Origin of the sequence: Lysobacter sp. yr284, assembly GCF_900107375.1 — a bacterium.
Classification (GTDB): domain Bacteria; phylum Pseudomonadota; class Gammaproteobacteria; order Xanthomonadales; family Xanthomonadaceae; genus Lysobacter.
This window is the reverse complement of sequence record NZ_FNPT01000008.1, coordinates 65,032-178,554: the sequence shown is the minus strand read 5'-3', so window position 1 is coordinate 178,554 and position 113,523 is coordinate 65,032. Positions and strand designations below refer to the sequence as shown.

93 protein-coding genes (2 of these 93 cut by a window edge) are annotated in these 113,523 nt (G+C 71.5%); 46 read left to right on the top strand and 47 right to left on the bottom strand.

Annotated features, from left to right (window positions below; genetic code table 11):
• Nucleotides 1–11,741 carry the 5' portion of an SDR family NAD(P)-dependent oxidoreductase gene (locus BLV01_RS27125; protein WP_217633514.1) on the bottom strand. The gene continues 4,039 nt to the left of window position 1, outside the view, so 11,741 of the gene's 15,780 nt are visible here — the first part of the coding sequence; the start codon lies at nt 11,739–11,741; its stop codon lies beyond the left edge, outside the window.
• Between the two features lie 540 nt (nt 11,742–12,281).
• Between BLV01_RS27125 and BLV01_RS14605 the strand changes: the two genes are divergently transcribed.
• Nucleotides 12,282–13,115 (top strand): 4'-phosphopantetheinyl transferase family protein, encoded by an 834-nt coding sequence (locus tag BLV01_RS14605; protein ID WP_091800963.1) that lies wholly within the window; start codon nt 12,282–12,284, stop codon nt 13,113–13,115.
• A 69-nt stretch (nt 13,116–13,184) separates the two neighbouring features.
• Complete coding sequence (locus BLV01_RS14600; protein ID WP_091800960.1) at nt 13,185–13,856, top strand: hypothetical protein; 672 nt, start codon at nt 13,185–13,187, stop codon at nt 13,854–13,856.
• A 9-nt stretch (nt 13,857–13,865) separates the two neighbouring features.
• Here BLV01_RS14600 and BLV01_RS14595 read toward each other — a convergent pair whose 3' ends face one another.
• Nucleotides 13,866–15,194 carry a PQQ-dependent sugar dehydrogenase gene (locus BLV01_RS14595; protein WP_091800957.1) on the bottom strand — a complete coding sequence of 443 codons (1,329 nt, stop codon included), beginning with the start codon at nt 15,192–15,194 and terminating at the stop codon, nt 13,866–13,868.
• Between the two features lie 197 nt (nt 15,195–15,391).
• On the opposite strand from BLV01_RS14595, the gene BLV01_RS14590 reads away from it, so the two are divergent.
• Both BLV01_RS14590 and BLV01_RS14585 read left to right on the top strand, forming a co-directional pair.
• Entirely contained in the window at nt 15,392–16,069 is a 678-nt protein-coding gene (locus tag BLV01_RS14590) for a hypothetical protein (RefSeq protein ID WP_091800953.1), read from the top strand.
• Nucleotides 16,070–16,117: 48 nt separating this feature from the next.
• Nucleotides 16,118–17,029 carry a LysR substrate-binding domain-containing protein gene (locus tag BLV01_RS14585; protein WP_091800950.1) on the top strand — a complete coding sequence of 304 codons (912 nt, stop codon included), beginning with the start codon at nt 16,118–16,120 and terminating at the stop codon, nt 17,027–17,029.
• A 328-nt stretch (nt 17,030–17,357) separates the two neighbouring features.
• Here the strand turns inward: BLV01_RS14585 and BLV01_RS14580 are convergent, their stop codons facing one another.
• Nucleotides 17,358–19,004 (bottom strand): serine hydrolase, encoded by a 1,647-nt coding sequence (locus tag BLV01_RS14580; RefSeq protein WP_091800948.1) that lies wholly within the window; start codon nt 19,002–19,004, stop codon nt 17,358–17,360.
• Between the two features lie 172 nt (nt 19,005–19,176).
• Here BLV01_RS14580 and BLV01_RS14575 point away from each other — a divergent pair, with 172 nt between their 5' ends.
• Nucleotides 19,177–20,448 (top strand): TIGR03862 family flavoprotein, encoded by a 1,272-nt coding sequence (locus BLV01_RS14575; protein ID WP_256375606.1) that lies wholly within the window; start codon nt 19,177–19,179, stop codon nt 20,446–20,448.
• A gap of 286 nt (nt 20,449–20,734) precedes the next feature.
• On the opposite strand, the gene BLV01_RS14570 is transcribed toward BLV01_RS14575, so the two are convergent.
• Nucleotides 20,735–21,367 (bottom strand): hypothetical protein, encoded by a 633-nt coding sequence (locus tag BLV01_RS14570; protein WP_091800945.1) that lies wholly within the window; start codon nt 21,365–21,367, stop codon nt 20,735–20,737.
• A 162-nt stretch (nt 21,368–21,529) separates the two neighbouring features.
• Nucleotides 21,530–22,270, bottom strand: a complete 741-nt coding sequence (locus BLV01_RS14565; protein ID WP_091800943.1) for a sulfurtransferase — start codon at nt 22,268–22,270, stop codon at nt 21,530–21,532.
• Between the two features lie 210 nt (nt 22,271–22,480).
• Here BLV01_RS14565 and BLV01_RS14560 point away from each other — a divergent pair, with 210 nt between their 5' ends.
• Nucleotides 22,481–22,792, top strand: a complete 312-nt coding sequence (locus BLV01_RS14560; RefSeq protein WP_091800940.1) for an HPF/RaiA family ribosome-associated protein — start codon at nt 22,481–22,483, stop codon at nt 22,790–22,792.
• A gap of 627 nt (nt 22,793–23,419) precedes the next feature.
• Here the strand turns inward: BLV01_RS14560 and BLV01_RS14555 are convergent.
• Nucleotides 23,420–24,028, bottom strand: coding sequence for an HD domain-containing protein (locus BLV01_RS14555; RefSeq protein ID WP_091800994.1), 609 nt, complete (start codon nt 24,026–24,028; stop codon nt 23,420–23,422).
• A gap of 411 nt (nt 24,029–24,439) precedes the next feature.
• Nucleotides 24,440–31,138: a putative Ig domain-containing protein gene (locus BLV01_RS14550; protein WP_091800937.1), complete on the bottom strand. Its 6,699-nt coding sequence runs from the start codon at nt 31,136–31,138 to the stop codon at nt 24,440–24,442.
• Between the two features lie 315 nt (nt 31,139–31,453).
• Here BLV01_RS14550 and BLV01_RS14545 point away from each other — a divergent pair, with 315 nt between their 5' ends.
• The 4 genes from BLV01_RS14545 (at nt 31,454) to BLV01_RS14530 (ending at nt 33,783) form a co-directional block, all read left to right on the top strand.
• Nucleotides 31,454–31,984, top strand: coding sequence for a phage tail protein (locus tag BLV01_RS14545; RefSeq protein WP_091800933.1), 531 nt, complete (start codon nt 31,454–31,456; stop codon nt 31,982–31,984).
• Nucleotides 31,985–32,054: 70 nt separating this feature from the next.
• Nucleotides 32,055–32,585, top strand: a complete 531-nt coding sequence (locus BLV01_RS14540; RefSeq protein WP_091800929.1) for a phage tail protein — start codon at nt 32,055–32,057, stop codon at nt 32,583–32,585.
• A 65-nt stretch (nt 32,586–32,650) separates the two neighbouring features.
• Complete coding sequence (locus tag BLV01_RS14535; RefSeq protein ID WP_091800926.1) at nt 32,651–33,181, top strand: phage tail protein; 531 nt, start codon at nt 32,651–32,653, stop codon at nt 33,179–33,181.
• Nucleotides 33,181–33,783 (top strand): GNAT family N-acetyltransferase, encoded by a 603-nt coding sequence (locus BLV01_RS14530; protein WP_091800924.1) that lies wholly within the window; start codon nt 33,181–33,183, stop codon nt 33,781–33,783. Before BLV01_RS14535 ends, BLV01_RS14530 begins: the two co-directional genes overlap by 1 nt.
• A gap of 157 nt (nt 33,784–33,940) precedes the next feature.
• On the opposite strand, the gene BLV01_RS14525 is transcribed toward BLV01_RS14530, so the two are convergent.
• The 4 genes from BLV01_RS14525 to soxR all read right to left on the bottom strand — a co-directional run bounded on the left by BLV01_RS14525 (nt 33,941) and on the right by soxR (nt 37,297).
• Nucleotides 33,941–34,234, bottom strand: a complete 294-nt coding sequence (locus tag BLV01_RS14525) for a DUF6916 family protein (RefSeq protein WP_091800921.1) — start codon at nt 34,232–34,234, stop codon at nt 33,941–33,943.
• A gap of 842 nt (nt 34,235–35,076) precedes the next feature.
• Entirely contained in the window at nt 35,077–35,655 is a 579-nt protein-coding gene (locus tag BLV01_RS14520; RefSeq protein ID WP_139178701.1) for an Ig-like domain-containing protein, read from the bottom strand.
• A gap of 500 nt (nt 35,656–36,155) precedes the next feature.
• Nucleotides 36,156–36,665: a DUF1993 domain-containing protein gene (locus tag BLV01_RS14515; protein ID WP_091800915.1), complete on the bottom strand. Its 510-nt coding sequence runs from the start codon at nt 36,663–36,665 to the stop codon at nt 36,156–36,158.
• Between the two features lie 149 nt (nt 36,666–36,814).
• Nucleotides 36,815–37,297 carry a redox-sensitive transcriptional activator SoxR gene (gene soxR, locus BLV01_RS14510; protein WP_091800992.1) on the bottom strand — a complete coding sequence of 161 codons (483 nt, stop codon included), beginning with the start codon at nt 37,295–37,297 and terminating at the stop codon, nt 36,815–36,817.
• 128 nt (nt 37,298–37,425) lie between these two features.
• Between soxR and BLV01_RS14505 the strand changes: the two genes are divergently transcribed.
• Together BLV01_RS14505 and BLV01_RS14500 are read left to right on the top strand one after the other, a co-directional pair.
• Nucleotides 37,426–38,418, top strand: a complete 993-nt coding sequence (locus BLV01_RS14505) for an NADP-dependent oxidoreductase (protein WP_091800913.1) — start codon at nt 37,426–37,428, stop codon at nt 38,416–38,418.
• Between the two features lie 473 nt (nt 38,419–38,891).
• Nucleotides 38,892–40,361, top strand: a complete 1,470-nt coding sequence (locus tag BLV01_RS14500; protein ID WP_091800910.1) for an MFS transporter — start codon at nt 38,892–38,894, stop codon at nt 40,359–40,361.
• A 116-nt stretch (nt 40,362–40,477) separates the two neighbouring features.
• Here the strand turns inward: BLV01_RS14500 and BLV01_RS14495 are convergent, their stop codons facing one another.
• Nucleotides 40,478–41,695 (bottom strand): glycosyltransferase, encoded by a 1,218-nt coding sequence (locus BLV01_RS14495; protein ID WP_091800907.1) that lies wholly within the window; start codon nt 41,693–41,695, stop codon nt 40,478–40,480.
• Nucleotides 41,696–42,003: 308 nt separating this feature from the next.
• Between BLV01_RS14495 and BLV01_RS14490 the strand changes: the two genes are divergently transcribed.
• From BLV01_RS14490 to BLV01_RS14480, 3 genes are all read left to right on the top strand, one after another.
• Nucleotides 42,004–43,512, top strand: coding sequence for a phospholipase D family protein (locus tag BLV01_RS14490; protein ID WP_091800905.1), 1,509 nt, complete (start codon nt 42,004–42,006; stop codon nt 43,510–43,512).
• 189 nt (nt 43,513–43,701) lie between these two features.
• A complete protein-coding gene (locus BLV01_RS14485; protein ID WP_091800901.1) occupies nt 43,702–44,211 on the top strand; it encodes a YgjP-like metallopeptidase domain-containing protein in 510 nt (169 codons plus the stop codon).
• Nucleotides 44,212–44,561: 350 nt separating this feature from the next.
• Nucleotides 44,562–45,377 carry a 2OG-Fe(II) oxygenase gene (locus tag BLV01_RS14480; protein ID WP_091800897.1) on the top strand — a complete coding sequence of 272 codons (816 nt, stop codon included), beginning with the start codon at nt 44,562–44,564 and terminating at the stop codon, nt 45,375–45,377.
• 63 nt (nt 45,378–45,440) lie between these two features.
• Here the strand turns inward: BLV01_RS14480 and BLV01_RS14475 are convergent, their stop codons facing one another.
• A complete protein-coding gene (locus tag BLV01_RS14475) occupies nt 45,441–46,721 on the bottom strand; it encodes an MFS transporter (protein ID WP_091800894.1) in 1,281 nt (426 codons plus the stop codon).
• A 196-nt stretch (nt 46,722–46,917) separates the two neighbouring features.
• Here BLV01_RS14475 and BLV01_RS14470 point away from each other — a divergent pair, with 196 nt between their 5' ends.
• The 6 genes from BLV01_RS14470 (at nt 46,918) to BLV01_RS14445 (ending at nt 53,760) form a co-directional block, all read left to right on the top strand.
• Nucleotides 46,918–48,033, top strand: a complete 1,116-nt coding sequence (locus BLV01_RS14470) for an oxidoreductase (RefSeq protein WP_091800891.1) — start codon at nt 46,918–46,920, stop codon at nt 48,031–48,033.
• Nucleotides 48,034–48,654: 621 nt separating this feature from the next.
• Nucleotides 48,655–49,461, top strand: a complete 807-nt coding sequence (locus tag BLV01_RS14465) for a hypothetical protein (RefSeq protein ID WP_091800888.1) — start codon at nt 48,655–48,657, stop codon at nt 49,459–49,461.
• 241 nt (nt 49,462–49,702) lie between these two features.
• Nucleotides 49,703–50,566 (top strand): AraC family transcriptional regulator, encoded by an 864-nt coding sequence (locus BLV01_RS14460; RefSeq protein ID WP_217633513.1) that lies wholly within the window; start codon nt 49,703–49,705, stop codon nt 50,564–50,566.
• 275 nt (nt 50,567–50,841) lie between these two features.
• A complete protein-coding gene (locus tag BLV01_RS14455) occupies nt 50,842–52,011 on the top strand; it encodes a carboxylate-amine ligase (protein WP_091800885.1) in 1,170 nt (389 codons plus the stop codon).
• Nucleotides 52,008–52,814, top strand: coding sequence for a gamma-glutamyl-gamma-aminobutyrate hydrolase family protein (locus BLV01_RS14450; protein ID WP_091800882.1), 807 nt, complete (start codon nt 52,008–52,010; stop codon nt 52,812–52,814). Before BLV01_RS14455 ends, BLV01_RS14450 begins: the two co-directional genes overlap by 4 nt.
• 127 nt (nt 52,815–52,941) lie before the next feature.
• Nucleotides 52,942–53,760 carry a hypothetical protein gene (locus tag BLV01_RS14445; RefSeq protein WP_091800879.1) on the top strand — a complete coding sequence of 273 codons (819 nt, stop codon included), beginning with the start codon at nt 52,942–52,944 and terminating at the stop codon, nt 53,758–53,760.
• 263 nt (nt 53,761–54,023) lie between these two features.
• Here BLV01_RS14445 and BLV01_RS14440 read toward each other — a convergent pair whose 3' ends face one another.
• Nucleotides 54,024–56,099 (bottom strand): S8 family serine peptidase, encoded by a 2,076-nt coding sequence (locus BLV01_RS14440; RefSeq protein ID WP_091800876.1) that lies wholly within the window; start codon nt 56,097–56,099, stop codon nt 54,024–54,026.
• Between the two features lie 575 nt (nt 56,100–56,674).
• Between BLV01_RS14440 and BLV01_RS14435 the strand changes: the two genes are divergently transcribed.
• From BLV01_RS14435 to BLV01_RS14400, 6 genes are all read left to right on the top strand, one after another.
• The gene (locus BLV01_RS14435; RefSeq protein WP_254782650.1) at nt 56,675–57,445 is read left to right on the top strand and encodes a DUF4141 domain-containing protein; all 771 of its coding nucleotides are present in this window, start codon (nt 56,675–56,677) and stop codon (nt 57,443–57,445) included.
• Nucleotides 57,446–57,474: 29 nt separating this feature from the next.
• Complete coding sequence (locus BLV01_RS14430; protein WP_091800873.1) at nt 57,475–58,566, top strand: TrbL/VirB6 family protein; 1,092 nt, start codon at nt 57,475–57,477, stop codon at nt 58,564–58,566.
• Between the two features lie 65 nt (nt 58,567–58,631).
• Complete coding sequence (locus BLV01_RS14425; RefSeq protein ID WP_091800870.1) at nt 58,632–59,093, top strand: DUF4189 domain-containing protein; 462 nt, start codon at nt 58,632–58,634, stop codon at nt 59,091–59,093.
• Nucleotides 59,094–59,756: 663 nt separating this feature from the next.
• Entirely contained in the window at nt 59,757–60,224 is a 468-nt protein-coding gene (locus tag BLV01_RS14415; RefSeq protein ID WP_091800867.1) for a DUF4189 domain-containing protein, read from the top strand.
• Nucleotides 60,225–60,247: 23 nt separating this feature from the next.
• The gene (locus BLV01_RS14410) at nt 60,248–60,730 is read left to right on the top strand and encodes a DUF4189 domain-containing protein (protein WP_091800864.1); all 483 of its coding nucleotides are present in this window, start codon (nt 60,248–60,250) and stop codon (nt 60,728–60,730) included.
• A 701-nt stretch (nt 60,731–61,431) separates the two neighbouring features.
• Nucleotides 61,432–61,887 (top strand): DUF4189 domain-containing protein, encoded by a 456-nt coding sequence (locus BLV01_RS14400; RefSeq protein WP_091800857.1) that lies wholly within the window; start codon nt 61,432–61,434, stop codon nt 61,885–61,887.
• Here BLV01_RS14400 and BLV01_RS25505 read toward each other — a convergent pair.
• The 3 genes from BLV01_RS25505 to BLV01_RS14390 form a co-directional block, all read right to left on the bottom strand.
• Entirely contained in the window at nt 61,884–62,153 is a 270-nt protein-coding gene (locus BLV01_RS25505) for a hypothetical protein (RefSeq protein ID WP_139178700.1), read from the bottom strand. The two genes, BLV01_RS14400 and BLV01_RS25505, sit on opposite strands and share 4 nt — an antisense overlap.
• A 32-nt stretch (nt 62,154–62,185) precedes the next feature.
• Nucleotides 62,186–62,539: a RidA family protein gene (locus BLV01_RS14395; RefSeq protein WP_091800854.1), complete on the bottom strand. Its 354-nt coding sequence runs from the start codon at nt 62,537–62,539 to the stop codon at nt 62,186–62,188.
• Between the two features lie 184 nt (nt 62,540–62,723).
• Nucleotides 62,724–63,419, bottom strand: coding sequence for a hypothetical protein (locus BLV01_RS14390; RefSeq protein WP_091800851.1), 696 nt, complete (start codon nt 63,417–63,419; stop codon nt 62,724–62,726).
• A gap of 442 nt (nt 63,420–63,861) precedes the next feature.
• Here BLV01_RS14390 and BLV01_RS14385 point away from each other — a divergent pair, with 442 nt between their 5' ends.
• Nucleotides 63,862–64,815, top strand: a complete 954-nt coding sequence (locus BLV01_RS14385; RefSeq protein ID WP_091800848.1) for a glycoside hydrolase family 19 protein — start codon at nt 63,862–63,864, stop codon at nt 64,813–64,815.
• 221 nt (nt 64,816–65,036) lie between these two features.
• On the opposite strand, the gene BLV01_RS14380 is transcribed toward BLV01_RS14385, so the two are convergent.
• Complete coding sequence (locus tag BLV01_RS14380; RefSeq protein WP_091800845.1) at nt 65,037–65,645, bottom strand: hypothetical protein; 609 nt, start codon at nt 65,643–65,645, stop codon at nt 65,037–65,039.
• 31 nt (nt 65,646–65,676) lie between these two features.
• Nucleotides 65,677–67,176: a PhoPQ-activated pathogenicity-related family protein gene (locus BLV01_RS14375; RefSeq protein WP_175485958.1), complete on the bottom strand. Its 1,500-nt coding sequence runs from the start codon at nt 67,174–67,176 to the stop codon at nt 65,677–65,679.
• 577 nt (nt 67,177–67,753) lie between these two features.
• Between BLV01_RS14375 and BLV01_RS14370 the strand changes: the two genes are divergently transcribed.
• The 3 genes from BLV01_RS14370 to BLV01_RS14360 all read left to right on the top strand — a co-directional run bounded on the left by BLV01_RS14370 (nt 67,754) and on the right by BLV01_RS14360 (nt 71,226).
• On the top strand, nt 67,754–68,884 hold the full coding sequence (locus BLV01_RS14370) for a linear amide C-N hydrolase (RefSeq protein ID WP_175485956.1): 1,131 nt from the start codon (nt 67,754–67,756) through the stop codon (nt 68,882–68,884).
• A 93-nt stretch (nt 68,885–68,977) separates the two neighbouring features.
• Complete coding sequence (locus BLV01_RS14365) at nt 68,978–70,321, top strand: S41 family peptidase (protein WP_091800835.1); 1,344 nt, start codon at nt 68,978–68,980, stop codon at nt 70,319–70,321.
• 440 nt (nt 70,322–70,761) lie between these two features.
• Nucleotides 70,762–71,226 (top strand): hypothetical protein, encoded by a 465-nt coding sequence (locus tag BLV01_RS14360; protein WP_091800832.1) that lies wholly within the window; start codon nt 70,762–70,764, stop codon nt 71,224–71,226.
• Nucleotides 71,227–71,247: 21 nt separating this feature from the next.
• Here BLV01_RS14360 and BLV01_RS14355 read toward each other — a convergent pair whose 3' ends face one another.
• The 4 genes from BLV01_RS14355 to BLV01_RS25500 all read right to left on the bottom strand — a co-directional run bounded on the left by BLV01_RS14355 (nt 71,248) and on the right by BLV01_RS25500 (nt 74,368).
• Nucleotides 71,248–72,642: a cytochrome B6 gene (locus BLV01_RS14355; protein WP_091800829.1), complete on the bottom strand. Its 1,395-nt coding sequence runs from the start codon at nt 72,640–72,642 to the stop codon at nt 71,248–71,250.
• 387 nt (nt 72,643–73,029) lie between these two features.
• Nucleotides 73,030–73,623: an HAD-IB family hydrolase gene (locus BLV01_RS14350; protein WP_091800825.1), complete on the bottom strand. Its 594-nt coding sequence runs from the start codon at nt 73,621–73,623 to the stop codon at nt 73,030–73,032.
• A gap of 69 nt (nt 73,624–73,692) precedes the next feature.
• Nucleotides 73,693–73,992 (bottom strand): PAAR domain-containing protein, encoded by a 300-nt coding sequence (locus BLV01_RS14345; RefSeq protein WP_091800822.1) that lies wholly within the window; start codon nt 73,990–73,992, stop codon nt 73,693–73,695.
• Between the two features lie 28 nt (nt 73,993–74,020).
• Nucleotides 74,021–74,368, bottom strand: coding sequence for a hypothetical protein (locus tag BLV01_RS25500; RefSeq protein WP_139178699.1), 348 nt, complete (start codon nt 74,366–74,368; stop codon nt 74,021–74,023).
• A 340-nt stretch (nt 74,369–74,708) separates the two neighbouring features.
• On the opposite strand from BLV01_RS25500, the gene BLV01_RS14340 reads away from it, so the two are divergent.
• On the top strand, nt 74,709–75,029 hold the full coding sequence (locus BLV01_RS14340) for a cyclic-phosphate processing receiver domain-containing protein (RefSeq protein WP_091800818.1): 321 nt from the start codon (nt 74,709–74,711) through the stop codon (nt 75,027–75,029).
• Between the two features lie 198 nt (nt 75,030–75,227).
• On the opposite strand, the gene BLV01_RS14335 is transcribed toward BLV01_RS14340, so the two are convergent.
• Nucleotides 75,228–76,877, bottom strand: coding sequence for a DUF4034 domain-containing protein (locus tag BLV01_RS14335; protein ID WP_091800816.1), 1,650 nt, complete (start codon nt 76,875–76,877; stop codon nt 75,228–75,230).
• Between the two features lie 429 nt (nt 76,878–77,306).
• Between BLV01_RS14335 and BLV01_RS14330 the strand changes: the two genes are divergently transcribed.
• The 3 genes from BLV01_RS14330 to BLV01_RS14320 are packed head-to-tail and all read left to right on the top strand — an operon-like array spanning nt 77,307 to nt 79,209.
• Nucleotides 77,307–78,200, top strand: coding sequence for a DMT family transporter (locus tag BLV01_RS14330; RefSeq protein WP_091800813.1), 894 nt, complete (start codon nt 77,307–77,309; stop codon nt 78,198–78,200).
• Nucleotides 78,201–78,242: 42 nt separating this feature from the next.
• On the top strand, nt 78,243–78,668 hold the full coding sequence (locus BLV01_RS14325) for a GNAT family N-acetyltransferase (protein ID WP_091800810.1): 426 nt from the start codon (nt 78,243–78,245) through the stop codon (nt 78,666–78,668).
• Between the two features lie 58 nt (nt 78,669–78,726).
• On the top strand, nt 78,727–79,209 hold the full coding sequence (locus tag BLV01_RS14320; protein WP_091800807.1) for a hypothetical protein: 483 nt from the start codon (nt 78,727–78,729) through the stop codon (nt 79,207–79,209).
• Between the two features lie 31 nt (nt 79,210–79,240).
• Here BLV01_RS14320 and BLV01_RS14315 read toward each other — a convergent pair whose 3' ends face one another.
• Nucleotides 79,241–79,666, bottom strand: coding sequence for a VOC family protein (locus BLV01_RS14315; protein ID WP_091800804.1), 426 nt, complete (start codon nt 79,664–79,666; stop codon nt 79,241–79,243).
• A 93-nt stretch (nt 79,667–79,759) separates the two neighbouring features.
• On the opposite strand from BLV01_RS14315, the gene BLV01_RS14310 reads away from it, so the two are divergent.
• Entirely contained in the window at nt 79,760–80,362 is a 603-nt protein-coding gene (locus tag BLV01_RS14310; RefSeq protein ID WP_091800801.1) for a TetR/AcrR family transcriptional regulator, read from the top strand.
• A gap of 34 nt (nt 80,363–80,396) precedes the next feature.
• On the opposite strand, the gene BLV01_RS14305 is transcribed toward BLV01_RS14310, so the two are convergent.
• Nucleotides 80,397–81,269 carry a LysR family transcriptional regulator gene (locus BLV01_RS14305; protein WP_091800798.1) on the bottom strand — a complete coding sequence of 291 codons (873 nt, stop codon included), beginning with the start codon at nt 81,267–81,269 and terminating at the stop codon, nt 80,397–80,399.
• Between the two features lie 336 nt (nt 81,270–81,605).
• Nucleotides 81,606–82,541: a hypothetical protein gene (locus BLV01_RS14300; protein WP_139178698.1), complete on the bottom strand. Its 936-nt coding sequence runs from the start codon at nt 82,539–82,541 to the stop codon at nt 81,606–81,608.
• A gap of 142 nt (nt 82,542–82,683) precedes the next feature.
• Here BLV01_RS14300 and BLV01_RS14295 point away from each other — a divergent pair, with 142 nt between their 5' ends.
• Both BLV01_RS14295 and BLV01_RS14290 read left to right on the top strand, forming a co-directional pair.
• Nucleotides 82,684–83,292 carry a hypothetical protein gene (locus BLV01_RS14295; protein WP_091800792.1) on the top strand — a complete coding sequence of 203 codons (609 nt, stop codon included), beginning with the start codon at nt 82,684–82,686 and terminating at the stop codon, nt 83,290–83,292.
• A gap of 41 nt (nt 83,293–83,333) precedes the next feature.
• Nucleotides 83,334–83,930, top strand: a complete 597-nt coding sequence (locus BLV01_RS14290) for a hypothetical protein (protein ID WP_091800790.1) — start codon at nt 83,334–83,336, stop codon at nt 83,928–83,930.
• Nucleotides 83,931–84,026: 96 nt separating this feature from the next.
• Here the strand turns inward: BLV01_RS14290 and BLV01_RS14285 are convergent, their stop codons facing one another.
• A complete protein-coding gene (locus BLV01_RS14285) occupies nt 84,027–84,800 on the bottom strand; it encodes a hypothetical protein (protein ID WP_139178697.1) in 774 nt (257 codons plus the stop codon).
• Between the two features lie 36 nt (nt 84,801–84,836).
• Nucleotides 84,837–85,631: a hypothetical protein gene (locus tag BLV01_RS14280; protein WP_091800784.1), complete on the bottom strand. Its 795-nt coding sequence runs from the start codon at nt 85,629–85,631 to the stop codon at nt 84,837–84,839.
• Nucleotides 85,632–85,769: 138 nt separating this feature from the next.
• On the opposite strand from BLV01_RS14280, the gene BLV01_RS14275 reads away from it, so the two are divergent.
• Entirely contained in the window at nt 85,770–86,645 is an 876-nt protein-coding gene (locus BLV01_RS14275; RefSeq protein ID WP_091800781.1) for a ParB N-terminal domain-containing protein, read from the top strand.
• A 153-nt stretch (nt 86,646–86,798) separates the two neighbouring features.
• On the opposite strand, the gene BLV01_RS14270 is transcribed toward BLV01_RS14275, so the two are convergent.
• From BLV01_RS14270 to BLV01_RS14260, 3 genes are all read right to left on the bottom strand, one after another.
• Nucleotides 86,799–87,092, bottom strand: coding sequence for a putative hemolysin (locus BLV01_RS14270; RefSeq protein WP_091800778.1), 294 nt, complete (start codon nt 87,090–87,092; stop codon nt 86,799–86,801).
• Nucleotides 87,093–87,314: 222 nt separating this feature from the next.
• Nucleotides 87,315–88,304 (bottom strand): lipase family protein, encoded by a 990-nt coding sequence (locus tag BLV01_RS14265; protein WP_091800775.1) that lies wholly within the window; start codon nt 88,302–88,304, stop codon nt 87,315–87,317.
• 246 nt (nt 88,305–88,550) lie between these two features.
• Nucleotides 88,551–90,698: a right-handed parallel beta-helix repeat-containing protein gene (locus BLV01_RS14260; RefSeq protein WP_254782651.1), complete on the bottom strand. Its 2,148-nt coding sequence runs from the start codon at nt 90,696–90,698 to the stop codon at nt 88,551–88,553.
• Between the two features lie 373 nt (nt 90,699–91,071).
• Between BLV01_RS14260 and BLV01_RS14255 the strand changes: the two genes are divergently transcribed.
• Nucleotides 91,072–91,599: a hypothetical protein gene (locus tag BLV01_RS14255; RefSeq protein ID WP_139178695.1), complete on the top strand. Its 528-nt coding sequence runs from the start codon at nt 91,072–91,074 to the stop codon at nt 91,597–91,599.
• Nucleotides 91,600–91,666: 67 nt separating this feature from the next.
• Here BLV01_RS14255 and BLV01_RS14250 read toward each other — a convergent pair whose 3' ends face one another.
• Nucleotides 91,667–92,008, bottom strand: a complete 342-nt coding sequence (locus BLV01_RS14250) for a hypothetical protein (protein WP_091800766.1) — start codon at nt 92,006–92,008, stop codon at nt 91,667–91,669.
• A gap of 537 nt (nt 92,009–92,545) precedes the next feature.
• Here BLV01_RS14250 and BLV01_RS14245 point away from each other — a divergent pair.
• Complete coding sequence (locus BLV01_RS14245) at nt 92,546–93,694, top strand: alpha/beta hydrolase (protein ID WP_091800763.1); 1,149 nt, start codon at nt 92,546–92,548, stop codon at nt 93,692–93,694.
• 119 nt (nt 93,695–93,813) lie between these two features.
• Here BLV01_RS14245 and BLV01_RS14240 read toward each other — a convergent pair whose 3' ends face one another.
• The gene (locus tag BLV01_RS14240; protein ID WP_139178694.1) at nt 93,814–94,089 is read right to left on the bottom strand and encodes a hypothetical protein; all 276 of its coding nucleotides are present in this window, start codon (nt 94,087–94,089) and stop codon (nt 93,814–93,816) included.
• A gap of 735 nt (nt 94,090–94,824) precedes the next feature.
• Nucleotides 94,825–95,373, bottom strand: coding sequence for a YciI family protein (locus BLV01_RS26860; protein WP_091800758.1), 549 nt, complete (start codon nt 95,371–95,373; stop codon nt 94,825–94,827).
• On the opposite strand from BLV01_RS26860, the gene BLV01_RS14230 reads away from it, so the two are divergent.
• The 3 genes from BLV01_RS14230 (at nt 95,366) to BLV01_RS14220 (ending at nt 98,834) form a co-directional block, all read left to right on the top strand.
• On the top strand, nt 95,366–96,505 hold the full coding sequence (locus BLV01_RS14230) for a TPM domain-containing protein (RefSeq protein ID WP_139178693.1): 1,140 nt from the start codon (nt 95,366–95,368) through the stop codon (nt 96,503–96,505). The genes BLV01_RS26860 and BLV01_RS14230 overlap by 8 nt on opposite strands.
• Nucleotides 96,506–96,761: 256 nt before the next feature.
• Nucleotides 96,762–97,895 (top strand): extracellular native short-chain-length polyhydroxyalkanoate depolymerase PhaZ7, encoded by a 1,134-nt coding sequence (locus BLV01_RS14225; RefSeq protein WP_175485954.1) that lies wholly within the window; start codon nt 96,762–96,764, stop codon nt 97,893–97,895.
• Nucleotides 97,896–98,459: 564 nt separating this feature from the next.
• The gene (locus BLV01_RS14220; protein WP_091800749.1) at nt 98,460–98,834 is read left to right on the top strand and encodes a CVNH domain-containing protein; all 375 of its coding nucleotides are present in this window, start codon (nt 98,460–98,462) and stop codon (nt 98,832–98,834) included.
• Between the two features lie 132 nt (nt 98,835–98,966).
• Here the strand turns inward: BLV01_RS14220 and BLV01_RS14215 are convergent, their stop codons facing one another.
• The 5 genes from BLV01_RS14215 to BLV01_RS14195 all read right to left on the bottom strand — a co-directional run bounded on the left by BLV01_RS14215 (nt 98,967) and on the right by BLV01_RS14195 (nt 105,404).
• A complete protein-coding gene (locus BLV01_RS14215; RefSeq protein ID WP_091800746.1) occupies nt 98,967–99,473 on the bottom strand; it encodes a hypothetical protein in 507 nt (168 codons plus the stop codon).
• Between the two features lie 218 nt (nt 99,474–99,691).
• Nucleotides 99,692–100,051 (bottom strand): YciI family protein, encoded by a 360-nt coding sequence (locus tag BLV01_RS14210; RefSeq protein WP_091800744.1) that lies wholly within the window; start codon nt 100,049–100,051, stop codon nt 99,692–99,694.
• Nucleotides 100,052–100,150: 99 nt separating this feature from the next.
• On the bottom strand, nt 100,151–101,779 hold the full coding sequence (locus BLV01_RS14205; RefSeq protein ID WP_139178692.1) for an FG-GAP repeat domain-containing protein: 1,629 nt from the start codon (nt 101,777–101,779) through the stop codon (nt 100,151–100,153).
• Between the two features lie 228 nt (nt 101,780–102,007).
• Nucleotides 102,008–103,726 carry an FG-GAP repeat domain-containing protein gene (locus BLV01_RS14200; protein WP_091800738.1) on the bottom strand — a complete coding sequence of 573 codons (1,719 nt, stop codon included), beginning with the start codon at nt 103,724–103,726 and terminating at the stop codon, nt 102,008–102,010.
• Nucleotides 103,727–103,760: 34 nt separating this feature from the next.
• Nucleotides 103,761–105,404 (bottom strand): FG-GAP repeat domain-containing protein, encoded by a 1,644-nt coding sequence (locus BLV01_RS14195; protein ID WP_091800734.1) that lies wholly within the window; start codon nt 105,402–105,404, stop codon nt 103,761–103,763.
• A gap of 238 nt (nt 105,405–105,642) precedes the next feature.
• Here BLV01_RS14195 and BLV01_RS14190 point away from each other — a divergent pair, with 238 nt between their 5' ends.
• Nucleotides 105,643–106,152, top strand: coding sequence for a hypothetical protein (locus BLV01_RS14190; protein WP_091800730.1), 510 nt, complete (start codon nt 105,643–105,645; stop codon nt 106,150–106,152).
• Nucleotides 106,153–106,165: 13 nt separating this feature from the next.
• On the opposite strand, the gene BLV01_RS14185 is transcribed toward BLV01_RS14190, so the two are convergent.
• The 6 genes from BLV01_RS14185 to BLV01_RS14160 form a co-directional block, all read right to left on the bottom strand.
• Nucleotides 106,166–106,672 (bottom strand): SecDF P1 head subdomain-containing protein, encoded by a 507-nt coding sequence (locus BLV01_RS14185; protein WP_091800727.1) that lies wholly within the window; start codon nt 106,670–106,672, stop codon nt 106,166–106,168.
• 6 nt (nt 106,673–106,678) lie between these two features.
• The gene (locus tag BLV01_RS14180; RefSeq protein WP_091800724.1) at nt 106,679–107,605 is read right to left on the bottom strand and encodes a M14 family metallopeptidase; all 927 of its coding nucleotides are present in this window, start codon (nt 107,603–107,605) and stop codon (nt 106,679–106,681) included.
• A 70-nt stretch (nt 107,606–107,675) separates the two neighbouring features.
• Nucleotides 107,676–108,098 carry a YqaA family protein gene (locus tag BLV01_RS14175; protein WP_091800721.1) on the bottom strand — a complete coding sequence of 141 codons (423 nt, stop codon included), beginning with the start codon at nt 108,096–108,098 and terminating at the stop codon, nt 107,676–107,678.
• A 119-nt stretch (nt 108,099–108,217) separates the two neighbouring features.
• The gene (locus BLV01_RS14170; RefSeq protein ID WP_091800718.1) at nt 108,218–108,535 is read right to left on the bottom strand and encodes a hypothetical protein; all 318 of its coding nucleotides are present in this window, start codon (nt 108,533–108,535) and stop codon (nt 108,218–108,220) included.
• A gap of 342 nt (nt 108,536–108,877) precedes the next feature.
• A complete protein-coding gene (locus BLV01_RS14165) occupies nt 108,878–110,956 on the bottom strand; it encodes a M13 family metallopeptidase (protein ID WP_091800715.1) in 2,079 nt (692 codons plus the stop codon).
• Nucleotides 110,957–111,421: 465 nt separating this feature from the next.
• Complete coding sequence (locus tag BLV01_RS14160; protein WP_091800712.1) at nt 111,422–111,985, bottom strand: CGNR zinc finger domain-containing protein; 564 nt, start codon at nt 111,983–111,985, stop codon at nt 111,422–111,424.
• Between the two features lie 129 nt (nt 111,986–112,114).
• Between BLV01_RS14160 and BLV01_RS14155 the strand changes: the two genes are divergently transcribed.
• Nucleotides 112,115–112,990, top strand: a complete 876-nt coding sequence (locus tag BLV01_RS14155; RefSeq protein WP_091800709.1) for an alpha/beta fold hydrolase — start codon at nt 112,115–112,117, stop codon at nt 112,988–112,990.
• A 119-nt stretch (nt 112,991–113,109) separates the two neighbouring features.
• On the opposite strand, the gene BLV01_RS14150 is transcribed toward BLV01_RS14155, so the two are convergent.
• Nucleotides 113,110–113,523, bottom strand: the 3' portion of a protein-coding gene (locus tag BLV01_RS14150) for a trypsin-like peptidase domain-containing protein (RefSeq protein ID WP_091800706.1). It continues 981 nt past the right edge of the window; only the last 414 of its 1,395 coding nucleotides appear in the window; its start codon lies off the right edge, out of view; the stop codon is at nt 113,110–113,112.

The following is a 113,523-nucleotide window of genomic DNA, read 5'->3' as shown; positions in this document are numbered from 1 at the left end:
GGCTTGAACGGCAGCGCCGCGTCGGCGCCGTCGGCGCCGGCGGGCTGGTGCGGCCGCAGCGCGCGCAGCAGGCGACGGCCGTTCCAGTGGGCGATCTCGTGCCCGGTCTGGGAGCCGCCGGCCTGCAGTTCGGCGGCGATCGCGGCGGCCAGCGCCGCGGCCTCGTCGAGGTCGCTGCGCAGGGTGAACAGTTCGAAGCGGTGATTGATCGTCAGCAGCGACTTGGCGTAGCCGCCGACCGCATCGTGCTGCGGCTGCACCGCGTCCTCGCCGCAGCGGTGCACGCAGGCGCAGCGCAGCGCGCGGCCCGGCAGGCTGCGTTCCAGCGCCACGAACAAATGCCGCAGCGATTGCGCGCTGCGCTGCACCGCGGCGTAGTCGCCGCTGTCGGCGGCGGCGGCGAAGTCGGCCGCGTCGTCCAGCGCGTGCACGATCGCCGCCGGCGCCAGGTCGTGCGCGGCCAGGTGGGCGATCAAGGCGTCGGCGCCGGCGGCGCTATGCGGGTCGTAGCGGAACGCTTCGTCGGCGAGCGCTGCGAAGCCCTCGCCCGGCTGCGCCAGCAGCACCCGCGCGGTCGGCAGCGACTGCGCCAGCGCCTGCGCCAGTTCGGCGCGCGCCGCCAGCACCAGCACGTTGCGGCCGTCCAGCGCCGCGCCGGCCGCCGCGGCCGGCGTGTCCAGCCACTCGTAACGGTAGTACTGCAGGCTGCGCGCCGGCGCCGGTTCGGCCTTGACCAGCGGCCGCGCCGAGAAGTCGTGCAGCTTGATCAGCACGCGGCCGTCGGCGTCGGTCACCACGATCCGGTACTTGCGCAGGCCGGTGGCCTCGGCGCCGTCGCCGGTCTCCACCGCGTAGGCGTAGCACTCTTCGGTAAGCGGGTGGCGCAGTTCCAGTTCGCCGAGCGCGAACGGCACGATCGGCACGGTCGCCTCGCGGCTGTCGGCGCCGATCGCCAGGCAGGCGCGCAGCGCGCCGTCGAACAGCGAGGGATGCAGCACGAACTCGCCCGCGTCCTCGCGCAGCGCCTGCGGCAGCGACAGCCGGCACAGCGCGCCGTCGGCCAGGCGGTAACGGGCCAGGGTGACGCGGAAGGCCGGGCCGTAATGGAAGCCCATGCGGTGGAAGCCGGCGTAGATCGGTTCCAGCGATTCGGTCGACAGCGCGGCCGCGCGCAGCGCGTCCAGGTCCAGCCATTCGTCGGCCGGCGCCTCGTCGCGGCGGCGGTAGACCAGCTCGCCCTCGACGTTGGCGTCCTGCGAAGCGGCGCGCACGATCTCGAACTCGACCGCCTCGCCGTTCTGGCGCAGTTCCACGTGCACGTCTTCGGGCGCGTCCTTGACCTCGACCGGCTGCACCCAGATCAGGTTGCGGATCGCATCGACCGTCCACTCCCCGCCCATCGCCAGTTCGCCGGCGACGCGGGCCATTTCCAGATAGGCCACGCCGGGCAGGATCAGCCGCGGCTCGCCGGTGGCGACCACGTGGTCGCGCAGGTAGAACTCCTTGCCGGTGAGGCGCTTGGCGTAGCGCTGCTCGGTCAGCGTGGACAGGTTGCGGTCCAGCAGCGGATGCAGGCGTTCGACCGCCTCGCCCTCGCCCGCCGCGGCGCGTTGCTGCACCCAGTGGCGGCGGGTCAGGAACGGCAGACCCGGGAACGACAGGCGCCGCACCGACGGCGAACGGCGCGCGCCGCCGGCGTCGGCGTACAGCAGGTCGGCGTAGCGCTCCCAATCGACATCGAGCATCGACACCCAGGCCTTGGCCAACTGCGGCAGGCGCCCGGCCTGGACCAGGCTGCGCAGCAGCGCGTCGCGCTGGGCCTCGTCGAGGATGCCCTCGAGCTTCTCGTTGTGCTTGCGCAGGCTGCCGCGGTGCAGGCCGGCGGGCAGTTCGCCCTTGCGGTACTGCGCCAGCGCCTGGATCAGTTCGGCGACGCTCGATACGACCACGGCCAGGCGCTCGTTCATCGCCTCGCGGCCGATCTGCGAGGAATAGGCCAGGCTGCGCAGGTCCGGCGTGCGGCCCTGGGCGCGGGCGCGCTCCAGGAACGCCACGACGCGGTCGACGTACAGGCCCAGGCGCTCGTCGCTGTCGGCGCACAGCACGAACAGGGCCGGCTGCGCCGCGGCCGCCGCGCGCACCGGCGCGACGTGCTCTTCGATCAGCAGGTGGGCGTTGGCGCCGCCGGCGCCGAACGAGCTCAGCCCGGCGCGGCGCGCGGCCGGCAGGCCGCCGATGCCGGGACGGCCCGGCGCGTCCCACGGTTCCAGCGAACGCACCACCCGGAACGGGGTCTTGGCGAAGTCGATGTTGCTGTTGAGCGGGGTGCAATGCAGCGACGGCGCGATGCTGCGGTGGCGCATCTGCAGCAGGATCTTGGTCAGCCCGGCGATGCCGGCGGCCGATTCCAGATGGCCGATGTTGGTCTTGACCGAACCGATCCGGCACGACTGCGGCACCACCGCGCCTTCGCCGTCGCGGCCGCGCGCTTGCTTGAGCGCGTCCTGGGCGGCGCTGGCGAAGGCCTTGGACAGCCCGGCGATCTCGATCGGATCGCCGAGCGAGGTGCCGGTGCCGTGGGCCTCGATGTAATCGACGCTGCCCGGATGCCAACCGGCGCGGCGTAGCGCCTTGCCGATCACCTGGCTCTGCGCGACCTGGTTGGGCACGGTGTAGCCGTTGGTCTTGCCGCCGTGGTTGACCGCCGAGGCCTTGATCACGCCGTGGATCTGGTCGCCGTCCTCGATCGCCTGCTTGAGCGGCTTGAGCAGCACCGCACCCATGCCCTCGCCCGGCACGTAGCCGTCGCCGCCGTCGCCGAAGGCGCGGCAGCGGCCGTCGGTGGACAGGAACTGGCCCTGGGCGAGCTGGTGGTACTTGACCGGATGCACGATCAGGTTGACGCCGCCGGCGATCGCCATCTGGCAATCGCCGTTGCGGATCGCCTGGCAGGCCAAGTGGATCGCGGTCAGCGACGACGAGCACATGGTGTCCAGCGCCAGGCTCGGGCCGCTGAGGTTGAGGAAGTACGACACCCGGTTGGCGATGGAGGAATGCAGCGCCATCGGCCGGCCGTAGCGGCGCTGTTCGTCGCTGACGTCCAGGTACTGGTAGTGGTCCCACATCACCCCGACGAACACGCCGACCTCGCGCTCGCGCAGCGACTGGCGGGTGTAGCAGCCGTCCTCGATGCATTCCCACGCGGTCTGCAGGAACAGCCGCTCCTGCGGATCGAGGATCTCCGCCTCGCGCGGCGAGATGTGGAAGAACTCGGCGTCGAACTGGTCGACTTCGTCGATGAAGCCGCCCCACTTGCTGTAGACCATGCCGCGCGCGTTGCGGTCGGGATGGAAGTGCGGCGCGTGGTCCCAGCGCGACATCGGGATTTCGCTGATGCCGTCGCGGCCGGCGCTGAGGTTGCTCCAGAAGTCCTCGACCGTGCGCGCGCCCGGATAGCGGCCGCTGAGGCCGACGATGGCGATGTCCTGGCGCTCGAGCGCGGCGCTGCGCGCCATCAGGCGCGAGCCGCCGGGCACGCGCGGGCGCGGCGCGGCGGCTTCGGCCGGATGCGGTTGCGCGTCTTCGGCGCCGGCGGTCTCCAGGCTGGCGCCGGCGATCGCGGCCAGCGCGCGGCTGGCGCGGGCGCTGCCGGCGGGCTTCTCGCGCAGCCGCGCGGCCCATTCGGCGAGGCTGTCGTGGCGATAGACCGCGCTGTCCTCGACGCCGTCGTACAGCTGGCGCAGGCCATGCAGGGCTTCGATCAGGTTGACCGGGTCCAGCGGCCACTGCGCCAGCGGGGTGTCGGCCGCGCACTCGCGCGCGGCCTCGCCGAGCAGGTGCTGCAGCAGCAGGTGCAGGCGCGCGACGTCGGCGCCGGACGCGGGTTCGACCGGCGCCGGCTCGGCGGCGGCCGCTTGCGCGGGCACCGCCAGCGCGGCCGGATGCGCCGGCGCGGCCGCCGGCACGTTCGCCGCCGCCAACGCGCGCACCGTATCGGCATGGCTGTCGAGGAAGTACTCCGACAGGCTGTGCAGGTCCTGGTATTCGAAGAACAGGGTCTTCGGCACTTCGCCGAAGGTCACCTGCAGGCGCTCGGTCAGGGTGAGGATCATCACCGAGTCGATGCCGTAGTTCTCCAGCGCGCTCTTGGGCTCGATCTGGTCGGCCGGCACCTTGGTGACCTTGGACAGCAGGTCGACCAGGTGGGCGATGATCGCCGCATACATGGCTTCGTCGCTGGCCGCGCCCGCGGGCGCGGCGACGACCGCCGCCGGCGCCGCGGCCCGCGCCGCGACCGGCGCGACGCTGATCGCGACCGCTTCGCTCTTCGGCGCGGCGCTGCGGCCCAGGCCCAGCTGCGGCGCGGCCTGGATGCTCAGCCGCTCCAGCCGCACCAGCACCCGGCCGGAGCCGTCGAGCACGTCGATGTCGTAGTGGCTCTGTTCGGCCGGCGCGCCCGGCGCCTGCACCTTGCGCGCATAGGCGTAGCACTGCCCGCCCAGCGGATGCAGCGCCTGGATCCGGCGCAGCCGCACCGGCACCTTGATGGTCGAGGCGGTCGCGACCAGGCCGTGGTCGATGCCCAGCGCGGTGCGCACCGCGCCGTCGAGCAGCGACGGCGGCAGGGTGTAGCCGGCCAGCGCCTGGGTCTCGCCCTGGGCCGGCACGCCGAGCCGGGCCAGCGCTTCCTCACCGTTGAAATGCAGCAGTTCGAACACCCGGAAGCCGGGGCCGAAGTTGAAGCCCATGCGCGCGAACGCGGCATCGATGGCCTCGCGCTCCAGGCGCTGGCAGCGCGCGGCGATGGCGTCGAGGTCGAACGCCGCCGGCAACGCGGCCTCGCCGGCTTCGCCGTCCTCGTATTCGAGCACGCCCTGGGCATAGACCGTGCGCGACTCGCCGCGCATCTGGTACAGCTCGAACTGCACGCCGTCCTCGTCCGGCAGCAGGCCGATGTCGTAGCTTTCCGGCTGGGCGTTGACCAGGATCGGCTTGAGCCAGCGCACTTCGCGCAGCGCGCGCACCGCCGCGCCGCCGCCGGCCAGGCGGCCCGCGGCCAGGGCCATTTCCAGGTAGGCCACGCCCGGCAGGATGCGGTTGCTGCCGAGCTGGTGGTCGCGCAGGAACGCTTCGTCGGGGCGGAAGGTCTTGCGGAAGGTCTGCTCGTCCAGGGTGGAGACGTTGGCGTCGAGCAGCGGATGCAGCGCCGCCGCGCCGGTGCCCGCGCCCGAAGCCGGCTGCGCGTTGGCGCCGAAATGCGCGACCCAATAGCGCTGGCGTTGATAGACGTAGGTCGGTAGCGGCAGGCGCCGGCGCGCGCCGGGTGCGTGCAGGCGTTCCCATTCGACCGCGTGGCCGTCGACCCAGGCGCCGGCCAGCGCGTCCAGATCGCGCCGCGCCAGCCACTCGGCCAGCGCCGGCGCCTGCGTGGCGCGCTTGGCGTTGTCGCGATGGCCCAGGCGCAGCGCCGCGTGCGCGCGCTGCTGCGCATGCGCGCGCAGCGCCTCGACGATGTCCTCGACCCGGCTCGCGCGCACCGCCAGGCGGTGCTCCATCGCCACGCGGCCGATCTGCAGGGTGTAGGCGGCGTCGTGCAGCGACAGCTGCGGGTTGCGCTCCAGGTGATCGGCCAGGTTGCCGGCCATCGCCTGCAACGCGGTGTCCTTGCGCGCCGACAGCACGATCAGCGCCGGCTGGCCGCGCTCGGCCGGATCGTCCGCACGCAGCGGCTCGATGTATTCCTCGACGATCACGTGCGCGTTGCTGCCGCCGGCGCCGAACGAGCTGATCCCGGCCAGGCGCGGCAGCTCGACCTTGCGCGCGACGCCGTCGGCGCCGGTCACCTCCAGCTTCGGCCGCTTCCACGGCTCCAGCGCGCGCTGTACGTAGAACGGGCTGCGCTGGAACTCGATGTAGGGATTGAGCGTGTCGGAATGGATCGACGGCACCAGGGTCTGGTGCTTCATCTGCAGCAGCACTTTGCTCAGGCCGGCGACGCCGGCGGCGGCTTCCAGGTGGCCGATGTTCGACTTGACCGAGCCGATCGCGCAGTACTGCAGCTCCTGCGCGGCGCCGGCCGGCGCGGCGAAGGCGCGGTTGAGGCCGGCGATCTCGATCGGGTCGCCCAGGCTGGTGCCGGTGCCGTGCGCTTCCAGGTAGCTGATGTGGCGCGGATCGACGCCGGCGTGGTCCAGCGCCTCCTGCACCAGCGCCGCCTGGCGCTTGGAATTGGGCACGGTGAAGCCGGAGGTCTTGCCGCCGTGGTTGACCGAGGTGCCGCGGATCACGCCGTAGATGTGGTCGCCGTCGGCCTGCGCCTGCGCCAGCGGCTTGAGCAGCACCGCGCCTACGCCCTCGCCCGGCACGTAGCCGTCGCCGCCTTCGCCGAAGCTGCGGCAGCGCCCGTCGCTGGACAGGAACCGCATGTCCGCCAGCAAGTGGTACTTGTTGAAGTGCAGCGACAGGTTGACCGCGCCGGCCAGCGCGACGGCGACCTCGCCGTTGCGGATCGCCGCGCAGGCCAGGTGGATCGCGGTCAGCGACGACGAGCACGCCGTGTCGATGGTGATGCTGGGGCCGGAGAAGTTGAAGCAGTGCGAGACGCGGTTGGCGATGGCCCAGTACAGGCTGTGCGGCGTGGTCCAGGCCTCGGGCGCGCCCTCGATGCCGTAGAGCTGGTAGTCGCCCCACATCACCCCGGCGTAGACGCCGACCGGGTTCTCGCGCACGCCCTGCGGCGCGGCCAGCTTGTCCGGCGTGTAGCCGGCGTCCTCGATCGCCAGCGCCGCGGTCTCCAGGAACAGGCGTTCGCTGGGGTCCATGATCTCGGCCTCTTTGGGCGAGATGTTGAAGAACAGCGGATCGAACTGGTCGACGCGATCGAGGAAACCGCCCCACTTGCTGTAGCTCTTGCCGATGGTGACCGGGCCGGGCTGCCAGGTGCTTTCGATGTCCCAGCGGTCGGACGGGATCTCGACCACGCAGTCCAGGCCGCGGGTCAGGTTGTCCCAGAACTGCTCCAGGTCTTCGGCCTTGGGATAGCGGCCGGAAATGCCGACGATGGCGATGTCGTCGCGGCCTTCGGGCGCGGCGCGGCGCACCGGCGCGGCGGCGCGCGCGGGCAGCGCGGCGACCGGCGCGGCGACGGCGGCAGCCGTTGCGGCCGGCGCGGACGCCGCCGCGACCGGCGCGTCGAGCCCGGCGACGCGGCGGCTGGCCTGCGCATGCTGCTCGATGAAATAGGCCGTCATCTCGGCCAGGGTCTGCTGCTCGAAGAACAAGGTCTTGGGCAGGCTGCCGAAGTCCTTCTCCAGCAGGTTGACCAGATCGATCATCACCACCGAATCGAAGCCGTAGTCGCGGAAGGCGCGATCGGGATCGAAGTGGGCGGCAATCTGCAGGTGGCCGGCGAACAGCTGCGAGAGGTGGCGCGCGATCGCCGGGCGCAGGCGCTGCGCATCATCGCCGCCCTCGCCCGCCGCGGCGTTGTCGTCGGCGATCTGGCCGGGGGCGGCGACAGGCGCCGTCGCCGCGGCGACGACGCCGAGCACTTCGGCCACGCGCGCAGCATCGCCGGGCATGGTCGCCAATTGCGGCGAGGCCTGGGCCAGGCCGTATTCGAAAATCGCCAGGCCTTCGTCGTTGAGCAGCGGCACGATGCCGAAGCTGTTGCGCAGCATCTGCTCTTCTTTCTCGCCCAGGCGCATGCCGCCGTCTTTCCAGTACGGCCAGTTGACCGACAGGGTCTTGCCGCTGCGCTCGCCGCGGCCGCGCAGGGCCTCGCGGGCATGGGCGAAATAGTCTTCGAAGGCGTTGCCGAAGCCGTAATCGCACTGGCCGACGTTGCCGAGCACGCCGGTCACCGACGAGAACAGCGCGAACACCTCCAGCGGCTCCTCGCGGGTTTCCTGGTCCAGGTGCCAGGTGCCCAGCGCCTTGGGCGCGATCACCCGGCCGAAGGAGTCGGCGTCCTTGCGCAGGATGAAGCCGTCCTCGATCACCCCGGCCGAATGCAGCACGCCGTTGAGGCGGCGGCCGTCGGCATGGATGCGGGCGACCGCCGCGCGCACGTCCTCGCGCCGCGACACGTCGCAGGCGAGGTACAGCGCCTGCCCGCCGAGCGCGTTGAGCGCATCGAGTTCGAGCTGCTGCGCTTGGTTGGGCGGCTTGCGTCCGGTCAGGTAGACGGTGGCACGGTAACGCCCGCACAGGTGGCGGGCGAAGATCAGGCCGAGCGCGCCGAGGCCGCCGGTGATCAGGTAGGTGCCGTCCTCGCGCAGCGCGGCGCCCGCGCCGGCGGCGACGCCGGCATCGGCGCGGCCGTCGGCGGCGACGAAGTCGCGGACCTCGCGCCGGCCGTCGCGATAACGCACGTCGGCGTGGCTGTCCTCGCCGGCGAACTCGGCCGCGATCAGCGCGCCCAGGGCGGCGGCGGACGATTCGCCCGGATCGAACTGGACCGCGCGGCCGGAGTAGCTCGGCTTCTCGATCCGCAGGGTCTTGTAGAAACCGCTCAGGCCCTGCGCATCGGGACGCGGCGCCGGGTCGGCGAGCAAATGCACGAAACGCGCGCTCTTGGTCCCGCGCAGCATCGCCTTGGCCAGGACGAAGGCGCTGCGCGCGCCGGCGTCCACGTAGGCGCCGAGGTCGGGTTCTGCGGCGCCGGCGCGCGGCGCGATCCACAGCACCTTGGCCAGCGAGGCGCCGCGCGCGGCCAGCGCGGCGACGGCGGCCTGGGCGTCGTCCCAGTCGCCGGCGCGCACGCGCAGGGTTTCGCCGTCGGTATCCAGCGAGGCGCCGAAGCACAGCCGCTGGATCCGGGTGGCGGCGTAGCGCGCGTCGGCGCGCAGCTGCGCCTGCAGCCATTCGACATCGGCCTCGGCGCCGACCAGCAGCAGCTGTTCGGGGACCGCAGCGGCGACGGGCAACGGCAGCGCGCTCCAGTGCGGGCGGTACACGCTCGCCGCCAGCGCCGGCGGCAACGCCGGCAACTCGAGCGCAGGCGCCGCCGCGACCGCGGGCTCGGCCTGCAGCGGACGCACGCTCAAGCCGCCCAGCAGCGCGCACACGCGGCCGCTGTCGACGTCGCTGAGTTCGATATCGATCTTGCCGCCGTCGCGGCGCAGACGCGCGCGCATGCGCCGCGTGCAGGCCGCGCGCAGGTCCAGGCGGTCGAGCGCGAACGGCACCCGCGCGCGCGGCGCTTGCGCCGGTTCGGGCCCGAAGCCGGCGCTCCAGGCCACCGCGGCCTGCAGCGCCGCATCGGCCAGACTCGGATGCAGCACGTACTGGCCGAATTGCGCGTCCAGGCCCTCGGGCAGTTCCAGTTCGGCCACGCACTCCTCGTCGCCCATGCGCAGCCAACGCAGGGCGCGGTGCGCGGCGCCGTAGCGCATGCCGGCTTCGTCGAACCGCTCGTAGCAGGCCTGCGCCGCGAGTTCCGGCGCCGCGTCGGCGGCGGCCGTCGCCGGCCAGGCCTCGGCGTCGGCGTCCTCGCCCCACGCGGCCTGGCCGCGGCAGTACACCGCGCTGCCGTCCTCGGCCACGACCTGGAACGACAGGCGCTGGCCGGCCAGCGCGTCGCCGTCGGCGTCGGCGGCCAGATCGACGTGCACGCCGACCGGCGCGTCGCGCTGCTCCAGCGGACGCAGCCACAGCACATCGCGCAGTTGCAAGCGCGCGCCGCGCAGCGGCTCGCCCAGCGCCTCGACGATCGCCGCGCGCACCATCTCCAGGTACACCACCGCCGGCAGCACCGGCTGGCCGCCGATGACGTGATCGGCGAGGAAGAATTCGCCGCCGTCGAAGCGCGCCGAGAAACGCGGCGCGCCCAGCGACGGCACCCGCGCGTGCAGCGCCGGATGCAGCTTGCCGTCGGCGCGCGCGGGCGCGGTTTGCGCGCGCTGCGGGATCCAGAAGCGTTCGCGCGCGAACGGATAGGTCGGCAGCTTGGCCGGACGCAGGTCGCGGCCGCGGAACAGGCCGGCCCACTCCAGCTGCGCGCCCTGCGCGTAGGCCGCCGCCAGTTCGCGCGCGGCCGCGTCCCACTGCGCGCCCTTCGGCGCCGACTTGCCGCTCATGCGCTGCAACAGCGCCGCGGCGGCGTCCGCCTGCGCGGCGTCGATCTGCGCCGGCGCCGGCTCGGCGGCATCGCCGGCCTGCGCGCGCTCGCGTTCGGCGCGTTCTCCGGCGTCGACCGCCTCGGCCAGCGCCTGGCGCAACTGCGCCGCGTTCGCGGCGGCGCAGGCGTAGCGGTATTCGAAATGATCGCGCCCGGCCAGCAGGGTCGCGCTGATGTCGGCGGCCTCGGCCGTCGCGCCGGCGCCGTCGAGCCAGGCCAGCAGGTCGCGCTGGCGTTGCAGCAGCGCCTGCGGGGTCTTCGCCGACAGCGCCATCGGCCAGGCCAGCGGCCGCGCCTTCGAAGGCTTGCGCGCCGGCGCCTGCGGCGGCTCTTCCAGCACCAGGTGCGCGTTGGTGCCGCCGAAACCGAACGAGCTCACGCCCGCGCGCAGCGGCGCATCGCCCAGCCGCGGCCAGTCGCGGGTGGCGTCGAGCATGTAGAACGGCGTGCCGTCGATGCTGATGCGCGGGTTGAGCCGGCTGAAATCGTGCAGCCCGGGCAACTGGCGATGGCGGAAGGCCATCATCACCTTGATCGCGCCGGCGACGCCGGCGGACGCTTCCAGGTGGCCGATGTTGGTCTTGACCGAGCCCAGCCCGCAGTAGCCGACGTCGAGTTCGACCTGCTGGCGCTCGGCCAGGGTGCGGAACGCGGTGGCCAGTCCTTCGAATTCGATCGGGTCGCCCTTGGGCGTGCCGGTGCCGTGCGCCTCGACGTAGCCGACGCTGTTGACCGGGACGCCGGCGCGCTCGTGCGCGGCCACGATCACCTCGGCCTGCGCGCGCGGGCTGGGATAGGTCAGGGTGTAGGTATCGCCGCAGTGGTTGACCGCGCTGCCCTTGATCACGCCGTAGACGCTGTCGCCGTCGGCCAGCGCCTTGTCCAGCGGCTTGAGCAGCAGCAGCGCCGCGCCTTCGCCGCGCACGTAGCCGTCGGCGCGCTCGTCGAAGGTCTTGCAGGTGCCGGTCGGCGAGAGCATGCCCATCTTCGAGAACGAGATGTGCCGGGTCGGCGTCAGCAGCAGGTTGATGCCGCCGGCCAGGGCCAGTTCGCAGTCGCCGTACTCGATCGCCTGGATCGCGCTGTGGATCGCGTTGAGCGAGCTGGAGCAGGCGGTATCGACCGGAATGCTGGGGCCGCGGAAGTCGAAGTAGTGCGAGACCCGGTTGGCGATCACCGCGGTCGCGGTGCCGGTGGAATGGTGCGCCTCGATCTGCGACTCGCCGCGCTCCTGCAGTTCTTTGTAGTCGTGGTTGAACACGCCCACGATCACCCCGACCTTGCGCCCGCGCAGCGACGACGGCGCGATGCCGGCGTCTTCCAGGCAGGCCCAGCTCAGCTCGAGCATGATCCGCTGCTGCGGGTCCATGGTCTGCACGACCTTGGGCAGCAAGCCGAAGAAGCGGTGGTCGAACGCGTCCACGCGCTCGATGAAGCCGCCCCACTTGCTCAGGCTCTTGTTCGCCTCGACCCGCGGATCGCCCCAGTACGCGGTCCAGTCCCAGCGCTCGCCGGGGACCACGCGGATGCTCGCCTCGCGGGCGGCCAGGTTGCGCCAATAGGCGTGATGGTCGTCCGCTCCGGGGAAACGACAGGCGATGCCGATTACAGCGATATCCATTCCCATGCCCTCAACACGAACCACGCCCAACACGGAAGACGGCGCCGCGCGCGGCGCTATCGGCCGCATGCAAGCCGTCGAGGTCGACTTCGCTGATCCAGTCGCTTCGAGCGCGTTCGCACGCGCGTTGCTGTTCGATTCCCCGGTTCCTGCGTGACACCGGGCAAGGCGCAAACGCTCAATACGCCGTACCGAATCCGCACGAAGCGTATTTAACTGCACGCCAACACGCGCAACTACTGTCCTGCCGGCCCTGTCCCAACGGACCGCTGCGGTTGCGCGAACGCAGCAAAAACGCGCGCGCACCTGTCTCAACGAACCAGTATCCGTGGCCGCAAACACACCCACCTGTCCTGGCCTACCTGTCCGTTCGCACCTGTCCCATCCACCTGTCCGCAAGGACAGACCCGACGCGGATCGCTTGGCTTATCGTGCGCATGATCGCGATCAGGTCCTGGACTTGCGCGACATCGCGAACAATTTCGAACCACGGACGCTTTCGCGCCGACGCATCGCGCCGGCGCCGCCACGGATCGCCGAATGCATCTGCACGCCGACGACATCGCGATCTGGATCGCGCGCCTGGACGAAGCCGACGACGACGCGCTGACGGCGCAATGGCGCGCCCTGCTGGATGGGTCCGAACGCGCGCGCGAGCAGCGCTATCGGCTCAGCGACGACCGCCGCCGCCACTTGCTCGCGCGCGCGCTGGCGCGCACCGCGCTGTCGCGCCACACCGGCATCGCGCCGCAGCGGCTGCGCTTCGCCCAGGGCCGCCACGGCAAGCCGGAGCTGGCCGGCGGCGATCCCGGCGACCATCGCTTCAACCTGTCCCACGCCGCCGGCGTGGTGGCGCTGGCGGTCGCGCGCGGCCGCGCGCTCGGCATCGACACCGAATCGCTGGCCGCGCGCGCGCTGTCGCTGGGCGCGGCCGAACGCAACTTCGCCGCCGACGAGATCGCCGACCTGCGCGCGCTGCCCGCCGCGGCGCGGGCGCGGCGCACGATCGAGTACTGGACGCTCAAGGAGGCCTACGCCAAGGCCCGCGGCACCGGCCTGTCGCTGCCGCTGGACCGGTTCGGCGTGCGCCTGGAGGACGCGCGCTTGCGCTTGTGGATGGCGCCGGGCTTCGACGACGCGCCCGAGCGCTGGCGCTTGTGGCAGTTCCTCGATGGCGAGGACCAACTGCTGGCCTTGTGCGCGCAGCACCGCCCCGGCGCCGCGCCGCCGCGCATCCAGGCGATCCGCTGTTCGCCGCTGCGCTACGAAACCCGCATCGATCTGCGCCTGCTGCGCGCGAGCGGCGACGACCCGTTCCCCGCCACGGACCTGCCTGCCGCAGCCGGGGATCGCCCGCCCCTCGCTGCGTCCTGAGCGCGCATTCACCCGCCGCTGCGGCGCGCGCCACTAGGGTGATCGCACCTTCCCCCGAGCGCCGCCGCCATGTCGCACGCCATTGTGCTCCGCGCCACCGTCCTGCTCGCCAACGCCTTCGCGTGCATCGGCCTCGCCCACGCCGCGCCGCCGACGCCGGCCGCCGCCGCATCGCCCCCCGACCGCGCCGTCGATGCCGCGCGCGGCTGCTGGATCCAGCGCGACGCCGCCGACGGCCGCGCCAGCGCGCTGCTGCGGTTGTTGCCCGATCGCGATCACCCCGAATGGCTCAGCGGCCAGCTCTCGCGGCCCGAAGGCGACGACCCCGACCGGCGCGTGCAGCTGTGGCTGGCGCGCGACGGCGGCAGCGCCGTGCTCGCCAGCCGCCCGCTCGCCGATCCGCGCGCGCCGGCATCGGCCGCGGCGGCCGAACCGCAGATCCGTCCGCTCGCGCCCACGCACGCGTCCGGGCGCACGCCGGGCTCGACCCAGGCGCTGGTGCTGTTCCCGCAACCGCGGATCGAGTTCGCACGCGTGCCCGAGCGGCCGCTGGCGGCCGGCGACTGGCCGCAGGACACCCTGTCGGCCGAATTCCTCGCCGGCACCCACACCGGCCCGAGCCGGCGCTTGCGGGTGCAGGCCTCCGAAGAGCGCCTGGCGCTGACCCTGGTGTCCGCGCGCGGCACCGGCGCCGGCCGCGATACGCCGTTGTTCGACGGCCGCCGCGACGGCTGCGACTGAGCGCGGCGCTCAGCCGCCGGCCGCGGTCACCCGCCACACCGTGTTGCCGACGTCGTCGCTGACCAGCAGCGCGCCGCGCGCATCGATGCGCACGTCCACCGGCCGCCCCTGCGCCTGTTCGCTCGCGTCGAGGAAACCGCTGAGCACATCGCGCGGCGCGCCGACCGGCTTGCCGTCGGCGAACGCCACGAAGATCACCTTGTAGCCGCTCTTGGGCTTGCGGTTCCACGAGCCGTGCTGGCCGACGAACAGCCCGTGCGCGTATTGCGCCGGCAGCTTGGCGCGATCCGAAAACGCGATGCCGAGCGAGGCGGTGTGCGGCCCCAGCGCGTAGTCGGGCGCCTTGGCCTTGGCGACCAGATCCGGCCGCTGCGGCTGCACCCGCGTGTCGACGTGTTGCCCGTAATAGCTGTACGGCCAGCCGTAGAACGCGCCGTCCTCGACCGAGGTGATGTAGTCCGGCACCAGGTCGCTGCCGATCTCGTCGCGCTCGTTGACCGCGGTCCACAGCGTGCCGGTATGCGGCTCCCAGGCCAGGCCGTTGGGGTTGCGCAGGCCGGTGGCGAACAGGCGTTTGTGGCCATTGGCCGGGTCGAGCTCCCAGATCGCCGCGCGGCCTGCCTCGGCGGCCAGGCCGTTCTCGCCGACGTTGCTGTTGGAGCCGACGGTGACGTAGAGGCGGTCGCCGGCGGCGTTGGCGATCAGGTTCTTGGTCCAGTGGTGGTTGATCCCGGCCGGCAGGTCGGCGACCTTCTCGCCGGCCGCGTCGATCGCGGTGGCGCCGTCGCGGTACGCGAACCGCCACACCGCATCGGCGTTGGCCACATACAGCCGGTCGCCGATCAGGGCCATGCCGAACGGCGAATGCAGGCCCTGCAGGAACACCGTGCGGGTCTCGGCGGTGCCGTCGCCGTCGGCGTCGCGCAGCAGGCTGATGCGGTCGGCGCTGGGCACCGCGGCGCCGGCCTTCTTCATCAGGCGCGCGGCGAACCAGGCCTTGATCCCGGACGGCTTGTGCTCGCTGCGCGGCGCGTTGCTCTCGGCCACCAAGACATCGCCGTTGGGCAGCACGTACAGCCAGCGCGGGTGGTCCAGGCCCTGGGCGAACGCGTTCACCGCCAGCCCCGGCGCGGGCGTGGGCCGGGCGCCGTCGCGCCAGCCGACCGCGGGCGCGACGTCGACGGTCGGCACCAGGGTCGGGTTCGGCTTGGGCAGTTGCGGCGCCGGGCCGGTGCCGTCGGCGACCTGCAACGCGGCGCGCTCGCCGCAGCCGGCGCAGGCCAGCGCCAATGTCGCCGCCGCGATCCAGCGACAGCCTCGATGCGGCGCAGCGGCCATGGAATCCTGCCTCGTCGGTGCGGACGCACGAGCATGCCGGCGCGGCGATTAAACTGGCGAGAAGGCGCCCGCGCACCGGCGTTGGCGCAGGCGTAACGCCGGCATCGCAGTTCCGCCGCGACCCCGCGACGGGGCCGCGCGTTCGCATCCGCCATCATCGCGCCGCGCCGTCGTCGCGCCGTTCCCACGAGGTCCCCATGCCGCGCCTGCCCGCCCCACGCTCCGCCGTCGCCACCTGCCTGCTCGCCGCGGCATCCGCCTGCGCCGCCGCCGATGCGCCGCCGGCCGCGCACGCGACCGCCGACGCCGCCGCGGTCGATCTCGCCCGCGGCTGCTGGATCCGCCACGCGCCGAGCCGGCCCGACGGCCGCGACACCGTGCTGCTGCGCCTGCTGCCCGACCCCGAACGCCGCGACTGGCTGCGCGGCGGGATCGCGCGGGTCGGCGACGATCCCGACCGCCGCCTGCAGCTGTGGCTGGCGCGCAACGGCCGCCGCGCGCTGCTGACCGCCGCCTCGGTGGGCGATCCCGACGCGCCCGCGTCGCGCCTAGGCGCCGAACCCGGCCCGGTCCCGATGCGCACGCCGCCCGGCGCGATCCATCCCGTGCCCGATCTCGATCAGGACGGCGTGGCCCGGCTCGTGCTCGGCGGCAACGACCGGGTCGCATTCGCCCGCACCCCGCGCGCGCTCGTCGCGGTCGGCGGCGGCGCCGGCCGCTCGGCCGAGATCGACTACCGCGCCGAGGCTGGCGCGCCGCTGCGCCTGCGCGTGAACGCCGCGGAAGAACGCTTGCGCGTCAGCGTGAGCGGCGCCGACACCGGCACCGGCGCGCCGCTGGCGGTGTTCGGCGGCGTCCGCGACGGTTGCGATTGAGCGCGGCGGCTGCGCGCACGTGCGCAATCCAACCATAATGCGGCTGCCATGAAACTCACCCTCGACGAACTGCTCGCCTTCGTAAGCGTAGTCGACACCGGCTCGATCACCGCGGCGGCGCGCACGCTGGACCAGACCGTCTCCGGGGTCAGCCGGGCGCTGGGCCGGCTGGAGGAAAAACTCGGCACCACCCTGCTGCGGCGGACCACGCGCCGGCTGGAACTGACCGAGGAAGGCGAGGCGATGCTGGCGCGGGCGCGGGCGATCCTGGCCAGCGTCGAGGACGCCGAGGAATCGCTGGCGCTGCGCCGCCAGCAGCCGGCGGGACGGCTGCGGGTCAACGCCGCCTCGCCGTTCATGCTGCACGCGATCGTGCCCCTGGTCGGCGATTTCCGCCGCGCGTTCCCGCAGGTCGAACTGGAACTCAACACCAACGACCAGATCATCGACCTGCTGGAACAGCGCACCGACGTGGCGATCCGGATCGGCCAGCTGACCGATTCGACCCTGCACGCGCGGCCGCTGCCGGGCAGCCGCCTGCGCGTGCTCGCCAGCCCGGCCTACCTGGCCGCGCGCGGCACCCCACGCGAGGTCGCCGAGCTGGCCGGCCACACCCTGCTCGGCTTCGCCCCGACCCAGGTGCTCAACCGCTGGCCGCTGCGCGACGCGCACGGCAACGAACTCGACATCGCCGCCGACCTGCACGCCTCCAGCGGCGAGACCCTGCGCCAGCTCGCCCTGGCCGGCGAAGGCATCGTCTGCCTGTCGGACTTCATGACCCGCCAGGACCGCCGCAGCGGCGCGCTCGCGCAGTTGTTCGCCGACCGCACCGTGGACGTGCGCCAGCCGATCAACGCGGTCTACTACCGCAACACCCAGCTGGCCTCGCGGATCGCCTGCTTCCTGGATTTCCTGGTCCGCCGGCTGGCGCCGGACGGCGAGGCGTCGGCCTGGGAATAGCCGCCGCGCGGCCGAAGGGCAATGGCGCGCACGCGCGCCGCAGCAGCGACCGCCGCAGGTTGCGCGGGGACCATCGAAGGAAGATGGCCCCGCACCGCGTAGCGCCGCGGTGCGGGGCCGGAAGTGGCTCGGCGGTCACGGTACCGCTTCGCCACAAGCTGGCGCCGGCACCTGGAGAAAATGCCGGCGTATCGACTGGGTACAGTCGTCATAGGCAAGAACGCCGGCGATGGCGGATCACCCTACCCCCGCGACGCGGCAACGGCGCAGAACCGCGAGCGGCGCACGCAAACGCCTTGCGCCCGCCGCGCCGTCGCGTCGCGTCCCGCTAGCTGCCCGCCTTCGTCTCGCCCGCCGCCACCGGCGCCAGGCGCAGGTCCTGGAAGTCGAAGCTGAAATCGGTCAGCGGCGAGACCGCCTCCATGCGCAGCTCGCGCACCTTGCCGTCCGGGGTCAGGGCGAAGTTGAGGAAGGCATCGGCGTTGAGCCAGCGCTGGTCCCAGCGCACGATGAAGGTGTCGTGCTGCCAGTGGCTGAGTTCGCCGGTGAGGTCCTTGGTGCGGCCGAAGCGCAGCCGCAGCTTGTTGCCGGCCTGTTCGACGACGACATCGCCGTACCACGGGTCGCGGTAAGTGCCGGCATAGCCCGACAGCGGCAGCGACGGCTTCGACTTGGCGTCGCGCGCCTTGAGGTGCTTGGCCCAATCCTCGTCGGCCTTGCCGCGGCTCTTGGCCAGCGCGGCCGCGTAGGCCGCGTTCCAGTCGGTCTTCGGCGCGCCCAGGTAGGCGTCGAGCGCGCGCAGCGTCACCGCCTGGAACGCGCCGCCGAGTTCGGCGTTGGTCAGCACCACCACGCCGAGCTTGTGCGCCGGCACCAGGGTCACCCGCGACACCATGCCGGGCCAGCCGCCGGTGTGCCAGACCAGCTTTTCGCCGCGGTAGTCGGTGAGCTGCCAGCCTTCGCCGTAACCGGCGAAATTCGGCTTGACCGGCGCCAGTTCCGGCACCGCCGGCTCGGCGATCGGCATCGGCGTCACCACCGACCACATCTCGCGCTGGCGCTTGGCGCTGAACAAGCGCAGCTCCTTGTCGCCGTCGCGACCGTACACGCCGCCGTCGAGCTGGGCGCGCATCCACTTGCTCATGTCGTGCACCGACGAATACAGGCCGCCGGCGCCGGCCACGTTCGACCAGGTCATCCGCGGGGCGACCTGCAGGTCCTTGAAATCGGCCTTGGCGTGGCCGCTGGCGACGCGGTCGCCGCTGCGCAGCGCGTCGGCGTTGTAGCGGGTCTCGTCCATGCCCAGCGGCTGGAACACGCGCTGGGCGAGGAAGTCGCGGTAGCTCTGGCCGCTGGCCTTCTCGACCACCAACTGGGCCACGCCGTAGAGGATGTTGTCGTAGGCGTACTGGCCGCGGAAGCCGCCGCTGAGGGGCACGTGGGCCAGGCGCCGCGCCACCTCTTCGTTGCTGTAGTCGGTGCCGGGCCAGTACAGCAGGTCGCCGGCGCCCAGGCCCAGGCCGCTGCGGTGGGCGAGCAGGTCGCGCAGGCGCATCTCGCGGGTCACGTAGGGATCGGCCATGCGGAACCACGGCAGGTGGTCGATCACCCGGTCGTCCAGGCTCAGCTTGCCCTCGTCGGCCAGCATCGACAGCGAGGCGGCGGTGAAGGCCTTGGTGTTGGAGGCGATCGCGAACAGGGTGTGGGCGTCGACCGGCTCGGGCTTGCCGGCCTCGCGCACGCCGAAGCCGCGCTCGAGCACGATGCGCCCGTCCTTGACGATGGCCACGGCGATGCCGGGCACCTCGAACTGCTTGCGCACCGCATCGACGTAGGCGTCGAAGTCCTGCAACTGCTCCGGCAGCGGCGGCGCGGCGGCCGCTTCGGCGGCGGGCGCCTGCGCGGCGGCGCCGGCGGCGGCGCTCATGCAGATCAGCAGTCCGGCGCCTTGCGCCTTCCAGTCGGTGGCTCGCATCGGGGTTCCTGGCGATTCTGGGAATCGGCGACTGTGGGCCAAGCCACGGCGCCGCGCCAGGGGGCGGGCCGGCCGCGCGCGAAGGCCGGCCGATCGGGCAAGACCGCGGCCGCACCCGGCCTGGACCGGGCAGCGGGCATAATGCGCGCCCGACCGCTTCGCCCCTCGCTCCGTGTCCGCAACCGGCCCCGCCCCGTCCCTGCCCGAAACCCTGCCCGCCGTGGCCATCGTCGGCGGCGGCCCCGCCGGCCTGATGGCCGCGCAGGCCGCGCGCGCGCTCGGCGTCGAGGTCGACCTGTTCGAGGCCAAGGGCTCGGTCGGACGCAAGTTCCTGATCGCCGGCAAGGGCGGGCTCAACCTCACCCACGGCGAACCGCGCCCGGGCTTCGATGCGCGCTACGGCGAACGCGCCGGCGAGATCGGGCGCTGGCTCGACCGCTTCGACGCCGACGCCTTGCGCGAATGGGCGCGCGGTTTCGGCGTGGAGACCTATGTCGGCAGCTCCGGACGGGTGTTCCCGATGGACCGCAAGGCCGCGCCGCTGCTGCGCGGCTGGGTGCGGCGGCTGCGCGAGGACGGCGTGCGTTTCCACGTCCAGCACCGCTGCACCGGCCTGGACGCCGACGGCGGCCTGCGTTTCGACACGCCCGCCGGCGCGGCGCGCACCCGCGCGCGCGCCTGCGTGTTCGCGCTCGGCGGCGGCAGCTGGCCGCAGCTGGGGTCCGACGGCGCCTGGACCGGCTGGCTGGGCGCGCGCGGCCTCGACATCGCGCCGCTGCAGCCAGCCAACTGCGGCTTCGACATCGGCTGGAGCGGGCATTTCGCCCAGCGCCACGCCGGCGCGCCGCTCAAGCCGGTGGTCGCGCACTGGCGCGAAGGCGGCGAGGAACGTTCGCTGCAGGGCGAATGCGTCACCACCGCGACCGGGATCGAGGGCAGCCTGGTCTATGCGCTGTCGGCGATGCTGCGCGAACGCATCGCCGCGCACGGCGAGGCGGTGCTGGAACTCGACCTGGCGCCGGGCCGCGACCTGGAACGCCTGCAGCGCGACTTCGCCCGCCCGCGCGGCGGCCGCAGCGTCGGCGAGCACCTGCGCCGGCAGACCGGGCTGGATGCGGTCAAGGCCGCGCTGGTGTTCGAGACCCTCGGCAAGGACGGCCTGCACGACGCCGCCACGGTCGCGCGCACGATCAAGCGCCTGCCGCTGCGGCTGCTGCGCGCGCGGCCGATCGCCGAGGCGATCAGCAGCGCCGGCGGCGTGCGGCTGCAAGCGCTGGACGCGGGCCTGCGCAGCGGCGCGCTGTCGCCGCCGGCGTTCTTCGCCGGCGAAATGCTGGATTGGGAAGCGCCGACCGGCGGCTATCTGCTGACCGCGTGCTTCGCCAGCGGCCTGATCGCCGGCGAAGCGGCGGCGCGGGCGGTGCTGGGCCGCGCGGCGGATTGAGCCGCCGGAATCCGGCGAGGTCGTTGCCGCTACTGTTCCGGCGCACTCTGGACGGCGAGTCCCCCCATTGCCAGCGACGGGTACTCGCACCGTCGGTGACGGACTCTCATCGCGTCATTCCGGCGAAAGCCGGAATCCATCTCGATCTTGCGCGTGCATTTGCCTGCCCGGGAACGAGCGGAGCAGCGACAATATGGATTCCGGCTTTCGCCGGAATGACGCGATGGAGGATCGCGCTGCGGTCCCGACAATCACCCAGCGGTATTCAAGGCGAAGCCGCGCCGGCTTACGAGGTCGCCTTGTCCGGCAACGCCTTGCCCATGTAGAACATCGACGCGCACAGGCCCACGCCCTGAGCGCTCGCCGCCGGCAGGTCGCTGCCCTGCAGCGCGATCAGCTTGATCACGTCGCCGCTGCCCTCGCTGACCTTGGCCAGGGCGATGAAGCCGGTCGGCTGGGTGCCGCAGAAGGCGTTGGCCGGGGTTTCCCTGGGCGGGGTCTGCTCGATCACCCGGCGCAGTTCCACCGCCTGGCTGGCCTCGACCTGCATGGTCGCGCCATAGGTTTGGCCGGCGCTGTACTGGTCGCCGCCGCGCACGATCGCGACCCGCTCGGTCTTGTACAGCGAACCGTTCTCGCCCTTCATTTCCAGGTCGTCGATGGTCAGCTTGCCGGTGGTCGCCTGCGCGACCGGGTTGCCCGGGTCGAAGGTGCCCAGCGCGACCGGCGTCAGCATCGGCGGCGAGGCGCGCGAGACCGGCTCGGCGTCCGGATCGGGCACGGCTTTGGGCGGGGCCGGCGCCGCGGCGGTGGTCTCCTGCGGGGCGGCAGTGTTGACCGGCGCGCTCTGGCTGCATGCGGCCATCGCCAGGACGGCGGCCGCGAGCAGGCCTACAGCGGGGAACAGGCGTCGGTTCATCGGGATCCTCATGACGATTCAGTGCCGGCGGCGCAGCGCGCGACGGCGTCCATTGGCGATGGCGGGGGACGGCGCGGGGCCGGTCCATCGCGAACGCGCAGCCTAACCGCAGGCCGCATTTGGACGGGTTAACGATTTGTAATGAATGGCAAAAAAAGCCAGTCAGGCGGCGGCGTCGCGCAAAGGCCGCAGCTGCGGGTCCAGGGCGAGGCGGTCGTCGAACACGAAGCAGCCGCCGTCGTAGTGGCGGCCGCCGACGTGTTCGAAGTAACCCAGGATGCCGCCGTCGAGCTGGAGCAGGTTGTCCATGCCGTCCGCGCGCAGCCACAGCGCGGCTTTTTCGCAGCGGATGCCGCCGGTGCAGAAGCTGACCACGGTGGCCTCGCGCAGCGCTTCGCGGTGCGGCGCCAGCGCCTCGGGCAGCTGGGTGAAGTTGTCGATCGGCAGGGTCAGGGCGTTGTCGAAACTGCCGTAGCCGACCTCTTCGCGGTTGCGCGTATCCAGCAGCACCACGCGCTTGCCGGCGTCGTCGTGGCCCTGGTCGAGCCAGCGCGCCAATGTGTCGGGCGTCACACTCGGTGCGCGTCCCTGCAGCGGCGAGCTGTGTTCGCGGCGGAACGCGATGATCTCCCGCTTCAGCTTGACCTTGAGCCGGGCGAACGGCTGCGCGCGGCTGCGGCTGTACTTGGCGGCGAGCCCTGCGAAGCGCGGGTCGGCGCGCAGCTGCGCGAGCAGGGACTCGATGGCCTCGCCGCTGCCGGCCAGGAACAGGTTGATGCCTTCCGGCGCGACCAGCGCGGTGCCGCGCAGTTGCAGGGCTTCGGCCTGCTCGCGCAGGCGCTGGGCCAGCTGCGGCGGGTCGTCGATGACGGCGAAATGGTAGGCGGCGATGTTGACGACCATGACGCCATTGTACCGCCCCGCCTCGCGGGCGATCTCACACCCTGACATGTCCCGGCTGGGCCGAAGCTGAACGCAACGAGAACCTTCCACGAGGACGCCGGTCGGAAGTTTTGCGTGGCCGACAAGCCGACCGAACAGCGGCGGACCGCGCAGACGCCGGGCAAGGGCCCGCGCGTCGACCCGATATCTGCGCCACAAGGAGGCGTTTGCATGAAGATCCAGCTCAACACCGACCACCATGTCCGCGGCGACGATTCGCTGGAACACCACGTGGAAGGCGTGATCGACCAGAACCTGGGCCGTTTCCGCGAACAGATCACCCGCGTCGAGGTGCACCTGCGCGACGTCAACGGCGAGAAGAGCGGCGGCCACGACAAGCACTGCACCATCGAGGCGCGGCTGGAAGGCCGTCCGCCGATGGCCGCGACCGAGGACGCGGCCACCATGCGCGCGGCCATCAGCGGCGCGGCGCGCAAGCTGCAACGGGTGCTGGACAGCTCGCTGGGCCGATTGTCGGCGTGAGCGTCGCGGGCGGCGCTGCGGCGCCGCCCTTCCCTCCACGGCGGCGCGGCCGCCCCGATCGACAGCGACCGCGGCACCGCCGCGGCGCCCTACCCTCTCCCCCGCGATGGCGACCCGGAGGCGCCTGCTTCATCGGTCTAGCGACGCGCACGCGTCGCACGCTCGACGGCAGCGGCGGCCTTGCGCCGCCGTCCTTCCCCACCGCCCCGGCGGCCGCGCGCAGCGGCCGCCGTTTTTCATGGCGGCGCGCTGTTGTGGGAGGGGCTTGAGCCCCGATGCCTTTCGATCCGGTCGCGATGACGGCTCCGGCGATCCGAGCCGAAAGCGTCGGGGCTCAAGCCCCTCCCGCAACAGCACAAGCATCGAAGCGCGGCATTGCCCGATCTTTGTGGGAGGGGCTTGGGCCTCGACGCTTTTCGATCCGCTCGCGATGCGGATTCCAGCGATCTGCACTGAAAGCATCGGGGCTCAAGCCCCTCCCGCAACAGCACAAGCATCGAAGCGGGGCATTGCCCGATCTTTGTGGGAGGGGCTTGAACCCCGACGCTTTTCGATCCGCTCGCCATGACGGCTCCGGAGGCCTGAGCCGAAAGCATCGGAGCTCAAGCCCCTCCCACGACAGCGCGCTCAGCGCTTGGTGGTGATCGCGCGCCGCAGGTTGTTGCGCGCGGCGGCGTCGTAGCGGTCGTGGAAGAAATCGCTGAGGAAGATCCGCTCGCGCTTGAGCAGCGCTTTGAGGAAACGCCGGCGGTTGAGCCGGAACAGCGGGCCGGGGACGTGGCCGCGGTATTCCGAGGCGATGCCGCGGTCGTAGGCGTCGAATACCGCCGGCTCGGCGCCGAGGATGGCCATGTCGCCGTCGAGGAACAGGCGCGTCTGCTCGTCGACGTCGTCGCGGGCGATGGCGCCGTGGCGCGCGGTCAGTTCGATCAGTTCGGCGACGCGCGCGGCGTCGATGCCGTCGGCCGCCTGCCAGCGCGCGATGTGCTCGCGCGCCAGCAGCGCCGAGCGCGCTTCGTTGTCGCGGCGGCCGGCCTGGTAGATCGCGTCGTGGTACAGCACCGCCAACGCGGTTTCGCGCGGCTGCGCCCACCCCGGGCCGGCGGCGACGTCGGCGTAGTGGCGCAACACTTCGGCGACGTGGCCGATGTTGTGGTACGCGCGCGGCGGCGCGGCGTAGGCGGCCTGCAGCGCGGCCAGTTGCCCGGCCGGCAACGCCAGCGGCAGCAGCGCCAGCGCGTCCTCGCCGAGGCGGTCGCGGGCGGCGCTGGCGAAGGCGGGCGTGGCGGAGTCGGACATGGCGGCGAAATCGCGGGAGATTGCGCCCATCTTGGCATTTTCGACGCCGCAGCGCGGCGGGACGCGTCGCCGGGACCGGCCCTAGAGGGAGGAGCTGCAGCCCGACGCTTTGGCGTCGGACAAGCGTGCCTCGCAGGCGATCTGCGCCGAAAGCGTCGGGGCTGAAGCCCCTCCCACCGCGCTGCCCGGGTCGGACCCGCGCCGCTGCCTTGCCCGCCTCGAACAGTCCCGCCCCGACTCGATACGCGCTCGCGGCGAGGCGATCGCGCCTGGCGGCCAGGCCGAAGCGCGCGCAAAAAAAACGGCGGGCGCCCGAAGGCGCCCGCCGCTGCGTTCATCCCGCTTCGATCAGTACTTCTTCTCGATGTTGATCATGAAGCTGTTGTCGTCGTCGTTGCCGCTGCCGAACAGGCCGCGATACTCCAGCCGCAGCGCCCAGTCGCGCTCGGTCTGCAGCACCGCGCCGAGGCCGAACACGAAGCGGTTGCGGTCCAGGCCCTGCAGGCGGGCGCGGTAGAACGGGCCGCCGACCATGTCGGCGTAGCTCATGATCGCGTAGCTCGCGTCCTGGAAGTCGTGCTGGTATTCCAGGCGCAGCTGCGGCGAGAACGTGCCCCAACGCACCGGGTGGCGGTAGTCCAGGCGCAGGCCGAGGCTGGTGGTGGTGGTGTCCACGTCCAGGTCGCGGTAGTTCAGCGCGTACTGCGCGTCGCCGCTCTCGGTGTAGCCGTCGAGGGTGGCGCGGGCCACGTCCAGGCGGGCGTACGGGGAGATCCGCAGCTTGTCGCGCTGGTATTCCAGGCCGGTGGAGACCGAGGCGAACCACTGGCTGCCGTCGCGGCTGCCGCGGACCATGCCGCCGGTGTCGGTGACGAAGCGGCGCGAGTCGAACGACAGCCACTGGTAGCCGAGCAGGCCGTCGAGGAAGAAGCTCTCGCCCGGGTGGTAGCTGGCGTACAGCACCGCGCTGTAGCTCTCGCCCTTGCTGCGGCTGCCGCGGGTGCCCACGTCGGTGTCGTCGCGGCCGTAGCCGACGCCGCCGCCGAAGGCGAAGTCGCGGCGCACGCGGTAGTCGGCGCCCAGGCTCACGCCGCTGGTCTTGAAGTCCAGCCCGCCGGAGCCGCCGCCGCGACCGTCGCGGTTGCCGCTCTCGATGGTGCCGCCGGTCCAGACCCCGTACTGCGGGCCGGTGCCTTCCACCCGCGGCTTGGCGTCCACGCCGGCTTGCTCGTCGCCCAGGGCCGGTTCGCGGCAATCGCTGCCCGGGGTGCGGCGCGCGCCTTCGCGGCAACGCGGGTCGACCGAGAAGCTCAGGCCGTTATCGAAGCGCGAGCCGCCGGTGCCGCCGTCGTGCAGGCCTTCCATGCGCTTTTGGAAGTTGCCGATCTGGGCGTTGGCGAAGCGGCGCGCGGCCTCGGCCTGGGCGTTGAGGATGCCCAGCACTTCGGCGTCCTTGGACGGATCGCTGCGCGGGGCGACTTCGATCTCGACCGTCGCCGGCGCCGAAGTGGCGTAGGCGTTGCTCAAGGTGAACGTCGCCACGGTCAGGCCGGAGTAGCCGATCACCGGGGTGTAGCTGAGCGTGTAGCCGCCGTTGGCCGCGCTGACCGTGGCCGTGCCCGAGCCGGCCGGGGTCAGCGAGACCAGGGCCGCGCCGGTGAACGGACCGCCGCGCGCGTCCTGGGTCAGCTCGACCTTGACCGTGGCGCCGGCGATGGTGCGCACGCGCTTGGGCGTGGCCACCGGCACCGGGTTGACGGTGATGGTCGAGGTGATCGGGGCGGAGGCGCCGAACGGATTGTTGAGGGTGTAGGTCAGCGCGATCGCGCCGACGGTCTCGGCCGCGGGCGTGTACACGATCTGGGTGCCCTGCACCGTCGCCGTGCCCGAGCTCGGCGGCGCCAGCAGGGTCACGCCGGTGAACGGCGCGCCGGTGGCGCCGGTGGCGGCGTCGATGGTGACCGGCTGGGTCGACAGCGTGGTCGCGTTCTGCGGCTGGCCGACCGGCACCGGCAACGCGTTGACCGTCACCGTCACCGTGGCCGGCGCGGAGGTGCCGCCCGGACCGGTCGCGGTGTAGGTGAAGCTGTCGCTGCCGAAGTAGTTGCTGGCCGGGGTGTAGACCACCGTGGTGCCGCTCGGCGTCGCGGTGCCGTGGGTCGGCGCCGAGGCCACCGCCACCGAGGCGATGATGCCGGTGTCGTTGGCGATCACGTTGATGGTGACGGCCTGGTTCGACTGGGTGCTGGCGCTGTCGTCGACGGCCACCGGCACCGCGTCGGCGACGACGACGGTGTAGCTGAGCGTGGTGTTGTAGCCGGCGTCGTCGGTGGAGCGGATCGCGAAGTTGTAGCTGCCCGCGGTCGTCGGGGTGCCGCTGACGACGCCCGCCGGACTCAGCGCGATGCCGACCGGCAACGAACCCGACGCCAGCGCGTAGGTGTACGGCGCGATGCCGCCGCTGGTGCTCAGGCCCTGGTTGTAGGCGGTGCCGACCACGCCGCCCGGCAGTGTCGCCGGCGAAATGGTCAGCGTCGCCGGAGCGATGGCGAAGGTGTAGACCTTCGACGCGGTCTGGCCGTTGGCGTCGGTCGCCTGCACGGTCAGGCTGAAGTTGCCGTCGCTGCGCGGGATGCCCGACAGCTCGCCGGCCGAGGTCAGGCTCATGCCGACCGGCAAGGCGCCGGCGGTGAGCGCGAACGTGTACGGCGCGACGCCGCCGGTGGCGCTGAAGTTCTGGTTGTAGGCGACCGCGGCGGTGCCGTTCGGGATCGAGGCCGGATCGATGGCGATGCTCGGCACCGCGACCACGATGGTGTAGCTCTGGTCGATGCGGAACGGAGCGCCGGTGCCGGTGCTCGAATCCTGCGCGCGCACGGTGACGTTGTAGTTGCCCGGCACCGTCGGCGTACCGCTGAGCACGCCGGCCGAAGTCAGGCTCACCCCGACCGGCAGCGAGCCGGCGACCAGGTTGAAGCTGTACGGCGCGGTGCCGCCGCTGGCGGCGAAGTTGATGCTGCTGGCGGTGCCGTAGTTCATCGGCAGGTTGCCCGGCGCCGGCGTCATCGACAGGGTCGGCGCGCCGATGATGAAGGCGAACACCTGGCCGACGGTGAACGGCCCGTGGCCGGTACCGGAATCGCGCGCGCTGACGGTGGCGTTGAACGTGCCCGACGCGGTCGGCGTGCCCGACACGGTCATGCTGTCGGTGCCGGTGGCGGTGATGCTCAGGCCCGCAGGCAAGCCGGCGGCGTTGAAGTTGTTGTACGGCGCGGCGCCGCCGGACCAGGTGAAGGTCTGGGTGTAGGCCGTGCCGACCTGCCCGGTCAGCGGGCCCGAGGCCGCGATGGTGATGGTCGGGTCGGCCACGTTCACCGTCACCGTCGCGGGCGCCGACGTGCCAGCGACGTTGGTCGCGGTGTAGGTGAAGCTGTCCGGGCCGGAGAAACCCGCGTTCGGTTGATACGTGATCGAGGTGCCCGTGGCGATCGCGGTGCCGTGCGCCGGCGCCGCAGCGATCGCGACCGAGGCCGCAATGCCGCCGGTGATGTTGAGCGTCACCGGCGTGGCGGCGGCGTTGTAGCCGACGTTGACCGAGACCGCATTGGCCACCGGCACGATGTCGGCGACGGTCAGCGTATAGCTCTGCGGCGCCGAGCTGTACGGGCCGGTGCCGCCGCTGGAATCGGTGGCGACGACGCTGAAGTTGAACGTGCCCGGCGCGCTCGGCGTGCCGCTGACGACGCGGGTGGTGCCGTTGAAGTTCATCCCGGCCGGCAGCGCACCGGCGCTGATCGCATACGAGTACGGCGCGGTGCCGCCGGTCGCCGGATTCAGCGCGGCGCTGTAGGCCGAGGCCACGGTCGCGTTGGCCAGCGGGGTCGCCGGCAGCAGGATGGTCGAGGCGCCGATGGTCAGCGTATAGGCCCGCGAGCCGGTGTACGGCCCGCTGCCGGTGCTGGAATCGGTCGCGGTGACGGTGAAGTTGAACGCGCCGCCCGCGGTCGGCGTGCCGCTGATGACGCCGCCGTTGCTCAGGCTCAGCCCGGCCGGCAGCGAGCCGGCGGTGACCGCGAAGCTGTAGCCGGCGGTGCCGCCGCTGGCGCTCAGGGTCTGGCTGTACGGCTGGGCGACGCCGCCGTTGGGCAGCGTGACCGGCGCGATCGCGATGGTCGGCACCGCGACGCTGAAGATGTAGGCGCGGTTGCCGGTCTGGCCGTTGGCGTCGGTGGCGATGACCATGAAGTTGAAAGTGCCGCCGGCGGTCGGCGTGCCGCTGAGGGTGCCGGTGCTGGACATGGTCAGTCCGGGCGGCGCGCTGCCGGCCGGAATCGCGAAGGTGTACGGACCGATGCCGCCGCTGGCGGTGGCGGTGGCGCTGTACGCGGCGCCGACCTGGGCGGCCGCGAAGCTGACCGGCGACACCACGATGGTCGGCGCTTGCACCTGCATCACATAGTTCTGAGTGCGCGCGAACGGCGCGCCGGCGCCGGTCGAGCTGTCGCGTGCGCGCACCGAGAAGGTGTACAGGCCGGTCACGGTCGGGGTACCGGCGAGCACGCCGGTGGCCGGATCCAGGCTCAGGCCGGTCGGCAAGGCGCCGGCGCTGATCGCATAGTTGTACGGCGCGGTGCCGCCGCCGGCGACGTAGGTCTGGCTGTAGGCCGTCCCGTAAACCGCGGTCAGCGTGCCAGCCGCCGGGCTCAGAGTCAGGGTCGGCGCCGACACGCTCAGGGTGAAGCCCTGGCCGACGGTGAACGGCCCGTTGCCGGTGCTCGCGTCGGTGGCGCTGGCGTTCAGCGCGAACGAACCGGCCGCGCTCGGCGTGCCCGACACCGTCGCCGTGTTGGCGCTGGTGGCAGTGACGCTGAGGCCGGCCGGCAGGCCGGTGACCTGGAAGCCGGTGAACGGCTGGGCGCCGCCGTTCCAGGTGAAGGTCTGGGTGTACGCCACGCCGATCTGGGCGGTGAACGGACCCGAGGCGGTCACGGTGATGGTCGGGTTGCCGACCGAGATCGTCGCCGTCGCCGGCGCCGAGGTGCCGGCGCTGTTGGTCGCGGTGTAGGTGAAGCTGTCGGGGCCGGCGTAGCCCGGGTTCGGCTGGTAGGTGACGGTCACGCCGGAGGCGATCGCGGTGCCGTGCAGCGGGGCCGTACCGATGGCGACCGAGGTCGCCACGCCGCCGGTGATGTTGAGCGTGATCGGATTGGCGCCGCTGTTGTAGGCGACCGACGCCGACACCGCATTGGCCACCGGCGGGATGTTGACCACCTGCAGCACATAGCCGCGCGGCGCCGAGTTGTACGGCCCGGAGCCGGTGCTGCTGTCGGTCGCGGTGACGGCGAAGTTGAAGGTGCCCGACGCGCTCGGCGTACCGCTGATCACGCCGGTGTTGATGTTCAGGCTCAGGCCCGGCGGCAGCGCGCCGGCGGTCACCGCGTACTTGTACGGCGCGGTGCCTTGGCTGGCCGGGTTGAGCGTGGCGGTGTACGCCACGGCCTGGGTGGCGTTGGCCAGGGAGGTCGCCGGCAGGTTCACGGTCGGCGGCGCGATCACCAGCGCATAGGCGCGCGAGCCGGTGTGCGGCGCGCCGGTGCCGGTGCTGGTGCCGGTAGCGGTGGCGGTGAAGTTGAAGGTGCCGCCCGCCGTCGGCGTGCCCGAGATCGCGCCGTTGGCCGCGAGCGTCAGGCCCGCCGGCAAGGCGCCGGCGGTGACCGCGAAGGTGTACGGACCGACGCCGCCGGACGCGCTCAGGGTCTGGGTGTAGGACGCGGCGACCAGGCCGTTGGGCAGCGTCGGCGGCGCGATCGAGATCACCGGCGGCGCCACCACCAGGGTGTAGGCGCGGGTGCCGGGGAAGTTGTTGGCGTCGGTCGCGCGCACGGTGAAGTTGAAGGTGCCGGCCGCGGTCGGCGTGCCGGTCAGCGCGCCGGCGGTGTCCAGGGTCAGCCCGGCCGGCAGCGCGCCGGCGGAAACGGCGAACGCGTACGGCGCGGTGCCGCCGCTGGCGGTGAAGGCCTGGTTGTAAGCGGCGCCGACGGTCGCGCCCGGAATGGTGACCGGATTGACCACCACGGTCGGCGGCTCCAGCACGGTGCCGGTGTAGGTGCGGATGCGGAACGCCACCGCCGGCACGCCCGGTCCGGGCAGGCTGCTGTCGGTGGACTTGATGGTGACGGTGTACGCGCCCGACGCGGTCGGGGTGCCGACGATGGCGCCGCCGCTGATGCTCAGGCCGGCCGGCAGCGCGCCGGTCTCGATCGCGTAGTTGTACGGCGCGACGCCGCCGCTGCCGGCCAGGGCGATGTTGTAGCTGGCGGTGCGGTACAGGGTCGGCAGGGCCGCCGGGGTGAAGTCGTGCTGGTTGTTGGGGATCGCGATCGTGTACGACTTGACCGTGGTCAGCGGGGTCGGCGCGGTCGAGTCGGTGACGCTGATCTGCACCGGGAAGTTGCCGCGCTGGCGGACCGTGCCGGAGAACGTCCCGTTGGCGAAGCTCAGCCCGGTCGGCAGCGTCCCCGCGCTGAAGGTAAAGGTGTACGGCGCGACGCCGCCGGTGGCGCTGAGCGACTGGCTGTAGCTGACGCCGAGCTGCGGCGCGATCGAGGCCGGGGTGACCGTGATCGGGCTGGTCGCGGCGGAGATGGTCACGTTGACCGTGACTTCGCCGCCGACGCCGTCGCCGAAGGTGAAGACGTCGGTCAGGGCGGTGTCGCCGTTGTGGGTGTAGGTGACCTTGTCGGTGCTCTGGTTGACCGTCACGTTGCCGTGCTGCGGCGGGGTGATCAGCGTGCCGATGCCGAAGCCGCCCGGCGGCGGGCCGCCGTCGCACAGGTCGGCGTCCAGGACCGCGGTGCCGCCGTTGGCGACCGCCAGGGTCTTGACCGGGCACAGGACCGACGGCGCCGCGACCGCGCCGAACGACCATAGCCCCGCCAGGACGATAAGGATCGCCGCCAGACCGCGCCGCCAGGTCCTGGCTGCGGCCGAATGCCCCCAGTACGAGACGTGCGAAACGCCCGCAGACTGCGCCGACTGCTGTTGCATGTTGTTCTTCCCCTGACGCCGGCGCTGCGCGCTTCATGCGCGGATCTGCCGGGGTTTTGCCCGTGAGCGATCTGGTTTCGGTGCGCCAACTGCCCCTGGCGCATCCCTTTCATTGACCTGATACGCAAAACGGATGCGAAAGCGGCCGCCTTCGGCACCGCTTCGCGTTAAGCAAGGGCATGGCGCTGATGCGCCATACCCGGGACCCGGCCGGACCGGCCCGTTCCGCCGTGCGCGGACGGGGCGTGCGGCCGAGGCTCCGGGAACGCAGTCCCGGGCGCGCACGGCGCCCGGAAAACACCTCTGGGGGAAGAGATGACAGAAGTATTCTTGGGGCAGATCACGACCTTCGGCTTTCAGTTCGCGCCGAAGTATTTCGCCTTGTGCAACGGCCAGACCCTGCCGATCGCGCAGAACCAGGCGCTGTTCTCGTTGCTGGGCACCATGTACGGCGGCAACGGCGTCACCAACTTCATGCTGCCCGATCTGCGCAGCCGCACGCCGGTGGGGGCCGGCAACTCGACCGACCCGGGCTGGAACCCGGCGCCCTACAACCAGGGCGAGATCGGCGGCGTCGAGAACGTGACCCTGCTGGTCACCCAGATGCCGAACCACACCCACACCCTGGGCTGCAATTCCGGCGCGGCCACCGGCCGCAATCCGACCGGGCAGCTGTTCGGCGCCACCGAAAAAGAGATGTACTCCACCACCGGCGGCGCCCAGGTCGCGCTGAACCCGGCCACCATCGGCAACGCCGGCAGCACCCAGGCGCACGCCAACGTGCAGCCCTACCTGGCGATCAACTTCTGCATCGCCCTGAACGGCATCTACCCCTCGCGCAACTGACTCGCGAACGAGCTTGCGGCCGCGCCGCGGCCACTCCTATCCGCAGTACGACATTCCTGGAGCACCTCTCATGAGTCAGCCATACCTGGGCGAGATCCGCCTGTTCGGCTTCAACCGCATTCCGCAAGGCTGGTACGCCTGCAAAGGCCAGTTGGTCTCGATCGCCGAAAACGATGCGCTGTACAGCCTGCTCGGCACCACCTACGGCGGCGACGGCATCAACACCTTCGGCATGCCCGACCTGCAAGGGCGCGTGCCGGTCCACCAAGGCCAGGGCCTGGGCCTGGGCAACTACCCCATCGGCCAGCGCGCCGGCAGCGAAAACGTCACCCTGATCGGCCAGCAGATGCCGCAGCACACCCACACCATGGTCGCGACCACGCTCACCGCCACCTCGAAAACCCCGGCGGCGACGCTGGAGACGGGCGCGCTCAACGGCGACGTGCTCTATGTCACCGACACCAGCGGCGCGACGGCCTTCGCCGCCAGCCCGCTGTCGGTGAGCACGATCGGCGGCTCTCAGCCGCACGAGAACCAGATGCCGACCCTGACCGTGCAGTACTGCATCGCCGCCTTCGGCATCTATCCGTCGCAAGGCTGACTTTCCGCATTCCTGGCCCCCGCCGGCGACAACGCTGCGACGGGCCGCAGATCGAGGACCTACCCATGACCGAACCTTTCGTCGCCCAAATCCAGGTATTCGGCTTCAACTTCGCCCCGCGCGGCTGGGCCGCGTGCAACGGCGCCACCATGGCGATCCAGCAGAACACGGCGCTGTTCGCGCTGCTGGGCACCCAGTACGGCGGCAACGGCCAGACCACGTTCCAGCTGCCCAACTTCGTCAACCGCGCCGCCGCCAACCAAGGCAGCGGGGCCGGGCTCACGCCGCGCAACGTCGGCGAGGCCTTCGGCGTCAATTCGGTTACCCTGACCAGCAACCAGATGCCGGCGCACTCGCATACGCTCAACGTCTACAACCAGCCCACCGACGCCAAGAAGGCGGCGTCGCCGTCCAACGGCAACGCGCTGGGCTCGCCGAGCATGAACGCGTTCGTGGCCTCCAACGCCGCCAACGCGCCGCTGGCGCCGACGGTGCTGCAGCCGGCCGGCGGCGGCCAGCCGCACGAGAACCGGCAGCCGTACCTGGCGATGAACTTCTGCATCGCACTGCAGGGCGTGTTCCCGGCGTTCAGCTGATGCAGGCCCTGCCCTCCGCTGCGCCGGCGCTGGCGTTCCCGCCGCCGCGCGCCGACCGCACCGACCTTCCCGCGCCCCCGGAGGGGCGCGGGGACGGCCTGGACCTGCCCGCGTCCCTGGCGCAACGCGGGATCGGCCTGCGCGCCGCGCGCGCCGACGACATCGGCTGGCTGCGCACGCTGTACCGCGAGCTGCGCGCGCACGAATTCGCGCCGATGGGCTGGCCGCCGCAGGCGCTGGCGGCGTTCCTGGACCAGCAGTTCGCGATGCAGCACCTGCACTACGTGCGCTACTACGAACGCGCCGACTTCCTGGTGGTGGAGCACGAGGGCGCACCGGTCGGCCGGATCTACCTGCAGCGCGCCGCGCCGGAGCACCTGCTGGTGGACATCAGCCTGGACGCGCGCGCGCGCGGCAGCGGCATCGGCGCGGGACTGGTGCGCTGGGCCCAGGACGAGGCGCACGCGCGCGGACGCGGCATGCGCCTGCACGTGGAGCACGGCAACCATGGTGCGCGCCGCTTGTACGAGCGCTTGGGATTCGTGTTGACCGAGAACCTGCCGACCCACGCGGCGATGCGCTGGGAATCGGACCTGCGCTGAGCGCCGCCGCGACGGCGGCCGACCCGATCCGTGCGCTGCTGCGCGCGGCGGCCGATCGCGGCCGGGCGCAGCCCCTGGAAAACGCGGCGGGCGCGATCCCCGGCGGCGACGCGCCGAGGCGAAGCGATGCCCGCGCAGACGCGCGCGGGCCGGCCGGTCAGTTGAACACGGCCTGGTAGAGGAAGCCCTCGCGCTCGCGCGCGACCGGGACCAGGAAGATGCCGACCTCGCCGATCGAGGCATGCCGCATCGGATAGATCTGCTGCGGGAACAGGAACGCCGAGGCGTTGCGGAACAGCAGCGAGAACGGCACCCGCCCCGCCATCGGCTGCGGCTGGGTGCTCAGCGCGCGCGCCTCGACCAACACGAACGGCACTTCGCCGTCGTTGATGCGCGCGGCGTAGGTCTCGTTCACGTGCGAAGAAAAATGATCGAGCGTCAGCAAGTCCATCGATGCGGGCCTCCCCAAAAGCCGAGGCCGCATCGTCCCTGCGCCGGCGCGCGGATGCAAGCCCCCCGTTGCGCGGCGCGCGCGGTTGGCCGACCGGCGGCGGCGAGGAACGCGTCGTTGCGCGCGCAATCCTCGGCTTCGCGGCGCGGCGCGCATCCGGTCGGAAAGCGTCGGGCCCGACGGCCCTCCCACACCGGCCTGGCTGCGTCCAATGCCAGGGTGGCAGGGCCGTCAGGCCCGACGCCTCGCGATCCGCGGCCGCGCAGTCCGCATCGCCCGGCCCCGGCCGCCACGCCGCGCCCAGGGCGGCGCGGCAGCCGGAGCCGCCGATGTCGCGGGCGTCCTGCCCGCTCGGCTTCCATCACTGACGAGGATGAAAGACGTCCTGTTCCTGCGTACGCGTAGCCGCACGCGGCTTCGCGCAACGCACTTGCGCATGCGCTCGCCCGGCGCCTGCGTCTCCGCCGGCGAACCTGCGAACAAACCCGGCGCGACCGCCGTGCCGCGCCGGCGCCGCATGCGAGCGCCGACCGATGCGCGCGCGTGCTTCGCATCGCGTTTCGGCCCGTACCGGCCGCGGCGGCGCAGATCGATCTGTCTGCGCACGCCGCGGCCGGCCGACACCGGGGAACCGCCGCCACCGCCGCGCCCTGCACGCGGCCGCGCGCTCGCTTCGGCCGTCACCACGACGAGACGACCGCAGCAGCGTGCATGCCAGCGCTGCAGGCGCGGGCGGTGGCGGCATCGGCTCGCGCGCCTGGCGCCGGGAGCCGTCCCCTACCCCATTGCGGGGTCCTGCCGACGCCACCGCGTTGCGCGGCGGCGCCCGAATCGCACGGCGGCTACAAGGCCGCCGCAGCCGTCGCCGGCAGCGCGCGGTCGCGGATCGCGGTCACCGCGACCATCGCCTCCGCGCTCGCCCCGCCGGCCTGCACGCGATAGGTGTAGCTGTCCACGCCGGCGAAGCCCGGATCGGGGCGATAGGTCGCGCGGTCGCGTTCGATCGTGACCCGGCCGTGGCGCGGCGCCTGGACCAGGCTGTAGCGCAGCGGCGCGCCGTTGCCGACGAAACCGCGCAGCGCCACGGTCGAATCGGCGCCGTCGACGCTGTGGGTGACCAGGTCGCCCGCGCGCAGCGGCTCGAAGCGGCGCAGCTGCGCCAGTTCGCGCGCGATCGGCGCCAGCGCCGCGTCGCCGCGCGGCTGCAGCGCGCGCTGGAAGCGTTCGCGGTCCGCGCGCCGCTGCAAGGACCGCTGCTCGGCGTCGTGCGCGCGCGCCTGCTGCGAGGCGGCGGAGACGACCTGGCTGAGGGAAAGGTCGAGAAGTCCATCCTTCGACTGCGGGGCGCCGATCGCGCCCGCTCCCAGCGCGATCAGCGCCAGGCTCAGCACGAGGGGCCCCTGGATACTCTTGTACGGCATGCCAACTCCTTCTGGTGGGATCTTGGGGATCGGGGGATCCGAAGATTCCGGACCGCGCATCCGTGCGCGCGCCGCTTGCGCGATCGCGTCCATGGCCTGGGTCCGGACCCGTTCGCAAGCGCTTGCCGCCAACGGGAAAACATCATCGCAAGCGGGCGTCGCAGGGGCCGAGACCCGATGCGAAGGCGGTCGAAAAACGCGATGGAAAATACGGTGTGCGGCGGCGCGCTGCGCGGCGGTTTTCGCGACTGGACACGGGCATGTCCGGTGTCGCTGCCGGATCGGAAAGCGTCGGGCCTGAAGGCCCTCCCACAACAGCCTCAGGCCTCGGCTCGCGCTTGTGGGAAGGCCTTCAGGCCCGACGCTGTTCGGCCGGATCGCGACAGGCTCCGACACGCGCGGCAAGCCATCCCCTGCAACGAACAAGGCCCGCCGAAGCGGGCCTTTTCATTCGAACCCGGATCCGAACCCGGATCCGATTCCGAATCCGATTCGCCGATTCAGTACTGGCCCATGAAATCGCGCTTGCCGATCTCCACGCCGTTGTTGCGCAAGATCGCGTAGGCGGTGGTGGCATGGAAGAAGAACTGCGGCAGGCCGTAGTGCACCAAATAGTCGCGGCCGTTGAAGCGGCGCTCCTTCGGCGTGCCGGGGCGCAGCACGATCTCGCGGTCGTCCGCGCCTTCGAACAGCGCCGGCTCCAGGCCGTCGAGGAACGCGCGGGTCTTGGCGATCAGCGCCTGCAGTTCGTCGAAGCTGCGCTCGCTGTCGTCGTACACCGGCACCGCCACGTCGGCCAGGCGCGCGCCGATGCCCTTGGCGAAGTCGCAGGCGATCTGGACCTGGCGCAGCAGGGGGAACATGTCGGGGAACAGGCGGGCCTGCAGGTAGGCGTCGGCGTCGATCTTGCGCTCGGCGGCCTGGGCCTGGGTGCGCTCGAGGATCGTGGACAGGCTGCCGAGCAGTTGCTGCAGCACCGGGACGCTGGCGGAGTACATCGATACGGTCATGGCGGAACCGAAGTGGGAGGGAAGCGGACATGGTAACGGTGCGCGGCGAACTGAGCCAAAAGCATCGAACCTGAAGGCCCTGCCACAACCGCGGACTTCTGTGGGAGGGCCTTCAGGTCCGATGCTTTCGCCTCGGCTCGCCCGAACCCTCACTCCTGCGCGCGCTTGCCGCGCCGCTTGGGCCGGCTCTCCTTCAACGCCGCCGCCCAGCGCTGCGCGCCGGAGCCCGCCTCGCCCCAGGCGTCGTCGGGATTGGCCAGCCGGCAGCGGTCCAGCGACAGGCAGCCGCAGCCGATGCATTGGTCCAGGGTGTCGCGCATCAGGCTCAGGTGGGCGATGCGCTGCTCCAGTTCGTCCTTCCACGCCGCCGACAGCCGGCTCCAGTCGGCGCGGGTCGGCACGCGCGAATCCGGCAGCGTGTCCAGCGCCTCGCGGATCGTCGCCAGCGGCATGCCCACGCGCTGCGCGACCCGGATCACCGCGATCCGGCGCAGCGTGTCGCGGCTGTAGCGGCGCTGGTTGCCGCCGGTGCGCACGCTGTGGATCAGGCCCTTGGCCTCGTAGAAGTGCAGCGCCGACACCGCCACCCCGGACCGTTCGGCCACCTGCCCCACGCTCAGTTCCATCGCCATGTTCATGCACCGCCTCGGTCGGTGTGCGCGGCCGGGCCGGAACTGCGGCAAAAAACCGCACGCAGGCCCTTGACCTCAACTTAAGTCCAGGTTCTATGCTGCTCCCCGTCCCAATCAGGCGTCAAGTCATGGCCTCGCAGCGCAAGCGCACGTCCGCGCACGATTCGCTTCCTTCCCCCCGGGTCAAGGCCGTGGTGTTCGACCGCTATGGCGCGCCGGAAGTGCTGCGCGCGATCGAGCTGCCGATGCCGCAGGCCGCCGCCGGCGAAGTGCGGGTGCGGGTGCGCGCGGCCGGCGTGCGGCCCAGCGACATCGCCCTGCGCAGCGGTCTGGGCGTGGGCGCCGCCGGCCGCGGCGGCGCCCGCTTCCCGCACCGGCTCGGCAACGAGTTCGCCGGCGTGGTCGACCAGGTCGGCGCCGGCGTCAGCGGCTTCCAGCCCGGCGACGAAGTGATGGGCTGGGCCGCGGCGATGAGCTACGCCGAGGCGCTGACCGTGCCGGCCGAACAATTGGTGCACAAGCCGCACACCATGACCTGGGCGGTCGCCGGCGCCCTGCCCTCGACCGGACAGACCGCGCACGCCGCGCTGCGCCAGTTGCAGGTCGGCGCCGGGCACACCCTCGTCATCCACGGCGCCGCCGGCGCGTTGGGCTGCGTCGCGGTGCAGTTGGCGGTGGCCTGGGGCGCGCGGGTGATCGGCACCGCCGCCGCGGCCGACCACGACTACCTGCGCACGCTCGGCGCGCAGCCGGTGGCCGACGACGGCGGCGGCATCGAGCGCGCGCGCGCGCTGGCTCCCGGCGGCGTCGATGCGCTGTTCGACGCCAGCGGCGACGACGGCTTCGCGCCGTGGCTGCAGCGCGTCGCTGCGGCGCGCGCGCTGAGCCTGTCGCCGCGCCACGGCCTGCCCGCGCTGCGCAGCCAGCGCAGCCGCGAACGCCTGGCCGAACTGGTGGCCGTGCACCAGCGCCACGGCCTGTTGGTGCCGGTGCGCGAGATGTTCCCGCTGACCCGCGCCGCCGAGGCCCACCGCGCGGTCGAGCGCGGCCCGGCGCGCGGCAAGGTGGTGTTGATGGTGTACGAAGCCATGCCGCTGTCGCTGCTGAGGTTGAGCGCATGAGCGAGCGCAGCGGCGACGCCTCGGGCGGGCACGCGCGGGCGTTGTCGGGAGAGCCTCCGGAGCCGATGGGCCATGTGATCGGGTCGCAGGGCAGCGGAGCCGGAGGCTCTCCCGACAACGTCCGCCACGCGCCGCCTGGCGCGGACGCTTCCATCCCAGTCCCCGACGAACCTATGCTGGCGCAGCGGAGCGGATCGGCCGGGATGGGAGCGTCCGTGCGAGGCGGCGCCGGACCGGACGCGGCGCTCGCAGCGCGAGGCATCGGGGCTGCGGGCCCGGCCGGCAAAGCCGCGGCCGGCTTCGATGCGGGCGAGGATATGGCGGTCGGAACGGGCAGCATCGGGGCTGAAGTCCCTCCCATCAGCGCTTCAGCCGGCTTCGATGCGGGCGAGGATGCGGCGGCCGGAACGGACAGCGTCGGGACTGAAGTCCCTCCCACAAGAGCCGCGGCCAGCTTCGAAGCAGGCGAGGATATGGCAAGCGGAACGCAAAGCACCGGGGTTCAAGCCCCTGCCACCAGCGCCACGGCCGGCTCCGGCTCCGGCGCGGGCGCAGACGAGGCCAACGCGGCGCAACGCGGCGGGCCGGACGACCCCGCCGCGCAGGGCCTGTTCGCGCCGCGTTATCGCGGGCTTACCGCCGGCGCGGTCGCGCTGGTCGCGCTGGTCGGGTTCGAGGCGCTGGCGGTGACCACGGCGATGCCGACCGTGGCACGCGCGCTCGATGGCCTGCCGCTGTACGCGCTGGCCTTCGCCGGGACGCTGGCCGCGAGCGTGGTCGGCATGGTCGCGGCCGGACGCTGGGCCGACGCGCGCGGCCCGGTCGCGCCGCTGCGCCACGGCATCGCCTGGTTCGCGCTGGGCCTGGTGGTGGCCGGGCTGGCGCCGTCGATGGGCTGGCTGGTCGCCGGACGGGTGATCCAGGGCTTCGGCGGCGGGCTGATCTCGGTGGCGCTGTACGTGGTGGTCGGCCGGGTCTATCCGCCGGCGCTGCGGGTCAAGATCTTCGCCGCGTTCGCCGCGGCCTGGGTGCTGCCGGCGATCGTCGGCCCGGCGATCAGCGGCGCCATCGTCGAACACGTCGGCTGGCGCTGGGTGTTCCTGGCGGTGCCGGCGGTCGCGGCGCTGGCCGCGTGCTGGGTGCTGCCGGCGCTGCGCGGGCTGGGCCCGGTGGCGCAGGCCGAACCGCCGCGCCGCGGCGACGCGCTGCGCCTGCCGTGGGCGCTGCTGGCCACCGCCAGCCTGCTGGCCCTGCACTACGGCGGCCAGCAACGCGGCTGGAGCGCGCTGGTGTGGCTGCTGCCGGCCGCCGTCGCGCTGATGCTGGCGGCCTCGCAACTGCTGCCGCGCGGCGCGCTGCGCGCCGCGCGCGGCCTGCCGACCGTGGTCTCGCTGCGCGGCATCGCCGCCGGCGCCTACTTCCTCACCGAGGCCTACATCCCGCTGCTGCTGTCGTCCGAACGCGGGCTGTCGCCGACCTGGGCCGGCGCGGTGCTGACCCTGGGCGCGATCGGCTGGTCGAGCGGCTCGTGGCTGCGCGGCCGCGACGCCCAGCCGCAGCGGCCGTGGCGCTACCTGCAGGCGGGCATGGCGATGATCGCCCTGGGCGTGGCGACGATCGCCGCGATGGCGCTGCTGCGCGCGCCGGTCGCGCTCGGCATCGGCGGTTGGATCGTCGCGGGCCTGGGCATGGGCCTGATCTACCCGACCCTGTCGGTGCTGATGCTGGAACTGTCGCCGCCGCAGGAACAGGGCCGCAACTCCTCGGCGCTGCACCTGGGCGATGCGATCTACACCGCCACCGCGCTGGCCGCGGGCGGCTCGCTGTTCGCCGCGCTGCTGGCGCGCTCGCACACGCTGGCCTATGCCTGCGGGTTCGCGATCGCCCTGGCGCTGGCGCTGCTGGGACTGGCGCTGGCGGCGCGGGTGCGGGTCGCGCGGTGAACGGCGCAAGGGCCTTCAGGCCCGATGCGGTTGGTTCCGATCATGCCGACCTGAAACAAAAGCATCCGGCCTGAAGGCCGTCCCGCAACCGCGGCCGCCTGGTGCCGGGCGGACGCTCAGCGCGCGGCCTGCGCCTGCGTCTTCGACGCTTCCAGCTTGCGCGGCGCGGCCTGCGCCAGGCGCTGGTACAGCGCCACCACCTGCTCCATCAACCCCTGCGTGCTCCAGCCGCGCGCGTCCACCGGCCCGGCCGCCGACAGCTGCGCGCGCAGTTCCGGCGAACGCAGCACCCGCGCCACGTGCGCGGCGAAGTCCTCGACGTTCTCCTCGCTGATCACCGCGCTGCGCGCATCGCGCAGCACGGTCGCGGTGCCCATCACCGCGGTGGAGACGATCGGCACGCCCAACGCCATCGCCTCGATCAGCACCAGGCCCTGGGTCTCGGTCGGCGAGGCGAACACGAAGGCGTCGCCGGCGCGGTAGGCGTCGAGCAGGGTCGTGCGGCGGTCGAGATTGCCGAAGAAACGCACGTTGGCGTCGAGCCCGTATTCCTTCGACAGCCGCTTCAGCCGCTCGGCGTCGGGACCTTCGCCGGCGATGATGAACATCAGCTCGGGAAAATCCGCGACCAGCCGGCGCGCCACCTGCAGCAGGAACGCGATGTTCTTCTCCACCGCCAGCCGGCTCACCGTCACCAGGGTCGGGCGCGCGGCGTCGATGCCGTGCTCGGCGCGGAAGCGCGCGCCGTCGCCGCGCGCGAACTCGCTCAGGTCGATGCCGGTCGGCAGCACCGTGGAGGGAGTGGCGATGCCGTAGTGGTCCAGCACCTCGACCATCTGCGCGGTCGGCACGATCAGGTGATCGACGCCGTGGCAGAGCATGCGCGACAGCCGCCGCGCCACCAGCCGCAGCAGCGCCACCGGCGCCCACGGCAGGTAGTGGCCGATGTATTCCTCGAAATAGGTGTGATACGTCTCCACCGTCGGCCGGCCGGTGCGTTCGGCCAGGCGCACGCCCAGGCGATGGGCCTGGAACGGGGTGTGGATGTGGATCACGTCCCAGTGCCGCTGCGCCAGCTGCGGCAGGATCCGGCGCAGTTCCGGCGCGCGCACCAGCCGGTCCTCGGGATCGAAGAAGATCACCCGCGCCGGCAGCCGGACGATCTCGAACTCGTCGCTGTCGTGCAGTTCCTGGCCGCTGCCTGGGCCGTAGTCCGGCGCCACCAGGGTCACCGCGTGGCCCATGCGCGCCAGCGACTGGGCGAAGGTGCGGATCGAGGTCGACACCCCGTTGACCCGCGGGAAGTACACGTCCGAGAGCATCAGGATGTTCATCCTGCCCAGCCTAGGGCGGGCCGATGACCGATTTGTGTCCCCCGCCGGTGCGGCGCAACCCTTCTGCGGCGTAGGGTTGGCGAGGCGGCGGCCGACGCTTGCGGAAAAGCCCTGTGCCTTGGTGGGCAGGCCCGTGTCCTTGTGGGAGGGCCTTCAGGCCCGATGCCTTCGTACCAGAAAAGCGTCGGGCCTGAAGGCCCTCCCACAAAGGCCTGAGGCCCTCCCGCAAGCGCGCCGCCCCGCACGGCCGAGCTTGCGCAAGCGACCCGCGATCTCGACCATGGCCCACCGTCCCGAACGCAGCATCGATGCCCTCCTCCCCTGATACCGACCGCGATACCGACCCGGACACCGCCCCCGCCCGCCGTCCGCGCCGCGGGCTGCGCCTGGCGCTGGCGCTGTTCGCGCTGGCGTGGATCGCCAGCGCCGTCTACCACGTCTACAAGCCGCTGCCGCCCGGGATCGGCGTCGCCGGCCCGCTGCGCAGCGCGCGCGACGTCGCCCTGCTGACCGATCTCACCTGGACCGACCCGCAGGGCGCGCGCCACAGCGACCAGCACGTGTTCGACGAAGCCCTGCGCCTGATCGGCCAGGCGCGCCGCGCGATCGTCGCCGACCAGTTCCTGTTCAACGATTTCGGCAGCGAGAACTCCGGCGAAGTGCGCTACCGCAAGCTCAGCCAGGAGCTCACCGACGCGCTGGTCGCGCGCAAGCGCGCCGTGCCCGGGCTGACCGTGGTGCTGATCACCGACCCGATCAACACCGTCTACGGCGGCCGCGTCTCGCCGCAGCTGCAGCAGTTGCGCGAGGCCGGCGTGCAGGTCGTGGTCACCGACCTGGCGCGCCTGCGCACGCCGAATCCGGCCTGGTCGGGCCTGTGGCAGCTGTGCTGCCGCTGGGCCGGCAACGACAGCGACGGCGGCTGGCTGCCCAATCCGCTCGGGCCGGGCAAGGTGAGCCTGCGCAGCTGGCTGGCCCTGCTCAACCTCAACGCGAACCATCGCAAGACCCTGGTGGTCGACCAGGGCGAGGACTGGACCGCGCTGGTGGCCTCGGCCAATCCGCACGATGCCAGCAGCCTGCACGGCAACGTCGCCGTGCGTTTCGGCGGCGCCGCCGCGCTCGACCTGCTGGCCAGCGAGCGCGCGGTGGCGGCGCTGTCGGGCGCGGCCTGGCCGCGCGCGCTGCCCACATCGGTTCCGCGCGAAAGCATCGTCGACACCACCAGCGCGCCGCGCGTGCAGGTGCTCACCGAAGGCCGCATCCGCGACGCCCTGCTCGCCGCGGTCGACGGCGCGCGCGGCGGCGACCGCCTGGACATCGCCGTGTTCTATTTCTCCCACCGCCGTCTGGTCGACGCGGTCGCCGCCGCGCACAAGCGCGGGGTGGCGGTGCGGGTGCTGCTGGACCCGAACGAAGACGCGTTCGGACGCAAGAAGAACGGCGTGCCCAACCGCCAGGTCGCCGCCGAACTGGTCGCCGCCGGCGTGCCGCTGCGCTGGTGCGACACCCACGGCGAGCAATGCCACGCCAAGCTGCTGCTGCGCAGCGGCAGCGACGGCAAGATCGAGCTGATCGCCGGCTCGGCCAACTACACCCGCCGCAACCTCGACGACTACAACCTGGAATCCAGCGCGCGGGTGATCGCGCTCGACGACGCGCCGGTCGCGCGGCAGGCGCGGGCGTACTTCGAACGCAGCTGGAGCAACACCGACGGACGCAGCATCAGCGCCGACTACGCCAAGTACGCCGACGACTCGACCCTGCGCAAGATCTGGTACCGGATCGCCGAAGCCAGCGGCCTGTCGAGTTTCTGACCGGAAGCCTCTGTAGGAGCGGCGCGAGCCGCGACCGCGACAACGCAGCTACGCCGAAGCTGTCGTCGCCGTTGCATTGTCGCGGTCGCGGCTTGCGCCGCTCCTACAGTCGGGCTTCGCCGCCGACCGGCGCGGTCGCCGTGCCACCAATGGCCGACACGACCGGCAACGATGCCGTATCGTGCACGCATGGACCCGCTCCGCTACCTGCGCGGCTACCCGCCGCACGTGCTGACCCAAGTGCAAGCGCTGATCGACGCCGGCAAGCTCGGCGAGGCGCTGCGCAAGCGCTACGACCACGGCGGCCACGCGGTGCGCGACGACAAGGCGCTGTTCGCCTACGTGGTGGCGATCAAGGATCGCTACATGCGCAAGGCCGATCCGCTCAACAAGGTGATCTACGACAACAAGCTGCAGGTGGTGAGCCAGGCCCTGGGCACCCATACCGCGATCTCGCGCGTGCAAGGCGGCAGGCTCAAGGCCTCGCGCGAGATCCGCATCGCCACCGTGTTCCGCGACGCGCCCGAGCCGTTCCTGGAGATGATCGCCGTGCACGAGTTGGCCCACCTCAAGCACCGCGAGCACGACAAGGGCTTCTACCAGCTGTGCGCGCACATGAGCCGCGACTACCACCAGCTCGAATTCGACCTGCGCCTGTACCTGACCGCGCAGGAAACCGAAGCCGCCGGCGCGCGCTGAATCCTTCGCCGCTTGCGCCGCCGCGTCCGACGGGTCGCTGCGGCGATGCGCGCTGCCGCTGCCGCGTCGCCCGTGCGCGCCGCGCGCACCCGCGGCGGCGCCCATTCCGGCAAAGTCGGCCGCCAGGCCGGCGCCGCGCCGCGCACGGGCGAACGCCGTGGAAACGGCGCGCTGCACGGCCGGGGTTCGGCCCTTCGCGCCCGCCCGCCCAAGGCGCCCGGCCAGCCTGCGGTCGCAGGAATTGCAGCCTGGATGCACACCCCTCGCGCCGCCGCATTGCCCGCCCCGGGGACCGCCTGCCCCATAGCGGTTAGAATCGGCGGTTCCCACCGAATACCACAGCTCCCGCCATGGACCGCATCGAGATCGGCCGCCTGATCGAACAACGCCTGACCGCCGAATCCGCGGCCCTGCAGGCCCAGTGGCGCGGGCAGTCCTCGATCCGCCACTGCTTCGTCGACGATCTGCTGCCGCCGGCGCTGGCGCAACGCATCCACGCCGCGTTCCCGCCGCCGTCGAGCATGATGCTGCGCAAGAACCTGCGCGAGCTGAAGTACGTGTCGGCGCAGATGGACCAGCACGACCGGCTGCTGGAGGAAATCGTGTTCGCGTTCCAGCAGCCGGGCGTGCTCGAACAGGTGCGCGCGATCACCGCGATGCGCTCGCTGTACCCGGACGAGCACCTGTACGCCGGCGGCATCTCGGTCATGGGCCAGGGCCATTTCCTCAACCCGCACCTGGACAATTCGCACGACAAGGACCGCGAGCGCTATCGCGTGCTGAACCTGCTGTATTACGTGTCGCCGGACTGGAGCCAGGCCGACGGCGCCAACCTGGAGCTGTGGCCGCAGGGCCCGCAGGGCGAGCCGATCACCGTGGTCAGCCGCTTCAACCGCCTCGCGCTGATGGTGACCGACCAACATTCCTGGCACTCGGTGTCGCCCAACCGCAGCGACCGCGCGCGCTGCTGCGTGTCGAACTACTACTTCTCCGACCATCCGGTCGGCGATGCCGACTATTTCCACCCGACCTCGTTCCGCGGCCGCCCCGAGCAGCGCGTGCGCGACCTGGCGCTGCGCGCCGACGCGTCGCTGCGCGGCTGGGTGCGCAAGCTGTTCCCGAAGGGATTGCGCGCGACCCGGCACGTCTACCGCCGCGACCGCTGACCCGCGCCGCGGCGGCGCGCACGCAAGGCCAGGGGACCTGCGCCGGCCCGCCGCGCCGATGGCTCACCCCGCCGGTTCGTCCTCGCGCATCATCAACAGCGCGATCAAGGTCAGCGCGCCGGCGGCGGCCAGGTAATAACCGACGTAGGCCAGGCTGTAGCGCTCGGCCAGGAACATCGCGATCGACGGCGCCAGCGAGGCGCCGAGGATGCCGGCGAAGTTGAACGCCAGCGAGGCGCCGGTGTAGCGCACCGCGGTCGGGAACATCTCCGCCAGGATCGTGCCCAGCGGCCCGTAGGTCAGGCCCATCACGCCCAGGCCCAGGCTCAGGAACGCGAACACGCCCCAGGGGTTGCCGGCCACGAACAGGCGCTCGAACAGCACCCCGAACAGCATCACCGCCAGGGTCGAGACGATCATCGCCAGGCGCCGGCCCTTGCGGTCGGCGAACACCGCCGACAGCGGGATGGTCGCGGCGAAGCACAGCACGCTGCCCAGCTGCAGCAACAGGAACTGGTGGCGGGTGTAGCCCAGGTGCGAGGTGCCCCAGCCCAGCGCGAACACCGTCATCAAGTAGAACAGCACGAACGTCGCCAGCGCGGCGAAGGTGCCGGCGATCAAGGCGCCGGGATGCTTCAGCAGCACGCTGACCATCGGCACCTTGACCCGCTCGTGGTGGTCCATCGCCTTGCGGAACGCCGGCGTCTCGCTGATGCGCAGGCGCACCCACAGGCCGACGAACACCAGCGCCGCGCTGGCCAGGAACGGAATCCGCCAGCCCCAGGCGAAGAACGCCTCGTCGCCCATCAGGTCGGTCAGCAGCAGGAAGATGCCGGTCGACAGGAAGAAGCCGATCGGCGCGCCCAGCTGCGGGAACATGCCGTACCAGGCGCGCTTGCCCGGCGGCGCGTTCTCGGTCGCCAGCAGCACCGCGCCGCCCCACTCGCCGCCCAGGCCCAGGCCCTGGCCGAAGCGGCACAGCGCCAGCGCGATCGGCGCGAGGATGCCGATGCTGTGGTAGGTCGGCAGCAGGCCGATGACCACCGTCGACAGGCCCATCGTCAGCAGCGCCGCCACCAGCGTGGCCTTGCGCCCAATGCGGTCGCCGAAGTGGCCGAACAGCGCCGCGCCGATCGGGCGGGCGAAGAACGCCAGCGCGAACGCGGCCAGCGACTGCAGCTGCGCGGTGTTGGGATCGGCCGAAGGAAAGAACAGCTGCGGGAACACCAGCACCGCGGCGGTGGCGTAGATGTAGAAGTCGAAGAACTCGATGGTGGTGCCGATCAGGCTCGCGAACAGCACGCGCGAGGGGGAATTGACCGTGGCCGGCGCGGCTGCGCTCATCGGGTGTCCGGATTGTGGGGGGAGGTGCTGCATTGATACCCGATCCCGGCCCGGTTCGGCAAAGGCACGAAGGTCGTAGCCCGTGCCGCGGCCGTCGCCGACGCCAGGCGCGCAGGCAGGCGGATCGTCGCGGCCGCTGGCCGCGCGCGGCGCGATCCGGCAAGGTGGACGCTCCCCCGCATCGATCGCCCTGGCCATGAGCGAACCCGCCCCTCTCCGCGTCGCCCTGGTCGGCTACGGCTTCGCCGGCAAGACCTTCCACGCGCCCTTGATCGCGGCCACGCCGGGGCTGGCGCTGGCCGTGGTCGGCTCCAGCGACGCGGCCAAGGTCGGCGCCGATTTTCCCGCCGCCGCGGTCGTCGCCGACCCGCTGCAGGCCGCCACCGACGCGCGCGCCGACCTGGTCGTGATCGCCACCCCCAACCACAGCCACGCGCCGCTCGCGCGCGCCGCGCTGGCCGCGGGCAAGCACGTGGTGGTCGACAAGCCCTTCACCCTGGACCTGGCCCAGGCGCGCGAACTGGCGGCGCTGGCGCAGCGGCACCAGCGACTGCTGTCGGTGTTCCAGAACCGGCGCTGGGACAGCGACTACCTGGGGATCAAGCAGGCGGTCGAATCCGGCCGGCTCGGAACGATCTCGCATTTCGAATCGCGCATCGACCGCTTCCGCCCGCAGGTGCGCGAGCGCTGGCGCGAGCAGGCCGGGCCGGGCACCGGGGTGTGGTGGGACCTGGGCCCGCACCTGGCCGACCAGGCGCTGCAGCTGTTCGGCCCGCCCGAGCGGGTGTTCGCCAGCCTGGCGGTGCAGCGCGAGGGCGCGGTGGTCGCCGACTGGGCGCACGTGGTGCTGGAGTACCCGCGCCTGCGCGCGATCCTGCACGCCGGCATGCTCGCCGCCGGCGGCAGCCCGCGCTTCCTGGTCCACGGCAGCACCGGCACCCTGCTCAAGGCCCAGACCGACCGCCAGGAAGCGCAGTTGCTCGCCGGCCTGGCCCCGGGCGCGCCGGGCTGGGGCGAGGACCCGGACCCGCTGCAGTGGTTCGGCCCGGCCCGCGCCGAACACTGGCCGACGCCGGCCGGGGACCAGCGCGGCTACTACGCGGCCGTGCGCAACGCGCTCCTCGGCCAGGGCCTCAACCCGGTGCCGCCGGCGCAGGCGGTGGCGCTGATGGCGGTGCTCGAAGCGGCGGCCGAGTCGTCCGCGCAGGGACGCGCGATCGCGCCGGACCTGAGCGAGGCCGAACGCGCCGCCGCCGACGAGGCGCGGCTGTGGCGCGCCGAACTGCGCGCATCCTCGCTCGCGCAGCGCTGAGCTTCGCGGGCCGGGCGCGGCGCCGGCGTTTGCGCGCGACGCAAACCGCGGCGGCGCAACCGAAAAAATCTTCGCGCGCGCGCAATCCGCGCGCGCCCGAACCGCGCCGACGGCGGTCACGGTCAACTTCGCTGCCGGACCGCGCGCGCGCCGACGGCGCACGCGCGCGGCGAATCGCAAGCGCGGCCAAACCCGCAAGCGCGCGCCGCGCACACGTGCAGCGATCAATCCATCGCAGATCGGCAAAGCGGAACTAAGCCCGCCGGCTATTGCGCGAAACATCAAGGTTTCGCCGCCGCGCGCTTTCCTACTCTGGGCGCGCTGCAACCGAGCGGCCGCGCCACTCCCCGGCGCGGCGCCGCGACGCAACGGATGCGCCCTTGCCCCTCCTCGGTCCCGCCCGACCCGCGGGCCGTTGCTTATTGCGCCAGGTCCGGCCATGCCGGACCCGAGCCATGACTGCAGTTCGGCGCGGCCCCGGCCGCGCCGCGTTACCGGGGAGTCATCGGCGGCCTCGTCCCTCGCCAACGCTTCGGCGCGCCTGCGCCGACGGCGGCGCGTGCGCGCGGCGCCGGGTCCGCCACCCACCGTCCCTCCCTCTCCACCGAGCAGGTACTCACCATGAATCAGCGCATCTCCCGCTCCGTCCGCCTGGGCGCCCTCGCCTGCGCCCTGGGCCTGTCCTTCGTCGCCACCCACGCCAGCGCGCAGAGCGCGGAAGTCGTCTCCGCCGGGGTCAAGGCCTGCGCGCTCAGCGGCGGCGTCACCGTCACCGTGCTCGGCCTCAACACCGCCCTGCCGCTGCCGTGCACCGGCCAGGCCCAGGTCGCTGCGCCCGGCAGCAAGGAGAACAGCGCGCTCGGCCTCGACGTCGGCCTGCTCGGCCTGGTCAGCGTGGTCAAGCTCGACGTCGCCCGCCAGCGCGCCGACTACACCGACGCCAGCGGCGCCACCGCGCTGGACGGCCGCTCCAGCGTCGGCGGCCTGAGCCTGGTGCAGAACCTGGTCGCGCTGGAAGGCGCCACCGGCGCGCTGTCGTGCGACTCGCTGACCGGCAGCACCGTGCTGCACTGCCAGGCCAGCGCCGACGTCGCCAACGTGCGCATCGCCGGCGGCAGCGTCATCACCGTGCCCTCGCCGCTGCCGAAGAACTTCGCCGTGCCGGTCGGCGGCAGCATCCGCCTGGTCGTGCTCGGCATCCCGGTGGAAGTGCCGGTCGGCGGCGCGCTGACCCTCAACAGCGTCGCCACCGCCGGCGTCGGCAGCGCCAACGTCAACGTCGTGCACAAGCCGGTGCAGCTGACCCTGGGCGGCAGCGTCTCGGTCGGCGGCCTGGGCCTGATCGGCGTGCAGGTCGAAGCCGCCGCCACGCCCTCGACGATCACCGTGCGCGGCCGCTCGCCGTTCACCGCGGTCAACGTGGACTGAGCGGCTCGGCCGGGTTATGAGCGCCCCGCGTCGGCGACGACGCGGGGCGTTTGTTTTTGGCCGCAGCAAAGCCGAACGCGCAACGGTGGGCGGCGCGGCAAGCCCGTCCTTGCCTGCTCGCATGCCCCCGATCCCCTCGCGCCGGCAGCGACGCGCTATCCTCCCGCCCGCCGCAACTGCGCAACCTCGATCAACTCTCCCCTGCCATCCTGCCGCGGCACGACGACGACGGAGCACGCCCTTGGTCCGCAGCACCACCTTCGCGCACTACAGCGCCCGCATCGAGAAGGTGGTCGCGTTCATGGCTCAGCGCCTGGACCAGCCGCTGACCCTGGCCCAACTGGCCGAGGCCGGGCATTTCTCGCCGTATCACTTCCACCGCGTCTACCGCGGCCTGATGGGCGAGACCATCGCCAGCACCCAGCGCCGGCTGCGCCTGCACCGGGCCGCGCACGAACTGCTGCACGGCCACGACGGCATCGCCCGCATCGCCCAGCGCGCGGGCTACGCCAGCGTCGCCGCGTTCACCCGCGCGTTCGGCGGCGCCTACGCGCAGACCCCGGCGGCGTTCCGCAAGCGTCGTGCCGCCCCGCCCGCGCTGACCCGCGCGGACTTCGACCCGACCCTGGAGAGCCTCATGTACACCGCGCAGATTTCCACCCTCGCCCCGCACCGCGCCGTGGCCCTGCCGCACCGCGGCGACTACAACGGCATCGGCGCCCAGTTCGAGCGCCTGTACGGCTGGGCCGGCGCCCTGGGCCTGCTCGCCGCGCAGCCGCCGCGCGCGTTCGGGATCTACTACGACAGCCCGGCCGACACGCCCGCCGAAAGCCTGCGCTCGGACGCCTGCCTGGCGGTGCCGGCCGCCACCGCGCCCGGCGAGGGCATGCGCTGGGTCGAGATCGCCGGCGGCCGCCACGCAGTGGTGATCCACACCGGCCCCTACAGCGAACTGCAGCGCGCCTACGACTGGCTGTTCTGCCAATGGCTGCCGGCCAGCGGCGAGGAAGCCGGCGACGCGCCGGTGTACGAGGAATACCTCAACGACAGCCGCAGCCTGCCGCCGGAGCAGTGGCAAACCTCGATCTGCCTGCCGCTTAAGTAACCGTCCGAAACCCCTTGTAGGAGCGGCGCAAGCCGCGACCGCGACAACGCAACTGCGATGAAGGCGGCGACGCAGTTGGGGTGTCGCGGTCGCGGCTCGCGCCGCCCCTGCAGCTCGCGCCGCTCCTACAGTGCGCGTGCATGCTCTCGCCGCGCTTACGGATTCGCGCCGCGTCCTCGCGCCGCTTCAACGGATTCTTAGCGTTCAGCGCGTTAAGTTTCCCCCATGACGAATCCGCCCCGTTCGACCCGCCCGCCGTCCCGCGGCCGCCTGCGATGAGCGCGCAGTGCGATTACAGCTTCGGCATCGAGGAAGAGTTCTTCCTGGTCCGCCCGCACAGCCGCCTGCTCGCCACCCAGGTGCCCGCGCGCCTGCTCAAGCGCGCGCGCGCCGAACTCGGCGAGAGCATCGAGAGCGAACTGCTGCAGGCGCAGATCGAGATCGCCTCGCCGGTGCAGTGCGACATCGGCCAGGCCCGCCGCCAGCTCGGCGAGCTGCGCCGCGGCCTGGCCGAACTGGCGCACGAGCACGGCCTGGCCCTGCTCGCCGCCGGCACCCATCCGCTGGGCCAGTGGCGCGAGCAGAGCCAGACCGACAAACCGCGCTACCGGCAACTGGTGGAGGATTTCCAGATCGTCGCCCGGCGCAGCCAGGTCTGCGGCCTGCACGTGCACGTGCAGCTGCCCGACGGCGTCGACCGGGTCCAGGCGATGAACCGGGCGATGCCGTGGCTGCCGCTGCTGCTGGCGCTGTCGACCTCCTCGCCGTTCTGGGACCGCTTGAACAGCGGGCTGATGAGCTATCGCCAGGCCATGTACGACGAATGGCCGCGCACCGGCATCCCCGATTTCTTCGCCGGCGAAGCCGAATACGACGCCTTCGCCGACCTGCTGCGGCGCGCCGGCGCGATCGCCGACGCCGGCTCGCTGTGGTGGGCGATCCGGCCGTCGCCGAACTTCCCCACCGTCGAGCTGCGCATCGCCGACGCCTGCACCCATCTGGACGACAGCCTCGCCATCGCCGCGCTGTTCCGCTGCCTGATGCGCCACATCGCCCGCCGCCGCGCCGAACCGCCGCCGTGCGACGCGGCCACCCGCCGGCTGATCGACGAGAACCGCTGGCGGGCCAAGCGCTCGGGCCTGCAGGCGCAGTTCATCGACGCGCACGGCCGCAGCGAACCGGCGCTGGCGCAGCTGCGGCGCCTGCGCGAGCTGGTCGCCGAAGACGCCGCCGCGCTCGACTGCACCCAGGCGCTGCGGCACCTGGACACCATCGCCGAACGCGGCACCAGCGCGCACGCGCAGCTGGCGATCTACCGCGAACACCGCCAGCGCGGCGCCAGCCGCAACAGCGCGCTCAAGGCGGTGGTCGACTGGCTGCTGCACGCCACCGTTCCCGCCGCGGCCGACGCCGCGCCTCCCCGCTCCGCACCGGATACGCCATGAACCAGCCCGCCCGCAAACTGCTGATCGGCCTGTCGCCGCGCATGATGCGCAACCTGCCGCCCGAGTACGGCTTCCGCAACAAGACCCTGCAGTACCTGGAACAATCGATGGCGCACTGGGTCATGGCCAGCGGCGCGCTGGTGACGATGATCCCCACCGTCGACGCCGAAGGCGCGGTGCAGGCCAGCGACCTGTCGGTACGCGACTACGCCGGCGCGCTCGACGGCCTGATCCTGCAGGGCGGCGCCGACATCGACCCGGTCGCCTACGGCGAGCGTCCCAGCGAACTGCTGATGACCACCGACCCGGACCGCGACCGCTTCGAGCTGAGCCTGCTGCGCGCCTTCGTCGAGCTCGGCAAGCCGGTGCTCGGGGTCTGCCGCGGCATGCAGCTGATCAACGTCGCCCACGGCGGCAGCCTGTACCAGGACCTGGTCGGCGCCGGCGCCACCCGCGCCCAGCACTACATCCCGGCCCAGTACGACGAACACAAGCACGCCCTGCGCATGCGCGAAGGCGGCTGGCTGGCCGCGCTGTATCCGCAGGTGGCGCAGCCGCAGGTCAATTCGATCCATCACCAGGGCATCAAGAACCTCGGCGACGGCCTGGAAGTGGAGGCCTGGTCCGAGGACGGCATCCCCGAGTGCGTGCGCGGCCTCGGCGAGGGCTTCGTGGTCGGCGTGCAATGGCATCCGGAGTTCCACGACCACCGCTTCCCCGAACTGCTGCCCGGGCGGCCGCTGCTGATGGCGTTCATCGAGGCCGCGCGCGAACGCGCGCGCGCGCTGGCGCTGGCGGGCTGAAGCGCATTGCGCGCCGCGGCGGGCACGGGCGTGCGCCCGGCCCGCCGGGCGAGGCGAACCGCCGCGCTGCGGTCTTCACGGCGCGCCGGATAAGGTCGGCCCACCTCATCGCAGAAGGAACCGCCGCATGAGCGCCTCACGCTCCGCCGCGCTGCTCGCCGCCGTCGCCGCCTCCGCCTTGCTCGCCGCCTGCCAGCGCGACGCCGCGCCGTCCGCGCCCGCGGCGACCGCCGCAACCGCACAACCGGCCGCGACGCCGGCCGCAACCGATCCGGCCGCGCTGCAGCGCGCCGTCGAGACGCTGATGGCGCAGCAATACGGCGATGCCTTCGACGCGACCCAGCGCTGCTGGAAATTCCACGCCAAGGTCGAAGGCGGCGTCGACGACGATTACTGCATGCGCGCGGGCGCGCCGGAACTGGTCGACCTGCAAGGCCAGCGGCGGCTCTACGTCGCCGCGCACAACCTCGCCGACGCCCAGGGCTATGTCTACGGCCACGTCTCCTCGGGCCTGATGGGCGCGTTCGTGCTGGCCCCCGACGCGCGCGGCGGCTGGACCCTGGTCGCTGGCGACAAGCAGATCCCGTCCGGCAGCTCGGGCTACTGCGGCTGCGACGACGCGCAGCTGGTGCGCATCGGCGCCGACACCATGGCCTGGAAATTCGCCAGCGGCGGCACCGGCCAGGGCATCACCGTGTCGATCTACAGCCTGATCGCGCCGATCGGCGACAAGATCCGCAACCTCAGCGCGATCCCGCAGATCGCCGAGGACGATCAGGACAGCGAGTACAGCGTCGCCATCGACGACAGCGACACCGTCAAGCCGTTCTTCCCGCTGCGGGTGACCAAGCGCACCCAGCAGCCCGGCGGCAACAGCGCGCAGACCGAGCACGTGGTCGAGTTCGATCCGGCCCGGCAGGTTTACGCGTTGCCGGCGGCGAAGTAGCGGCAGCTGCGTGCGGTGGCCGTGGCGATGGAATAGTTGCAGTGACGGCGGCGTAGTTGCAGTGGTGCGGTCGCGGCTTGCGCCGCTCCTACAGGGGCCATCGACGCATCCGCCTGGGCTGCCTGTAGGAGCGGCGCAAGCCGCGACCGCGCCACCGCAGCGACGACGCAAGCACCCATCGAACGAGAACGGGGCGGCCGCAGCCGCCCCGCCCTCGCGCCGGCGCCGCCTTGGCGACGCCGACGCACATCCACCGTCGACGATCAGCTCGCCACGCAGTTGTAGCAGACCAGGGCGAAATCCTGGTCGGTGTCGTCGCCGGAGTTCGGCAACCCGTTGGAGTTGATGTCGGTCGCCCGCACCTCGATGGTGAAGGCGCCGCCGCCGTGCTGCGCGGCCTGCAGGAACACGCCTTCGTTGTTGTTGCGCGCATCCGCCGCGCCGCCGGTCGCCGACCAGCCGCTGGCGTTGAACACATTGCCCAGGAAGGTGCTCGCGCCCGAGCTCACGCGCAGGTCGAGGTTGTTGTTCCAGGCCGGCGTGGTGCCGCCCAGGCCGTGGCCCGGCGCGTCGGTCCACACCAGCATGATCCGCACCGGCTTGCTCGCATCGGCGGCGCGGAAGCTGCGGGTCCAGTTCTCGCCGCTGTTGTTGAACACGTGGGCCTGGTCGAAGTACTGCACCGTCTGCGCCGGACGCAGCACCGGCTCCAGCAGCATCCGCCCCCAGCCCTGCTTGGCGTCGGGCGCGGTGGTCAGGGTGCCGCCGTCGGCGTCGAGCTTGCCGACCAGGTTCTGCGCCACCGCGGTGAACGCGGCGCGGGTCAGCGCCGGGCTCGGCGTCGCCCCGGCGAACTTGTTGCGGTAGTACTGGGTGAACAAGGCGCTGGCGCCGGCGACCTGGGGCGAGGCCATGCTGGTGCCGCACATCAGGCCGTGGCCGGTGGCGCTGTTGGCCGAATCGATCGAGCAGCCCGGCGCGACGATGCCCGGAATGCGGCGGCCGTCCAGCGCCGGCCCGTGCGCGGTGTTGCTGGACAGGTCGTTGATCGCGGCGATCTGCACCGTCGCCGAGGTCTGGCCCTTGGTCGAGCCGACGGTGAAGGTATTCTTGGCCTCGTCCGGCGAACCCTGGCTCTGGGTGCCGCCGTTGCCGTTCATGAACGACAGCACGTAGTTCAGCGGCTGGTCGCCCGGCGCGCTCGGATCGGCGTCGCGCACGCCCACGTCGACCTGGCGGGTGTCGCCGTCGTAGCCGCGCGGCGAACCGCCCGGGCCCCAGCTGTTGCCGGAGATGGTCGCCTTGTTGCGCACCGACTGGGTCATCAGCAACAGCATGCCGCCGGGCTGGGTGAAGAACGGCGAATACACCTGCTCGACCAGCTTCGCCCCCGGCGCCACGCCCAGGCCGCGCAGGAAGCTGCCGGTGGACGCGGTGGCGCGCACGTTGGAGGCGCCGTCGCCGGCCATGATCGCCGCGGTGTGGGTGCCGTGCGCGCTGCTGGCCGAGCCGCCGCAGGTGGTGCCGGTGCACGCGGTCATGCGCGCGGCGAGGTCGGGATGGGTCTGGTGCACGCCGCCGTCGACGTTGGCGATGATCGCGCCGGTGCCGTTCACGCCCAGGCCGCTGAGATAGCTCAGGTAGCCCGGCACCGCGAGGTTGCTGGCGTTGACGTTGCCGGCGTTGATCTGGCTGCTGATCTCGCCGCGCAGGCCGCCGTCGGTGGGCACGCTCTGCACGCTGTACACGCCCGGCGCCTGCGCCAGCAGCGCGAGCTGGTCGGCCGGCACGCGCACGGTCTGGGTCTGCAGCGCGCGATCGACGATCTGCGCGCCCTGCCCGGCATCGGCCGCGCCGATCGCGCCGAGCGTCGCGGCGACGCCGGCGCTGCCGCGGCGGCTGGTCACCCGCACCTCCAGCGCGCCGGCGCTCTTGGCCGCGGCGGCCTGGCGCAGTTGCGGCAGCACCTTGTACGCGGGCAGGAAGTCGCCGCTCCAGCGCACTTCGTTGAGCCCGGCCGCGCGCGCCAGCGCATCGCGCTTGCCCCACACGATGTAGGTGTACGGATGCAGGTACTGCACCGGTTCCAGCCCCTTGCTGCGCAACTCGTCGAGCCAGGCCTGGCGCACCGGGCCCTTGAACTGGACCAGGCGCCAGTCCTCGCCGTCGGCGCGCGCGCGGCCCCAGGTGCTGGCGGCCTGCACCGGCCGTTGCTGGAGCGGATCGAAGCGCATGCCGCCCAGATCCAGTTGATAGTCGGCCTGCGCCTGCGCGGCGGCCAGCGGGGAAGCCAGCGCCAGCGATGCGGCCAGCGCGGTGAGCGTGATGCGACGGTTCATTCGGTTGTCTCCAGGAAAAGTCCGGCCGTCGCCGTCCGTGCGGACGACGTTGGTGTGGAAGCGAACGTGGGCATGTCTCGAACAGCGTAGGTATCGAACAGCCAGGCACCGAACAGCAACGTCCCTGCCGCCTGCGTCGCGGGACGCTGCAAAGACACTGCGCGCGAGCGTGGGGCCGCGTCCACGCCCATACGAACGGCGCGCAGATGCGGCTGTTGCGGGCGATCACAGAACTTCGAACTGCCTGGGATGAACGCGCAGCGCCGAGTGCGGATCCACATTTCGCACGACCGTACGAACAGGCCGGCGTGCATCGGGCTTCAGCGAAAGCGCAGTCCGCTGTCGCAGCGACAGCACGCGGGCACACACATTTCAATAAATGCACGTCGATTGCGCACAACAAAAACACTCGCTAGCCACTGCATCGACACGCTATATCCGGAACGTTTCTGCGCAACCAAAAGTTCCTATTGCGTTCGAATATCCGCTGAGTTTCTATTCCGCGAAAGAATTGCGTCGCAGCGACCGGCCGCGTACGCATCCCTGTCGCGGAAAGCCAGCAAAGGAAGCTCGCCATGTCCCCTGCCGCCGTTCGTCCGGCCGCCAAACGCAAGCGTCCGGCGCGCCTGCTCCCGTTGCTCGCCGCAGCCGTCCTGTTCGCCCAGGCCATCGCGCCGCCGGCGCACGCGCAACTCGTCGTCACCGACCCGGGCAACCTCGGCATCGCGATCAAGGACATGATCGAACAAGGCCTGCAGTACATCGAGCAGGGCAAGCGCTGGTCCGACCAGTACAAGCACTACCAACAACAGTTGGTCAAGCTGCAACAACTGCAGATGCAGCAATCGGCGATGCGCGACGATTTCCCTGAGCGCGATCCGTCCTACGGCATGGACGACATCTGCCCCGGCCCGCGCAGCGAAGGGCTGACCGGCGCGATGAGCGCGTTCAACCCGCAGCTCGATTCCGACCTGGTCGCCGAACAGCGCCGCCTGTGCCAGCGCATGGTCCTGGCCGACAACGCCAAGTACAACGAATCGGTGCGCATGCTCAAGCAGCTGATCCAGCGCAACCGCGAGTTCTCGCAGGTCGAGGGCCAGCGCGGCCAGGTCGGCGACAGCCAGGGCAGCCTCGCCGCCAACGACAACGAGACCCAGCGCTTCATGGTCCGCACCCGCATGGACCTCGACTACTGGCAGGCGCGGATGAAGGCCTACGACGACTATATCGTCGCCCTGCAGAAAGACCAGGCGCGGCTGGCGCGGCGGGCGCTGGAAGGCAAGCCCTCCGGCGGCGTCGGCAAGATCATCCAGAGCCAGGCCATCAAGAGCGCGTTCTCGCTCTGACTCCCCCCTTTCGACCCGACGGACCGAACATGCAGTTGCTCACGGAGCTTTCCGATTGGCTGATCCCGCAGGCGCAGGGCGTCGGCGACTACCTCTACTTCAAGCTGGTCAACGCCTATTTCGACAGCAAGATCGACAAGTTCGGACTGGGCCTGCTCAAGCGCACCATGGCCTGGGCCAGCCAGATCGCGCTGGTGGCCACGACCTTGTGGATCACCCTGGCCGGCTACCGCATCGTCACCGGCCAATCGCGCGAACCGATGATGGCGCTGGTCGCCAACGCGACCCGCATGGCCTTCATCGTCGGCCTGGCCACCACCATGTCGTTCGGCGGCGCCAGCCTGCACCGCTTCTTCACCCAGGACCTCGACCGCGAGGTGCACGAACTGTTCACCGACGACAGCCGTTCCAGCGCCGACGCCATCGACCGCAACCTGGCCTACATGCAGGTGGCGATCAGCGCCATCGACGCCGTGCAGATCCCCGAAGACAACCAGGAACTGCGCGAGAAGAAAAGCCGCGCCCTGCTGTTCGCCGGCGTCGGCACCGCCAGCCCGCCGATGGTCGCCGGCGCGATGCTGCTGCTCTACAAGTTCACCCTCGCCTTGTTCATCGGCCTGGGCCCCTTGTTCATCCTGTGCCTGATGTTCGACCAGACCAAGGACCTGTTCCGCAAATGGCTGATGTACGGCATCGGCACCTTGTTCTCGATGGCGATGCTCAGCGTGGTGGTGTCGATGGCGCTGGAGCTGATGGCCAAGGTCGCGGTGGCGCTGTGGGTGGCGAAGGCCGTCGGCATCCCGGGCACCGATGCCGAGGGACTGGGCATGCAGGCGATGCAACAGGGCGGCATCGGCCTGCTGATGACGACGATGATCGTGACGGTGCCGCCGGCGGCGGCGATGTTTTTTCAGGGGACGTTGGGGAGTTTCAGCTACAGCTCCGCATTTGGATCAAATTCGAAAGACGTGAAAGGGACGCAATCACCGAGCGCTCCTCCGCAGCGCCCTCCTCAAGATGGCGAAAGAACATCGGCCCCCTTGAGAGCCCATGCACCTACGAGCGACGGCATAGATCAGAACAGAATAAAGACACACGAAGAGTCGCGAAAGAACAGATAGCCGGCTCCGGCAACGCCAGCCAAGACCGGGGCTAATAAATTCCTTCCTCGCACTGAAAACTTCGGATGAAAACATATAACTATTTGCTTACATCCATCGCCCTCCTGCTTATATCAACGCAGGCGCAATCATGCCCACCAGGCAGCGTATTGCAAAAAGGCAATGGCTGGGAAGGATGCGTTGGCTCCGCGACAGAATCGGATCCGACCTGGGCCGACCGATGGGGAGCAATCGCCATGGATGAAACCACAGGCGCCTTCGGAGCTTCCAGCCGACAGGCGTCGAAGAAAAAAGCGGAAAAACAAGCACTTTCGCAATGCGCCGAATCCGGAAAAAATCGATGCGCAGTAAAATTCGTATATCTCAATCAATGCGCAAGCATCGTTACTGGGAAAAGATGGAACTACACCCAAAGTCACAACACCATCGCCGAAGCGATCACCCGCGGAATGAACAAATGCATCTCCGAGGATGAAGAATGCAATACATTTTATTCCGACTGCAGCCTGCCGGAACAAGTCTACTGACCCTTGACTTGACGAAAAAATCCACGCCACCGATACGCACAGACCAAACGTCGTCGCGGCTCCGACACTGAACATCTGCTTTCGATTATTCCGCGGGGCACCAAATTTTCGAACGGAAGCAAAGAATGAGAACACTGGAGATGCAGCTATTCGCTGCCGCATTGTTTGCATCAGGTCATGTCTATGCCTGCCCTCCCGGCAGCGTTCTGCAAAAGGGCAATGGATGGGAGGGATGCGTCGGCGCCCCCGGGCCCGGCGAGCCAGCCTGGGAAAAGCGCTAGGGAGCGATCGCTCTCGACGACACAACGGGGGCATTCGGTTCATCAAGCCAGGAAGGCTCCAAGAGCAGAGCCGAGAAGAATGCTCTTGCCACTTGCAAAAAGCAGGGTGGAACAACGTGCAGGATCGAAATCAGCTACCACAATCAATGCGTCAGCCTCGCCGCCGGAAAGTTCAAATATTTCGTCCGAGCCGATTACACGCTCGCACTGGCGGAATCGAACAGCCTAAGCAGGTGTGGGAAGGAGGACGAAGGCTGCAAGATCTTCTACTCGAACTGCAGCCTGCCCGAGCGTGTTCAATAGCCCTGATCACCGACGACGGAAATGCGGACGTGCAAGATCAATACAGCATCAAGAAGCGCTATTAAATCGGGAGGAGCCGATGAAATCCTTGCGCACGATCCCGCTGATCTTCATGGCCCTATACTCCGGAATCGTTTCAGCCTGCCCACCCGGCAGCGTCCTACAGAAAGGTAATGGGTGGGAGAGCTGCATCCAGTCTTCCTCTGCCAGCGAAAGGGGCCCGAGTTGGAAGAGGCAATGGGGCGCCGTTGCAACCGATGGAGCCAAAGGCGCACTTGGCGCATCGATCGAAGCCGACTCCAAGAGATCCGCAGAGGAGATCGCCCTGCGAGAGTGCTCCCAGGACGGAGGGGAAAACTGCAGGATAAAAATTGCGTACTACAACCAGTGCGCAAGCGTGGTATCGAGCTACAAGACGATCTACGTTCAAAGCGCCGAAACTCGGGAGAAAGCAATCTCCGAAGGCATGAACCGATGCGTCGGCGCCGGCGAAGACGGATGTCAAGAGTTCTATTCTGGCTGCAGTCTTGCCAAGCGAATCGAATAGCGATGGAAAGCCAGGAGGACTGAATGAGTCAGGCATCGATCACCTCCGTAGCGGCGATCTCAGCGATGTTTCTCACAACTCCATTCGCTGCCTATGCCTGCCCGCCCGGAAGCACCTTGCAGAAGGGCAACGGCTGGGAAGGTTGCGTCCAGACAGGCATTCCTTCCACAAACAGCGGCCCGGCTTGGAAAACGCAATGGGGAGCCATCGCAACCGACGGCAGCAGCGCAGCTCTCGGAACGGTAATCGAAGCCAGCTCAAAGAGAATCGCTGAGAGAGCCGCACTAAAGCTATGCAAGGAAGATGGCAGCAAAAACTGCAAAATAAAGCTCGCGTACTACAATCAGTGCGCAAGCCTCATCTCTGGCGACAGACTCTTCTTCGTACAAAGCGCCGAAACCCGCGAAGAAGCCGTATCTGACGGACTCGATCGCTGCCATCGAGCCGGCGACACAGGCTGTAGCGAACACTACTCCGGCTGCAGTCTTCCGAAGCAAGTCAGATGAGGAGTTATCCCCGCCGAAGGATTACGACGCCCCTCCCGACGCTGTTCCGACTTCCTCGCAGTCGTCTGAGTCCAGGTCCGGCCGCGTAAACGGAACCCGACGAAGTCAGGACAAACTGAATGACGCTTCCTATGCTCATCCGCCCATCGATCGCAGCACCAGCGCTTACGCTTGCCCTTGCGCCATTCGCGGCGGGCGCTTGCCCTCCCGGCAGCGTTCTCCAAACCGGTAACGGCTGGCAGGGGTGCGTAGACGCATCCGGACCGCCCCTATGGGCTGACCGCTGGGGCGATCGCGACCGACGAAGCGAGTGGCGCGTTCGGCTCTTCGAGCGGCGAGAAATCGAAAACGAAAGCGGAGAAATACGCCTTATCCATGTGCAAGAAGCACAAAGCAAAGGACTGCAAGGTCATATTCAGCTACTACAACCAGTGCATCAGCTACGTCACAAGCAAGAACACCTATTTCATCAGGACCGACCCGACAGCAGAAGAGGCTATAGCCAACAGCATGGCCAGATGCAACAGGGAAGACGAGGGCTGCGCGGTGTTCTATTCGCGCTGCAGCCTGTCCGAACAAATTCAATAACCCCGCTGTCCTTGCTCGCCGAAGCAACGGAGCTAGCGCCGACAGGTTCTTAGATCCGGCTCACCTACCCGACCGCCGCCCCTCACGATCCGGACCAAATCCGACAGGGACCAATGTATCCGCCCGCTATCGCGCTTACTGTACTTGTCGTCATGTCCTTCGCTCCATTCGGCAGCGCCCACGCTTCCTGCGACATGCAACGCGGAAACGGTTGGCAAGGCTGCGCCGAGCAACCACAAGCGGCCACCGTCTACTACGACCGCTGGGGCGCTATCGCGACCGACGAATCGAACGGGGCATTCGGCACCGCCGAATGGATTGCGCGCAAGGACGGCGCCGAAAAGAAGGCGCTGAAGGAATGCCGGAAGAACCGAGGGGTCGACTGCGCGATCAAGTTCACTTACAGAAACGAATGCGCAAGCGTGATTACCGGAACCCGGATGAATTACTTCCAAAGCAGCGCCTCCGACCAGGAGGCAGTCTCCCATGGCATGAGCCGATGCCAGAAAGAAGACAGCGATTGCAAAGTTTTTTACGTGGGCTGCAGCTTGGCGAGGAAAGGGATCTAGCTGCGCGCAGGCCACAATGCCGCGCCATCATCGATGGCGCTCCAGGGCCGCACGATCAGGTCGCCACTGCGCTTTTTTGTGGGAGGGACTTCAGTCCCGATGCTCTTCTCCCAGCCGCCGCGACCGTGCAGCAAACGGATCGAACAGCGTCGGGGCTGAACAGCGAAGCGGTCGCCTTGGCGGACGCCGCGTGCACTGAAGCGTTGCGTGTGGCGTTCCAGCCGTTGCGCAATCGCCCAGGCGGCTCCGGCGATCGCGCGGACCATTCCGGCAATCGCCCAAGCCGCTGGGAGATCCCTCAGGCCGCCGGCACCGCCGCGGTGATCACGATTTCGACCCGGTACTTCGGGTTGGCCAGCGGCGCCTGCACGGTCGCGCGCGGCGGGGTGTGGCCGGGTTCGACCCAGGCGTCCCAGACGGCGTTCATGCCGTCGAAGTCGGCCATGTCGGCGAGGAAGATCTGCGCCATCAGGATGCGGGTCTTGTCGCTGCCGGCGCGCGTCAGCAGCGCGTCGATCGAGGCCAGGGTCTCGCGGGTCTGGCCGGCGATGTCCAGGTCCTCGCTGTCGGGCACTTGCCCGGCCAGGTAGGCCACGCCGTTGTGGATCGCCATTTCCGACAGGCGCGCGCCTACGTCGAATCGTTGGATCATGTTGCACCTCGCTGCTGTGGGGACGGCATTGTCCCGCATCGCGGCGCCGGCGGCAGCCTTTGCGGGCGAAGCCGTCGCGGATAGTGGAGTCCGCCCGGCCGGCGCAGGCGGACGCACGGGCGGCGGTCGCGGCTGCGGGCGACGTCGTCCGCCTCGCCGACCGTGCGCCCCTGCCCGCGCGGCATTACATCTCCGGCGTGTTCGCCTCGATGATCCGGTCGCTCTCGGCGCGCTCGCCCGCGCGCTCGGCGCGCAGGGCCGCGTCGGCGTTGGCGCGGTGCTGGGCGCGCACCTGCGGCGGCAGCGCGTCGACCTGGCGGTTGTGCTGCAGCATCGCCCGCTCGCCCGGCGGCAGTTGGCAGTTGCGGCTGAGGATCTCCAGTTCGTCGCCGTTGCGCGCCGCGCCGCTCTGCAGGTTGATCACCACGCCGAGGGTGTCGCCGAGCGGTTCGAGCTGGCGGCAGATCGCATCGACCGTGCCGTAGCTGCGGTCGGCGTTGCGGTCGACGATGGCGAACAGGTTCTCGCCGTCGATCCACACCACCGAACGCACGCCCTTGACGCCGCGCGCGGCGATGCGCGCGTTCTCGCGGTCCACGCGCTTGCTCGGGTCGGCGAGCTTGATCGAGCGGTTGAAGTCGCGGTTGAGCTCCTGCAGGTTCTGCTGCAGGCCCTGCTGGTCGCCGCCGAGCGCTTGCGCGCGCATCTTGACCAGCCGCTGCGCGGTCTCGCCCGGGTCCAGCATCTGTCCGGCGCGCGGCGGCGCGGCCTCGGCCTGGGCCCGGCGGTCGCTGTCGGCCTGGCCGCAGCCGCCGGCCAGCAGCGCCGCGGACGCCGCCAACGCCGCCCAGCAGGAGTTCGGGATCGCCTTGCGCTTCATCGCTGCACCTCGCCGCCGCGCGGCCTGGCTGGGGAACGGGCCCGCCGGCTTGCCGGCGCGAACCACAGCGGCCTTATACCGCGCCGCGGCGCAAAACGGTTGCCGCATCGCAACGCAAATGCGAACCCGGTCGCGCGCGGGCCGTATCGATGCCGCAACTCGCGCAGCCGGGACCGCGCCGCGGCGGATTCCGCGACCGCGGCCCAAATTCAGCCTCGAGCCGCGGCTACATTCGCGCCCAGGCGCAAGATCCGCGCCCGCTTGCGCCGCCTCGCGCGGCGACGGCCGGAAATCGCACCGGCCGCGGCGGGCGCGGCGCGCGCCCTTGCAATAGCGGCACCGATAACGATAACGACGCCATCGCCGATGCTGTCGCCGCCCCGTGGCCTTGCGCCGCGGTGCGCCTCGGGGGGACCGAGAACCCGAACCCTGAGGAATCCCCATGTCCAAGCTCGCCACGTCTCCGCTCCGTCTCCGCACCGCCCTCGCCCGCACCGCCGGCCTGTTCGGCCTGCTGTGCGCGCATTCGGTCTTCGCCGCGCCGCAGGCGCCGCCCGACGACGACGCCGTCGCCGCGGCCGCGGTCGCGCCCGCTGCCTGCAACTTCGTCGAATGGACGCGCGGGGTGAACTACACCCTGGGCACCATCGTGCGCTTCCCGCCGAACGGCCAGTTCTACAAGCTGGTCAACGTCGGCACCAACGGCAGCGACGGCACCGACCCGACCATCAGCACCTGGTACTGGCAGCCGACCACTTGCGACGGCGGCGGCCCCTCGCCGGGCGGCTTCGTGGTCAGCGAGTCGCAGTTCAACCAGATGTTCCCCAACCGCAATTCGTTCTACACCTACGCCGGGCTGGTCGCGGCGCTGCGCTCGTATCCGAACTTCGCCAAGGAAGGCGGCGACACCATCGCGCGCCAGGAAGCGGCGGCGTTCCTGGCCAACGTCCATCACGAGACCGGCGGGCTGGTCCACATCCGCGAGCAGAACCAGGCCAACTGGGACCATTACTGCCAGCCGGCCGGCACCTGCGGCGGCAAGCAGTACTACGGGCGCGGGCCGATCCAGCTGAGCTGGAACTACAACTATTCCGCCGCCGGCAACGCGCTGGGGCTGGACCTGATCAACAACCCGGACTGGGTCGCCACCAATTCGGCGATCTCGTGGCAGACCGCCTTGTGGTACTGGATGACCCAGCGCGGCAACACCAGCAACACCCCGCACCAAGCGATGGTGAACCTGCGCGCGTTCGGCGAGACCATCCGCGCGATCAACGGCGGCATCGAATGCAATGCAGGCGGGATCGGCCACCAGCAGATGCTCAACCGGGTGCAGGTGTACCGCGGCTTCAGCGCGACGCTGGGCGTGCCGGCGGGCAACAACCTGGAGTGCTGACCGCGCGCGCCCGGCCGCGAGCGCGGCCGGGCGCGTGGTGGCGGTTGGCGGTGGGTGGGTCTTCAGGCCAGGGGCTGTCGTGCCGGATCGCGGCTGCCTGAAAGAAAGGCATCGGGCCTGAAGGCCCTCCCACAACCGCGGCCAACGTATCTCGCCGCGGCTGCAGGCCTCTCGCCCCACTCAGCGAGGCATCGCGGTTCAACGCAGCGCAGCATCGCGGCTTAGCCGTCGAACGCCGCGCAGCCGATCTCCTGCGTGCCCGGTTCGTCGCCGGCGCGCACGAAGCGGATGTCGGGCATCGGCACGTCCTCGGTCGCTTCCGCCATCGGCACGCCTTCGCTGTAGACGTCGCGGTAGACCTGCGGCAACGGCTTGGCGCCGATCGCCGCGCGCGCCTGTTCCGGCGTGGCCTCGACCACGACCGCGAAGGTCGCGCCGCTGCCGAAGTCGAAGTCGATCCGGCGCACCGGGAACCCGTGCAGGCGGATCGGCGTGCCCGGGGTCAGCGTACCCGAGCCGACGCCGACCTCGCCGACGCTGGCGTCGTCGCTGATGCCGACGCCGGCATCGCGCAGGGTCTTGTCGAACCCGGCTTCCTGCACGTCGGAGATGAAGCCGCCGGCGCAGGCGGCGTTGCTCGCCACCCAGGCGGCGAAGTCGAACGCCGGCGCGGCCGGCGCGGACGCCGCCGGCGGTGCGGTCGCGGCGGCCGGGGCCGGCGCGGCGGCGCGCTCGCCGCAGGCGGTCAACGCGGCGGCCAGCAAGACGCCGGCAAGCGCGCCGGGCGCGAGGCCGCGAACGCGGATGGCGAAGGACGAACACGCATTCATGCGACCACCTCTCCCTGGAAGTGGCGACAGCCTACCGGTTCGCCGTCGCCGGCGCATGCGGCGGCAGCACCAGGCAGGCGCCGCTGCCGTTGGCCGGCGGCTGGCTCGGGAACTGCGCGTCGGGATAGACGAACACCGGCGAGGTCGCGACGAAGCCGTCGGCGAAGGCGAATTCGACGAAGGCCGCGCCCCAGCCGCGCGCCGGCTTCGCGAGCGCCGCCTCGACCGCGTTGCGCTGCAACGGCAGCGGCTGCTCGCGGTAACGCACGCCGCAGGCGTAGCGGAAATCGCGCGAGTCCGGATTCTCCGCCAGCCACAGCCGCGCCGACACCGGCCGCTCGGACGCGCGCGCGCTCAGGCGCAGCCGGCCGTCGCGCTCGTCCAGCCGCGTGCGCACCTGCGGCAGCGCCTGGTGGCGGTTCCAGCGCTGCAGCGCCGGAATCAGGGTGCTGCGGATGTGGTCGCGGATGCCCCCGTGGTTGGAGTTCGGCGCCGCGCGCAGCGCGGTCGCGCCGGGCAGGTCGTCCAGGTACAGGCGCTGGGCGTCGGGCGGGAAGAAATCGTCGCCGCTGGCGCTGACCAGATACTTGGGAATGCCCAAGCGCGCGCGATGGCGGCCGGACAGATAAGCATAGGGATCGTCGACCTGCATCAGCTGGGCGAACGCCGGCTCATCGTAGCGTTGGGTGATGCCTTCCTGGTAGTACGGCTGCAGCGCGATCGGCCAGCCGCCGCCGTAGACCTTGCCGATATGGCCGATCAACGGCGCGATGCGCATGTCGATCACGTAGGACACGATGGCGCTCACCCGCGTATCGCCGATCGCGGTCAGCCACGCCGCCCAGGCGCGCTTGGACGCGCCGGCGACCACGAACGAGCGCAGCCGGTACGGCGCCAGTTCGCGCTGGGCCAGGTCCATCGCCTTGACCGCGGCCTCGGCCATCGGCACGTGCAGCGGCAATGTGGCGTTGGCGGCGACCGGCGCGTCCAGGAAGCGGCGCCAGGTCGCGGCGACCAGCGCGTCCTCCTTGCGCGGCGGCTCGCCCGGCAGCGCGAGGTATTGGTTCGGCGCGTCGGACACCGACACCACGATGGTGTGCGTGGCCACCGCGGTCTCGCGCGCCAGTTCGTCGCTGAAGTCGCTGGGCGGTCGCTGCGGATCGCTGCCGTTGCCGCGGTTGGTGCCGTTGTTGATCACCAGCAACGCCGACTTCGGCCGCGCCGCGTCGGGCACGTAGAGATCGACCCGATGGCTCCACTGCGCCGGATCGGCGCCGCCGCTCTCCGGCCACGACTGCGAATACAGCCGGTAACTGCGTTTTTCCGCGCCGTCCAGGCGCACCCGCTCGATCGCTTCGTAGCGCAGCGGCAGGCGCGACTGGCGCTGGCGATAGGCGGGCCAGGCTTCGTTGAAGTCGGTCGTCGGCGCACGCTGCGCGACCGGAGCGGCGGCGTGCAGGCTGGCGCAGGCCGCGAGCGCGGCGGCGCAGGCCAGGGTCGAGGCGTAACGGGCGAAACGCGGCGGCTTCATGCGCGGGCGATCCTTGGGGCGATGGGCAAGCATAAACGCAGGCGGTCGGCGCGTTCTTGGCCGCGGTCGGGTTTGTCGTGGTTGGGTTGTCGCGGTCGCGGCTTGCGCCGCTCCTACAGTGGGATGCGCAGCCCTTAGCAGGCGCGGCGCGAGCCGCGACCGCGACAACTCAACCACGACGAACGCCGCGCAACGCAACGTCCGCGCCGCAGCGGCCGACGCCCGCCCGAACCGGCAACCTCCGCACACCCGCCCCTTTCACAAAATCTTCGCGCAGCGAAGCGATTTCGTTCATCAACGCGCGATTGCCGCGACGTGCGCCAACGCGCATCGCAACCTCGCCGCGCGGCAAATTTCCGTAGCGCGCGACTCGTCACAGAACCGGTGACCTGTCCGACCGCCCGCTGCGCGTTGTTACTTTCGGACATCGCCTTCGCGCGCCCGCCAAGCGCCGCGTGCGAAGCATCGATCCTTCCGCAGCACTCCCGCACCGATGCATCCACCGCCGACACGTGAACGCGCGCGGCCCGGCCGCGCGCGTTCGCCCAACGCCACCCCGTGGAAAGGAGCCTCCCGCATGTGCACCAACTTCCTGCTGTCCGTCCCCAACGTTCCCTCGGGCTCGCCCGGCGCGCTCCAGCACATCACCGCGCGCTGCATGGAACTCACCGGCACCCTGGCCACCCACCTGTACCGCGTGCCGGCGCAGCAGAAGTTCCCGATCTTCCTCGACCACTCGCAGCCGTGGACCGGCCAGTACGGCTTCGTCGCCCTCGCCGATCCGCAGACGATGCCCGAGTTCACCACCTTCATCGACGGCATCAACCAAGCCGGGCTGTCCTGCGCGGCGCTGTGGTTGCCGGGCACGCAGTACGCGGCCAAGGCCGACAGCGGCGAGCAGCCGGTGGCCTTCCACGACTTCGTCGCCTGGGTCATGAGCCAGTTCGACTCGGTGCCGACGCTGGTCAGCGCGCTGGCCAAGGTGCGCATCGTCGGCCCGCAGCCCGACGCGCCGACCTTCCTGCCGGTGCATTTCATCGCCACCGACAGCCAGGGCCTGAGCGCGGTGATCGAATGCATCGGCGGCCAGACCATCGTCTACGGCCCGGACTACCGCAACGGCGCCACCAACGACGCGGTGCTGACCAACGCGCCGACCTACGACTGGCAGCGCAGCAACCTGGAAATCTACGAGAAGCTCAGCGTCGTCGGCTCGGGCACCTCGCGCAAGGCCGACGCCGGCCCGCCGGTGGGCGCGGGCACGGTCGGCCTGCCCGGCGACATCACCTCGCCCTCGCGCTTCATCAAGGCCTGGTTCCTGCGCAAGGGCCTGGGCCTGCTGCCGCGCGACGGCAAGGGCTGGCTGCCGACGGCCAAGCTCGACGGCGCCACCGACAGCACCCAGACCATCGTCAACGTCGCCCTGCAGCTGGTGCAGATCGTCCAGGCCACGCCCTACGGCACCGCCCTGGTCAGCACCGACAAGCAGCCCTTGCCGCACCAGGGCGACTGGACGATGTGGCAGGTCGCGCGCGACCACACCAACGCGGTGTACTACTTCAACAGCGCGTTCAACGCCACGGTGCAGCGGGTCGACCTGAGCCAGCTCGATTTCGGCGGCGGCAGCGTGAGCGCCGGCAAGCTGGCGTCGGTGCCGGTGATGCCGGCGCCGGGCCCCTGGTACAACGACCTCAGCGCGCAGTTCTGACCGCGCCGAGGCGGCAAGGCGCGCGGACTGCAACGCGGCGGCCCTGGCCGGCATCTACGGGGGAGACCTGTCCCTGCCGAGCCGGAGCCGCCCATGCGCCTGCTGTCCCGTTTGCGTCCTGTCCTGCATTGCCGCCGCCGCGCCGCGGCGCTGTGCCTGATCGCGCTGTGCGCGCCCGCCGTCGCCGCCTCGCCCGCGGCGCCGGCGGGTCCGCGCGCGATCGTGGCGCAGGTCGCCGACGCCATCGACCGCAACTTCTACGATCCCCAGCGCGCTGCGCGCCTGGCCGCGCAACTGCGCGAGGAAGCCGGCGCCGGCCGCTACGACGCCGACACCGACCCGCGCGACCTCGCCACCGCGCTGAGCCGGCGCCTGCGCCCGGAAGACAACCACTTCCGGGTCGAATGGCGCGACCCGGCGCAGGCCGCGGCGGCGCCGCTCGGCCCCGGCCCGGGCGCTTCCGCGGCCGCGTTCGCCGACGCCTCGCGCCGCCGCAACTACGGCCTGCGCGCGCTGCAGACGTTGCCGGGCAATATCGGCTACCTGGACCTGCGCGAACTGCCGGACCTGGACTTCGCCGACTCCGCCGACCCGGCCCGGCGCGCGCTCGACGCCGCGCTGGCGCTGCTGGCCGAACGCGACGCGGTGATCGTCGACCTGCGCAACAACGGCGGCGGCTCGCCGGCCGCGGTCGGCTACCTGACCAGCGCGTTCACCGCGCGCGGCTCGCCGATCTACAACCGCTTCCGCGCGCGCAGGGACGGCCAGCTGCGCAGCTTCGACGAAGCGCCGCAGCAGTGGTATCCGCAGCCGCGCCTGGACGTGCCGCTGTACCTGCTGACCAGCGCGCGCACCGGCTCGGCCGCCGAAGCGCTGGCCTACACCCTGCAGGCCGCGCGCCGCGCCACGGTGATCGGCGAGGCCAGCGCCGGCGCGGCCAATCCCGGCGGCGAGTTCCCGCTGGCCTCGGGCTACAGCGTGTTCGTGTCCACCGGTTCGCCGACCAACCCCATCACCGGCGGCAACTGGGAAGGCCGCGGCGTGCAGCCCGACCTCGCCAGCGACGCCGCGCAGGCGCTGGACACCGCGCGCATCCAGGCGCTGGAACGGATCCTCGCCGGGCGCCAGGACGGCCCCGCGGCGCTGGACGCGCGCTGGGCCCTGGAAGCGCTGCGCGCGCAGGCCGCGCCGGCCGCGCTCGCCGTCGCCGACTACCCGGGCCAGTACGAACGCCTGCGCATCGACGCCGACGGCGGCGGCCTGGTGCTGCGCGACGGCCGCCGCCCGCCGCAGCCGCTGACCGCGCTGCAACGCGACCTGTTCTGCCTCAGCGACGATCCGACGGTGCGCCTGCGTTTCGAGCGCGGCGCCGACGGCCGGGTCGCGGCGCTGCAGACACTGCGCAGCGACGGGCGCAGCAATCGCTATCGGCGCTGAGTCCGCCTCGTCCGTTCGCCACCGCGTTCTGCCCGCGCGCTTCGCGGGTTCATCGACGCGGGCGTTCACAACCGCGCAGCTGCGGCGTTCTGAACAATGCACGGCGACGCTGCGCCGGGCGGGACCGCAGGTTCCCATCCCAACCTCGTCCCGCACCGGCCGCGTCGCCTGCGGCCCCTCTCCCCGCTCGCGGGAGAGGGGCTTTTGGTTTGCCCCGCGCGGCGCAGGACGCCCACCGGGCGTCGTCGCGGCGAGAGCCGGACTGCGGTTGGCCTTCGCTTGCGCGTATGCCGGCCGTGGCGACCGGCGGGGCGAGATCGGGATGGCGTCCGGCGTTCGCCTGAGCGGCCGGTGTTGCAGCCGTTGCCGGCGCCGCGTTCGCGCCGTTCACGCCCGCGGCCGCCGCGCGTTGGCATGGGTCCCGTCCGCGCCAGGCCGCCATGTACGCCGTCCTTACCCTGGAACCGCATCACCCCACCGTGCTGCGCGCCATCGAGATGATCCTCGCCGGCGCCAGCCTGCTGCCGGCGCCGAGCGAGCACTGCGGCCCGATCCAGCCCAGCCAGCTCGCGCTGCTCGACGAATCGCCGGCGGCGGGCTCGGTGCTGGTGCTGGTCGGCCTCGCCGACGACAACACGCTCAGCGGCCACGCCGATTGGGACAGCTACCGCGCCGCGCTCGCGCGCACCGTCGCCCTGCGCGCCGTCGACCTCGCCGGCTTCGCCCAGGTCCACGCGGTCGCCTGTCCGATCCACGGCACCCAGACCATCCGCTTCGCCCTGGGCGCGTTCGCCACCGACCTGCAGCGCCAGCGCAGCGACGCCCAGGGCTGGCTGTTCGCGGTGCCCGGCGCGGCCTCGTACCAGGCCCAGGGCTGGGCGCCCGCCTCGCCGCCGCCGTATTGAGCGCGGCGGCCGGGCGCGCGCTCACAGCGCGCGCAGGAACGCGACCAGGTCGTCCTTCTCCTGCGGCTCCAGCCGGGTCTGCAGGACCACATTGAAGAACTCGACCGTGTCCTCCAGGGTCAGCAGGCGGCCGTCGTGCAGGTACGGCGGCGAGTCCTTGATCCCGCGCAGCGGGAAGGTCTTGATCGGCCCGTCCATCGCGGCGAAGCGGCCGTTGATGGTCTGCGGCTTGAAGAAACGCTCGACCTGCAGGTTGTGCATGCTGTTGTCGGTGTAGTACGGCGGCGCGTGGCAGGCCGAGCACTGCGCCTTGCCGAAGAACAGCTCCTGCCCACGCTTCTGCGCATCCGACGCGCTGGGCTTGAGTTTGCCGAACAGGTCGAGCTTGGGCGCCGGCGGGAAGTCGAGGATCGCCTGGAATTCGCCCATCGCATGCACCTGATGGCCGCGGTCGAGGATGTTGATGCCCTTCTTGGTCGCGATCACCGGGTCGCCGTCGAAATACGCCGCGCGCTGCTCGAACTCGGTGAAGTCCTCGACCGTCTTGAGCGCGCGCTGCGAGCCGAACAACCGCTGCACGTTGACCCCGCGCAAGGTCGGCGTGTCGATGCGGTGGCGGAACGGCTGCGGGCGGATGTCGCCGACCAGATGCGTCGCGGCGACGGTATGGCCGTTGCTGTGGCAGTCCAGGCAGGCCACGCCGCGGCTGGGCAAGGCCGAGCGGCGGTCCTCGGTCTGGTTGAACTGCTGCTGCGCGAACGGCGTCACCAGCAGGCGCAGGCCTTCGAGTTGCTTGGGATTGAGCACGCCGTTGAACAGTTCGTAGTAGTTGTTGATGGTCACCAGTTGGCCCTTGGACACATCGCCCAGGTCCGGCCGCGTGGTCAGGTAGATCGGCGCCGGGAAATCCGGCAGGAAGTGGTCGGGCAGGTCGAAGTCCAGGTCGAAGCGGGTCAGGTCGCGCTGCTCGGCGCGCTTGAGCGCCTCGATGTGGAACTTCGGGAACACCATGCCGCCCTCGGCGTGGTTGGGATGCGGCAGCGGCAGGAAGCCGGCCGGAAACAGGTCGCGCTCGCGGATCTGCTCGGGCGTCATCGCCGCCAGCTGCTCCCAGCTGGCGCCGGCCGGCAGGCGCACCCGCACCCCGCCCTGCACCGGCTTGCCGCCGGACATGCGCAACCCGCGCACGGGCTGGTCGGACAGGTCGTAGCGCTGTTCCAGCAGGCTGCGCTGGCGCCGCTCGACGGCGGGCTTGTCGCGTTCCATGCGCGCCTTGATCGCGGCGAAGGTTTCCTTGATCACCACCGGCATATAGCTGGTCGGCGGGTCGGCGGCGATCGCGACGCCGCAGGCGCCGAGCGCGCCGGCCGCGAGCAAGATCCACGGCCGCCTGCGCGGAGACTGGCTGAGCCTCATGCGGGTTTCTCCCAACGATGGAGGACGGGCCGGCGCGGTCGCGACGGCCCACCGCGACGCTAGGCCGCCGCGCGGGCGCGCGAAAATCGTTTGAATCGATCGCAGCCATAGCGCGCGGCTATACGCGCGACGACGGCGTTAAGCGCGGTGCGCCGGGTCATGCGCATTGCGCGAAGGCGGTCATGGAACCGGCCGCGCCGCGCGCCGCGGCGATGCGGGCGGCGCATGCTGGGCAGTCGCCCGCCGCATCGGCGCGCCGCACGGGTTCAGCGTGATGTCGCGTTGCCGGCGTGACCTGCGCCGCGAAGCGCGCCGGCGGCGGCGGCGATTTGCGCGAACGCGGCGCGAATTCGCCGCGGCGCGTGCGGTGCGCGTCGGTGCGCGTGGTTAGTCCACTTCCTGCCAGCAATAGAACCGCCGGTCGGCCAGCGCCAGCAAGGCGCGATCCTCCGGCGTGTCGCCGTAGGCGTACACGCAGCCGTAGCGGTCGAGCGCGATCGCCTCGCGCACCCGCCGCGGCTTTTCCTCCCCGCAGCAGTCGCGGCCGAGGTAGCGCCCGGTCAGCACGCCGTCGCGGCTTTCCAGGCGCGAGCTGATGTATTCCAGCCCCTGCTGCTCGCACCAGCGGGCGACGAACAGGTCCAGGTTCGCGGTCACCACCACCACCCGGTCGCCGCGCGCGCGGTGCCAATCGATGCGCGCCCGCGCCTGCGGGCGGATCTGCGCCGACACCACCTCGTCCACGTGGCGCGCGGCGGCCGCGCGCACTTCGTCCTCGCGCCGGCCGCGCAGCGCCACCGCGACCACGCGCCGGCGCACCCGTTCGCCCGACAGCCAGCCGAGCTTGTAGCCCAGGTAGTGCGGCGCCAGCGCCGCGCCGCCGAGCCAGCGCCGGCGCCGGCTCACGCTGGCGCGGACGAAGCCGGCGAAGGTTTCGCGGACGGTGATGGTGCCGTCGAAATCGAACAGGGCCAGATCCATGCGGCCGCGCGTCCCGGATCGCGGGCCGCAGCGGCCCGCGCGCAGTGTAGCCGCGCGGCGCCGGCGCGCTCAGCCGCGGCGCGCGTGCGGCGAGGCGATCAGGTCGGTGCCCAGCTCGACGATCGAGCGGATCTGGCTGAGCGAGATCAGGATGCAGCCGCAGGCGCAGAAATCGCCGTGGCGCGCGACCGCGCGGCCGTCGAGGCGCTGCTCGGGGTCGCCGGTGACGATCACGGTCATGCCGTGCATGCCGCAGTGCACGGCGTCGCCGATCCGCGCCCAGCGCGGCCGGCCGTCGCCGCTGCGCTCGCCCAGCACGCTGCCGCCGCCGCTGGTGGTGTCGCCGGCCTGGATCCAGTAACGGGTCATCGCCTGCCTCCTTGGTCCACGTGCGCGCTCATGCGGGGCAACGGCGCGGCGCCGCCGGCGTGATCGCGCGCTGAGCGCTTTGCGACGGCCGACCGGGCGCGAGCTTATTTTCGATGGTTGTTTCATGCAATTTCAAATTGCATTTCGGTGCTTGCGACGTGCGTCGCGAATGCGATCGGCGGGCCGATAAAGGCAAGTACGGGCGAGTGTGCCGATAGATACGCACCGCGCGCAGGAAACACACATTGAGGCCATCGCAGTGGCGCAGAACCGGAGCGTCGTCGCAGTCGTCGATCGCCGCGAAGCCGCGCGCGTGCAGGCGCGCGGGTCCGGCGGCGCACCGGGCCTGTTCGGCGGTAAGCGAGGCTGCACGCATGAAGAACCTGCGAATGTTCGGTGACGGAAACGTCCGGCGTTTGAAACGGCGCTTGGATCCGCAAACGCCGGCGGGCAGGAACCGCGCAAGCGATGCCGACGCGGCGGCACTCGCTAGCTCTAACGCTCGCCGGCGCGCGGCGGAGGACACGGCGCGAAGGCCAATGTCGCGATCCGTGGCGGCCGGCTCATTCCGTTGCGACCGCGCGCGCATCCTGTGCGCGCGGCGCCGACCTCGCCGGCGCGTCCGGGCGGCCGGCGCGCTCGCGCCGCGCCGCGCGCTTGCCGCGTGCGGCGGCCGCTGGCAGCATCGGCGGCCGCGCCAAACCCCGAGCACAGCGATGCGCGTCTACCTCGACGACGAACGCGAGACCCCGCCCGGCTGGGTGCGGGTGTACTGGCCGGACGAGGCCATCGCCCTGCTCGCGGCGGGTGCGGTGACCGACCTGAGCCTGGACCACGACCTCGGCGACGACGCGCGCGGCACCGGTTACGACGTGCTGCTGTGGATCGAGCGGGCGGTGGCCGAGCGCGGCTTCGCGGCGCCGCGGCTGCAGGTGCATTCGGCCAATCCGGCGGCGCGGCTGCGGATGCGGGCGGCGATCGAGGCGATCGAACGCTTGCGCGGGCGCGCGGCGGGCGACGCGGACGCAGCGGACTGAGCCGGCCGCGGCGGGGCCGAAACCCCGCCCATGGCGTCGCGTGGGTCGTTGCGCTGCGCGGCAACGACCGGGACAGTCCGCGCGACGCCCCGCGCGGACGTCTGTTCCGCGGCCGCGGCGACGCGCAACAACACCGCTGCCGGCGCGCGGCGCAGGGCCGCGGGCCGGCAAACCTCGCCGGGCTTTCGGCAAGCGCGCCTAGCGCACCGGCAACGCCGTCTTGTTGGTCTCCAGGTCGGCCTTCCACATGCGCGCGCGCTCCTTGGCCGTGCGCACGTGGGCGCTGCCGTCCGGGTCGGGCCAGTCCAGCACCGCGTCGATCGCCGCCTTGGCGCCGGGGTCGCGCGCCTGCAGCAGCACGAACGCGCGCATCTGGGCCGCTTCGTAGATCTCCGGCACCTCGGCGACGAGTTCGTTGACGCAGCGCACCGCGGTCGCGCCGTACTGCGGCCCCTGCGCCAGCTGCCCGCAGACGAAGAAGCGGGTGCGCGCGGCTTCCTGCGGCGACAGCGCGCGCAGCGGCTGCAACTGGGCGATGGCGTCGTCGGCGCGGCCGGCCATCGTCAGCACCTTGATCAGTTGCGAGCGCACGTCGGGGTCGCGCGGCGCGTCGCGCACCGCCTGCTCCAGGTCGATCGCCGCCCAGCCGGGGATGTTCAGCATCATCAGCGCGGTCGCGCGCAAGTTGCGGAACTCGGCGTTGTGCGGCCAGAAGCGCACCGCCTGCGAAGCGTAGACGAAGGTGCGCCAGTGGTCGCCGTCGTGGGCGTAGGCGCGCGCGGCATAGCTCATCAAGGTGCCGCTGGGCGCCAGCTTCGACACCCGCGCCAAGTCCGCCGTCACCATCGGCGCGCCGGAGATCGGCGAGACCGGGAAGCCCTCCGCTTCGCCGACCACCGCGCCCAGGATCGGATTGCGCGGCGCGCGCTGGCGCGCGTCCTCGACCGCCTCGCGCAGGGCCTGCATCGAGCCGCCCCAGTTGGGCTGCGAGGCGAGGATGCGGCCGTAGACCACGTAGTAGGAATCCGGATCGATCGCGCGGCAACGCTCGGTCGCGTGCTGCCACAGCTCCTGCGACACATGCCGGCCGATGGCCGTCTGCTGCACGCAGGCGACGCTGAGCCGCGGTTCCAGTTCCAGCGCCTGGTCGTACAGCGGCAGCGCCTTGGCGAACTGCGACTGCATGTCCTGGCGTTGCGCATCGCCGACCTGGCTCAGCGCGGAAAAACCGCGCGCCTCCTCGCCGATGGTCTGGTAATGGCTGGCCAGGGCGACCCGCGCGTAGGCGCTGCGCGGCGCCGCGCGCAGCCAGCGCTGGGCGATCTCGCCGGCGCGCGCGCTGGCGTCGAAGGCCTTGAACGCGCGGAAGATCTGCTCGCGCTGGGCCTGCACGCGGTAGTGCTGGTCCAGCAGTTCGGCGAAGCGCCGGTCCAGTTCGGCCGCGCCGTCCTTGTCGCCGAGCAGGGCGTCGATCTGCTCCAGCGACCACGCCGGCTTGCGCAGCAGGCTGCAGCGGCCCTGCGCGGCGCCGGGCAGCCACTGGTTGTCGGGCAGGTCCGGGTAGCCCTTGCAGCGGGCTTCGTCGTCGACGAGCGCTTCGACCTCGCCGATCCGCTCGATGTAGGCGCGATCGGCCGGCGACAGCGGCGAGGCGGCCGGCTTGGCTTCGGACTTGGCAGCGGCGGATTTAGCAGGGGCGGAGCTGGCCTTGGCGGCGGCGGACGCGGCCTTGGCGGCCGGCTGCGGCTTCGCCGCCGGCGCGGGCTGCGCCTGTGCGGCCGACAGGCAGGCCAGGGAACAGGCCAGCGCCAACAGGGCGCGGCGGAGGGGACGGGCGGAGGACGACATCGAACGATCCTTGTGATGGCAGGCGGCGGCTGCGCCGTCGTGGCGCGCGGAGTGGCATCGCAAGGGGCTACGCACGGCCTGCGCCGCACATCGCCGGGGAGCGGCCGCGTGTCCCCGGGCCGTCCCGCGCGCCGCCCCCTGCGCAGCGCCACGCGATTCTGTCAGTGCGCCGGCCTTGTGCGCCAGCGAAGAATGCGAAGTGCCACGCCGCGACAATTCAGTCGCAGTGCGGCCGCGGATTCGCCAGACCCGAGCGAAGCCTCGCACCGCAGCGGGCGCCTCGGCCGCCCGCGGCGGCGGCCGCACGCTCGGCGTCCGCTGCGCAGCCTCCCGGCGCCAACTGGCTCCATTCAATTACCCATATCTGGTCCACAGACAGAGCCAGTACCGACCTACAGTAACCACACCGCCCGACATCGCCGAGCCGCCATGAACGCCGCCCTCGCCCCCACCGGATTCGCCGCCCGCCTGCGCCTGGACGCGCTGGAACTGCCCGCGCTGGCCGCGATCTGGGGCATCTCGTTCCTGTTCATGCGCGTCGCCGCGCCGGCGTTCGGGCCGCTGGCGCTGGTCGAGGTGCGCCTGGCGCTCGGCGGGCTGGTGCTGGCGCCACTGCTGTGGCGCGCGCGGGCGCAGTTCCCGCTGCGGCTGTGGCCGAAGCTGGCGCTGGTCGGCGCGATCAACTCGGCGGTGCCGTTCGCGCTGTTCGCCTGGGGCGCCGAACGCGCGCCGGCCGGGATCGGCGCGATCGCCAGCGCCATGACCGTGCTGTTCGCTGCGCTGGTCGGCTTCGCGTTCTTCGGCGAGAAGATCGGCAAGCGCCGCGCGCTGGCCTTGCTCGGCGGCTTCGCCGGCGTCGGCGTGCTGGCGGCGGGCAAGAGCGGCGGCACCGGCGCGGCGGTCGGCTGGGCGGTCGCGGCGGGCTGCGCGGCGGCGTTCCTGTACGGCGTCGGCCTGCACCTGGTGCGCCGCCACCTCGGTGGCCTGCCGCCGGCGGCGGTGGCCAGCGCGACCCTGCTCAGCGCGGCGCTGCTGATGCTGCCGGCGGCGCTGGCGCAATGGCCGGCGCAACCGGTCGGCGCGCGCGCCTGGGCCGCGGCGGCGCTGCTGGGCCTGCTCTGCACCGGCCTGGCCTACGCGTTGTTCTACCGACTGGTGGCGCGCATCGGCGCCGCCCGCACCTCGCTGGTCACCTACCTGATCCCGCTGTTCGGCGTGGCCTGGGCCTGGCTGCTGCTGGGCGAACCGGTGACCGCGCCGATGGCCGCGGCCGGCGCGCTGATCCTGGCCGGCGTGTGGCTGGCGCGGCGCGAAGCGCACTGACGCCGGCATCCACCGACACCCGATTCCCCTGGAGCGCACGCCATGCAATGGATCGAACGACTGGACGCGGTGGACTGGGACGAACTGTCCGAGCTGTACCGGATCGCGCCGCTGGGCGAAAAGAGCCCCGACTACCTGCGCACCGCCTTCGGCAACAGCCGCTACGTCGTCCTGGTCTACGCCGACGGGCGCCTGGTCGGCGCCGGCCGCGCGCTCGCCGACGGCGTGGATTGCGCCTACCTCAGCGACATCGCCGTGCATCCGCGCCACCAGGGCAGCGGCCTGGGCAAGGCCATCGTCGAATCGCTGGTGCGGCGCGCGCAGGGCCACCGCAAGATCCTGCTCTACGCCAACCCGGGCAAGGAAGGCTTCTACCTGGGCCTGGGCTTCAAGCGCATGAACACGGCGATGGCGATGTTCGCCGACGAAGCAGCGGCGCTGGCGACGGGCGTCGTCGCCGCGGCTTGATGCGTCCTCAAGCGCACGGCTACGCTGCCGCCCTTGCCGGAGAGCCTCGCGCGTGCGAATGATCGAGCAATTGCTGAAGCACTACTGCCGCCTGGCGGGCGGCTGGCGCGATGCGCACGAGGACTGCATCGAATGGGCCGTGCAACGGCTGCGCGAGGACACCGATCGCGGAGACCTGGATATCGCGCTATTGGCCGGCGAATCCACCGCCGAACCGGTACAGACGCTCGCGCGCAGCATCCTGGCGCGGCATGTCGATGCGTCCCGACTCGACGATGAAAGCATCGCCGGCCAATGCCTGCTGGAGTTGCATCGCGAATATCGCGCGGGAACCGTCGACATCGAAGCCGTCGACCGGCGGCTGATGAGCCTCAACCGTCGTTTCGATGCGCTGTGGCTGGTCGCGTTGGGCCTGGACTGCGAACGGGCCACCGCGGGCGGCCCGGCAGATGCCTTCGAACGCGGGTTCGAGCGGCTGGCCCGTCTTTGGGGCCGCAGCCGCGACGCCGACGAGTTCCATGCGCACGCCGACACTGGTTGAGCGGCCGCACGTCTTCGACCCGCCGCGCCGTTCAAACGGGCAGCGCGCCGTCCGCGTACTGCGCAGCGAACTCCGCGCTCGGCGCGATCGGGGTGATGATGTCGAGCAGCACGCCGTTGGGATCGGCGGTGATGAAGTGGCGCTGGCCGAAGGCTTCGTCGCGCAGGCCCAGCAGCACCGGCAGGCCGGCGGCGACGAGCCGCTCGTGGACCGCATCGACGTCCTCGACCTCGAAGTTCAGCAACAGGCCGCCGACCCGGCCGCGGCCGGATTCAGGGATCGTGGCGTGGGCGCCGTCGAGCACGGCCAGGTTGACCGACGGGTCCTCGGCCGATTGCAGGTGCACGTACCAGTCGGCGGCGAACAGCGCGACGAAGCCGAAATGGGCCTGATAGAAGGCCGCGGTGGCGGCGACGTCGGCGGTCATGAGTACGGGGTAGAAGCTGGCGATCTTCATGGGCGTCGGTTCCTGGCGGGTCGGGCTTGTCGCGGCGGGAGGCTTTTACATACAGTCTGCATGTAAGCTTAAATTAACATACAGGCTGCATGTATGGAAACCACCGATCGACGCCGCGCGCCCTCCCGCGCCGGCCGCAGCAACCGCGAACGCACCGAAGGCACCCGCCGCGCCCTGCTCGACGCCGCCCGCGCCCTGTTCGTCGCCCGCGGCTACGCCGACACCTCGACCCCTGATGTCGTCGCCGCGGCCGGCCTGACCCGCGGCGCGCTGTACCACCACTTCGCCGACAAGCGCGACCTGTTCCGGCAAGTGCTGGACGCGGAAGCCGAAGCCGTGCGCGACGCGATCCTCGCGGCCGCCCCGGCCGAGCTGCCCGCCCGAGCCGCGTTGATCCGCGGCGCCGAGGCGTACCTGGACAGCATGACCGTGCCCGGCCGCACGAGGCTGTTGTTGATCGACGCGCCGGCGGTGCTCGGCCCCGAGCAGGCCGGCGCGATCGACCAGGCCAACGCGGGCAGCGCCTTGCAGCAAGGCTTGGCCGAGGCGCTGGGCGACGCGAACGTCGACGTCGCCCCCCTCGCCCGCCTGCTCTCGGCGTGTTTCGACCGCGCGGCGCTGGAGATCGACGCCGGCGCGGACGCGCGACAGGCGCGCAGCGCGATGCTGTGGCTGTTGGCCAAGACCCTGGCCTGAACGACCGGCGCGCGCGCGGCTGCCGCTGCGCCGCTCACTCCGCGCAAGCCCGCTCCAGCCACCCCGCGAACGCCGACGCGCCGTCGCCGGCCGGTTTCAACGCCAGCCGGGTCAGCCAGTAGCCGCCGGCGTCGAGGGCGATGTCGAAGGGCTGCACCAGCAGGCCCTGGGCGAGTTCGCGCGCGAACATCGACGGCGGCGCCAGGGCCACGCCCAGGCCCTGCAGCGCGCACTGCACCATGGTTAGCGAGGAATCGAAGATCGCGCCGTTGATCGGCCCGCACGGCACCGCGCGCGCGGCTTCGAACCACAGCCGCCAGTCGTCGACGAAGTACGAACGCAGCAGCGCGAAGCGCGCCAGTTCGGCCGGCTCGCGCAGTTGCTGGGCGATCGCCGGCGTGCACAGCGGGGTCAGCGGCGCGGGCATCAGGAACCGGCTCTCCATGCCCGGCCAGGTGCCGCGGCCGAAGCGCACCGCGTAGTCGAGGCCTTCGGCGGCCGGATCGACGCGGTTGTTGTTGGTGCTCACGCGCACGTCCACCGACGGATGCAGGCGCGCGAACTCGGCCAGCCGCGGCAGCAGCCAGCCGCTGGCGAAGGTGCCGACCGCGCCGACGTGCACCACTTCGCGCGCCAGCCCGTCGCCGACCCGGTCGAGCGCGCTGTCGATGCGGTCGAACGCTTCCTGGATCGCCGGCAACAGGCCCAGGCCTTCGTCGGTCAGCGCCAGCCCGCGCGGCAGGCGGCGGAACAGTTCGACCCCGAGTTGGTTCTCCAGCAGGCGCACCTGGTGGCTGACCGCAGCCTGGGTGACGTTGAGCTCGTCGGCCGCGCGGGTCAGGCTGAGCGCGCGCGCGGCGGCCTCGAAAGCCTTGAGCGCGCCGAGGTTGATGCGGGTGTGGGCCATGGCGGTTCCAGTCGATGAGAACGGCCAAGGCCGATCCGGTGAAGACCGGCGGCCGCAGCCGCCGCGTCGCGCATGCGGCCGCGGGGCCGCTGCAAGAAATACTCGTACCGGCCAAAAGAAATCGTTGCGACTCGCGCATCGGCCGGGCCGGGAGAATTCAAAGCTCCGCTGCGCGCGCTGTCAACGACAACCGCGGATTCGTTTCGGCGATGCGGCGGCCGCATCCATCGCCGCCGCATCCATCGGACCCGGCGCGCCTGCCGAGGCAGGCATCGATGTCGGCATCGCGCCGCCGGCAAGGCGCATGAGCGCTGAACGCGCGCGCCGCCGCCGCGTTCAGCGCCGCCGCAGCGGCGTCGCCTGCGCCAGCGCGCCGCCGTCGGCGATCTCGGCGCGCTTCTCCAGCAGATAGGCGTACCACTGCGCCTGGATCGCCTGCACCGGCCCCAGCTCGCGCTCGAACTCGGCCAGCGTGCCGCGCCCGCGCAGCAGCCGGCGATAGGCTGCGGCGTAGCGGCCGCCGTCGTAGTGGAACAGGAAGTGCGACAGGCTCCAGTACTCGAGGTAGTACACGTTGAGATGGCGTCCGCCGATCGGCGGCCCGCTGTCGTCGATCAACTGCCGCAGCGGGATCAGCAGGCCCGAGCGCAGGTCGCGTTCGAGCGAGCCCGACAGCGGCAGGTCCGGCAACCACCAGATCGGATAGGCGCCCGGATCGATCGTGCCCGGCCGCAGCCGCGCGCCGTCGAGCCGGCTCGCGCCGAAGTAACTGGCCACGCCTTCGTTGATCCACTTCGCCCGCGCAAAACCGGCGCGCTCGGCATGCAGTTGGTGGGTGGCCTCGTGCAGCATCCAGTGATAGGGGCTGTCCGAGTTCTGGTCGAAATAGGCGTGGCAGTACGGCGTGCGGTAGTAGGCCTCGGCCCAGGGCATCGAAGTGTTGAACGCGGAGAACTGGGCGCGGTCGCGATACAGGATCAGGCGCAGGCGGGCGTCGGCCGCCGCCGGCGGCAGGGCGAAGAACTCGCCGTAGGCGCGGTACAGCGCCTCCGCCGCGGTCGCCACGCGCACGGTCTGGGCCGGCGGGGCGGCGCTGAAGATGGCGTAGTGGTCGGTGCGGTACTCGCGCGCCTGCGGCGGCAGCGGCGTGGCTGCCGGCGCGGGCGCAGGCGGCGCGGCGGCGGCGGCGCGCCCCTGCCCGCCGCCGCGGTCCGGACACCCCGCGCAGGCGGCGGCCAGGCAGCAGGCGACGACGATCCGTTTCATGCGCATGCGCGTCTCCTTGCGTTCGCCGCCAGCCTAGCGCGCACGGCGCGCGCGGCGAAGTGGCCTGCGCGCCGACCGCCAGAGTGGCCCTTGAGGCGACGCGGCGGCGCGCCGCACAGTGGCCGCGACCGTCCTGGGAGCTGCGCCGATGCCCTCGTCCGAAGCCGCGAGCCGCCCGACCTTGGCGCTGTGCGCCGGCGCCCTCGCCGCCTTGCTCGCGCTGGCCGCGTCGCCGTGCGGCGTGGTCCAGGCGGCCACGACGCAAGCCACGGCCGGCCGCGACGGCCAACGCGATTTCGATTTCGAGACCGGCCTGTGGCGCACCCAGGTGCGGCGCCTGGCCGCGTCGCCGGGCGCCGCGCCGCGGTGGCTGGAATACACCGGCACCACCCGCGTCGTCGCCGTGCACGGCGGCCGCGCCAATCTCGCCGAACTGGCCGTGGCCGGCCCGGCCGGACGCATCGACGGCGTCGCCCTGCGGCTGTACGAACCGGCCACGCGGCTATGGCGCATCCACTACGCCAACCTGCGCGACGGCGCCCTCACCGCGCCGCTGGCCGGCCGCTTCGTCGACGGCCGCGGCGAATTCTTCGGCGACGACCGCCTCGACGGCCGGCCGGTGCGGGTGCGCTTCCGCATCCACTGCCCGCACGCCGACCGCTGCCTGTTCGAACAAGCCGTCTCCACCGACGGCGGCCGCCGCTGGCAGGTCAACTGGCTCGCCACCGACACCCGCCTGGGCCACGGCGCGGGCTGAGCCGCGCGCCGCCGACCCGCCCGCCCACGCCAGGACCGCGCATGCACGCCCCCCATGACCCGTCCCGCCGCCTGCTGCTGCGCGCGCCGTTGCTCGCCGCCGTCGCCGCGGCGCTGCCGGCCGCGGCCATCGCCGCCGCGCCCGCGGTCTCCGCCGCGGCCGGCGGCGCCGATCCCGCACGCGCCTTCGACTTCTTCCTCGGCCATTGGCAGGTGCGCTACCGCCGCCTGCGGGAACGGCTGATGGGCAGCGACGACTGGGAAGAATTCGAAGGCCGCTGCCAGACCCAGTCGCTGTTCGGCGGCCTCGCCCAGTTCGACGAAAGCGTGGTGAATCGCCCCGGCCTGCCCTATCGCGGCCTGGCCTTGCGCAGCTTCGACCCGGCCGCGCGCCGCTGGGCCGACTGGTGGCTGGACACCCGCAACCCGCAGCGCATCGCCGCGCCGATGATCGGCGGCTTCGCCGACGGCGAGGGCCGGTTCTTCGGCGAGAGCGAACTGCGCGGCACGACGGTCAAGGTGCGCGGGCTGTGGACGGACATCGGCGCCGAGCGCGTGCAATGGGAGCAGGCGTATTCGGCCGACGGCGGCGCGAGTTGGGAAACCAATTGGGTCTCGCGTTATCGGCGGGTCGGCTGACACCGCCACGCATGCGGCATCGCCGCCGCTGTCGGCCGCTGCGGTCCCTCGCCGATGGACGCGCCGGCGCGCCGGGACGCGTCTGCGCGCGACCGGCTAAAGCCCGGATCGGGCGCAACTGCAGTGGGGCTCCAGCGCCGCGCACGGCGCCGGCACCCACCAGCGTTCGCGGTAACCGCCGCCGGCCACCGCTTCCAGCCGGATCGCGCCGCGCGCGCTGCCGATCAACCAGCCGTCGCCGAGCGGCTGGATCGAATCGACCCGGCCCGCGAACCAATCGCGCGCGCGATGCAGGCGCTGGACGCGGCCGCTGTCGAGTTGCACCGACGCCAGGCCGTCGACCAACAGCAGCACCCACTCCTTGTCGCCGCGCCGCAGCGCCGCCACCGGTGCGGCGTCGAGCTCGGCGAGGCGGTGGATGCGCCAGCGGCGCCCGTCGCGGCGCTCGAAGCGCAGGATCGAGCCGCGGTTGACGCCCATATGCGCCAGCCCCTCGGCGATCACCGCCTCGCCGCGGTAACGCGTCGCCGTCACCGGATCGACCTGGCGCTGTTCGAAGCGCGCACCGCCGTCGCGCGGCAGCCATTGGATCCAGCCGCCGAACTCGCCGTGGTTGTAGCCGAGCAAGGCCCCGTCGTCGAACACCTCGCGCACCCGCAAGGCAGGGCGTTCCCGGCGCCCTTCCCGCAGTTCCGGCGTGCCGTCTGCGGCGCGGCCGACAAACCATGCCTGCCGGGAGTCGTTCACGCACTGCAGCCCCGCTTCGCTGCGCGGCGGATCGATCGCCACCCAGCCCGAAGGCGGCGCGTCGCCGCCGGTCGCCACCACCGCGGCGGCCGCAGCCGCCAGCATCCATGTCATCGCCGTCATCGTCCGTTGCCTGCCTGCATCGTGAAGTCGTCTGCGCTAGCGCTCCAGCCGCTGCGGCCGGCACCCGCACTGCGGCGCGGCCAGCCGCCGGCAGTTCTCCGGCACCAGCCATTGTTCGCTGAAACGTTCGCCGAACGGCTGCAAGCGCACCAGGCCGTGCGCGGTGCCGATCAGCCAGCCCGCGCCGGAGGCCTGCAGCGACTGCGGTTGCAGCCGCGCCCAACGCGGATTGACGTGCAGCGGCCGCTGCCGCTGCGCGGCCAGGTCGATGCGGACCAGGCCGGTCTGGGTCAGCACCACCCAGTCGCGTTCGCCGCTGCGCACCGCCGCGGCCGGGGTCGCGTCGAGTTCGAGCGCGCGGTGGATCCGCCAACGCTGCGCGTCGCGCCGCTCGAAGCGCACGATCGCGCCCGGATAGCGGCCGTCGCGGCTGCGCCCTTCGGCCAGGAATACGTCGCCGCCGAATTCGGTCGCGGCCTTGGGCCGCAGGTCGGCGTTGCTGAGCACGAACCCGGCCTTGGCCTCGCCCTGGCGCGGCGTCCATTCGATCCGGCCGTCGCCGGCGGCGCTCATCGCCCCGTCGGCCAGCGTCACCCGCAACGGCGGCGCGGGTTGCGGCGGCGCGATCCGCACGCGCCCGTCGCCGTCGGCCAGCACTTGCCAGGGACGCAGGGCGTCGATCGCGCACTGCCATTGCGCGGCATCCTCGGGCGCGGCGATCGCCGCCCAGCCCTTGGGCACCTCGCCGGCGCCGAGGCTGATGCCATGCGCGCCGGCGGCGCCGGCGGCCAGCGCGAACCAGCCCGCGGCCGCGATTGCACTTTGCCGCATCCGTCCCCTCGGCGTGGCCGCCGCGAATCGCGGCCGGTCCAGTATGGCCGATCCGCGCGCGCGCCGGCCGCCGGCCTGACGCGGCGGCCGCGACTGCCTACAATGCCCGCCCCCACCGTTCCGAACGCCGCACGCCGCATGGATATCGTCATCAACGAGTCGCTCAAGGCCTACATCGATCCGCTGACGCCGGAGGAGCACGAGGCGCTGGAGGCCAGCCTGCTCGCCGAAGGCTGCCGCGACGCGCTGATCCTGTGGGGCGACGTGCTGGTCGACGGCCACAACCGCTACGGCATCTGCAAGCAGCACGGGCTGCCGTTCCAGACCGTGCAGAACAAGCGCTTCAAGACCCTCGACGACGTCCACCTGTGGATGATCGACCAGCACCTGGGCCGGCGCAGCGTCTCGGACTTCCAGCGCGGCGTGCTGGCGCTGCGCAAACGCGAGATCCTGGCCGAACGGCGCGCGCGCGCCGAGGCCGAGCGCGCGGCCCAGGCCGAGGCCGAAGCGGCCGCCGCGCCGGCCGAAGCCGCCGGCGAGCCCGGCGACGCGCCGCCGTGGTCGGACGATGCGACCTTCCAGGCGCCGCCGCTGGACAGCCGCCAGGCGCTGGCCAAGGCCGCGCGCCTGAGCAACAGCCAGGTCGGCATGATCGAGACCATCCACAAGCAGGCCGCACCGGAAGTGGTGGCCGCGGTGAAGTCCGGCGCGATCTCGATCAACGCCGCCGCCGCGGTCGCGACCCTGCCCGAAGACGAGCAGCGCGCCGCGGCCCTGGCCGGCGGCGCCGAGCTCAAGCAGGCGGCCAAGCGCGTACGCGAGTCCAAGCGCAAGCCGCGCGAGGCCAAGCCGGTGGAGATCGAGGAAGAAGCCGCGCCGGCGCGGTTCGTGGCGAACGCGGACGAGAGCGAGGAACTGCAGGCGCTGCGCCGGCGCGTAGCGGAACTGAGCGAAGAGAACGAATCGCTGAAGCTGGAGATCGCCGGCCTGCGCGCAGCGTTGGGGCGCGACTGACGCCGGTGCGGCCGCGGGATCGCGCCCGCGGCCGACAGCTCGCATGCGGCGTGGCCCGCCGCCCGCGCTCGCCGCGCGCGACGCCGGCGAGTGGTCCAGACCCGGCAAATCAGAACCAGCGGCCGGACCAAGCCGGCCCGGCCATCGGCGCGCTTACTCCGCCGGCTTCTCGCACTTGTTGTCGCGCATCAGCGCCCATTCCTCGCAGACCCGGCCGTCGGGCAGGTGGCACAGGCCGTACTGGCCGCCGTCCTTGCCGGTGCGGATATCCAGGGTGCCGCCGAGCTTCTGGCAGTGCACCGAGGCCGGATTGGCCATGCCCACGCCCTTGGCTTCGGCGGGCGGGACCGGGTCGGACTTGGTCGCGACCGGTTCGGACGGCGTGCTGCAGGCGGCCAGCGCGAGCAGCGCCAGCGGCAGGAAGACGGAAGCGGCGCGGACGCTCATGGCGGAGTACCTGGGTGGCGGAAAACGGCGGCCACTATACGGGTGGACGGATTGATGCCTGGGTGAAGGCATGCGCCTGCTTTGGGGAAGGGCGTAGCGACCGGGTCGAAAAGCGTCGGGCCTGAAGGCCCTCCCACAAGGGCAGGCACAACCTGATCGGCTGTCATGGGAGGACTTCAGGCCCGACGCCTTCCGCTGCGGTCGCCACGCCCCGCCGGATGCTCAACCCGCCTTCACCGCCGCGGCCGCCTCGGTCTTCATCAGCGCCTGCGCCTGGTCGGCCCAGCGCACGTCGGCGCCGGCCGGCGGATAGGTGCTCGCCATCGTCCACTCGGTCTCGCCGTCGACCTGGTCGGGGAAGCTGCCCTGCCATTGTTGCGGCGTCAGCGGCAGGGCGTTGTCCAGCACCACGGTCAGGTTCAACAGCGCATGCCGCGCCAGCAGGTGCGGGAACCATTCCTTGTCGACATAGAACGAGGTGCGAAAGCCCGTGCCGACCGCGCAGTAGTCGAACGCCGACGGCGGCAGCGAGGGCACGTAGTCCCAGTAGTTGTAGACGCGGATGCTCTGGCTGGCGTCGATCTTGCCCGCATACGCGCTGCCCCAGCTGTCCAGGCCGACCATCGGGCTGGCGAAGTTGATGTTGAGCGCGGTCGTCGGCCGGCTCACCGCCACGTCCAGCGAGAACAACTGGCTCAGCGCGGCGCCGAGGCTGTGGCCGGTGATGTAGAGCTGGGTCGGTTGGTACTTGTCCAGCAGCGCGAACAACTGCGCGCGCATCGACGCGGCCATGCCGTCGCCCTGGGTGTCGTAGATGCCGTAGAAGCCCGAGGACACCCACGGCGTCGGGCTGACGCTGCCCTGGGTGGCGACGAAGGTCGTGGGGATGAAGTGCACGTCCTCCCAGGCGTCGAGATCCGAGTCGGTGCCGCGGAAAGCGAAGATGCAGGTGCCCGGTTCAGCGACGGACTGGAACACCACGCCGAAGGATTCGATCGAGCCGCCGAACAGCAGCGCGTCCCACCCGGTCCAATTGTCGACCATGGCGTAGCCAGCCGGCGCGACGACCGGTTGGTTGGGGTCCTGGAAGTAGTCGTATGCCGCGCGCGAGGCGATCGCCAGGGCCAGGGTGAGGTCGGTGTCGAGGGTCGGGTTGCCGGCGTAGGCGCCGGCGTCGGGCAGCGTGCGCGCTGCGGCAAGGCTCGCGTTCATGGAATCGTTCCGTTTGCTCGGCTGAAGGCGGTGACGCGCGCCGGCCGCGACCCGCAATCCGGCGGGCGGCGCGCGAGGGATCACGTCCTTTGTGACCGATTTTGCGGAACAGCGAGGGCTGGCTGTCCGCGCGGCATTTCTAAGTACGCCAAACGGCCGCGGCGGCGGACACGCCGGCCGCCGGAAAAAAAAAAGCGGCCGCGCGTGGCGCGGCCGCAGGCCCGTCTGCGACGGGGCCGGGAAACGTCAGTGCGGCGCGTCCTCCAGCACCAGATCGTCGAGCAGGAAGCTCGCGTTCTCGTGCCCGCTCGAGTCGGTGGAGCCGATCAGCTGCACCCACACGCTCGCGGTCAGCGCCGGCGGCTGCACCAGCGCCGACACCTGGTTCCAGTCGTCGCCGGTCGCGTTCAAGAACACATCGCTGAAGGAGGTGTCCTCGTCGCCGGTGGCCGGCGTGCGGTCTTCCTTGAGCCAGCGCAGGCGCAGCCGCGCATTGGCCGGCAGCGGCGCGGTGCCGGCGACGTGGCGCACCCAGACGCTCACGCGCTTGGCGCCGTTGTCGGCGAGGTAGCCGGGATGGTTGGCCACGGTGACGCCCCAGTAGCCTCCCTCGGCCACCACCTGCAGGCTGTGCGCGCCGGAGCGGCCGACGTCGGCGCGTTGCACCGCGCTGCCGTACCAGGGCGTCCACAGGCCGATGGATTCTTCCAGCGTAGCGGTCGGCGCGTCGATCAGGTTGAACGGCGCGCCGTCGGTGGTGCTGCCGGCGTCCTGCAGGTACGGCGCGGCCTGCCAGGCGCTGAAGCCGATCGCCTCGCCGTAGCGCTTGGCGAAGCGCCAGGGGCCGTAGTAGTGGTTGTTGGCGAAGCGGTTGCCGTTGTGGAACATCACATCGTCCTGCACCTGCTTCACCGTGTACGGCGACCAGGCGATGTTGTCCACGCCGGTCGCGTACAGCGCCTGCGCGCCGCAATAGCTCGACAGGCCGCAGGGCACCACGGCCGGGTCGAAGTAGAACTCGTTGCCGGTCACTTCGATGTTCTGCGCGCGCCAGCGGCAATCGCGCTGCAGCGCGGCGTCGCTGCCGATGCCGGTGTAGCACGGGTGCTGGTCGCTGACCGGCGCCGGGTAGGCGCTGGGATGGTCCGGGTCGGGCCGTGCGATCAGCGCCGGGTGCACGAACGGGGTGCAATACACCGAACTGGTGTTGCCGTTGGAGTTGCAGAAGCGGTTGGCGTTCTCGTAGATCGACACGCCGGAGAAATTGTTCTCGAAGTAGTTGTCGTGGATCAGCAGCTTGTCGGAGCCGCTGACCGCCGACGGCAGGCGCGCGTCGCCGCCGGATTCGGACAGGTAGATCGCCGGCGCCGGCGAGCCGCGGTCGGCGTTGCCGGAGACCCAGCCGTTGTTGATGAAGGTGTTGGCGCGGATGGTGGCGTTGTAGCTGATCTCGTACCACAGGCCGACGCCGTCGTTGTCGCGGACGAAGTTGTTTTCGAACAGGAAATCGATGTTGTTGGTGTCCGCCCACAGGCCGGTGCCGCGGTTGTGGTGGACGTAGTTGCCGCGCACCACGGCGCCGCGCACGTCCCAGAACTTGCCGCCGCCGGTGCAGCCGCAACGCATCGAGCTTTCCCAGTCGTCGGTGTTGTTGCCGGCGATCTCGTTGTCCTCGAGCACGATGTCGACGATCGCCGAGCGCCCCGGCACCGGCGACTGCGCGCTCGGCGGCAGGCTCTGCAGCGGCGGGCGGTACATGCTGAAGCCGTACTGGCCGTTGTTCTTCAGGCAGTTGCGGCGCACCCGGTTGCCGCTGCCGAGGAACACGCCGGCGCCGTCGTTGTCGACGATGGCGTTGTCCTCGACGATCCAGTCCGCGCCGGCGTCGTGGTTGACCACGCCCTGGTCGAAGTTGTCGCGGCCGCGGCCGAAGTTGCGGATGGTCAGGTGGCGGACCTCGACGTCGGCGACATCGCCGGTGAAGGCGTAGAGGTTCTTGTTCTTGCCGTCCAGGATCGCGCCCGGCGCGCCGATGTAGCGGTTGCCGGGGCGGGCGATGACCTGGCTGTAGATATGGTCGCCGAGGGTGTGCTCGCCCGGCGCGAACCAGAACGTGCCGTCGCGGGCGAAATCGAAGCCGCTGTTGTCGCCGGCCGGGACCACGAACGCCTTGTCCGGCGCCTGCGCCGGCCCGGGCGCGAGCGCGCCGGGTTCGCAATAGCGCGCGGTCGGATCGGCCGGCCACAACAGCCCGGCGTGGGCCTGGCCTTGCGCGCCGATGCGTGCCGGCGCGGGCGCGGCGGCCGATGCGGCCCACGGCGCGGCCAGCGCGGCGGCGACGGCGAGCGCGGCCAGCCAGGCCGCGCGCGGCACGGTCGAAGAATGGAATTGCATGTTCACGGCGCGGTTCCCCTGCTGTGGTGCGTGGCGGCGCGCGGCGCCGCGGCGGAAGCCAGGGACGGACGATGGCGAGCGCTCCCCTGCTGCGCCTGCGGCCCCGACGGCGGCGCTGCGGCCGCGTGCGCGCATTGCAGCGTTCCGCGTCATCGCGCAACAGTGGAGGCTGTCACCTCGCGCGCAGGTTGTGATCGCAGTCGCGCCCGGCGCCGCCCGGGCCCGCTTGCCCGCGCTTGCGCATTCGCCTGCCCGCGGCTGCGCAAGCCGCGCAATGCCGGCGCCGGGCACACGGCGCCGCGATCGCGGGACAACGCCGGCGCAGGCGCGCCGCTAGCGTGTGCGCACCATCCGCCACGACCAGGAGCGCGCCATGTCCGTCCCGCACCGCACCGTTTTGCGTACCACCCTCGTCCTCGCCTGCGGCGCCTTGCTCGGCGCCGCCGGCAACGCCGCGGCCGCCGGCCCGGCCGGCGGGGTCGACGCCGCCAGCGCCGCGCCCGCGCTGGCGGCGCAGAACATCCTGCACCGCCTGTGCGCGCGCCAGTTCGAAGTGGCCCAGCGCGTGGACATGGAATCCTTCCGCGACTACGACGCCGAGACCTTCCGCGCCGGCCACGACGAACGCGCGGTGACCGTGTTCGACAGCGGCGCGGTGCGCACCGGCATCGACGCGATCATGACCACGCTGGCCAGCCACTTCAACGACCGCGAGGCCAAGTGGAGCTGGACCGAGCGCTATCGCGTGGTCGACGGCTGCCGCTCGGCCTACATCCTCTACGAGACCGTCTACGAAATCCCGCGCGTGGGCTATCGCCAGCGCGCGCTGACCGGGGTCACCTACACCCACGACGGCTTCAAGTGGCTGGCGGTGGCCGACCAGGGCACCAAACTGCCCTGAACCCGGCGCGCGGGCGAAGAAAAAGGCGGCCGCGCGGCCGCCTTTTTCGTTGGCGCGCGGCGCCGGTTCAGATCGTCTTGCAGCAACGCACATAGGTCTGCACGTTGCGAGGGCCGGTGTTCTGGTTGTCGACCCAGGTGCGCCAGCCGTTGCTCAGCGGGATGTGCATGACCCAGATGTTGGGCACGCCCAGGCTGCCCTCGTGGAAGTAGTAGCCGCCGCCGGTGGCGCTGCGGTCGGACGGGCAGTAGGCGTCGACCGCGGTCCAGGTGTTGTACGGCGCGGGGGTCACGGCCGAGGTGTAGTTGGCGCAATCCAGCGGCGCGGCCAGCGCCGCGGGCATGGCGGCGGCGAGCACGGCGGCGAACGCATAGCGGATCGGGGCGGTACGCAAAGTGCGGCGATTCATGTTCAGCTCCTTGAGTGAGTAGGACCACACGGATACAGCCGGCGCGCCGCGGAACGGGCGCGCCGGCCCCGGGAGCCGCGCGCACGGCCGCAGCCGTCCGCGCGCGGCCCGCGAGACGGGAAGCGCGAAGCGATGGGAACGAAGCGGGCGCGAGCGCGCGCCGGCGCGGTTCAGGCGCGGGCCGGGCCCGCGCGCAAGACGGATTCGTGCATAGGCAATCCTTCGCGGTCGATTCCTGGGGACGCGGCGCGAATGCGATGGCAGCGCGGCGACAAAGAGGTACAACGCGGGCCTGCGGCGGCGACGGACACGTTGCGGCGTATCGCCTGCGATCCATCCGCAAGCCCGCTGTAGGAGCGGCGCAAGCCGCGACCGCGACAACGCAACTACGCCGCGGCCTACGCAATAGCGGCGTTGTCGCTGCCGCGGCTCGCGCCGCTCCTACAGGACGCGGCCGCTGCGACGTCGGCCGTAACGGTGCAACCGTCGCCGCGTCGCTCGTATCCCAGGTATCGACTCCCGGCCCGGACCGACGCCATGACCCGCCTTCCCGCCCTGCTCGCCTTGTCGCTCGCCGCCGCCTGCGCCGCGCCCGCCGGCGCCGCCGAATGCCAGGACACGTCCAAGTACGCCGAAGCCCGCGCGGTGATCCAGGACCTGGACCGGATCAACGCGCCCGGCGGCATCCAGGAGGCCTACGCCGCGCCGATCGGCGGCATCCGCCAATGGATCAACGTGCGCGGCCAGGACCGCGACAACCCGATCCTGCTGTTCGTCCACGGCGGCCCGGCCTCGCCGCTGATCCCGACGCTGTGGCAGTTCCAGCGCCCGCTGGAGGAATACTTCACCGTGGTCAACTACGACCAGCGCGGCGCCGGCAAGACCTACACCCTGCAGGACCCGCAGGGCTACGCCGACAGCATCCACATCGCCACCTACGTCGACGACGCCATCGAGGTCGCGCAGTACCTGCGCCAGCGCTACGGCAAGCGCAAGATCGTGCTGGCCGGCCACAGCTGGGGCACCATCGTCGGCATGCAGGCCGCGCTCAAGCGCCCGGACCTGTTCTACGCCTATGTCGGCATCGGCCAGGCGATCAAGGTGATGGAGAACGAGAAGCTCAGCTTCGACTACGGCATGCAGCAGGCGCTGGCCCGCGGCAACGCCGCCGCGGTCGAGGAGATGAAGGCCATCGCGCCCTACCCCGGCGACCAGCCGGTGACCCGCGAACGCATCATCACCGCGCGCAAGTGGTCGCAGTACTACGGCGGCCTTACCGCCTACCGCGACGAATCGCCGTACTTCTACCGCGCCGCACGGCTGTCGCCGGACTACACCGAAGACTGCGAACGCGCCGCGGTCGATGCCGGCAACGTATTCACCCTCGGCAAGATCCTGCCCGAGTTCCTCGCCGTGGACATGACCGGCGTGCGCGAATTCCCGATCCCGGTGGTGATGTTCATGGGCCGCCACGACTACACCACGCCGTCGCAGCCGACCGAAGCCTGGCTCAAGCGGGTGAAGGCGCCGTACAAGCAGGGTGTGTGGTTCGAACGCTCCTCGCACATGATGCAGTGGGAGGAGCCGGGCAAGCTACTGACCAGCCTGTTGACCTATGTGCGGCCGCTGGCGGTGGATGCGCGCGGCGACGAGGCGGCCGCCGCGCCGGACCGGGCCGGCCATTAGCGAACGGCGCTGGTTCGCGGCCGCCGATCCGCATCGGCGAATTCGCATCGGCGTCTCCGCGAATCCGCGCAGCGGCCGGCGGCGATGGCCGCCGCCCGCAGGCGGCGGCCGCGACGGCGTTACTGGCCGAGGCAGGTGATCTCGCCGCTGTGCCACCACACCAGGCCGTAGCCGTCGTGGACGCGCGCGGTGACGACGAAGCCGCTCGGGCGCAGGCCCTGCGCCTCGCACTTCGCGGCGAGCGCCGCGTAGAGCTTGCCGTCGCCGTCGTTCTCGTCGGGGTACAGGGTGATGGTTTCGCTGTAGCGAACGCCGCTCTGGGCGACGGCGCCGCCGCCGATCAGCGAAGCGGCGGCGAGCGCCGAGAACACGAGGACGCGGAGGGAATTACGCATGGTCTTGCTCCATTGCAGAGGATGGATGCGCAGGCCGGAATGGCCGGCGCGGTCGGCCCGGGCGCTGCTGAGCGGCCGGGTGCGATGGATTCCAGCACAGCGAAAAACCCGGTGGAGGCGCGACTAAAGTCGACATCGCGCTTGCCTGCGCATCGGCTGCGCGCCGCCGCATCGGCGTCGTGCCTGGCACCTGGAGCCCGCTGAAAAACAGGTGCGTTGCACGCATCCGCGCATCCAAAGTCCATGCGGATCCCAGGCGTCGCAATCCATGTCGCGACATGCCGACCAATGCGGACAAGGCCTTGGCTGCGCGCATAACGGGAAACGAACGAAACCGCCCGCTCGTTCCGATCCCGGCCCGAAGACACCATCCGATGCGAGCCACGGCAGCCGGGCAACACACACGGTGCCTCCGCAAGGCATGCCGCGTGGGTATCGCTATCGACGCGGCCTAAGACAGCGATCCAAACAATCGATCCGCTTTCTTACCGATCCTAGATGCGCATCGCATCGAAACCTTGTCCACCGACCGCCATTGCGGCGCGCAGCGAGGGCGAATGCGCAAACGGCGCGGCGAGACGGCCGCATCGGGCGTCGCGACGACGGGCGCGGCCGCGTCGTGTGCAACGACGAAACGGCGGTGCAGCGCCAGCCAGTCGTGGGGCGGCAGATGCGTATCGGTACGGCCGCGGCGCCGCTCGCGTCCCGCGACCCGAAGGCCGGCGACGTCGGCGCTTACGGGACCGGCGTCTTGGGCGCCTGCAGCTTTTCGTGCAGTTCCGGTATCAGCATCGTCGCGGCGGAGCCGTACCAGCGGTGGTACTCGGCGACGAACTCCCCTTGCGCCACGGCCGGATCGGTCGCGACCAGCGCACGCGCCTGCTCCAGGTCGTCCACCGCCAGCACGAACAGGCCGCGCCAGCCGTCCGGGTCCTTGGCGAAGGGGCCGGCCAGGGCCAGCTTGCCGGCCTTGGCCAGCCGCTCCATGTTGGCGAAGTGTCCGGCGAACATCGCCTTGCGCGGCTCGCCCTCGGGCATCGGGTTCGGACCGGTCTTGAGAATCACCAGCACGTACTGGCGCATGCCCTGCGCGTCGGCGCCGACGCGCCGGGCCAGTGTGGCGTCGTAGCCCGTATTCCCCGCGGCGGGCGCGGCGCTTGCGGTGTCGGCGGTCCGGCCTTCGGCGCCGGCGACGGCCCCGGCCTGCTGCGCCACCGCCGGCCCGGCAACGCCGGCCAAGCTCAGCGCTGCGATCGCCAACCTCGTCATCGTCTTGGTGTCCATCGCGCTCGCTCCGTCCGGTCCGGATGCCAGGGTACGCGTTCGCCGCCCCGGCCGCGGCACCGTCCGGCGGCGCGCCGGCCCGCACCAGAACGTCGTAGCCGAAGCCGCTCCCGCTGCCGCCTGCGCAGCATTCGATGCCGAGGCTGCCGCAGATGTCGCACCGCCCGCCACCACCCGCCATCCATTGCGCCGCCGTCGGGGCGATGCTGCAATGCGGCGATCATCCAGCGGGAACCGACGCCATGTTTCGTGTCTTGGAAATCCAAAGCGCGCCGCCGGTCGATGTCGGCCAGCCCGCCGCCGCTGCCTCGCCGGCCTGGAATTGATCGCGGTGCGCATCGATCGATGGCGTCGTGGGTTGGCGCGCGTTGTGCTGGCGCTGGGCCTGGGCGCAAGCGCTTGCGCGGTCGCCGGGCCGGTGCAGGCCGCACCGGCTGCAGTCGCGCCGGCCGACGCATCAACGCCGGAGTCTTCTCCGCGCCGCGCGGACATTCCCGCTTTGACCTCGCCGGTGGTCGATACCATCGGCCTGCTCGATCCCGCCACCCGCGACGGTCTGAACCTGCTCGCGCGCGATTTGCGCCGCACCCACATGGGCATGCAGTTGCAGGTGCTGATCGTGGCGAGTACCGGCGGCGAGCCGATCGAGGCGTATGCCCAGCGCGCGTTCGCCGAACAACGCCTGGGGTCGCGACTGTTCGACAACGGCGTGCTGATGGTGATCGCCAAGGACGACCGCCGCGTGCGCATCCACACCGGCGCGGGCATCGACGGCCGGGTGACCGATGCGGTCGCCCAGCGGGTGATCGACGAACACATGCTGCCGAAGTTCCGCGAAGGCGAATTCGGCCGCGGCATCGAGGACGGCGCCAAGGCGGTGAGCGAAGTCATGCGCGGCGGACGCCTGCCCGAGCCGAGCAGCGGCGAAGTCCTGGCGTTTTCCGAGCTGTCGTGGCCGATGAAGATTTTCGTGCTGGTGCTGCTGCCGGTGATGCTGGTCGGCCCGTTCGTGCCCGCGCTGATCCGGTGGCGCAGGGGCGGCCGGCTGGTCGAGGATCGCGACACGACCAGCACGCGCTGGTCCAACAACGGCGGCGATTCCGATGGCGGCGGCGCCTCGGGAAAATGGTGATGCGCACGGCGCCGGCGATCGCGGCCGGGCGCTTGCCGCGTTCCTCGTAGCGCCTGGCGCCGCGCGTGCCGCTGCCGCGGCGAGCATCGTCGCGCGGGCGTCGGCGGTCGCGCTACCGACGCGCCAGGGTGGCCCCGCCCACCCCGCCCTTTGGTGCAATACCCAAGCCCGCCGGCCGGGTCCAGCATCGGCGGCGATGTTCGGACCGGCCCGGACTCCGCCGCGGCCGCGCACACACCCTGGGGAGGGAACGCGCATGTTCCGCAGCACACTGAAATGGGTTTCCGCCAGCGCCGCGAGCCTGGCGCTGGCCGCCGCCGGCGGCGTCGCCGCGCTCGCGCCGGGCAACGCCTACGCACTGGATTGCGGCAGCAACAACGGCTACACCTGCCAGGGCGCGGCCAGCCAATACGCCGGCGGTTTCGCCCCCGGCGTCGGCAGCGGCGGCTTCGGCGGCGGCGACTGCGTCGCCACCCGCACGCCGGTGGTGTTCATCGCCGGCAACGGCGACAGCGCGATCAGCTTCGACATGCCGCCGGCCGCGGTGTCGGGCTATGCCACGCCGGCCAATTCGGTCTACGACGAACTCAAGGCGCGCGGCTACAACGACTGCGAACTGTTCGGCGTCACCTACCTCGACGCCGACGAACGCGCCTCGCCGCAGTACAACTACCACCAGCCGGGCAAGTACCAGGTGCTCAAGACCTTCATCGACAAGGTCAAGCTCTACACCGGCCGCAGCCAGGTCGACATCGTCGCCCATTCGCTGGGTTCGTCGATGGCGCTGGCGATGCTGCGCTACCACGGCTACCAGGCCAGCGTGCGCCGCTTCGTCAACATCGGCGGCGGCCTGCGCGGGCTGCAGACCTGCCTGAGCACCGGCTACCAGTCGGCGTACGCGCCGACCTGCAACGCCGAAGCCTACGTGTTCCCGTACGACTACTACACCTTCGGCCTGTACCCGAGCACCGGCGTGGCCTTCTACGGCTACAACCGCTGGACCGGCAGCGGCAGCAACAGCCTGCGGGCGATGCCGGCCTTCTACAGCGGCATCGCGTTCTACACCATCACCGCCGGACGCTACGACCAGATCCAGTGCTTCACCACCAGCTATTCGGCCGGCTGCGCCGACAGCGCGCTGTTCGCCTCCGCGAGCAACCTCAAGGCTCAGGTCGACATCGGCTTCGGCTCGTCGGCCTACGCCTACGACTGGGACTGGAGCGACGGCAGCCCGTACAACATCGGCGGCGGCGACACCAGCAACGGCGTCGGCCACTTCCGCTCCAAGACCAACGCCGGACGCATCGTCTACAACATGCTGGCGACCACCTGCACCACCGGCTGCGCGAACGGCTACGTCGGGGTCAACGGGCCGGCGGTCAATCGCTGAGCGCGAGGCGTCAAACCTCGGCGTCGCTTTCGCGTCGCTCCTGCCGCACCGTCGTTTTCGCGAAGACGGGATCCAGAGACTTCAGGGCCCTGCCTGGATAAAGCCCTGGATGCCCGCCTTCGCGGGCATGACGATAGGTGGCCTTCGCGGGCATGACGATAGGTGGCTTTCGTTTCGCCCCCCTCAAGCCGTCATCCCGCGAAAGCGGGGATCCAGAGACTTCAGGGCCATGTCTGGATAAAGCCCTGGATGCCCGCCTTCGCGGGCATGACGATCGGGGGCTTTCGTTTCGCCGCTCCCAAACCGCCATCCGCGCGAAGGCGGGGACTCGAAGACTTCAGCGTCGACGTTATCTGCGAGCACTCACCATCCATCCGTGACGGTTTTCGCGAAACGCCCCATCCGCCGCGCTGCGATGACCGGCGCCGGCCCGCCGCCGCGTTGCATTTAGCGCCGCGACATCCAGCGGCATGCACGTCAGCGCCGGCGGATCCGTTCCGCGCGGACATCGCCACCGGCGCGGAGCCGGCACTTCCGCCCGCGCCTTCGTCACCAGGGGTTCCCATGAATCGCTCGATCGTATCGACCGTCTGTCTGTTGCTGTGCATCGGTCTCGCCCACGCCGCCCCGCCGGCGGCCAAGCCCGCCGCGGACAAAGCCCTCGACGCCGCGCTGCCCAAGGCCGCCGCCTCGGCGTGCGCGCTGCCGCCCAAGGTAGACCCCTTCACCTTCTGGGACAGCTGCAAGGACGTGCGCATGAACGGCTGCACGCTGGAGGCGAACTGCCGCAAGGCCGACGGCAGCTGGCGCAACGCCACCTTCGACATGAACAAGTTCCCTCAGTGCTACTCCGACTTCTTCGGCGGCCGCAACCTGGTCAACCGCAACGGCACGCTGTGCTGCGGCTACGCCGGCACGCCGCAGATCTGCGGCACCTGATCGTTGCCTGAGCCCCTGTAGGAGCGGCGCGCGCCGCGACCGCGACAACCCAACCATCGCGCTGCTTTCGCCGCAGTTGCGTTGTCGCGGTCGCGGCGCGCGCCGCTCCTACCAGGGGTCGCCCGCTATCGCTCAGGGATTGGCGTCGCGCTCGTGGCAGCTGAGCTTGGCGTACTTGCCCGGCGGCAGGCCGATGCCCAGGCGGTTGGCGGTCAGCGCTTCGGCCGGATCGTACTTGGGCTCGAACGAACAGGCGTTGGCCTTGGCGAACGTCTCCATCGCCGCGGTGCTGCCGGCGACCCGCACCACCGCGCTGACGCCTTCGTCGACGCAGCAGCCGATGTACTGGGTCATGTATTCCTCTTCCACCATCACCAGCGTCTGGCCCATGAACGGCGCCGGCTTCTTGAGCAGGCGATAGTCGGTGTAGTCGGCGCGCACGCTGGGCTTGAGCTCGAGGTAGCCGGCCTGGATGTAGGCCTGCAAGGCCGGGCCGGACGGCGCGGCGCGCTCGCCCTTGGCGCGGTCGTAGCGCATCGCATCGGTCAGGCCCTTCTCCAACGCGGCGTCGTCGGCCGCGAACGCGGCCACGGGCAACAGGGCGCAGGCCAGCCAGGCCAGGGGAACGAGACGCTTCATCGTGCGGGATCTCCGTATCGCGAAAGGAACCGGCCGAATCGGCCGCCGCGAAAGCCTAGCATCGCCGCGCCCGCCCGCAGAATGTCGGGACTTGCCGTGTAGCAGCGGCGCGAGCCGCGGCCGCGACGACGCAACTGTGTCGATGCTCTCGGCGCAGTTGCGTTGGCGCGGTCGCGGCTTGCGCCGCTCCTACAAGGCGCTTTGCCGATTCGGCCGGATCAGCCGCAGGCGCCGTCGGGCATCAGTGGCCGCACTTCGCATTCCAGGTCCCAGCCCTCGCCGTGCACGGCCAGGAAGCGGCGGGTGTGGGCCAGCGCCTCGTCGAGGTCGGCGGCCTCGAACAGGGCGAAACCGCCGATCACTTCCTTGCTCTCGGCGAACGGCCCGTCGGTGGCGCCGATGCGGCCGCCGCGCAGGCGCAGACGCGCGCCCTGGGCGCTGGGCTGCAGGCCGGCGGTCTGGATCAGCACGCCCTCGCGGGTCATCTCATCCATCAGCCGGCCCATGTCGGCCAGCAGTCGTTCGCTCGGCGGGCGGGCGGCGGTTTCGTCGATTCGGATCAGGGAAAGAAAGCGCATGGGCGACTCCGTGGTTGCGGCAATGGGCCGGCCGGCTGGCCGGCCCTTGCCATGACGACGAAGCTGCGGCGCCGGTTTCGACACGACGCCGCGCCCGGATCAACGCAGTTGCAGACGCGGCGCGTGGGCGGACGCGCGCCCGGCCGCGACCGGGGCGCGCCGGCTCGAAGCCGGCGCCGGCCCGGCCTGCACCGGAGCGAGCGGCGAAGACGCCGCGACCAGCCGGCCCATGGCCGGCAGCGCCGCGGCCAGCGGCGCGCTCTGCTCGATCCGGCAATCCAGCGAACTGACCTGCGCCTGCGCGCAGCCGCTGCCGTAGAAGAACGCCAGCCCTTGATCGGACGCCGCCACCGCCACGTCGAGGCAGCCGTCGCCGTTGAAATCGCCGTAATCGATCTGGCGCAACGGCGACGAGAACTGCGGCAGGGTGCGCGAGCTGCCGTTCCATTGGCTCGCGGTCAGCGCGCCGGCGCGCTGCAGGTTGTAGCCCAGCGCGACCGCGCTGGGATCGTTGAACGCGTCGATCTGGCGCAGCGCGACCAGGTCGCTGCGCCCGTCGCCGTCGAAGTCGTCGACCATCGCGCGCGAGGTCGGCAGTTCCAGCGCCGGTATCGGCTGCGCCGCGGCGAAGCCGCCGCCGGGCTGCTGCGAGTACACCACCGAATACGCCTGCTGGGCGCTGACGACGGCCAGGTCCAGCCGCCGGTCGCCGTTGAAATCGCCGAGCGCCAGTTCCTTGACCGGCCCGATCGGGATCGCGTCGATCAACAGCGCCGGCGCGGCGAAGCCGCCCTGCGGCAAGTGCCGCAGCCACAACAGGCGGACCACGCCGCTCGCGTAGGCGGTCTCGGAGTAGACGATGTCGCGGCGGCCGTCGCCGTCGTAGTCGCGCACGCTCTCGATGCGCGGGTTGGTCCGCGGGAACGCGGCGATGCCGACTTCGCGGATTCCGCCGCGGCCGTCGCCGTACAGCGTGCGCAGGCGCCAGCATCCGTCCTGCGGCGGGACCGAACACTCCGGGGCCGAACTCATGCCGACCCCGACGATGTCCTGGTGGCCGTCGTGATCCACGTCGATCCCGGTCCAGCCGTCCACGCCGCTGTCGGGCTGGAACGGTTGCGGCGGCCTGAAGCCGCCGTGGCCGTCGGACAGCAGCACATTGGCCTCGTCCTGGGTGTTGCCGCCCTGCCCCGCCGCCCAGCGCTGGGTGACCATGTCCAGCGCGCCGTCGCCGTTGAGGTCGACCAGTAACAGACGCGTCGGCCGCGACAGGCTGTTCGGATAGCGCCAGACCAGCGGCGCAAAGCTCAGCCCGCCCTGCGGCTGCTGCAGGAACACCTGCAGGCTGTGATCCATGGTCGTGGCCACCACGTCGGCGCGGCCGTCGCCGTTGACGTCGCCGACCGCGACCGAAGCGAAATCGCTGTAACGCGTGGCGCTGCCGGGCAGGTTGGGCCGATAGCGCGCGGCTTCGGTCAGCGCGTAGCCGGCGTTGCCCGCGGCGGCCGCGCCTGCACGGTCCGGGCCGGCCGGCGCCGAGGCCGGCTGGCTGCGCGCGGGTGCCGGCGCGGCGCCCATGGCCGGCGTCGGCGTCTCGCGCGGCGGCTCGACCGATGCGGCCGCCGGCCCGCGCGTCCACGACCACGACCACGACCACGCCACGATCATGACGGCGACCAGCGCGCTGGCGCCCGCGCCGACCCACCCCTTCCAAGTCAGCCAATGCATCCGTGTTCCCCCTGAGGACTCGGACGGGACCGTCGCCGGCTGCCCCCACCCACCCGATCCGGTGGGTGTCGCAGCGTCGGTCGTCCCGCCGGCCGGCATCATATCGGCACGCGAACGAGAGCCGCCAGCCGCAGTGCGGCAACGCCGGCGCGAGGCCGGCGAGCGGGCCTCGCCGCGCCGTCGATGCGCTGAATGCGTCCCGCCGCGGCCTGCGCCGCGGCGGCGCGCTCAGGCCTTGCGCAGCTTGCGCAACATCCGCCAGTGGGTGCGCGTCGGCGCGGTGATCATGCGCTTGGGCCGCGAGGTCACCCGCCCGCGGGCCTGGGCCTGCCGGTTCGCGCCCTGCATCCGCATCGGCACGCGCAATTGCGCCTGCGCCTGCGGCTTGGACCACAGCGGCGGCGGCGCGACCCGCACCGGCGGCAGCGGCGTGACCGGCGCCGAGGCCGAGGCGGCCAGCGACGCCAACGATGCGGCCGGCGCCGACACGGCCTGCTCGATGCGGCAGTCGTCCGAGCGCATCGCGGCCTGGGCGCAGCCGCTGCCGTAATAGAACATCACGCCTTCGTAGTCCGCCGCGACCACCACGTCGCGGCAGCCGTCGCCGTTGAAGTCGCCGTGCGCGAGTTCGTTGCGGTGCCCGCCGATCTGGGTCGGCCCGTGCGAGGTGCCGTTCCATTGCGCCGGGGACAGCGCACCGTCGCGCTGCAGGTGATAGGCCAGCACGGCCTGGGGCTCCGGATCGTCGGACGCCCGTTGCACCGAGACCAGGTCGGTGCGGCCGTCGCCGTCGAAATCGGCGGCCAGCAACTGCGACTTCGCCGATCGCGCGGTATACGGCTGCGCCGCGGACAGGCCGCCGCCCGCCAGCTGCGCGTACACGTTGGCCGAGCCGTCGAGATAACCGCCCGTGGCGATGTCCGGGCGACCGTCGCCGTTGAAGTCGCCGACGGTCGCCTCCGGCGGTATGAACGCCGGCCACGAGCCGAGCAGCGTGGCCTCGCCGAGGCCTCCTTGCGGCAACTGCCGCCGCCACATCGCCCGGCGCATGCCGAACGGGGCGTCCGCGTCGGTGTAGACGAAATCGCGGCGGCCGTCGCCGTCGAAATCCACCGCGTCCACCACCTGCGCCACCGGCTTGCCCAGCGGCAGTTCGGCGGTTTCGCGGATGCCGCCCTGGCCGTCGCTGTAGCGCACGCGCAGGCGCGTGCAGTACGCGCCGGAGAGATCGGCGACGTCGGCGCATTCGCCCGCCACGCTGCCGCGGGTGACGATGGTGACGAGGTCGTCGAGGCCGTCCTGGTCGACGTCCATCGTGCTGCCGAGCATGGCGTCGCCGACCCATTGGCGCAGGCTCAGGCCGCCGTGGCCGTCGGACAGCAGCACGTTGAGCCCGGCGGCCAGCCCGGTGCTCTCGGAGCGATCGCGCGAGGCGAGGATGTCCAGGGCGCCGTCGGCGTTGAGATCGATCAACTGCAACTTCATCTGCCGGTAGAGCCCGTCGTGCGGGAAACGCCAGACCTGCGGCGACGACGGCAGTCCGCCCTGCGGCTGCTGCAGGAACACCTGCACGCTGTTGTCCTCGGCGGCCACCACCACATCGTCGCGGCCGTCGCCGTTGACGTCGCCGGCCACCGCCTGACCGAAGATCTGATAGCCCAGGTAGCCGATGCCGCCCTCGGCGACCGCCGGGCGGTAACGCGCCCCTTCGGTCAGGGCATAGCCGCCGGACTGCGTCGCAGCGCCGCCGCCGAGCGGCGCGTTCGCCGGCGTCGCGGCGCTCGCCGGACGCGGCGCGCCGCCGATGGCCGCGGGCGCGGCGTCCGCCGGGGTCTCCGCCCGCGGCGCCGGCGGCGCAGCCGTGTCCGGCGCGCGCCACCACAGCAACAGGCTCACCACGGCCAGCGGACCGGCACCGAGCCACAGTTTCCAACTCAATCCGCGCATCGTTCGTTTCTCCTTGAGTTCGCTGCGGCCAAGCTCAGCGTTCGAGCTGCCGCGCGAGCGCGCGCCAGGACGCGCGCGCCGGCGCGTGGCCGGTGCGGCCGGTGCGGCCGGCGGGCGCGGCCAGCGCCGCGGCGCGGCCGGCCGGGTGGGTCGCCGCCGGCACCGGGCTCGCCAGCGGCGCCGGCGCCGCGGCCGCCAACGGCGCGCTCTGCTCGATCCGGCAATCCTGCGAACTGACCGCGGCGTGCATGCAGCCGCTGCCGTAATAGATCATCAGCCCTTCGTAGTTGGCCCCCACCGCCACGTCGAGGCAGCCGTCGCCGTTGAAATCCCCGTGCGCCAGATCGCCCGCGCCGCGTATCTGGGTGAGGCCGTGCGAGGCGCCGTTCCATTGCGGCGCGCTCAACCCGCCGTTGCGCTGCAACTGGTAGGCCAGCACGTCCACGCCTTCGCCGACGCTGTCGGGATGCTGCACCGAAACCACGTCGGCCCGCCCGTCGCCGTCGAAATCGGCGACCTGCAATTCCGATTCCACCGTGAACGCCGGATACGGCTGCGGCGCGGCGAAGCTGCCGTCGGCCAGGCGCAGCGCCACGGTCGAGGTTCCGGCCTGGCGGGTGCCGGTGGCGATGTCGAGCCGGCGGTCGCCGTTGAAGTCGCCCAGCGCCACCGTCATCGACGGCCAGAGCGGGAGCGCCCCCAGCACCGCTTCCTCGCCGAGCCCGCCCTGCGGCAGCTGCCGGCGCCACGCCAAACGGCTGGAACCGACCGTCATCCCGTCGTGCGGGCGATAAATCAAGTCGCGGCGGCCGTCGCCGTCGAAGTCGAGCGTGTCCACCACCGCGGTCAGCGGCAGCCCCAGCGGCACGAAGGTGCTCTCGCGAAAGCCGCCGCGGCCGTCGCCGTACAGCGTGCGCAGCCAGCGGCAAAGCTCGCCGGCCAGGCGTCCGCAATCGGCGGGCGCGCCGGGACGATGGACCGCTCCGACGATGTCCTCATGGCCGTCCTGGTCCACGTCCATGGCATAGCCGATGCCGGCCTCGGCGGAGCCGGACGGCGGCACGGGCACCTGCCGCAACGCCAGTCCGCCGCGGCCGTCGGACAGCAACACGTTCAGCGACGGCGGCGGCGGGGTTTGCGGCACGAACGGCGGCTGGCTGACGATGTCCAGCGCGCCGTCGCCGTTGAGGTCGACCAGCATCGCCGAGGTCTGCTGAAGGCGGCCGCCGTTGGGGAAGGCCCATATCTGCGGCGGGAACGCGAGCCCGCCCTGGGGCTGCTGCACGAACACCTGGATCGTGCCGTCCTCGGTCATCGCGACCGCATCGTCGCGGCCGTCCCCGGTGACGTCGCCCGCCAGGACCGTGCCGAAGAGCTGGTAGCCCATGTACCCGAGGGCGGGATCGGCGATGGTCGGGCGGTAACGCGGACCTTCGGTCAGCGCATAGACGCCGCCGCTGTCGGCCGCCGCGGCCGGCCACGGCGCGGCCTGCGGCGCCGGCGAAGCGGACACGAACGCCGGCGCGCCGCCGACCGGCTCCTGTGCGGCCGGCGGCGCCGCGGCCTGTGCGACCGGCTGCGCGACCGCAGGCCCCTGTCGCCATACCGCCACGATCAGCGTCGCCACCAGCGCGGCCAAGCCCGCGCCGGTCCAAAGCTTCCAAGTCAGCCAACGCATCCGTGTTCCCCCTGAAATCCTGTCGGACCGGTGCCGCCCGTCCTGCGCGCACGGCATGCGCGGCAGCGACCGCCCTCGTCCGGCCGGGATCATATCGGGCCGACGATGGCAGCCGCCAGCCGCACCGCAGCGCTGCCGCCCGGCAGCGCCCCCGCACCGGCGCGTCCGGCGTTTGTGAATGCGCGGCGGCCGCAGCGCCGCCGATCTATAGTCGGCCACCGTCCCTGTGCGTATCGCCATGCCCGTCGTCGCCGAGTCCGAACGCCTGCCGCGCCTGCGCGCGCTGCCGCTGTCGCCGGCGCTGCTGGCGATGGCCGAAGGCCGCCTGCCGCATCCGCAGCTATGGCGGTGCCGCTCGGGCGACCCGTTCTACGTCTATCGCGGCGCCGGCGTCCCCGCCGGGCCGGAGCTGATCGCGCTGTGGGATTGGCATTCCTGGGCGCTCGGCGTGCGCGAACGGCCCGATGGCCTGGAGTTCCTGCGTTTCAGCATCGAGACGCCGGACCGACCCGAATGCCTGGCGCGCACCGAACAGGGCCTGTGGGCGCGGCTGTTCGATGCGATGTACGAGCACGACCTGGACCTCGACGAGCTCGCGGCGATCGCCGAAGCGGTGGGTTATCGCCATTGGCCGCTGCAACTGCGCAGCCGCGAACAGGCCGAGCCGCGCTTCGGCGACGGCCTGATGCATTCGCAATGGTTGGAAGAACTGGTCGCGGCGGTCGATGCCGCGGCCGCCCAGGACTGAGCGGCGCGCGCGTTTACTTCGCCGCAGTCAACTCGCGATGCAGCGCCTGCGCATCGCCCGGCGCCAGCCCGCCGATGCGCAGGCGGCCGCCGGGAATCTCGCCCTGGATGGTCGCCACGCTCACCGCCGTCGCGCCCACCACCACCGCCATGCGCTTGCCGAGGTTGTCGCGGGTGACCTGGGCCAGGCGCTGCGCGCCTTCCTCGTTCAAGCGCAGGTCCAGCGAGGCCTGGCCGTTTTCGTCGACGCTCAGCGCGACCTGGGCGACCTGACCGCGCGCGATCGCCGGCAGCGGTTTCAACGCGACGCGCGGTTGCTGGCCGGGAAACGGCCGCAGCACCGGCACGGTCCGCGCATCGGCCGCGTCGTCCTCGGCGACCAGGTAGAAAGCCACGTCGCCGCGCACCGGCTGCGCGCCCGACATCGGCTCGACGGTCCCGTCCGGCGCGCGCGCGCAACCGGCCGCGCCGAGCAGCGCCGCGCAGGCCAGGACCGTCGCCAGCGCCGTGCGCGCCTTCATCGCCGCTCAGCCCTGCGCCAGGGCGAAGTCGATCGCCGCGCGCACCGCCGCCGCCTGCGCCTGGTTGCATTGTTCCGGCGTGGCGCGCGGGCTGTCGGGATAGACCTCGGTGGTGGTGCGGTAGCGCGCGTCGGTGATGCCGGCGCACAGGCCGAGCTTGCGCACCGGGTAGTCGATGACGCCGCGCGCGACCACCGGCGAGCCGATGATCTCGCCGCGCGCGTCGGCCGGGGCGATGTGGGTGACCTTCTCGACCTCGGCGATGATCGCCTGCTGGAACTGCGGCTGCGGGTCTTCGCTGTCGCCGACCAGGTAGAAGCCGTCGGGAATCTCGCCCGGCTCGTACGGCTTGCCGTCGCGCGCGGCCAGCGCCGGGCGGAATTCGGATTCGTCGCTGTCGGTGGTCTCGTGCAGGTCGATGTGCATCCGCGTGCGCGCGCGCAGCGGCGCGGCCAGCGCCCACAACGCGGCCGATTCGCCGGCCGGGCTGTCGTCGCGGAACGAACGGTTCGGATCGATCGCCTCGGGATTCCAGCGATGGATGCGCTCGTACGCCCACGGGCTGACGCACGGCGCCACCAGCAGGTTGATGCGGCCGGCGTAGGCGCCGGCGTACTGGTCCAGGAACAGCAGCGCGCCATGCACGCCGCTGGTCTCGTAGCCATGCACGCCGCCGGTGACCAGCATCGTCGGCAGCGATTCGTCCCAGTTGCGGCTCTTCAGCGCGAACAGCGGGAAGCGGCCGTCGGCGCCGTAGTCGAGTTCGCCGTACTGGATTTTCTCGTAGCGCTCGCCCAGCCGCTCGATGACGCTCGCCACTTCCTCGAAATAGCTGCGGTGGCGGACCTGGCGCGAACGCCATTCGGCGACCTGCGCGGGGCCCCAGGGCTGGCCGGGGGTGCCGATGGGATAGAAGGCGACAGGCGTGTTCATGGCGGCGGCTCATGCTTGCAACGAGGAGGCCCGCACTTTAACACCCCCGCCTGCCCGCCTTCGCCGGCGCTCACGCCCAGCGCAAGGCCACCGCGGCCACCACGATGTAGCGCGCCAGCTTGGCGATGGTCACCAGCACCAGGAACGTCCGCAACGGCTCGCGCATCACCCCCGCGGCCAGGGTCAGCGGATCGCCGATCACCGGCACCCAACTCAGCAACAGGCTCCATTGCCCGTAGCGGCCGTACCAGGCCTGCGCGCGTTGCAGTTGCGCGGGCTTGACCGGGAACCAGCGGCGGTCGCCGAAGCGGGTCAGGCCGCGGCCCAGCCACCAGTTGACGGTCGAACCCAGCACGTTGCCGACGGTGGCGACGGCGACCAGCAGCCACGGCGGGTAGCCTTCGACGATCAGCGCCGCCAGCGCGGCTTCCGATTGCGCGGGCAGCAGCGTGGCGGCGATGAAGGCGATCAGGAACAGGCCGGGGTAAACCATCGCGGAATTCTAGCGGGACCTTCGCGCCCGCTTCGCCGGCGACGCGGACGGCGGCCGCGCGCAGGCCCGCTCGCCGCGCAACGAGGCCCATGCGCAGTCGCGAACGATGGCGGCCGGACTCACGGCGCCCGCTCGAGCACCTGCGAGGCCAGCACTTCGAACCGGGTCAGCCCCGTATCGGATTGCACCGACCACGGATGCCGGGTATCGACCTGCACCCGCCGCCGTCCCGACGCGTCCTCGCGCTCGCCCACACGTTCGCAGGCGATGGCGCCGGGCTGCGGGAACGCCGCATCGCCGCACAGCTGCGCCGACACGACCGGGGCCTTTTCCTCGAAGCGGTGCGCGCGCCCGTCCGCATCGATCAGGCGGCATTCGACCCAACCGGGAAAATCCTCGCGGGTACAGCGCAGCAATTCGACGATCAGGTAAGGCATCGGCACGCGGCTCGCGACGAACGCGGGCCAGTGTAGCGCGCCGCTGCACCGCCCTCGCCGGCTGCCATAGCGGCGGCGGTCGCGCGGCCGGACCAGTGTGCGCGGGCCGGGCTTGGCCTCGGGGTTGCGCCGGCGCTGGGTTTTCGCGGTCGCGGCTCGCGCCGCTCCTACAGGTAGCGCATGTGGGAGCGGCGCGAGCCGCGACCGCGCCGATCCAATTACGCCGCCACCTGCGTGCGCACAAAAAACAAAGGGCGGATCCGCAGCCTCGCCGGCCGACGAACCCGCCCCCGTCCGCAGCGCCCGGCCCGCCGCGGCGAGCCGTGCGCTACCGCAAGCGCATCACCAGATCCGCACGCGCTGCTCCGGCGCGATGTACATCGCATCGCCCGGCTTGACCTCGAACGCCGTGTACCACGGGTCGAAATTGCGCAGCGGCCCGTTGGCGCGGTACTGCGACGGCGAATGCGGGTTGGTCTTGATCTGGTTCAGCAGCGCCTCGTCGCGGTACTTGCCCTTCCAGATCTGGCCCCACGACAGGAAGAAGCGCTGGTCGCCGCTGAGCCCGTCGATCTTCGCCGCGGGCTTGCCGCCCAGGCTCAGCTGGTAGGCGGTGTAGGCCATCGACACGCCGCCCAGGTCGCCGATGTTCTCGCCCATGGTCAGCTGGCCGTTGACGCACTGGCCCGGCAGCGGGCAGAACGCGTCGTACTGCGCGCCCAGCGCCTTGGTCCGCTGCTCGAAGCGGCTGCGGTCCTGGTCGGTCCACCAGTTGCGCTGGATGCCGGCGAAGTCGGACTTGCTGCCCTGGTCGTCGAAGCCGTGGCCCATCTCATGGCCGATCACCGCGCCGATGCCGCCGTAGTTCACCGCCGCGTCGGCGTTGAGGTCGAAGAACGGCGCCTGCAGGATGCCGGCCGGGAACACGATCTCGTTGAAGGTCGAGTTGTAGTAGGCGTTGACCGTCTGCGGGGTCATGAACCACTCGTCGCGGTCGGTGCGGGTGCCGATCCGGCGCACCTGGTCGGCGCGCTGGTAGCGGCGCATCTGCAAGGTGTTGGCCATCAGGTCGCCCGGCACGATGCTGACGCTGGAGTAGTCGCGCCACTTGTCCGGATAGCCGACCTTGGGCCGGAAGCTGTCGAGCTTGCGGTAGGCCTCGGTCTTGGTGTCCGCGCCCATCCAGTCGATCTTCTCGATGTTGGCGCGCAGCGCCTTGCGCAGGTTCTCCACCAACTGCTGCATGGCCGCCTTGGCCTGCGGCGAGAAGTGGCGCTCCACGTACAGCTTGCCCATCGCATCGCCGAGCGCGTCGCTGCCGGTGACGGTGGCGACCGCGCGCTTCCAGTCGTCGCGCTGGGCCTTCTGGCCGCTCAGCACGGTGCCGTTGAAGGCGAAGGCCGCATCGTCGATCTCGCGGCTGAGCAGCGCGGCGTTGTTGCGCACGGCGTGGAAGGCCAGGTAATCGCGCCACACCGGCAGCGGGGTCTTGGCGACGGCGTCGATCACCGGCTGCACCGCGCTCGGGGTGGCGACGTTGACCTTGTCGATCGCCGGCATGCCCTGCGCCTTGAGCTGCGCGGCCCAGTCGTAGCCCGGGTACTGCTTGGCCAGTTCGGCGAAGCCGGACACGTTGTAGGTCTTGTCGCGGTTGCGCAACTGCGCGCGCTCCCACTGCGGCTTGGCCAGCGCGGTCTCCAGTTCCAGCACCGCCTGCGCGCGCGCCTTGGCGTCCTGGATCCCGGCGAAACCGAGCATGCGCTCGATGTGGGCGAGATAGGCGGTGCGGATGCCGACGAAGCGCGCGTCCGGGTTGAGGTAGTAATCGCGGTCCGGCAGGCCCAGGCCGCCGACGCGCAGGCCGACCAGGTAGCGGTCGGGGTCCTTGCGGTCGAGATCGACGCCGAAGCGCAGCGGCGCGTTGGTGCCGTCGAGGTCGACGTCGCCGAAGGCGGCGATCAGGGCGCCGGCGGAATCGATCTTCGCGATCTTGTCCAGCACCGGCCGCAGCGGCGCGATGCCGGCGGCGTCGCGCGCGGCGCGGTCCATGTAGCTGGCGTAGTAGTCGCGCAGCTTCTGCTGCTCGCTGCCCGGCGCCAGGTCCTTGCGCTTGACCAGCTCTTCGATGATCGCGTGCACGTCGGCTTCGGAATCGTCGCGCAGCTTGTTGAACGAACCGTAGGAGGTCTCGTAATCCTTCAACTGGTAGGTCGCCAGCCAGTGGCCGTTGACGTAGCGATTGAAGTCGTCGCCCGGCTTGACGCTGGTGTCGCGCGCGGTGAGGTCGACGCCGAAATCGCCGAGCACCGGCTTGCCGGCCGCGGGCGCGCCCTTGGACGCGGCGGCGCCGGCGGCGAATGCAGAGGGAGCGGCCAGCGCGGCGGCGAGCGCCAGGGTCAGGCTCAAGCGGGAGAGATTCATGGAGGTGCGGTCCCCGGTGGAAACCGCCGAGACTAGCGCAGGCGGCGGGGCGGTGTCGTGGGCCGTTGGTTTGGCCGGCCGACAGCCCGGCGCGGCAAAGCGGGCGCGCGTTGTCGGCATTCTTCGCGGGAACGATGGTGTGGAGGCATCGTCGCGCCCTCCGCCTACCGTCATGCCCGCGAACGCGGGCATCCAGGGCGTCATCGCGACACGACTCCGAAGTCTCTGGATTCCCGCCTTCGCGGGAATGACGGCGTGGAGGCATCGTCGTGAACCCCGGCTACCGTCATGCCCGCGGAGGCGGGCATCCAGGGCTTCAACGCGACATGGCTCCAGCGTCTTTCGCTGCCCGCGTCTACGCGGATGGCGCCAGCCAACATGCCCAGCCCTCGGCACGCGCAACCAAGTTGTCCGCTGAACGCGAGTACACGACCGGACGCTCCACCGCCTCGACGCGGCCGCCGCTCACCCGCCCCGCCGCTTGCGGAACTCGCTGACCTTATGCCGGTTCCCGCACAGCGCCATGGCGCACCAGCGGCGCCGGTGCGACTTGGTGGTGTCGTGGAACCACAGCACGCAGTCGCTGTGTTCGCACTGGCGCACCAGGGCGAAGTCGAGCTCGGCGAGCAACTGCGCCGCGGCCTCGCCCAGCGGCGCCAGCGCGCGCCAGGCGGGATCGCCGACGGCGGCGCGGCGCGCGGCGGCGCCGTCCTCGCCCGGTTCCAGCACCAGGTGGCTGTGCATCTGCGCCAGCAGCGCGTTGAGCGGCGCCAGGTCGGCCGGCCGGCCGTGCTTGCGCGCTTCCACCGCCGCGCGGATCGCCTCGCGCAGCGCGCGCGCACGCGCCGCCAGGTGCGGCGGCGGCGCCAGCGCGTAGCCGCCCGCGCGGCCCAGCCACGCGGCCGCGGCGGCATCGTCGGTCAGGTGCTCGATCAACGCGCCGTTCTCGAGGGTCAGCGTGTTGAGCAGGTCGAGCGCGGGCTGGCCGGCGATCAGCGGGGGCCAGTCGGTGGGCGTCGGGGTCGTCATCGGGCGGTGTCCTGTGAGCGGCCAATGTAACCATAAAAATAATATTTGACAAGTTACATCGGGTATGACTAGCCTTTTGTAACCCGAATTCAATTCGAATCAGGGTTACAACTTTCAGGAAACCTCCCCATGTCCTCCTCCCCGTTCCCGGTCCACCACCGTTACGTCGAAGCCGACGGCCTGCGCGTCTTCTACCGCGAGGCCGGCGACCCGAACGCCCCGACCCTGTTGCTGCTGCACGGCTTCCCGACCAGCTCGCTGATGTTCCGCGAACTGATCCAGCGGCTCGCCGGCCGCTTCCACCTCGTCGCCCCCGACCTGCCCGGCTTCGGCTTCACCCAAGTGCCGGACGCGCGCGGTTACGTCTACGGCTTCGACCACCTCGGCCGCACCCTGGAAGCCTTCGTCGACGCGCTCGACCTGCAGCGCTACGCGCTGTACGTGTTCGACTACGGCGCGCCGGCCGGCCTGCGCCTGGCCCTGGCCAAGCCCGATCGGGTGACCGGATTGATCTCGCAGAACGGCAACGCCTACCTGGAAGGCCTGGGCGAGGCCTGGGACCCGATGCGCCGCTACTGGGCCGACCCGAGCCCGGGCAATCGCGAGGCGCTGCGCCAGTTCCTGTCGCTGGAGGCGACCCGCTGGCAGTACGAGAACGGCGAGCCCGACCCGAGCCTGGTCGCGCCGGAGGCCTATCACCTGGATTACCTGCTGATGCAGCGCCCCGGCAACGCCGACATCCAGCTCGACCTGACCCTGGACTACGCCAACAACCTGACGCTGTACCCGCAGTTCCAGCAGTTCTTCCGCGAACGCCGGGTGCCGACGCTGGTGATCTGGGGCCGGCACGATCCGTTCTTCATCCCACCCGGCGCGCAGGCCTATCGCCGCGACAACCCCGACGCGCAGGTGGAACTGCTCGATGCGGGCCACTTCGCCCTGGCCACCCACGGCGCGCATATCGCCCGGCGCATCGAGGAAGTGTTCGGCGCCGCGCGCGGTTGAGCGCCGGCAACGGCGCAAACCCCGGCGCGCAACAAAAAGGCGCCGCGCGTACCGTCCGGGACGCGCGGCGCAACTTCACTCAGGGTGGGGTCGCGACGGGTCGGCCGCGACGATGGAACTCAGGGCGAGAAGTACGAGGACACGCTCGACCACACGCCGTCCAGGCGCGAGTACGCATCGGGCTGGTTCGGCCCCAGCTGCCCCTTCTTCTTGCACGCCGAGTAACCGCCGTACAGGCCGCCGCGCAGTTGGTAGTCGCCGTTGCCGGCGACGGTGAACAGGCCCGAGCCCGACGAACCGCCTTCGGTGACGCCGGCGCTCCACTTCACCTGGGTCAGCGGGCTGCGGCCGTCGAGCGAGGTCGACAGGCTGGTCACCGAACCCAACGAGTATTTCTTGAGATCGCCGGCCGGATGGTGGATGCCCTCGATCGAGGTGCCGGTCGAGGCCAGCGCGGCGCTGTTCCAGGCCGCGTAGTAGGCGCCCGCCGGCGGCGCGCTCTTGAGCTCCAGCAGCGAGGTGTCGCGGGTGGT

Coding starts and splice junctions, on each gene's coding strand:
- BLV01_RS14605 (WP_091800963.1), top strand. CDS start 12,282: ATGCATCTGCACGCCGACGACATCGCGATCTGGATCGCGCGCCTGGAC.
- BLV01_RS14600 (WP_091800960.1), top strand. CDS start 13,185: ATGTCGCACGCCATTGTGCTCCGCGCCACCGTCCTGCTCGCCAACGCC.
- BLV01_RS14595 (WP_091800957.1), bottom strand. CDS start 15,194: ATGGCCGCTGCGCCGCATCGAGGCTGTCGCTGGATCGCGGCGGCGACA.
- BLV01_RS14590 (WP_091800953.1), top strand. CDS start 15,392: ATGCCGCGCCTGCCCGCCCCACGCTCCGCCGTCGCCACCTGCCTGCTC.
- BLV01_RS14585 (WP_091800950.1), top strand. CDS start 16,118: ATGAAACTCACCCTCGACGAACTGCTCGCCTTCGTAAGCGTAGTCGAC.
- BLV01_RS14580 (WP_091800948.1), bottom strand. CDS start 19,004: ATGCGAGCCACCGACTGGAAGGCGCAAGGCGCCGGACTGCTGATCTGC.
- BLV01_RS14570 (WP_091800945.1), bottom strand. CDS start 21,367: ATGAACCGACGCCTGTTCCCCGCTGTAGGCCTGCTCGCGGCCGCCGTC.
- BLV01_RS14565 (WP_091800943.1), bottom strand. CDS start 22,270: ATGGTCGTCAACATCGCCGCCTACCATTTCGCCGTCATCGACGACCCG.
- BLV01_RS14560 (WP_091800940.1), top strand. CDS start 22,481: ATGAAGATCCAGCTCAACACCGACCACCATGTCCGCGGCGACGATTCG.
- BLV01_RS14550 (WP_091800937.1), bottom strand. CDS start 31,138: ATGCAACAGCAGTCGGCGCAGTCTGCGGGCGTTTCGCACGTCTCGTAC.
- BLV01_RS14545 (WP_091800933.1), top strand. CDS start 31,454: ATGACAGAAGTATTCTTGGGGCAGATCACGACCTTCGGCTTTCAGTTC.
- BLV01_RS14540 (WP_091800929.1), top strand. CDS start 32,055: ATGAGTCAGCCATACCTGGGCGAGATCCGCCTGTTCGGCTTCAACCGC.
- BLV01_RS14535 (WP_091800926.1), top strand. CDS start 32,651: ATGACCGAACCTTTCGTCGCCCAAATCCAGGTATTCGGCTTCAACTTC.
- BLV01_RS14530 (WP_091800924.1), top strand. CDS start 33,181: ATGCAGGCCCTGCCCTCCGCTGCGCCGGCGCTGGCGTTCCCGCCGCCG.
- BLV01_RS14525 (WP_091800921.1), bottom strand. CDS start 34,234: ATGGACTTGCTGACGCTCGATCATTTTTCTTCGCACGTGAACGAGACC.
- BLV01_RS14520 (WP_139178701.1), bottom strand. CDS start 35,655: ATGCCGTACAAGAGTATCCAGGGGCCCCTCGTGCTGAGCCTGGCGCTG.
- BLV01_RS14515 (WP_091800915.1), bottom strand. CDS start 36,665: ATGACCGTATCGATGTACTCCGCCAGCGTCCCGGTGCTGCAGCAACTG.
- soxR (WP_091800992.1), bottom strand. CDS start 37,297: ATGGCGATGGAACTGAGCGTGGGGCAGGTGGCCGAACGGTCCGGGGTG.
- BLV01_RS14505 (WP_091800913.1), top strand. CDS start 37,426: ATGGCCTCGCAGCGCAAGCGCACGTCCGCGCACGATTCGCTTCCTTCC.
- BLV01_RS14500 (WP_091800910.1), top strand. CDS start 38,892: ATGGCAAGCGGAACGCAAAGCACCGGGGTTCAAGCCCCTGCCACCAGC.
- BLV01_RS14495 (WP_091800907.1), bottom strand. CDS start 41,695: ATGAACATCCTGATGCTCTCGGACGTGTACTTCCCGCGGGTCAACGGG.
- BLV01_RS14490 (WP_091800905.1), top strand. CDS start 42,004: ATGCCCTCCTCCCCTGATACCGACCGCGATACCGACCCGGACACCGCC.
- BLV01_RS14485 (WP_091800901.1), top strand. CDS start 43,702: ATGGACCCGCTCCGCTACCTGCGCGGCTACCCGCCGCACGTGCTGACC.
- BLV01_RS14480 (WP_091800897.1), top strand. CDS start 44,562: ATGGACCGCATCGAGATCGGCCGCCTGATCGAACAACGCCTGACCGCC.
- BLV01_RS14475 (WP_091800894.1), bottom strand. CDS start 46,721: ATGAGCGCAGCCGCGCCGGCCACGGTCAATTCCCCCTCGCGCGTGCTG.
- BLV01_RS14470 (WP_091800891.1), top strand. CDS start 46,918: ATGAGCGAACCCGCCCCTCTCCGCGTCGCCCTGGTCGGCTACGGCTTC.
- BLV01_RS14465 (WP_091800888.1), top strand. CDS start 48,655: ATGAATCAGCGCATCTCCCGCTCCGTCCGCCTGGGCGCCCTCGCCTGC.
- BLV01_RS14455 (WP_091800885.1), top strand. CDS start 50,842: ATGAGCGCGCAGTGCGATTACAGCTTCGGCATCGAGGAAGAGTTCTTC.
- BLV01_RS14450 (WP_091800882.1), top strand. CDS start 52,008: ATGAACCAGCCCGCCCGCAAACTGCTGATCGGCCTGTCGCCGCGCATG.
- BLV01_RS14445 (WP_091800879.1), top strand. CDS start 52,942: ATGAGCGCCTCACGCTCCGCCGCGCTGCTCGCCGCCGTCGCCGCCTCC.
- BLV01_RS14440 (WP_091800876.1), bottom strand. CDS start 56,099: ATGAACCGTCGCATCACGCTCACCGCGCTGGCCGCATCGCTGGCGCTG.
- BLV01_RS14435 (WP_254782650.1), top strand. CDS start 56,675: ATGTCCCCTGCCGCCGTTCGTCCGGCCGCCAAACGCAAGCGTCCGGCG.
- BLV01_RS14430 (WP_091800873.1), top strand. CDS start 57,475: ATGCAGTTGCTCACGGAGCTTTCCGATTGGCTGATCCCGCAGGCGCAG.
- BLV01_RS14425 (WP_091800870.1), top strand. CDS start 58,632: ATGAAAACATATAACTATTTGCTTACATCCATCGCCCTCCTGCTTATA.
- BLV01_RS14415 (WP_091800867.1), top strand. CDS start 59,757: ATGAAATCCTTGCGCACGATCCCGCTGATCTTCATGGCCCTATACTCC.
- BLV01_RS14410 (WP_091800864.1), top strand. CDS start 60,248: ATGAGTCAGGCATCGATCACCTCCGTAGCGGCGATCTCAGCGATGTTT.
- BLV01_RS14400 (WP_091800857.1), top strand. CDS start 61,432: ATGTATCCGCCCGCTATCGCGCTTACTGTACTTGTCGTCATGTCCTTC.
- BLV01_RS25505 (WP_139178700.1), bottom strand. CDS start 62,153: ATGGTCCGCGCGATCGCCGGAGCCGCCTGGGCGATTGCGCAACGGCTG.
- BLV01_RS14395 (WP_091800854.1), bottom strand. CDS start 62,539: ATGATCCAACGATTCGACGTAGGCGCGCGCCTGTCGGAAATGGCGATC.
- BLV01_RS14390 (WP_091800851.1), bottom strand. CDS start 63,419: ATGAAGCGCAAGGCGATCCCGAACTCCTGCTGGGCGGCGTTGGCGGCG.
- BLV01_RS14385 (WP_091800848.1), top strand. CDS start 63,862: ATGTCCAAGCTCGCCACGTCTCCGCTCCGTCTCCGCACCGCCCTCGCC.
- BLV01_RS14380 (WP_091800845.1), bottom strand. CDS start 65,645: ATGAATGCGTGTTCGTCCTTCGCCATCCGCGTTCGCGGCCTCGCGCCC.
- BLV01_RS14375 (WP_175485958.1), bottom strand. CDS start 67,176: ATGAAGCCGCCGCGTTTCGCCCGTTACGCCTCGACCCTGGCCTGCGCC.
- BLV01_RS14370 (WP_175485956.1), top strand. CDS start 67,754: ATGTGCACCAACTTCCTGCTGTCCGTCCCCAACGTTCCCTCGGGCTCG.
- BLV01_RS14365 (WP_091800835.1), top strand. CDS start 68,978: ATGCGCCTGCTGTCCCGTTTGCGTCCTGTCCTGCATTGCCGCCGCCGC.
- BLV01_RS14360 (WP_091800832.1), top strand. CDS start 70,762: ATGTACGCCGTCCTTACCCTGGAACCGCATCACCCCACCGTGCTGCGC.
- BLV01_RS14355 (WP_091800829.1), bottom strand. CDS start 72,642: ATGAGGCTCAGCCAGTCTCCGCGCAGGCGGCCGTGGATCTTGCTCGCG.
- BLV01_RS14350 (WP_091800825.1), bottom strand. CDS start 73,623: ATGGATCTGGCCCTGTTCGATTTCGACGGCACCATCACCGTCCGCGAA.
- BLV01_RS14345 (WP_091800822.1), bottom strand. CDS start 73,992: ATGACCCGTTACTGGATCCAGGCCGGCGACACCACCAGCGGCGGCGGC.
- BLV01_RS25500 (WP_139178699.1), bottom strand. CDS start 74,368: ATGCGTGCAGCCTCGCTTACCGCCGAACAGGCCCGGTGCGCCGCCGGA.
- BLV01_RS14340 (WP_091800818.1), top strand. CDS start 74,709: ATGCGCGTCTACCTCGACGACGAACGCGAGACCCCGCCCGGCTGGGTG.
- BLV01_RS14335 (WP_091800816.1), bottom strand. CDS start 76,877: ATGTCGTCCTCCGCCCGTCCCCTCCGCCGCGCCCTGTTGGCGCTGGCC.
- BLV01_RS14330 (WP_091800813.1), top strand. CDS start 77,307: ATGAACGCCGCCCTCGCCCCCACCGGATTCGCCGCCCGCCTGCGCCTG.
- BLV01_RS14325 (WP_091800810.1), top strand. CDS start 78,243: ATGCAATGGATCGAACGACTGGACGCGGTGGACTGGGACGAACTGTCC.
- BLV01_RS14320 (WP_091800807.1), top strand. CDS start 78,727: ATGATCGAGCAATTGCTGAAGCACTACTGCCGCCTGGCGGGCGGCTGG.
- BLV01_RS14315 (WP_091800804.1), bottom strand. CDS start 79,666: ATGAAGATCGCCAGCTTCTACCCCGTACTCATGACCGCCGACGTCGCC.
- BLV01_RS14310 (WP_091800801.1), top strand. CDS start 79,760: ATGGAAACCACCGATCGACGCCGCGCGCCCTCCCGCGCCGGCCGCAGC.
- BLV01_RS14305 (WP_091800798.1), bottom strand. CDS start 81,269: ATGGCCCACACCCGCATCAACCTCGGCGCGCTCAAGGCTTTCGAGGCC.
- BLV01_RS14300 (WP_139178698.1), bottom strand. CDS start 82,541: ATGCGCATGAAACGGATCGTCGTCGCCTGCTGCCTGGCCGCCGCCTGC.
- BLV01_RS14295 (WP_091800792.1), top strand. CDS start 82,684: ATGCCCTCGTCCGAAGCCGCGAGCCGCCCGACCTTGGCGCTGTGCGCC.
- BLV01_RS14290 (WP_091800790.1), top strand. CDS start 83,334: ATGCACGCCCCCCATGACCCGTCCCGCCGCCTGCTGCTGCGCGCGCCG.
- BLV01_RS14285 (WP_139178697.1), bottom strand. CDS start 84,800: ATGACGGCGATGACATGGATGCTGGCGGCTGCGGCCGCCGCGGTGGTG.
- BLV01_RS14280 (WP_091800784.1), bottom strand. CDS start 85,631: ATGCGGCAAAGTGCAATCGCGGCCGCGGGCTGGTTCGCGCTGGCCGCC.
- BLV01_RS14275 (WP_091800781.1), top strand. CDS start 85,770: ATGGATATCGTCATCAACGAGTCGCTCAAGGCCTACATCGATCCGCTG.
- BLV01_RS14270 (WP_091800778.1), bottom strand. CDS start 87,092: ATGAGCGTCCGCGCCGCTTCCGTCTTCCTGCCGCTGGCGCTGCTCGCG.
- BLV01_RS14265 (WP_091800775.1), bottom strand. CDS start 88,304: ATGAACGCGAGCCTTGCCGCAGCGCGCACGCTGCCCGACGCCGGCGCC.
- BLV01_RS14260 (WP_254782651.1), bottom strand. CDS start 90,698: ATGCAATTCCATTCTTCGACCGTGCCGCGCGCGGCCTGGCTGGCCGCG.
- BLV01_RS14255 (WP_139178695.1), top strand. CDS start 91,072: ATGTCCGTCCCGCACCGCACCGTTTTGCGTACCACCCTCGTCCTCGCC.
- BLV01_RS14250 (WP_091800766.1), bottom strand. CDS start 92,008: ATGAATCGCCGCACTTTGCGTACCGCCCCGATCCGCTATGCGTTCGCC.
- BLV01_RS14245 (WP_091800763.1), top strand. CDS start 92,546: ATGACCCGCCTTCCCGCCCTGCTCGCCTTGTCGCTCGCCGCCGCCTGC.
- BLV01_RS14240 (WP_139178694.1), bottom strand. CDS start 94,089: ATGCGTAATTCCCTCCGCGTCCTCGTGTTCTCGGCGCTCGCCGCCGCT.
- BLV01_RS26860 (WP_091800758.1), bottom strand. CDS start 95,373: ATGGACACCAAGACGATGACGAGGTTGGCGATCGCAGCGCTGAGCTTG.
- BLV01_RS14225 (WP_175485954.1), top strand. CDS start 96,762: ATGTTCCGCAGCACACTGAAATGGGTTTCCGCCAGCGCCGCGAGCCTG.
- BLV01_RS14220 (WP_091800749.1), top strand. CDS start 98,460: ATGAATCGCTCGATCGTATCGACCGTCTGTCTGTTGCTGTGCATCGGT.
- BLV01_RS14215 (WP_091800746.1), bottom strand. CDS start 99,473: ATGAAGCGTCTCGTTCCCCTGGCCTGGCTGGCCTGCGCCCTGTTGCCC.
- BLV01_RS14210 (WP_091800744.1), bottom strand. CDS start 100,051: ATGCGCTTTCTTTCCCTGATCCGAATCGACGAAACCGCCGCCCGCCCG.
- BLV01_RS14205 (WP_139178692.1), bottom strand. CDS start 101,779: ATGCATTGGCTGACTTGGAAGGGGTGGGTCGGCGCGGGCGCCAGCGCG.
- BLV01_RS14200 (WP_091800738.1), bottom strand. CDS start 103,726: ATGCGCGGATTGAGTTGGAAACTGTGGCTCGGTGCCGGTCCGCTGGCC.
- BLV01_RS14195 (WP_091800734.1), bottom strand. CDS start 105,404: ATGCGTTGGCTGACTTGGAAGCTTTGGACCGGCGCGGGCTTGGCCGCG.
- BLV01_RS14190 (WP_091800730.1), top strand. CDS start 105,643: ATGCCCGTCGTCGCCGAGTCCGAACGCCTGCCGCGCCTGCGCGCGCTG.
- BLV01_RS14185 (WP_091800727.1), bottom strand. CDS start 106,672: ATGAAGGCGCGCACGGCGCTGGCGACGGTCCTGGCCTGCGCGGCGCTG.
- BLV01_RS14180 (WP_091800724.1), bottom strand. CDS start 107,605: ATGAACACGCCTGTCGCCTTCTATCCCATCGGCACCCCCGGCCAGCCC.
- BLV01_RS14175 (WP_091800721.1), bottom strand. CDS start 108,098: ATGGTTTACCCCGGCCTGTTCCTGATCGCCTTCATCGCCGCCACGCTG.
- BLV01_RS14170 (WP_091800718.1), bottom strand. CDS start 108,535: ATGCCTTACCTGATCGTCGAATTGCTGCGCTGTACCCGCGAGGATTTT.
- BLV01_RS14165 (WP_091800715.1), bottom strand. CDS start 110,956: ATGAATCTCTCCCGCTTGAGCCTGACCCTGGCGCTCGCCGCCGCGCTG.
- BLV01_RS14160 (WP_091800712.1), bottom strand. CDS start 111,985: ATGACGACCCCGACGCCCACCGACTGGCCCCCGCTGATCGCCGGCCAG.
- BLV01_RS14155 (WP_091800709.1), top strand. CDS start 112,115: ATGTCCTCCTCCCCGTTCCCGGTCCACCACCGTTACGTCGAAGCCGAC.